109 protein-coding genes, 2 tRNA genes, 1 other RNA gene, 1 pseudogene and 1 riboswitch (2 of these 114 only partly in view) are annotated in these 115,343 nt (G+C 58.2%); of the genes and pseudogenes, 75 read left to right on the top strand and 38 right to left on the bottom strand.

What is annotated here, in order from left to right; translation table 11 throughout:
• Positions 1–1,184: the 5' portion of an ATP-dependent DNA ligase gene (locus HY282_09535; GenBank protein ID MBI3803987.1), read on the bottom strand. Its footprint begins 418 nt before the window's first position; only the first 1,184 of its 1,602 coding nucleotides appear in the window; the start codon lies at positions 1,182–1,184; its stop codon lies beyond the left edge, outside the window.
• A gap of 121 nt (positions 1,185–1,305) precedes the next feature.
• Between HY282_09535 and HY282_09530 the strand changes: the two genes are divergently transcribed.
• The gene (locus tag HY282_09530; protein MBI3803986.1) at positions 1,306–2,661 is read left to right on the top strand and encodes an erythromycin esterase family protein; all 1,356 of its coding nucleotides are present in this window, start codon (positions 1,306–1,308) and stop codon (positions 2,659–2,661) included.
• Between the two features lie 7 nt (positions 2,662–2,668).
• On the opposite strand, the gene HY282_09525 is transcribed toward HY282_09530, so the two are convergent.
• Complete coding sequence (locus HY282_09525; GenBank protein MBI3803985.1) at positions 2,669–4,348, bottom strand: AarF/ABC1/UbiB kinase family protein; 1,680 nt, start codon at positions 4,346–4,348, stop codon at positions 2,669–2,671.
• Between the two features lie 224 nt (positions 4,349–4,572).
• On the opposite strand from HY282_09525, the gene HY282_09520 reads away from it, so the two are divergent.
• Both HY282_09520 and HY282_09515 read left to right on the top strand, forming a co-directional pair.
• Positions 4,573–5,055: a hypothetical protein gene (locus tag HY282_09520; protein MBI3803984.1), complete on the top strand. Its 483-nt coding sequence runs from the start codon at positions 4,573–4,575 to the stop codon at positions 5,053–5,055.
• Between the two features lie 78 nt (positions 5,056–5,133).
• Positions 5,134–5,418: a hypothetical protein gene (locus tag HY282_09515; protein ID MBI3803983.1), complete on the top strand. Its 285-nt coding sequence runs from the start codon at positions 5,134–5,136 to the stop codon at positions 5,416–5,418.
• Between the two features lie 14 nt (positions 5,419–5,432).
• On the opposite strand, the gene HY282_09510 is transcribed toward HY282_09515, so the two are convergent.
• The 6 genes from HY282_09510 to HY282_09485 form a co-directional block, all read right to left on the bottom strand.
• Positions 5,433–5,882, bottom strand: coding sequence for a hypothetical protein (locus HY282_09510; protein MBI3803982.1), 450 nt, complete (start codon positions 5,880–5,882; stop codon positions 5,433–5,435).
• A gap of 61 nt (positions 5,883–5,943) precedes the next feature.
• Positions 5,944–6,927 (bottom strand): peptidoglycan-binding protein, encoded by a 984-nt coding sequence (locus tag HY282_09505; GenBank protein ID MBI3803981.1) that lies wholly within the window; start codon positions 6,925–6,927, stop codon positions 5,944–5,946.
• 15 nt (positions 6,928–6,942) lie between these two features.
• The gene (locus tag HY282_09500; protein ID MBI3803980.1) at positions 6,943–8,475 is read right to left on the bottom strand and encodes a phospholipase; all 1,533 of its coding nucleotides are present in this window, start codon (positions 8,473–8,475) and stop codon (positions 6,943–6,945) included.
• Between the two features lie 57 nt (positions 8,476–8,532).
• Positions 8,533–8,856, bottom strand: a complete 324-nt coding sequence (locus HY282_09495; GenBank protein MBI3803979.1) for a carboxypeptidase regulatory-like domain-containing protein — start codon at positions 8,854–8,856, stop codon at positions 8,533–8,535.
• An 11-nt stretch (positions 8,857–8,867) separates the two neighbouring features.
• Entirely contained in the window at positions 8,868–9,404 is a 537-nt protein-coding gene (locus HY282_09490) for a hypothetical protein (protein MBI3803978.1), read from the bottom strand.
• Between the two features lie 172 nt (positions 9,405–9,576).
• Positions 9,577–11,388 carry a DUF4157 domain-containing protein gene (locus tag HY282_09485; GenBank protein ID MBI3803977.1) on the bottom strand — a complete coding sequence of 604 codons (1,812 nt, stop codon included), beginning with the start codon at positions 11,386–11,388 and terminating at the stop codon, positions 9,577–9,579.
• A 470-nt stretch (positions 11,389–11,858) separates the two neighbouring features.
• Here HY282_09485 and HY282_09480 point away from each other — a divergent pair, with 470 nt between their 5' ends.
• The 19 genes from HY282_09480 to HY282_09390 all read left to right on the top strand — a co-directional run bounded on the left by HY282_09480 (position 11,859) and on the right by HY282_09390 (position 31,582).
• Positions 11,859–12,164 (top strand): hypothetical protein, encoded by a 306-nt coding sequence (locus HY282_09480; GenBank protein MBI3803976.1) that lies wholly within the window; start codon positions 11,859–11,861, stop codon positions 12,162–12,164.
• Position 12,165: 1 nt separating this feature from the next.
• Complete coding sequence (locus tag HY282_09475; GenBank protein ID MBI3803975.1) at positions 12,166–12,393, top strand: hypothetical protein; 228 nt, start codon at positions 12,166–12,168, stop codon at positions 12,391–12,393.
• Positions 12,394–12,432: 39 nt separating this feature from the next.
• Entirely contained in the window at positions 12,433–14,313 is a 1,881-nt protein-coding gene (locus HY282_09470) for a phage tail sheath subtilisin-like domain-containing protein (protein ID MBI3803974.1), read from the top strand.
• A gap of 45 nt (positions 14,314–14,358) precedes the next feature.
• On the top strand, positions 14,359–14,859 hold the full coding sequence (locus tag HY282_09465; GenBank protein ID MBI3803973.1) for a phage tail protein: 501 nt from the start codon (positions 14,359–14,361) through the stop codon (positions 14,857–14,859).
• Positions 14,860–14,868: 9 nt separating this feature from the next.
• Entirely contained in the window at positions 14,869–15,780 is a 912-nt protein-coding gene (locus HY282_09460; GenBank protein MBI3803972.1) for a hypothetical protein, read from the top strand.
• Entirely contained in the window at positions 15,777–16,607 is an 831-nt protein-coding gene (locus tag HY282_09455; protein ID MBI3803971.1) for a hypothetical protein, read from the top strand. The genes HY282_09460 and HY282_09455 overlap by 4 nt, the downstream gene beginning before the upstream one ends.
• Before the next feature lie 10 nt (positions 16,608–16,617).
• Positions 16,618–17,436, top strand: a complete 819-nt coding sequence (locus tag HY282_09450) for a DUF4255 domain-containing protein (GenBank protein ID MBI3803970.1) — start codon at positions 16,618–16,620, stop codon at positions 17,434–17,436.
• Positions 17,433–19,712 carry an ATP-binding protein gene (locus HY282_09445; GenBank protein ID MBI3803969.1) on the top strand — a complete coding sequence of 760 codons (2,280 nt, stop codon included), beginning with the start codon at positions 17,433–17,435 and terminating at the stop codon, positions 19,710–19,712. Before HY282_09450 ends, HY282_09445 begins: the two co-directional genes overlap by 4 nt.
• A complete protein-coding gene (locus HY282_09440; GenBank protein MBI3803968.1) occupies positions 19,709–19,975 on the top strand; it encodes a hypothetical protein in 267 nt (88 codons plus the stop codon). The genes HY282_09445 and HY282_09440 overlap by 4 nt, the downstream gene beginning before the upstream one ends.
• Positions 19,976–19,978: 3 nt before the next feature.
• Positions 19,979–20,644, top strand: coding sequence for a hypothetical protein (locus HY282_09435; protein MBI3803967.1), 666 nt, complete (start codon positions 19,979–19,981; stop codon positions 20,642–20,644).
• A gap of 9 nt (positions 20,645–20,653) precedes the next feature.
• Positions 20,654–20,938, top strand: a complete 285-nt coding sequence (locus HY282_09430) for a hypothetical protein (protein ID MBI3803966.1) — start codon at positions 20,654–20,656, stop codon at positions 20,936–20,938.
• Positions 20,938–22,137 carry a phage late control D family protein gene (locus HY282_09425; protein MBI3803965.1) on the top strand — a complete coding sequence of 400 codons (1,200 nt, stop codon included), beginning with the start codon at positions 20,938–20,940 and terminating at the stop codon, positions 22,135–22,137. Before HY282_09430 ends, HY282_09425 begins: the two co-directional genes overlap by 1 nt.
• Positions 22,138–22,186: 49 nt before the next feature.
• A complete protein-coding gene (locus HY282_09420) occupies positions 22,187–23,995 on the top strand; it encodes a putative baseplate assembly protein (GenBank protein MBI3803964.1) in 1,809 nt (602 codons plus the stop codon).
• Positions 23,992–25,908, top strand: coding sequence for a hypothetical protein (locus HY282_09415; GenBank protein MBI3803963.1), 1,917 nt, complete (start codon positions 23,992–23,994; stop codon positions 25,906–25,908). The genes HY282_09420 and HY282_09415 overlap by 4 nt, the downstream gene beginning before the upstream one ends.
• Positions 25,909–25,990: 82 nt before the next feature.
• Complete coding sequence (locus tag HY282_09410; GenBank protein MBI3803962.1) at positions 25,991–28,834, top strand: putative Ig domain-containing protein; 2,844 nt, start codon at positions 25,991–25,993, stop codon at positions 28,832–28,834.
• Positions 28,835–28,914: 80 nt separating this feature from the next.
• The gene (locus HY282_09405) at positions 28,915–29,427 is read left to right on the top strand and encodes a hypothetical protein (GenBank protein MBI3803961.1); all 513 of its coding nucleotides are present in this window, start codon (positions 28,915–28,917) and stop codon (positions 29,425–29,427) included.
• On the top strand, positions 29,427–30,335 hold the full coding sequence (locus HY282_09400; protein ID MBI3803960.1) for a GPW/gp25 family protein: 909 nt from the start codon (positions 29,427–29,429) through the stop codon (positions 30,333–30,335). The genes HY282_09405 and HY282_09400 overlap by 1 nt, the downstream gene beginning before the upstream one ends.
• A gap of 14 nt (positions 30,336–30,349) precedes the next feature.
• Positions 30,350–31,003, top strand: coding sequence for a hypothetical protein (locus HY282_09395; protein MBI3803959.1), 654 nt, complete (start codon positions 30,350–30,352; stop codon positions 31,001–31,003).
• 3 nt (positions 31,004–31,006) lie between these two features.
• The gene (locus tag HY282_09390) at positions 31,007–31,582 is read left to right on the top strand and encodes a hypothetical protein (GenBank protein ID MBI3803958.1); all 576 of its coding nucleotides are present in this window, start codon (positions 31,007–31,009) and stop codon (positions 31,580–31,582) included.
• Here the strand turns inward: HY282_09390 and HY282_09385 are convergent.
• The 6 genes from HY282_09385 to HY282_09360 all read right to left on the bottom strand — a co-directional run bounded on the left by HY282_09385 (position 31,579) and on the right by HY282_09360 (position 38,170).
• Complete coding sequence (locus HY282_09385) at positions 31,579–32,610, bottom strand: sigma-54-dependent Fis family transcriptional regulator (GenBank protein ID MBI3803957.1); 1,032 nt, start codon at positions 32,608–32,610, stop codon at positions 31,579–31,581. The genes HY282_09390 and HY282_09385 overlap by 4 nt on opposite strands.
• A 711-nt stretch (positions 32,611–33,321) precedes the next feature.
• Positions 33,322–34,254 carry an SUMF1/EgtB/PvdO family nonheme iron enzyme gene (locus HY282_09380; protein ID MBI3803956.1) on the bottom strand — a complete coding sequence of 311 codons (933 nt, stop codon included), beginning with the start codon at positions 34,252–34,254 and terminating at the stop codon, positions 33,322–33,324.
• Positions 34,255–34,449: 195 nt separating this feature from the next.
• Positions 34,450–35,481, bottom strand: coding sequence for an LPP20 family lipoprotein (locus HY282_09375; GenBank protein ID MBI3803955.1), 1,032 nt, complete (start codon positions 35,479–35,481; stop codon positions 34,450–34,452).
• A 20-nt stretch (positions 35,482–35,501) separates the two neighbouring features.
• Positions 35,502–36,833: a hypothetical protein gene (locus HY282_09370; protein ID MBI3803954.1), complete on the bottom strand. Its 1,332-nt coding sequence runs from the start codon at positions 36,831–36,833 to the stop codon at positions 35,502–35,504.
• Between the two features lie 83 nt (positions 36,834–36,916).
• Positions 36,917–37,522: a penicillin-binding protein activator LpoB gene (locus HY282_09365; protein MBI3803953.1), complete on the bottom strand. Its 606-nt coding sequence runs from the start codon at positions 37,520–37,522 to the stop codon at positions 36,917–36,919.
• Between the two features lie 84 nt (positions 37,523–37,606).
• Positions 37,607–38,170, bottom strand: coding sequence for an LPP20 family lipoprotein (locus tag HY282_09360; GenBank protein ID MBI3803952.1), 564 nt, complete (start codon positions 38,168–38,170; stop codon positions 37,607–37,609).
• 548 nt (positions 38,171–38,718) lie between these two features.
• Here HY282_09360 and rho point away from each other — a divergent pair.
• The 25 genes from rho (at position 38,719) to HY282_09235 (ending at position 58,854) form a co-directional block, all read left to right on the top strand.
• Positions 38,719–39,966 carry a transcription termination factor Rho gene (gene rho / locus HY282_09355; protein MBI3803951.1) on the top strand — a complete coding sequence of 416 codons (1,248 nt, stop codon included), beginning with the start codon at positions 38,719–38,721 and terminating at the stop codon, positions 39,964–39,966.
• 81 nt (positions 39,967–40,047) lie between these two features.
• On the top strand, positions 40,048–40,248 hold the full coding sequence (gene rpmE, locus HY282_09350; GenBank protein ID MBI3803950.1) for a 50S ribosomal protein L31: 201 nt from the start codon (positions 40,048–40,050) through the stop codon (positions 40,246–40,248).
• Between the two features lie 143 nt (positions 40,249–40,391).
• Positions 40,392–41,459 carry a peptide chain release factor 1 gene (gene prfA / locus HY282_09345; protein ID MBI3803949.1) on the top strand — a complete coding sequence of 356 codons (1,068 nt, stop codon included), beginning with the start codon at positions 40,392–40,394 and terminating at the stop codon, positions 41,457–41,459.
• A gap of 52 nt (positions 41,460–41,511) precedes the next feature.
• Positions 41,512–42,423 (top strand): peptide chain release factor N(5)-glutamine methyltransferase, encoded by a 912-nt coding sequence (gene prmC, locus HY282_09340; protein MBI3803948.1) that lies wholly within the window; start codon positions 41,512–41,514, stop codon positions 42,421–42,423.
• Positions 42,416–43,672, top strand: a complete 1,257-nt coding sequence (murA, locus tag HY282_09335; GenBank protein ID MBI3803947.1) for a UDP-N-acetylglucosamine 1-carboxyvinyltransferase — start codon at positions 42,416–42,418, stop codon at positions 43,670–43,672. Before prmC ends, murA begins: the two co-directional genes overlap by 8 nt.
• Before the next feature lie 71 nt (positions 43,673–43,743).
• Positions 43,744–44,415 carry an ATP phosphoribosyltransferase gene (locus tag HY282_09330; protein MBI3803946.1) on the top strand — a complete coding sequence of 224 codons (672 nt, stop codon included), beginning with the start codon at positions 43,744–43,746 and terminating at the stop codon, positions 44,413–44,415.
• A 16-nt stretch (positions 44,416–44,431) separates the two neighbouring features.
• Entirely contained in the window at positions 44,432–45,736 is a 1,305-nt protein-coding gene (gene hisD / locus HY282_09325) for a histidinol dehydrogenase (GenBank protein ID MBI3803945.1), read from the top strand.
• Positions 45,729–46,313 (top strand): imidazoleglycerol-phosphate dehydratase HisB, encoded by a 585-nt coding sequence (gene hisB, locus HY282_09320; protein ID MBI3803944.1) that lies wholly within the window; start codon positions 45,729–45,731, stop codon positions 46,311–46,313. Before hisD ends, hisB begins: the two co-directional genes overlap by 8 nt.
• A 21-nt stretch (positions 46,314–46,334) precedes the next feature.
• Complete coding sequence (gene hisH / locus HY282_09315) at positions 46,335–46,946, top strand: imidazole glycerol phosphate synthase subunit HisH (protein MBI3803943.1); 612 nt, start codon at positions 46,335–46,337, stop codon at positions 46,944–46,946.
• Positions 46,947–46,955: 9 nt separating this feature from the next.
• Positions 46,956–47,681 (top strand): 1-(5-phosphoribosyl)-5-[(5-phosphoribosylamino)methylideneamino]imidazole-4-carboxamide isomerase, encoded by a 726-nt coding sequence (gene hisA, locus HY282_09310; GenBank protein ID MBI3803942.1) that lies wholly within the window; start codon positions 46,956–46,958, stop codon positions 47,679–47,681.
• Entirely contained in the window at positions 47,681–48,466 is a 786-nt protein-coding gene (gene hisF / locus HY282_09305) for an imidazole glycerol phosphate synthase subunit HisF (protein MBI3803941.1), read from the top strand. The genes hisA and hisF overlap by 1 nt, the downstream gene beginning before the upstream one ends.
• Positions 48,463–49,170, top strand: coding sequence for a bifunctional phosphoribosyl-AMP cyclohydrolase/phosphoribosyl-ATP diphosphatase HisIE (locus tag HY282_09300; GenBank protein ID MBI3803940.1), 708 nt, complete (start codon positions 48,463–48,465; stop codon positions 49,168–49,170). Before hisF ends, HY282_09300 begins: the two co-directional genes overlap by 4 nt.
• A 9-nt stretch (positions 49,171–49,179) precedes the next feature.
• On the top strand, positions 49,180–49,530 hold the full coding sequence (locus HY282_09295) for a histidine triad nucleotide-binding protein (GenBank protein MBI3803939.1): 351 nt from the start codon (positions 49,180–49,182) through the stop codon (positions 49,528–49,530).
• A 105-nt stretch (positions 49,531–49,635) separates the two neighbouring features.
• A complete protein-coding gene (locus tag HY282_09290; protein ID MBI3803938.1) occupies positions 49,636–50,091 on the top strand; it encodes a GatB/YqeY domain-containing protein in 456 nt (151 codons plus the stop codon).
• A 52-nt stretch (positions 50,092–50,143) separates the two neighbouring features.
• A complete protein-coding gene (locus HY282_09285) occupies positions 50,144–51,919 on the top strand; it encodes a DNA primase (GenBank protein MBI3803937.1) in 1,776 nt (591 codons plus the stop codon).
• A gap of 29 nt (positions 51,920–51,948) precedes the next feature.
• Entirely contained in the window at positions 51,949–53,763 is a 1,815-nt protein-coding gene (gene rpoD, locus HY282_09280) for an RNA polymerase sigma factor RpoD (GenBank protein MBI3803936.1), read from the top strand.
• A gap of 89 nt (positions 53,764–53,852) precedes the next feature.
• Positions 53,853–53,928: transfer RNA gene (locus tag HY282_09275), tRNA-Ile, on the top strand.
• A gap of 41 nt (positions 53,929–53,969) precedes the next feature.
• Positions 53,970–54,680 (top strand): hypothetical protein, encoded by a 711-nt coding sequence (locus HY282_09270; protein ID MBI3803935.1) that lies wholly within the window; start codon positions 53,970–53,972, stop codon positions 54,678–54,680.
• Positions 54,677–55,099 (top strand): ribonuclease HI family protein, encoded by a 423-nt coding sequence (locus HY282_09265; GenBank protein ID MBI3803934.1) that lies wholly within the window; start codon positions 54,677–54,679, stop codon positions 55,097–55,099. Before HY282_09270 ends, HY282_09265 begins: the two co-directional genes overlap by 4 nt.
• A gap of 10 nt (positions 55,100–55,109) precedes the next feature.
• Positions 55,110–55,520, top strand: an RNA gene (rnpB, locus tag HY282_09260) — RNase P RNA component class A.
• 215 nt (positions 55,521–55,735) lie between these two features.
• A complete protein-coding gene (locus tag HY282_09255; GenBank protein ID MBI3803933.1) occupies positions 55,736–56,323 on the top strand; it encodes a YkgJ family cysteine cluster protein in 588 nt (195 codons plus the stop codon).
• A complete protein-coding gene (locus tag HY282_09250) occupies positions 56,310–57,209 on the top strand; it encodes a DUF2156 domain-containing protein (GenBank protein MBI3803932.1) in 900 nt (299 codons plus the stop codon). Before HY282_09255 ends, HY282_09250 begins: the two co-directional genes overlap by 14 nt.
• 2 nt (positions 57,210–57,211) lie before the next feature.
• Positions 57,212–58,432: an MFS transporter gene (locus HY282_09245; protein ID MBI3803931.1), complete on the top strand. Its 1,221-nt coding sequence runs from the start codon at positions 57,212–57,214 to the stop codon at positions 58,430–58,432.
• Between the two features lie 91 nt (positions 58,433–58,523).
• A tRNA-Leu gene (locus HY282_09240) sits at positions 58,524–58,610 on the top strand.
• 64 nt (positions 58,611–58,674) lie between these two features.
• Complete coding sequence (locus HY282_09235; protein MBI3803930.1) at positions 58,675–58,854, top strand: hypothetical protein; 180 nt, start codon at positions 58,675–58,677, stop codon at positions 58,852–58,854.
• A gap of 330 nt (positions 58,855–59,184) precedes the next feature.
• On the opposite strand, the gene HY282_09230 is transcribed toward HY282_09235, so the two are convergent.
• Together HY282_09230 and HY282_09225 are read right to left on the bottom strand one after the other, a co-directional pair.
• Positions 59,185–59,535, bottom strand: coding sequence for an XRE family transcriptional regulator (locus tag HY282_09230; GenBank protein MBI3803929.1), 351 nt, complete (start codon positions 59,533–59,535; stop codon positions 59,185–59,187).
• 4 nt (positions 59,536–59,539) lie between these two features.
• On the bottom strand, positions 59,540–59,902 hold the full coding sequence (locus HY282_09225; GenBank protein MBI3803928.1) for a type II toxin-antitoxin system RelE/ParE family toxin: 363 nt from the start codon (positions 59,900–59,902) through the stop codon (positions 59,540–59,542).
• A 206-nt stretch (positions 59,903–60,108) separates the two neighbouring features.
• Between HY282_09225 and HY282_09220 the strand changes: the two genes are divergently transcribed.
• The 5 genes and pseudogenes from HY282_09220 (at position 60,109) to HY282_09200 (ending at position 65,528) form a co-directional block, all read left to right on the top strand.
• A complete protein-coding gene (locus tag HY282_09220) occupies positions 60,109–60,348 on the top strand; it encodes a transcriptional regulator (protein ID MBI3803927.1) in 240 nt (79 codons plus the stop codon).
• A 435-nt stretch (positions 60,349–60,783) separates the two neighbouring features.
• Positions 60,784–60,906: pseudogene (locus HY282_09215) on the top strand (transcriptional regulator).
• 200 nt (positions 60,907–61,106) lie between these two features.
• Positions 61,107–62,408: a hypothetical protein gene (locus HY282_09210; protein ID MBI3803926.1), complete on the top strand. Its 1,302-nt coding sequence runs from the start codon at positions 61,107–61,109 to the stop codon at positions 62,406–62,408.
• Between the two features lie 80 nt (positions 62,409–62,488).
• Entirely contained in the window at positions 62,489–63,403 is a 915-nt protein-coding gene (locus HY282_09205; GenBank protein MBI3803925.1) for a DNA adenine methylase, read from the top strand.
• Positions 63,404–63,974: 571 nt separating this feature from the next.
• Entirely contained in the window at positions 63,975–65,528 is a 1,554-nt protein-coding gene (locus HY282_09200) for a phage tail sheath family protein (GenBank protein ID MBI3803924.1), read from the top strand.
• A 61-nt stretch (positions 65,529–65,589) separates the two neighbouring features.
• Here HY282_09200 and HY282_09195 read toward each other — a convergent pair whose 3' ends face one another.
• Together HY282_09195 and HY282_09190 are read right to left on the bottom strand one after the other, a co-directional pair.
• Positions 65,590–65,787: a type II toxin-antitoxin system VapB family antitoxin gene (locus HY282_09195; GenBank protein ID MBI3803923.1), complete on the bottom strand. Its 198-nt coding sequence runs from the start codon at positions 65,785–65,787 to the stop codon at positions 65,590–65,592.
• A gap of 93 nt (positions 65,788–65,880) precedes the next feature.
• On the bottom strand, positions 65,881–66,072 hold the full coding sequence (locus HY282_09190; protein ID MBI3803922.1) for a hypothetical protein: 192 nt from the start codon (positions 66,070–66,072) through the stop codon (positions 65,881–65,883).
• Positions 66,073–66,260: 188 nt separating this feature from the next.
• On the opposite strand from HY282_09190, the gene HY282_09185 reads away from it, so the two are divergent.
• Together HY282_09185 and HY282_09180 are read left to right on the top strand one after the other, a co-directional pair.
• On the top strand, positions 66,261–66,497 hold the full coding sequence (locus HY282_09185) for a hypothetical protein (protein MBI3803921.1): 237 nt from the start codon (positions 66,261–66,263) through the stop codon (positions 66,495–66,497).
• Positions 66,498–66,555: 58 nt separating this feature from the next.
• Positions 66,556–67,008: an FKBP-type peptidyl-prolyl cis-trans isomerase gene (locus HY282_09180; GenBank protein MBI3803920.1), complete on the top strand. Its 453-nt coding sequence runs from the start codon at positions 66,556–66,558 to the stop codon at positions 67,006–67,008.
• Between the two features lie 5 nt (positions 67,009–67,013).
• Here the strand turns inward: HY282_09180 and HY282_09175 are convergent, their stop codons facing one another.
• Together HY282_09175 and HY282_09170 are read right to left on the bottom strand one after the other, a co-directional pair.
• Positions 67,014–67,535, bottom strand: a complete 522-nt coding sequence (locus HY282_09175; protein MBI3803919.1) for an MOSC domain-containing protein — start codon at positions 67,533–67,535, stop codon at positions 67,014–67,016.
• Between the two features lie 28 nt (positions 67,536–67,563).
• Positions 67,564–68,790, bottom strand: a complete 1,227-nt coding sequence (locus HY282_09170) for a PAS domain-containing protein (protein ID MBI3803918.1) — start codon at positions 68,788–68,790, stop codon at positions 67,564–67,566.
• Positions 68,791–68,933: 143 nt separating this feature from the next.
• Here HY282_09170 and HY282_09165 point away from each other — a divergent pair, with 143 nt between their 5' ends.
• The 6 genes from HY282_09165 to HY282_09140 all read left to right on the top strand — a co-directional run bounded on the left by HY282_09165 (position 68,934) and on the right by HY282_09140 (position 76,372).
• The gene (locus HY282_09165; GenBank protein ID MBI3803917.1) at positions 68,934–69,296 is read left to right on the top strand and encodes a PDZ domain-containing protein; all 363 of its coding nucleotides are present in this window, start codon (positions 68,934–68,936) and stop codon (positions 69,294–69,296) included.
• 1 nt (position 69,297) lies between these two features.
• The gene (locus HY282_09160) at positions 69,298–69,528 is read left to right on the top strand and encodes a hypothetical protein (GenBank protein ID MBI3803916.1); all 231 of its coding nucleotides are present in this window, start codon (positions 69,298–69,300) and stop codon (positions 69,526–69,528) included.
• 67 nt (positions 69,529–69,595) lie between these two features.
• Entirely contained in the window at positions 69,596–69,739 is a 144-nt protein-coding gene (locus HY282_09155; GenBank protein MBI3803915.1) for a hypothetical protein, read from the top strand.
• 76 nt (positions 69,740–69,815) lie between these two features.
• Positions 69,816–72,389 carry a DNA internalization-related competence protein ComEC/Rec2 gene (locus HY282_09150; protein ID MBI3803914.1) on the top strand — a complete coding sequence of 858 codons (2,574 nt, stop codon included), beginning with the start codon at positions 69,816–69,818 and terminating at the stop codon, positions 72,387–72,389.
• 167 nt (positions 72,390–72,556) lie between these two features.
• Complete coding sequence (locus HY282_09145; GenBank protein ID MBI3803913.1) at positions 72,557–72,934, top strand: FHA domain-containing protein; 378 nt, start codon at positions 72,557–72,559, stop codon at positions 72,932–72,934.
• Between the two features lie 180 nt (positions 72,935–73,114).
• Positions 73,115–76,372 carry a hypothetical protein gene (locus tag HY282_09140; protein MBI3803912.1) on the top strand — a complete coding sequence of 1,086 codons (3,258 nt, stop codon included), beginning with the start codon at positions 73,115–73,117 and terminating at the stop codon, positions 76,370–76,372.
• 16 nt (positions 76,373–76,388) lie between these two features.
• Here HY282_09140 and HY282_09135 read toward each other — a convergent pair whose 3' ends face one another.
• The 8 genes from HY282_09135 to HY282_09100 form a co-directional block, all read right to left on the bottom strand.
• Complete coding sequence (locus tag HY282_09135) at positions 76,389–78,059, bottom strand: FAD-binding protein (protein MBI3803911.1); 1,671 nt, start codon at positions 78,057–78,059, stop codon at positions 76,389–76,391.
• Positions 78,060–78,085: 26 nt separating this feature from the next.
• Positions 78,086–79,534, bottom strand: a complete 1,449-nt coding sequence (gene gcvPB / locus HY282_09130) for an aminomethyl-transferring glycine dehydrogenase subunit GcvPB (GenBank protein ID MBI3803910.1) — start codon at positions 79,532–79,534, stop codon at positions 78,086–78,088.
• 37 nt (positions 79,535–79,571) lie between these two features.
• The gene (locus HY282_09125) at positions 79,572–80,096 is read right to left on the bottom strand and encodes an NUDIX hydrolase (GenBank protein ID MBI3803909.1); all 525 of its coding nucleotides are present in this window, start codon (positions 80,094–80,096) and stop codon (positions 79,572–79,574) included.
• Positions 80,093–81,025 (bottom strand): M28 family peptidase, encoded by a 933-nt coding sequence (locus HY282_09120; protein MBI3803908.1) that lies wholly within the window; start codon positions 81,023–81,025, stop codon positions 80,093–80,095. The genes HY282_09125 and HY282_09120 overlap by 4 nt, the downstream gene beginning before the upstream one ends.
• Positions 81,026–81,109: 84 nt before the next feature.
• Complete coding sequence (gcvPA, locus tag HY282_09115) at positions 81,110–82,471, bottom strand: aminomethyl-transferring glycine dehydrogenase subunit GcvPA (GenBank protein ID MBI3803907.1); 1,362 nt, start codon at positions 82,469–82,471, stop codon at positions 81,110–81,112.
• A gap of 142 nt (positions 82,472–82,613) precedes the next feature.
• On the bottom strand, positions 82,614–83,708 hold the full coding sequence (gene gcvT / locus HY282_09110; GenBank protein ID MBI3803906.1) for a glycine cleavage system aminomethyltransferase GcvT: 1,095 nt from the start codon (positions 83,706–83,708) through the stop codon (positions 82,614–82,616).
• A 42-nt stretch (positions 83,709–83,750) separates the two neighbouring features.
• A complete protein-coding gene (locus tag HY282_09105) occupies positions 83,751–84,467 on the bottom strand; it encodes an ABC transporter ATP-binding protein (protein ID MBI3803905.1) in 717 nt (238 codons plus the stop codon).
• A gap of 78 nt (positions 84,468–84,545) precedes the next feature.
• Positions 84,546–85,331: an ABC transporter ATP-binding protein gene (locus tag HY282_09100; GenBank protein ID MBI3803904.1), complete on the bottom strand. Its 786-nt coding sequence runs from the start codon at positions 85,329–85,331 to the stop codon at positions 84,546–84,548.
• 517 nt (positions 85,332–85,848) lie between these two features.
• Between HY282_09100 and HY282_09095 the strand changes: the two genes are divergently transcribed.
• The 11 genes from HY282_09095 to ureG all read left to right on the top strand — a co-directional run bounded on the left by HY282_09095 (position 85,849) and on the right by ureG (position 97,821).
• Entirely contained in the window at positions 85,849–86,988 is a 1,140-nt protein-coding gene (locus HY282_09095; GenBank protein ID MBI3803903.1) for a hypothetical protein, read from the top strand.
• Positions 86,989–87,008: 20 nt separating this feature from the next.
• Positions 87,009–87,854, top strand: coding sequence for an urease accessory protein UreD (locus HY282_09090; GenBank protein ID MBI3803902.1), 846 nt, complete (start codon positions 87,009–87,011; stop codon positions 87,852–87,854).
• Between the two features lie 54 nt (positions 87,855–87,908).
• The gene (gene urtA, locus HY282_09085) at positions 87,909–89,300 is read left to right on the top strand and encodes an urea ABC transporter substrate-binding protein (GenBank protein ID MBI3803901.1); all 1,392 of its coding nucleotides are present in this window, start codon (positions 87,909–87,911) and stop codon (positions 89,298–89,300) included.
• A 107-nt stretch (positions 89,301–89,407) separates the two neighbouring features.
• A complete protein-coding gene (gene urtB / locus HY282_09080; protein ID MBI3803900.1) occupies positions 89,408–91,120 on the top strand; it encodes an urea ABC transporter permease subunit UrtB in 1,713 nt (570 codons plus the stop codon).
• Positions 91,121–91,204: 84 nt separating this feature from the next.
• A complete protein-coding gene (gene urtC, locus HY282_09075; GenBank protein ID MBI3803899.1) occupies positions 91,205–93,220 on the top strand; it encodes an urea ABC transporter permease subunit UrtC in 2,016 nt (671 codons plus the stop codon).
• Entirely contained in the window at positions 93,213–93,902 is a 690-nt protein-coding gene (gene urtE / locus HY282_09070; protein MBI3803898.1) for an urea ABC transporter ATP-binding subunit UrtE, read from the top strand. Before urtC ends, urtE begins: the two co-directional genes overlap by 8 nt.
• A 25-nt stretch (positions 93,903–93,927) precedes the next feature.
• Positions 93,928–94,230, top strand: coding sequence for an urease subunit gamma (locus HY282_09065; GenBank protein MBI3803897.1), 303 nt, complete (start codon positions 93,928–93,930; stop codon positions 94,228–94,230).
• A gap of 103 nt (positions 94,231–94,333) precedes the next feature.
• Positions 94,334–94,705, top strand: coding sequence for an urease subunit beta (ureB, locus tag HY282_09060; protein MBI3803896.1), 372 nt, complete (start codon positions 94,334–94,336; stop codon positions 94,703–94,705).
• Entirely contained in the window at positions 94,702–96,420 is a 1,719-nt protein-coding gene (ureC, locus tag HY282_09055) for an urease subunit alpha (GenBank protein ID MBI3803895.1), read from the top strand. The genes ureB and ureC overlap by 4 nt, the downstream gene beginning before the upstream one ends.
• 8 nt (positions 96,421–96,428) lie before the next feature.
• Entirely contained in the window at positions 96,429–97,127 is a 699-nt protein-coding gene (locus tag HY282_09050) for a hypothetical protein (protein MBI3803894.1), read from the top strand.
• 64 nt (positions 97,128–97,191) lie between these two features.
• Entirely contained in the window at positions 97,192–97,821 is a 630-nt protein-coding gene (gene ureG / locus HY282_09045; protein ID MBI3803893.1) for an urease accessory protein UreG, read from the top strand.
• 115 nt (positions 97,822–97,936) lie between these two features.
• Here ureG and HY282_09040 read toward each other — a convergent pair whose 3' ends face one another.
• Positions 97,937–100,516: a hypothetical protein gene (locus HY282_09040; protein MBI3803892.1), complete on the bottom strand. Its 2,580-nt coding sequence runs from the start codon at positions 100,514–100,516 to the stop codon at positions 97,937–97,939.
• Between the two features lie 164 nt (positions 100,517–100,680).
• A riboswitch (cyclic di-GMP riboswitch) is annotated at positions 100,681–100,766 on the bottom strand.
• A 103-nt stretch (positions 100,767–100,869) separates the two neighbouring features.
• Between HY282_09040 and HY282_09035 the strand changes: the two genes are divergently transcribed.
• A complete protein-coding gene (locus HY282_09035) occupies positions 100,870–101,316 on the top strand; it encodes an LEA type 2 family protein (protein ID MBI3803891.1) in 447 nt (148 codons plus the stop codon).
• A gap of 14 nt (positions 101,317–101,330) precedes the next feature.
• Here HY282_09035 and HY282_09030 read toward each other — a convergent pair whose 3' ends face one another.
• The 7 genes from HY282_09030 to HY282_09000 all read right to left on the bottom strand — a co-directional run bounded on the left by HY282_09030 (position 101,331) and on the right by HY282_09000 (position 109,567).
• Positions 101,331–102,479: a ribonuclease D gene (locus tag HY282_09030; protein ID MBI3803890.1), complete on the bottom strand. Its 1,149-nt coding sequence runs from the start codon at positions 102,477–102,479 to the stop codon at positions 101,331–101,333.
• A gap of 15 nt (positions 102,480–102,494) precedes the next feature.
• Complete coding sequence (locus HY282_09025) at positions 102,495–102,998, bottom strand: TlpA family protein disulfide reductase (GenBank protein ID MBI3803889.1); 504 nt, start codon at positions 102,996–102,998, stop codon at positions 102,495–102,497.
• A gap of 152 nt (positions 102,999–103,150) precedes the next feature.
• The gene (locus tag HY282_09020) at positions 103,151–104,212 is read right to left on the bottom strand and encodes a branched-chain amino acid ABC transporter permease (GenBank protein MBI3803888.1); all 1,062 of its coding nucleotides are present in this window, start codon (positions 104,210–104,212) and stop codon (positions 103,151–103,153) included.
• A 91-nt stretch (positions 104,213–104,303) separates the two neighbouring features.
• Positions 104,304–105,206 (bottom strand): branched-chain amino acid ABC transporter permease, encoded by a 903-nt coding sequence (locus tag HY282_09015; GenBank protein MBI3803887.1) that lies wholly within the window; start codon positions 105,204–105,206, stop codon positions 104,304–104,306.
• Positions 105,207–106,049, bottom strand: coding sequence for a sterol desaturase family protein (locus HY282_09010; protein MBI3803886.1), 843 nt, complete (start codon positions 106,047–106,049; stop codon positions 105,207–105,209).
• A gap of 90 nt (positions 106,050–106,139) precedes the next feature.
• A complete protein-coding gene (locus HY282_09005) occupies positions 106,140–107,291 on the bottom strand; it encodes a branched-chain amino acid ABC transporter substrate-binding protein (GenBank protein ID MBI3803885.1) in 1,152 nt (383 codons plus the stop codon).
• A complete protein-coding gene (locus HY282_09000) occupies positions 107,267–109,567 on the bottom strand; it encodes a PBP1A family penicillin-binding protein (GenBank protein MBI3803884.1) in 2,301 nt (766 codons plus the stop codon). Before HY282_09000 ends, HY282_09005 begins: the two co-directional genes overlap by 25 nt.
• 101 nt (positions 109,568–109,668) lie before the next feature.
• On the opposite strand from HY282_09000, the gene HY282_08995 reads away from it, so the two are divergent.
• From HY282_08995 to HY282_08985, 3 genes are all read left to right on the top strand, one after another.
• Positions 109,669–110,376, top strand: a complete 708-nt coding sequence (locus HY282_08995; GenBank protein ID MBI3803883.1) for a TIGR04282 family arsenosugar biosynthesis glycosyltransferase — start codon at positions 109,669–109,671, stop codon at positions 110,374–110,376.
• 4 nt (positions 110,377–110,380) lie between these two features.
• On the top strand, positions 110,381–111,511 hold the full coding sequence (gene hemW, locus HY282_08990; GenBank protein ID MBI3803882.1) for a radical SAM family heme chaperone HemW: 1,131 nt from the start codon (positions 110,381–110,383) through the stop codon (positions 111,509–111,511).
• Between the two features lie 125 nt (positions 111,512–111,636).
• Positions 111,637–112,704, top strand: a complete 1,068-nt coding sequence (locus HY282_08985) for a helix-turn-helix transcriptional regulator (GenBank protein MBI3803881.1) — start codon at positions 111,637–111,639, stop codon at positions 112,702–112,704.
• Positions 112,705–112,743: 39 nt separating this feature from the next.
• Here the strand turns inward: HY282_08985 and HY282_08980 are convergent, their stop codons facing one another.
• Positions 112,744–113,949 (bottom strand): geranylgeranyl reductase family protein, encoded by a 1,206-nt coding sequence (locus HY282_08980; protein MBI3803880.1) that lies wholly within the window; start codon positions 113,947–113,949, stop codon positions 112,744–112,746.
• Positions 113,950–113,963: 14 nt separating this feature from the next.
• Positions 113,964–115,343, bottom strand: partial view of a phenylacetate--CoA ligase family protein gene (locus tag HY282_08975; GenBank protein ID MBI3803879.1) — the 3' portion only. 99 nt of this gene lie beyond the right edge of the window; only the last 1,380 of its 1,479 coding nucleotides appear in the window; its start codon lies off the right edge, out of view; its stop codon occupies positions 113,964–113,966.

Raw genomic sequence — 115,343 nt, 5'->3', positions numbered from 1 at the left:
CATTCGACCGCCAAAACGACGAGGTCGAGCGTCTGCGCCGTTTTGATCTTGAGCCAGTTCGACCCGCGCTGGCCCGCCTGATACGGCGCGGTGAGCGATTTGGCCATCAACCCCTCATGTCCTTCGGCCAGCGACCGTTTTAGGAAACGATCGGCCGCTTCCGGCGCCGCGGTTTGAATCCGGGGAACGATTATCGGGGCCGTAAGGGTCTCCGAGAGGCGCTCGAATCGCTCCCGATAGGGAAGGGCGATCAGGGACCGGCCGTCGAGGTAAAGGAGATCAAAAAAATAGAACGAGAGGGGGATCTCCTGCCGCATCGCTTCGACATTTTTGATCCGCCCAAACCGCCGCATCGTGATCTGAAACGGCTGCGGCCGGCCGTCGGGACGAAGGGCGATCGCCTCTCCTTCCAGAACCCCTTCTCGAAGTGGAAGGCGTTGCGCCCACGCGACGATCTCCGGAAGTCGCTCGCCGACCTCCTGAAGCTGACGGGTAAAAATCCGAACCTCCTCTCCTCCTTTATGAAGCTGAATCCGCGCGCCATCGAGCTTGAACTCGAACGCCGCCTCGCCGAGCCGGGCCAGCGCCTCTTTGACCCCCTCCGCGCTGTTCGCCAACATCGGCGCGATCGGTGAAAAGAGGCGAAACGAGAAACGGGCCAGCCCTTCCGCCCCCTGATGGAGCGCCGCCTCCGCGACCGCGCCGATATTTCCTGAGAACATCATCCCTTCGCGGACGGCCGCACCGGGGAGTCCCGCCGCCTGGGCGATGGCGTCGAGCAGCACCCCTTCCAGGGCCCCCTGCCGCATCTCTCCGGTGAGGAGGGCGACGAGAAAGCGCCGCTCCTCCAGATCGGCCCGTTGAAACAGCCGCTGAAGCGCGGCGTGTTTGCGGCCGGCGGAGCCGCTTCCCGATTGGGCGGCGATTTCGGTGAAGAGGGTGTCGAGCTCGGCGAGCGTCCAGGGGGGCTCGATCGGGCCGGCTTCCGACATCGCCCTTTTTAACGTCTGCCAGCCGACTCCCATCCGTCCTTGCGGCAGGGCGCCGGTGAGGTAGAGGGCGGAGAGCGCCGTTTCGGGCCCGGCGGTCTGTTTCAAAAAGTCGGCGATCAGCGCGATCTTCTGATTTTTACCGGTCGTTGCTCGAAGCTGCGCGGTCAGTTGTACCAGCGGTTGAAGGTGCATCGGTTTATTATACAACGGAAGGAGACCGGGGAGCACGGATCGTGATACTCCTTATTGGGGAGTTGCCCTCTTGCGGCACAATCGCTAGTCTAGTGTTAAGAGCGTGAGGGAGCAGAGACCGATGGATAAAAATCCGAAAGATAGAGACAAGGGAAGAGGGCAAGAGGGAACCGACGCGTTGGCGTCGATCGGGCACCGGCTCGCCGGACGCGAATCGCTCGATCCCCTTTTGGATCGGATCGGGGAGGCCCGGTCTGTGCTGCTGGGGGAGGCGTCGCACGGGACCTCCGAGTATTACGCCTGGCGGCAGCTGATCAGCGAGCGGCTGATTCAAGAGAAGGGATTTTCTTTTATCGCGGTGGAGGGAGACTGGCCCGACTGCTACCGGGTGAACCGATATGTGAAAGGGGCGCCGAATTCGGGCGCCGGCGCACGGGAGGTCCTCTCTGCCTTCGATCGCTGGCCGACCTGGATGTGGGCCAACGAAGAGGTGATCGTACTGATCGAATGGCTCCGGCGGTTCAATGAGGATCTTCCGGAAGCGGAGCGGGTCGGCTTCTATGGACTTGATGTCTACTCCCTTTGGGACTCGATGCACGCCGTGGTTCAGTACCTGAATCGAGCAGATCCGGCGGCGGCTCAGATCGCGAAGTATGCCTACCGCTGCTTTGAGCCGTACGGAGAGGATGTTCAGGAGTATGCGCGCGCAACCGCCTTTGTCCCGGCCTCCTGCGAAGACGAGGTCGTCGAGATATTGAGGATGTTTCGGGAGAGAATTCCGCGAGAGAAGATTCAAAATGATTCGGACGATCGGGAATCGGCTTTCAACGCCGAGCAAAATGCCTTTGTCGCCCAGAATGCAGAGCGCTACTATCGAACGATGGTCCGGGGCGGGGCCGCATCATGGAACATCCGCGATATCCATATGGCCGACACCCTCGATCGGCTGATGCAGCTTCATGGGCCGGGCGCAAAGGCGATCGTCTGGGCGCATAACACCCACATCGGAGATGCCCGCGCCACCGACATGGCGGCGGGGATGGTCAATGTCGGTCAGCTGGTGCGGGAACGACGGGGCGAGGAGAAGGTCGTTTTGGTCGGCTTCGGGTCGGATCATGGGAGCGTGATCGCCGCCGCGGAATGGGAGGCGCCGATGACGGTCCTGCCGGTCCCGCCGGCGCCCGAGGGGAGCTGGGAGGGACGCCTGCATCAGATCGCGCCGGAGGATCGGATGCTGATCTTCCAAGCGCTCGATCGTCTTCCCGCGAAGGAGCGGTTTTACGCGCCGCAGGGACACCGCGCGATCGGCGTCGTCTATCATCCGAATCGGGAGCGGTTCGGGAATTATGTCTCTTCCGTCATGCCGCGCCGCTACGACGCCTTCCTCTACCTCGATGAGACGAGCGCGCTCCATCCGCTTCACATCCAGCCGCGGACAGAGCGGGAGCCGCCGGAGACCTATCCCTGGGCCGCGTAGTCCATCGTCATAGAGGTCGCCGGCGCGGCGCGCTGTCCCGATGGTCTTGAATGAAGATATTGATCAGCAGCCAGAACCCGCCGCCGGCGGCGCCGAGAAAACAGAGCATCGCCAATCCGGGATAACCGAGGATCCGAAAGGGGGTCTCCACCCGCATCAAGAGGGCGGCGCCGACGATCAAGGAGGCGAGGATCAATCCCGCCGTAATCCGGTTGGCCACCTTCTGAAATCCGGCGAGGTAGAGCTCCGTCTCCATCGGCCGAATCTTGAACTCCAACTCGGCATGAACGAGCGCGTCGAGAATCCGGTTGAGCCTCCCCGGGAGATTTCCGACGAAGTCTTTCATTTCCAAAAGGGAGCTCCAGATCTGGCCCGGAGAGAGCTGCTTCCAGCTCCGCTGCTCCAGAATCCCGTTGACATGTCGGCGGACCGCCTCGGTCGGATTGAAGGTGGGATAGAGGGTCTTTCCGACCTGATCGAGCTGAAGAAGGGTCTTGCCGAGCAGACTCAGATCGGGCGGAACCTGCAGGCCATGCTCCGCCGCCTGTCGGACCAGCCCCAAGATCGCCTTGCCGACGTCGATCTCCTCGAGCGGCGCTTCTTTCTGTTCGATAATCAGCTCGGAAATCGCTCGGCGAAATTCGGCCTCCTGAAACGAGTCCCGCTTCTCGCTGATCCGGATCAACACGTCGGCGGCGGTCTCGGTATTTCCTTCGGCGATGGCGATCAAGAGTTTGAGCAGATGTTCCTGCATCGGCGGGGCGATCCGGCCGACCATCCCGAGGTCGAGCAGCGCGATCCGCCGATCGTCGGTCAGATAGATATTTCCGGGATGGGGATCGGCGTGGAAGAGACCGTCGACCAAGATCTGTTTCAAATAGGCATGAAAGAGATCGTCTGCGAGCGCGGCGCCGTCGACCTCCAGGCCGACGAGCGGCCCGAGCGCGGTGATCTTTTTCCCGGAGACATACTCCATCGTCAACACCCGCGAGGTACTGTAGTCGTCGATCGGCAGCGGCACCTGAATCCGCTCGAACTCTTTCAGGTGCTCCGCCAGCGCCGAGAGTTGCATCGCTTCCTTCTGATAATCGAGCTCCCGCAAGAGGGTCTTCCGCATTTCATCGAAGAGCTTTAAGAATTGATAACGCCGTCCCGCCTCGGTATGCTCCTGGAGGAAGCCGGCGATCTCCTCCAAGACCTCCAGGTCTTCCAGGATCTGCGCACGGATGCCGGGGCGCTGTACCTTGACGACGACCGGCCGGCCCTCTCTCAACGCAGCGAGATGGACCTGGCCGAGCGAGGCGGCGGCGAGCGGCACGGGGTTGAAGTAGGAAAAGCCTTTCGAAATCCGGACCCCCAATTCCTCCTGGACAATTTTCTCTACTTCCTCATAAGAGAACGGCTTCACATCTTCGTGTAACCGGGAGAGGGCGTTCAGGTAAGCGGATGGTAGAAGATCGGCCCGGCTGGCGAGCAGCTGACCGATTTTGATAAAGGTCGGTCCCATCTCCTCCAGATCATCGGTCAACCGCTCCGGTTCGTTGCCGACCACCGGCGCCTGCTCCTCTTCGTCCAAGAGGTCGTCAAACGCCCCGTTTTTAAAAATCTCCGTCTTTCCATACCTAAAAAACAGAAGGGCAATGTCTTTGTATCGTTTTAAATGTTGCGGCTTGAGTGAGAGTGTCATGGTTCTCCTCGCGGATACGACCCGCTTCGCCAACCTAGCCGATCTAATAGAATACCTGATTTATTATAGTCCGTTTCGGCGCTCTGATGGAATGGTCGGGATTGTGTCTCCACCGGGATCCTCCGGGGAGATCTTGCAGCGGAGGGAGAAAACAGTTTACGATTGAGGCAAGGTTTTTATTATTCGCAAGATGATCCCTTGAGAAAAAATAGAGGAGAAGAACGATGAGGACCCGAATGTTGCTCGATTTAACGCATGTTTATGACGAAGAGGGAGGGGTGGAAGACATCGCAGAAGATCCGAATATCTATTCGGATGAGGCGTCTCCCACCGGAGAAGGGCCTCCGGAACCGTTGTTCTTTCCAGGATTTGCTCTGGAAATTCCGGATCAGATGTTGGAGGATGCGAATGAGCTTGAGTCTGCAGCGCGGGATGACGACGCCGCGCCCGATGGAAATGCCCGATTGACCGATCGGATTCCGGAGAATCGGGCATTTCTAAGTTTTCTTGTTGAACATGGCGCGGACATCTATGCCGATGGATTTGAAGTCGACTATTTGGAAACGGCCGAGACGATTGGATTTGAGCCGAAGGGACCTTGGACCGGATATACGTCCCGGAATCTCGCCTTTTTTTTGAATGAGGACGATGCACGCGGTTACGAGCAGGCGCTGCGCCGTTACCAGGAGCAAGGGGAGGCTGCCTAGGTGGAAAATTTGAAAATTTATCCGCTTTGATTTATTCCTGACAATTTTGTATGATTCTTATTGAGAGCAGGATCAGTCATGATGACAGATGAAGAAGCCTATCTCGATGAGCTTTTGGGTCGAACCCGCTGCGTGCGCTGCGGTGAGATCTTGCGCGGTGAGATCGAGTGTCCTTTCTGTAGCTTCTTTCCCGAGCCGGTCCGGGCGCAGCGAACGCCGAAGTGGATCTATCTAACCGCCTGTTTTCTCACTTCTCCCGTCAGCCTCCCCTTTTTATACACCACCCGCCGTCTGACCGCCGCCGAAAAGTGGATCGCCGGCTCCGGCGTATTGCTCTGGCCCTTCATCTTCTGGTTGGTTTAACTTCGATTCTTTCACTAAGGAGCGGGATAAGCCTCTTTCCCGCTCCGCGCTCTTTTATTCAACCAGTCGATCAGCGGCTTGAGCTGCGGCGGGGCGGCGGTGTCGGTGGTCCGGACGGTGTGGATTTGACCGTCGATGTCGACCGTGATGAGGTAGGAGAATTCATCCGGTTTCGGAGCGCCGGCAATTTCCTCGCGAAGCCCAAGGAAACCGGCTTGGTCGAGCAGATCGCGAAGCTGTTGCGCCTCCTTCGGGGAGAGCGATCTCGAATCGACCCGCGCCGTCGCCCGGATTCCGGCGAGACCGCCGGAGCGTTCGAAGAGGAGCTGCGCATCATACTCTTTCCGTGCGCGCTCTTCCTCCGGAGGGCTGCGATGAAAAGCGTTGCAGCCGGGGAGAGCCGCCAGCGGAATGGCCATAAAAGTGAGGAGCCAGATGATTCCGACGGTTCGACCTGTTTCCATCCTTACGATCCCACCGGACGTTGCGGCCTTTTCAGGTGTCCTCTGCGGATGAACCAAAAGGCTATCGGCTGCGCCGAACTCCCTCCGCCCGCTGCCGCAGTCCAATCCCGTATTGGGTTTCGAGCGCGATCTCGGTTCCATGGATTCGCCCCTCTCCTTGTGCGCAGCAGAGCTTTCGGGCGCGGACATCTTCGACCCAGCTCGGCGCCGCCGCTTCGGCGCGGCGATTGGCGATGATCGTCATTCGGGCCACCTCGGCGGCAGCCTCGTCCAGACCGGGATCGATCTTTTCATAATCATGGAGGATCTGGGCGCGAACCAGGTTCGAGATGCTGCCGTTCTGAACCAGAATGTCGAACATCAGCGCCGCCCCCCGCTCCGACCCGAGCTGATAGGCGCGGCAGAGCTTTTGCGCCGACTGAAAGAGTGTTTCGGCGTGCGCCGCCTCGATCTCCTGAAATTCGGGCATCCGGCCCAACGCCTTGAGCAGCCCGCGCCACGGCTCGAAGAGGGTCTTCCGGTTGGGGTCTTGAATCGACCGCGCCCAGGCAAGCTGTTCGTCGCGGGTCGCTTTTAAAAAGGTGACGAGCAGCGGATAGTGGTCATGCAATAGATCGCGCAGCAGCGGCGCGTAATCGCGGTTCATCTCGATCAGCAACGGCTGCAAGCTTCCTTGACCGAGGTTCCATTGCAGAACGCCGAAGCTGATTCCCTGGCCGTCGAAATCACCCGAGAGGCCGGCGAAGCAGTCGGGCGGGGCGCTGTTTGTCTCGAACGCGCCGGTCAGGGCGAGGCAGCGATAAGCGAGCGACTTTTGGCCGATCGCGGGGGGAGGGATCGCCTCGGCGAAGAGCCGCTTCCAGCTCTCCTCTCCGACGACCCCGTCGGTCTCAAGCCGCTTTGCTTTTTGAAATGATTTGACCGCACTCTCCGTCCCGCCGCCGAAGTCCCCGTCGACCGGGCCGAGATAATAACCGAGCTCCTTAAGCCGCGTCTGAATCCGCTCGACCTCGGGACCCTTGGAGCCGCGTCGGTAAAAAGGCATCAAGACCTCCTCATATTAAGTGGATGCTTTGGTGGATGCTTTGATCGACGTTTCAATCCGTTTCACGGTGGCTCTGCGTTGAGCGGGCGTCGACTCCTCCATCTGCTTTTTAAACCGCTCGAACCGCTCCATCGCCACCACCCACCGGTTGAGGGGAGCGGGGGCCGATTTCCGAGCCCGCAGCGCCTTGCCGGTCGGATCGTCCCGCAGCTCGTCTTCCAGGTATTCGCTAAATTCGACGAATCCGCGATGATGCCGGTCCATCCGTTTTGGTCTCTCGGCTTGGGCGGCGATCACGCTCTGAGGATCAGGCGGGATCGTGATGATTTCTATGGTATCGGCGCGGGCCGCGCCCGATTTGCGGATCACCGGGTCGAGGCTGTTCGCGGCGGCGACGCGTGCGCCGAGCGCGCCGAGCCCCCACTTGTCGGTCAAATAGCGAAGAATGCTGGTGTGGTCAAATTGCGTGTGGACCACCCCTTTGTCAATCCAGGGAGAGATGAGCAGCGCCGGAACCCGCACGCCGAGGCGGTCGAACTGAAATCCAAACTCCCCCGGCTTTTGAGAACGCCCCTCCGGCGGCACCGCCGAAGGGGTCCCTTCATGATCATAAAACCCGCCATGCTCGTCGAAGACGATCACGAACAGCGTTGAATTCCAAAGATCCGCATTGCTCCGCAACGCATTATAAATCGTGGCGATCAATCGCTCGCCGTTGAGAATATCCCCCGGAACATGGTCGCTGTTCGGCGGGAGGAAATCGCCGGGCCCCGGGTCCCAATTATCCGGCGAGGGGGCCCAGTAATATCGGGGTTCGATGAAGACGTAACTCGGAAATTCCGATTCGGGCCTTCCGGCATCTTCGATCAATTGGTCGATATAATGATACCGATTGAGGTGTAACAACTGATGCGTGAGGAGGATCGATTGCGGCGTATCGTGATAATAGATCTTCCAGGAGATCTTCTTTTCATTGAGCTTGTCGAAAATGGTCGGTTGATTCCAAAGATGAATGTGCGGCGCCCCGGTTTGCAACCATCCTAGAGAGGTTCCGGAGTGAGCAAAAAAACGATTCGGCCAGGTCGAGCTTGGAACCGACGCATACCACTGATCGCAGATCGCAAAATCGCGCGCCAGGGTGTGAAGCGCGGGAAGGAAGTCGAGCGGATAGTAGTTCATGATCTCCGCTTTGTCTTTACTCTGAGGATAATTCTCGGAGAAGTTGTAAACGAAATAGCTGTTGTTCTCTTTCAGCTGCTCCAGAACATCGGGATACTCATGCTTTGGATCGTCCTCCTGTGTTCTCACCCGGGTCTCTTCTTGAAGATAGATCGTCCCGTCGGTGTCGACATTGGCGCGGGGCGGGGTGGGTATCCCATCGAGCTCGGGAAACATCCTATTGAAGCTCCCGAGCATTTGATCAAAAGAGCGGTTCTCCATCATCAGGACCACCACATGTTTGATCGGATCCAATTCGGCCGCCGCCGATTTGGAAGGTCTTTTAATTCGCTTCGGGTTCTGCTTGCCGCTTCTACTCTTCTTTGCCACCCTCGACCTCCTGAGAATACCTGCTGGCGATTCAGATCGATCCAGTAAATGACATCTTCACCTTCCCTTTCGGGTAAGTCGAATTTCTTTGTTTGTCTCCGGACCGGCCTCGACCACCTCTCGATCAAGAAGGGTGGTCCCTTGAGAGACTTCCAACAGATAATGTCCGGCGTCGAGATTGGGAAATTGAAACTCTCCCCGGTCATTGGTGGTGGTGACCTTCTCCGGCCGCTTCGTCGCCTTCGGCGGGATCAGCCGAACGGTCAGGTCCGAAATTCCCTCCCCGCCGGTCGCCTCGACGACGCGGCCGTTCAGCTCCGCGGCAAACACCGAACCGGTGGTGAGGAGGAGCAACAGGATCAAGAAAAAAGATCGGTTCATTTTTTGAATCCCTATTTAAACTCGGGAGGAACCGGATCGACCTTGGCCGGCTCGAACCGTTTTGCGGCCGGGACGAGAAGCTCCTTGCCGGGGAGTTTCAGCTCGCCATCTTGTGTTTTTCGAAGATCGGCTTGGTCTTCCAGGACGAGGCTCCCGGCGATATAGAGAATTTTGTAGTCGGCCCCGTTTTCCACCACCGGGACTTCGAGGCTGAAGTCTCGGTTTTCCAGGAGCGAGTCCGATTTGATCACCGCATAGACCTGCACCGGAAAGGTGCTCGCTTTGACATTTCCCTGAATCCGGACCTCCTCGGTAAACCCGGCCGACTTCACGATCGGATAGATCAGCGGGACGAAGCCGAGGGCGAAGAGAACGAGCGCGGGGACGTTGGTTTTAAACTTGCCGATCGGGGTCTCGATCTCGGTGACCTGTTTCGATTCGCGGTCGATGTAAATTTTTTGTTTGTAGATAAGCCAGATCCCGCCGGCGACCATGATCAAACCGGCGAAGGAGCTAAGATAATAGAGCGGGAGGGTTCTGGGGTCCATGGGATCTCTTCCTCACCGGAAAGGGGAATGCGAGGCGCATTCATTCAACAACAGGATGATCGAAGAGATATTAGACCGATTGATAATATCAATGCAATCCCCATCCACATTCAGACCAGCGGCCTTCATGACCCGGCCGATGATTTGACTCGACCGAGACGACAAGGGGTCATTACGTTCGGAAGTATTGCATTTCGGGGGCGGAGGCGCGACCGCCGACCCAGCAGAGCCGGGTGAACTGAAAGCGGGTGAGGACTTCCAAGGCGGAGTAGGCCTCGTCGCGTTGGGCGCCGAAGATCATCAGGACGATGATTTTGCTTCCGACGACTTGGGTGATCGCCCAGTCGTTGGCGTCGGGGACGCCGAACGTCACCTCTTCGAGGGTGGGGTCGATCGCCATTTCATTGGCCCCTTTGACGGCGCCGGAGGGGGCCTTGTCTCCGACCAGAAAATATTCCATCGGGCCGATCACGTTCCGAGAGGTCATCCCATACTGCTGAATGACCTGTAACGCGGCGGTCGCGTTCGCCGCGCTCGAGAAGCTTTTGAGAACGCTCTTTCCGTTTTTGATCTCCTTCCCGTCGACCTTCAATTTGGCAGGATCGAACTTTGTCACCTTCGGAGAGACCGGGACGACATTGCCCGGACCGGCCCCGGCCGGCGGCGGTTTCGGTGCGTTGATCAGCAGCTGGACGGAGGCACATTTCGGATCGAAGGTGGGGACCGCCGTGTCGTTATGGGTTCCGCCGGGGCCGTCGAATCGCTGCACCTGCGCTTGATTGCCGAGAAGAAAAGCAAAGGCGGCCTGCGTGTGACGCTCGCCGAGCTGGGTCACCAGGCTCTGTCCACACGCGTTCAGATCGGCTCCACTTCCGGAGAGACCGGTGAGGAATTTGTCATAAGGGGCCAGATAATGGTCGTGCAACGCCTTGAGCTCGGCGGCATGTTCCCCCTCGCTCTTTCGGACCAGCGCCACGAAATCGGGGTTGCCCGGCTTCGCATTCATCGTCGCCGGAATTTTGGCCTTGCCGGAGCAGATCGGCGGATTGCCCAACATCGACACCGGCATCGTTCCGGTCCATCCTTTGGCGCCGGCATTCTCCGCGACGATCATGTTGGCGGAGGTTTCGATGGCAAAGCTGGGGTCGACCTGACAGGTGACCTTTCCGCCGCTTTTGCCGGTCTCTTTCACCTTTGTCGGACTAATTTCGCCGAGGAGATCGTCGAGGTTTTTAACCACCTTTCCATTCAGGGTCGGGGTGGTGAGTCCGGGGGTGTCGCCGTTGGCGATCCGCGTCAGCGGGTTCTCCGGCCGAGGGGTCGGATTGATAAACTTGGCCGAGCGCTGGATTCGAAGTCCGGGGGGGCCAATGAAAATCGGTCCCCCCGGCAACAATAAAAGGAGACTCCTCGCGCCGGCTTCGGAAGGGGGATCAGCCGGGTGGTTTGGATGAGAAGCGTCACTCGACTTCAGATGAGCGGAATCGCTCGATTTCGAAGGACGAGCTGCTTCCATCGAGGCGGTCTGTCCCTGCTGGATCACATGGGTGAGCTCATGGGCCAACAGCCGCCGGCCCTCCAGACTGTCCGGCCGATATTCCCCCGCCCCAAAAACGATATCGCTCCCCAGCGTAAAAGCGTGCGAATCGATCGCTTTCGCGGAAGCGGCGGCATCGGCGTCGGTGTGGATTCGGACTTTGGTAAAATCGACCCCAAATCGGGATTCCATAAAAAGACGCGTTCCGGAGTCGAGCGGCTGACCCGTCCCAAAGTTTTCCGGGGAAGCATCGGCCCTGTTTTCCCCCGCCGCGTGGCGCTTCGGCTGAACGACGCTCTTCTCCTCTTTGCAGGAAGGGCAAGGGGGGCCGCCGGCGGCGCACGGTGCGCAGGACTTCCTTTGGAGCACGGGGCTCGGCATCTTCACGATTTGATCGGCGATCCGGTCGGCTTCCTGCTCGTCCCGGTCACCCGGTTGGCTCAGCATCCCCTTTTGCTGAACGGGTCGACCTTGGAAGTGCCGCGTGGCCGCTTGGTTTCCCGCCGTCTGCTGGATCTGGACGATCGGATGAAGCGGTGAAGCGGAAGGAGTCGTCTTGCTTTGTCGGCGCTCCCGTTCCCGAGAGGGGGGGCGACGTGAGAGCGGTTGGCGTGCGGCGGCCATTATTTCTTCCCCTTTTGCCCGGCGTGGTGCGAACTTGGGCCGAGAAACAGCAACTTTGGTGCCGAGCGCACGAAGACCCCTAAGCGGTCTGGGAACACTTCGATCGGCGAGGGCGGTGGGGCTTTTCTGTGCCAGTGGGTGTGATCAAGAGGTCCCACTTTCAGCGGAGAGACGAATTGATTGGGGAGGGCGCGCGTGCTCGATCGTCCGATTCTTCTAGGCGGGGAGGGTCCTTCTTCATTTGGAACGGAGGCGGCCTGCGTTTTGCTATTTGTTTTTTGTGGAGAGGGACGATGCTCGACCGTGATTTGAACCGCAGAGATGAGGAGACCGTCCGACGCATTCTCAGCTACCTGCTGAGACATCCGGGGGCGCGGGATACGGTGGAAGGGATGACGCGATGGTGGCTCTTGGAAGAAGAGATCTATGAGCGGTTCGGGGAGATCTCGCAAGGGCTCTCGTCTTTGGTTCAGGAGGGGTTAATTTTGGAGGAGCGGCGCGGGGGGACGCTTCCCCTCTATCGTTTGAATCCGGACAAGAAGGATGAGGCGAAGACGCGGGTGGAGCGTCTGATCGATCCCCTTCGAAGGGAGGTTTAACATGTCGGTGCGTATGATGAATCGATCGAGACAGCTTCTGGTGATCCCGCTCAACAGCGGCGCCACCCTACATCTGGCGCCCGGAGAAGCGGCGGCCGGAATCGACTCGATTGAAGTTAAAAACAATGCCACCCTTCAAAAAATGGCCCAGAAGGGATGGGTGGTGTGGGCTGAGACCAAAGAAGAAGGGGCGGCGCATACCGGTTCGAGGCGGGGAAGAGGACGATGAGCCGCTAGGCGGGCATCGTCTATCATAGGAGGTTCAGTGATGGAAAGGCTGCATCCGGGTGTCTACATTGAGGAGGTCCCGAGCGGGGCCCGTCCGATCGAGGGGGTCAGCACGTCGACGGCGGCGTTTGTTGGAAAAGCGGAGAAAGGCCCGCTCGACCGGGCTTTTATGGTAACGAGCTTCATCGAGTTTCAGACGAATTATGGGACCTTCCTGAACGACAGCTACCTGGCGCATGCGGCGCTTCAATTCTTCAACAACGGCGGCCGGCGGCTCTATATCGTCCGGGTGGCAAACGGCGCGGTCGCCGCCGATGTGGCGATCGCCGATCGGAAAGGGACCCCCGCCAAGACCTTGACCGTCGCCGCCAACAGCCCCGGCGGGTGGGGGAATACACTCGACATCGATATCGCCGACGGCAGCCAGGATTCCGGAAACGAGTTCAAGATCACCGTGAAGCGCGATGGCGCTCCCCTTGAAGTCCACGACAACCTGAGCATGAATCCCGACGCGACGAACTTTGTCGAGAATGTCATCACCGGCAACTCCCAGCTCATTAAGGCGGCGGTCGATCCGGCAAACGATTCGACCGACAAGGGAACCAGCCAGAGCGGCGCCTCACCGGCCACGACCCTCCCCGCGGTCAACCGGAAGATGGTGGTCAACCTCAACGGCGACGGCCCGCAGACGATTACTCTCGCCGATCCGGCGACCACCGGGAGCGAAATTGCGACGGCCATTCAAAGCGCGGTCCGGGCGCTTATCCCATTGCGGGGATCGACGCCGACCCCCGTCTACTCCGCCTTCACCGCCGCGTTTTCCGCCGGCCTCTATACCCTTACTTCCGGCGCCGGCGGGAAGCGCTCTTCCGTTCAGGTCAGCAATGCTCCTTCGGCGAATGCGGCGACGCTCCTCAAGCTCGGAAAGAACAATGGGGGAATCGAACAGAGCGGCGCCGCGGTCCTCCGTCCCGCCGTCGGAACCGACTATCATGTCGGCGACGCGCCGGTGGCCGGCAATATTGTCGGCGCCAACCCCGGAAGCGATGGGACCACCCCGCAGGAAATCGATTATGAGAACGGGTTTGCGCTTCTCGATCCCCGGCGGGATGTCAACATCGTCGCCGTCCCCGGAATCGGATCAAAAACGATGGTCGACTTCGGCGGGAACTACTGCCGCAACCGCCAAGACTGCTTCTTTGTCGGCGACATGGGGGTGGCGGACGACACCAAAGAGGAGGCGCAAGCCTTCGTCACCGGGCTGACGGTGAAAGGCTCCTACGCCGCCGTCTATTTCCCCTGGCTCAAAGCGGTCGATCCGACCGGCGTCTCGCCCGAGCCGATTCTTCTCCCCCCCTCCGGCTATGTCGCCGGAATGTATGCGCGCATCGACGCCAAACGGGGTGTCTGGAAAGCGCCGGCCGGGACCGAGGCGAACATCGGCGGGGCGGTCGGGCTGACGCGGGAGATCACCGATGCCGAGCAAGACACGTTGAACCCGATCGGGGTGAATGTCATCCGCGTTTTCCCCGCCGCCGGGATCGTTATCTGGGGGGCGAGAACGGTGGCGACGCAGGCCGATCCCGAATACCGGTATGTACCGGTCCGTCGGACGGCGATCTTCATCGAGCAGAGCATCTACAACGGGATCCAATGGGCGGTCTTCGAGCCGAACGACGACGATCTCTGGGCCAGCCTGCGCCTCAACATCGGCGCCTTCATGATGACCCTGTTCCGGGCCGGCGCCTTCCAAGGAACGACCCCCTCGCAGGCCTTCTTCGTCAAGTGCGACAACCAGACGACGACCCAAGCCGACATCGATGCCGGCGTCGTCAATGTGATGGTCGGCTTCGCGCCGTTGAAGCCGGCGGAGTTCGTGGTGATCAAGATCAGCCAGAAGGCGGGCGATTCGGCTGCGTAAAGAGGAGGCGGGCCCCGCAGATCATAGAGACAAAGGAGTCCAAAGATGGCCAAGTTTACGGTCAATACCCACCGGTTCGATCCCTACCGTAACTTTAAATTCAAGGTCAAGGTCGATAACCAATATGTCGCCGGTCTGAGCAAATGCAGCTCGCTGAAAAAGAGCACCGAGGTGACTACGTGGCGAGAGGGAGGCGATCCCTCGATCAGCCGTCAGCTCCCGGGAAAGACGAAGTACGACTCGATCACGCTGGAAGCCGGCGTGACTCATGACACCACCTTTGAAGATTGGGCGAACCTCGTGAACAACTTCCAGGGGGATGCCGCCGGATCGCTGAAGAACTTCCGAAAGGACATCACGATCGACGTCTTCAACGAAGGGGGCCAGAAGGTCCTCTCGTACAATGTCTTCCGCTGCTGGGTCTCGGAATACCAGGCCCTTCCCGATCTCGACGCGAGCGCCAACGCCGTCGCCATCCAGCATCTCAAGCTGGAGAACGAGGGGTGGGAGCGGGATAAATCGGTCACCGAGCCGGCCGAGAAATAGCGATATCGTATGCCGGACTTGAGTGAACGTCCTGAAGAAGGCCTCTTTCTCCTCCCCGGCGGATATCTCGACCCCGACGGGAATCTTCAACGGGAGGGGGTGCTCCGGCCGCTGACCGGCCGAGAGGAAGAGGCGGCGGCCGATCCGGCCCGGGGGTGGACCGAGGCGACGCTGGTGACGGCGCTGCTCGGCCGCTGCGTTACGAGGATCGGTCCTTATCGGCCGACCGAGCCGCTGCTCCGATCGTTGGCCGTCGGAGATCGAGATTACCTGATGTTGCGGCTTCGGCAGATCACGTTCGGTCCTCGGGTGGAGATGACGCTCGTCTGCCCGCGGCCTCTCTGCGCCAAGAAGATGGATGCCGATCTCGACCTCGCCCAGATCTCGGTCGCGCCGAGACCGATGGCGCCGCACCACACCCTGACCCTCTCTGAGGCGGGTGCAATTCTCGATGAACAGGGCCGCTTCCAGCGGGAGGTCGTCTTTCGGATTCCGAACGGGGAAGATCAGGAGGCGGTGCGGGGGTGGGAAATGTTGGACGAACGGGAGCGGGTCGTCCGACTCTTGTCCCGTTGTCTGGCGTCGCCCCCCGATGCGGTGAGGCGATGGTCAACCCGGTCGGTGGAAGAGATCACGGCGGCGATGGAGCAACAGTCCCCGCAGGTTGAGATCGACATGGAGCTGCACTGCCCGGAGTGCGGCGGGCATTTTATCCATCCATTTGAGATCGTCCCATTCTTTATCAAAGAGCTCCTTCGGGATCGCGGGCAATTTGAACGGGAAGTGCATCTTCTCGCTTTTTATTATCACTGGCCGCTGCGGGAGATTTTGGGGCTGACCCGGCAGAAACGGCGGCGGTATCTAGAACTTCTCACCGATGAATTGGAGCGGTCGGGCCGCTCCATCCTGGGGAGGGTATGAGCGGATTTCTCAACCGGGTGTTGACAGCGGGGTTGCGGCGGGTGGGACCGACCGGTCGTGTTGCCTCCCCCGCCGTTCAAGAGACGCTTGAAAAAAAGCCGGCGCCGACCGAAGCGGCAGCGCGACCGGAGGGACGGGATGAGGACCCCCCGCGGCGGGTCGAGACCGAAAGGGAAGCCCCGGCTGGGATGAATTGGCTGGAAGAAGCGGTTGCGCCGGAGCCGAGCGGTCGGTCAATGCCGCCGGCGGGACCGATCGCACTTGATCCTCTTGCGGCCGGCCGGGAAAAGTCGATGGGGGCGGAGAGGGTCTCTTTTGAGCGGGTTGAGTTCGACCCCGCCGTTCCCTATCGCGCGCTCCGGCGGTTTCAGCCGTCTCAGAGAGGTGAAGACGGAGCGGCGTCACCGAAATCGAATCGTTCGGCGCAGGAGGTCGTCTGGAAGGTGCTGCCGATCGAGCCGTTGCGCAGTCGGTCCCGCATCCCGCCGGGAGAATCGGTTGATCCGCCGGCTGCTTTGTCTCAAGCGCAAACGCCTTCCTTCACCGATCCTCCGCAGCCGCATGCCGCGCAGATAAAAAAAGACACGGGGCCGGCGACGCTCTTCCCGAAATCGCCGGCGGAGTCATCCTCGCCGTCGGAACGGAAGCGACCTCCTTCCGGAATCGAAGCGAAATCGGAGACGGGGGATCTGGTGATCGAGCAGCTCGACGTCCGAGTGATCGCCGAGCCGGAGCGTCGGCCGCAGGTGCCGAGGATGCGGCCCGCCACCCCGAAACGTGCGGGGGCCTGGGAGACGGCGGCCCGGTATTATCTCAAAAAGGTGTGAGCGTCTGCCCATGAGCACCACCCTCGGAAAGGTCACCGAATCGTTGAAGAGTCTCTTAGAAGGGGAGATGACGCCGAACGCGCACGTCACGCTCCTCTCGCCCGGCGACACCAGCGGGCAGAACAAACGGATCAACCTCTTTCTCTATCGGATCATTGAAAACCCGCATCTCAACAACCGCGACTGGCTGCCGAAGAAGGGGACGCTCAACCAACTCGTCTCTCCGCCGCTCGCCCTCAATCTCTTTTATCTGATGACCCCCTTCGCCCCCCTCGATCCGCAGACCGGCCTGGCCGACGCCCACGGATTGCTCGGTGAAGCGATGCGGGTCCTGTATGAAAATGCAATCATCCCGCAGGTCTATCTCGAAGACGGCCTGCAGGAGGGGGAGGTGAAGGTGACGCTCCTTCCCCTCGATCTGGAGCAGCTCAGCAAGATTTGGACGGCGCTCAACAAAGATTTTCGATTGTCGGTCGGTTATGAGGTTTCCTATGTCGAGGTGCCGGCGGAGCAACAACGTCCGCTGCCGAAGCGGGTCGAAGAGGTTCATCTCGATGTTCGCGCCCCGTATCGTCCCCCGGTTCTCCAGGCGATGTCGCCGGCCTCCGGTCCGGCCGGAACCCCCCTTCAGTTCAGCGGCGCGTTCTTGAGGGGATGGAAGGTCACCGTCCGTGTCGGCGACCAGGTCGCTGTGAAAGACCAGCTCCTTTTCGAAGATCACGCTTTTACCGCCCCGGTTCCGGCAGGGCTGACGCCCGGGGTCTATGAAGTCGATGTCAACGTGGCGAACCTCTCCCGGTTCCACGAGGTCTTCGAGGTGATTCCATGAAGTCGACCCCCTCTCTCAAAACGGCGCCGTTCCGGAACAGCCGCGATTACCTCGCCGCCGAGCTCGATTGGCTCGATCGGGCGCTGTCACTCCTCCTTCACCTCTTCCATCGACGCGAGGGAAAAACGGAGGGGCAGGGCCTCTTCCTCTCGCAGAAGGAGGCCGAGCGGCTCCTCACCTCGGAAATTCGGCCGGATAATCGGCCGAAAAGTCGAATCAACGATCCCGAGGCCGATGCGCTCTCCGCCGCGCTCGATCGATTGCGACGAGAGATTCTCTCCCGTAAAAAGGCCACGCTGGAGAAGGGGGGCGCGCTCTCGCTCTCCCACCTCACGCACCTCTTTCAGCTCTCCCCGGTCGAGGAGACGGCGCTGATCGTCACCCTCGCGCCGGAGCTCGATCCAAAATATGCGAAGCTCTACGCCTATCTCCAAGACGACCTGACCCGGAAGTTTCCCAGCGTCGATCTGATCCTTCGGCTGGCGTGCCTGCGGGGCGAGGTCGGTCCGGAGGGCCGGTTCTTCTTCTCGCCGCAGGCGCCGCTGCTCCGCTGGCATCTCGTCCAGCCGGTCGGCGAAACGGGGCTCGCGATCCCGCGATTGAATCAAGGGTTTGTGCTCGATGAGCGGACCGTCGCTTTTCTCCTGGAGATCGCCCAGGTCGATGGAAAGGTTCTCCCCTATCTGCGGTCGGTCCAGCGCGAGGGAGGGGAGGAGACGGTGTTGCCGCCGCACGCGGCGGAGATCGTCTCCCAATTGCAGCGATTGATCTCATCGCAGTTCCAACGGTCTTCCGTGCCGGCGCAAAAGGTCCTCGCTTATTTTTATGGCCCCGGCGCCGCCGATGGACGGGAGATCGCCCGGACCCTCTGCGGCCGGCTGAAGGTCCGGCTGATCGAGGTCGATCTCATCGCCCTGCATCAGGCCGCCCTCTCCGGAATATTCCCCTTCAGTGAGGGGCTCCGCCGGGTCGTCCGTGAGGCGCTGCTGCAGCCGGCGGCGCTCTACCTGACCGGGTTTGAGAAAGGGCGGGAAGAGGGAGATTGGAAGACGTCGGAGACGTCGGCCATGGAAGCGCTCTTAAAGGAGGCTGCATGGCTCACCTTCATCGAAGGGGCCCAGTCGTGGGTTCCGACGGCCCCCTCCGAGGAGAGCCTCTTCTTCCCCCTCCTTCTCCCCCTTCCCGGTCCTCAATACCGGATCGAGGGGTGGAAGGGATTGGTCGGGCGGAGACCCTCAGCGGTCGGAAAAGAAGAGATCGAATCGGTCTCGATCCGATATCGTTTAACCCTGCGAGAGATGGAGGATGCGATGGCGCTCGCCCGAGACCGGGCGGCGCTGCGGGCCCCCACGCGGCCGGAGGTCGCGGTCGACGATCTCTTGTGGGCCTGCCGGGAGCGCTCACAGACCCACTTCGGCGGGCTCGCCCGATCGATCACCCCCCGCGCCTCTTGGGATGATCTCGTGCTGCCCGAATCGGTCTTTCAGCAGCTCCGGGAGATCCTCGCGCAGGTCCGACACCGGCCGAAGGTCTTCCACGACTGGGGTTTTGAGAAAAAGCTGCTCCTGGGAAAAGGGGTCTATGTCCTCTTCACCGGGCCGAGCGGAACCGGAAAGACGCTCGCGGCGGAGGTGCTGGCGCAGACGCTGGGGCGCGACCTTCTGAAGGTCGATCTCTCGGCGGTGGTCAGCAAATACATCGGCGAAACCGAGAAGAACCTGCAGCGGATCTTTTCGGGGGCCGAGCGCTCCGACGCCATTCTCTTCTTCGATGAGGCCGACGCCCTCTTCGGAAAGCGCTCGGAGGTGAAAGATGCCCATGACCGCTACGCCAACATCGAGATCAACTATCTCCTCCAGCGGCTGGAAGAATACGAAGGGATCGTCATCCTGGCGACCAACTTCTCCCAAAATATCGACGACGCCTTCTCCCGGCGGATTCAGACGAGCATCGAGTTCCCCTTTCCGAACGAGGTCTCGCGCCTGGAGATCTGGAAGAAGCACCTTCCGAAGGAGGCGCCGCTGGCCGACGAGGTCGACCTCGGATTTCTGGCAAGCCGATTTAAGGTCTCCGGCGGGAACATCCGGAACATTGTCTTAAATGCGGCGTTCCTTGCCGCGGAGGGGGGCGAGCCGATCCGGATGACCCACCTCCTTCAGGCGATCCGAAGGGAGTATGAGAAGCTCGGAAAACGCTATTCCGAATCGGAGTTTGTCCTTCCCGCTCCCGCAGCCTCCGTCCTCCCCGCCGTCTCTCCTCGAAGGAGGCCGAGATGATTCGGATCAAACGGGTTCGGATCACGTATGATCGCCTCCCGCTCGATCGCAAAGCGGCGGCGCGCCTTTCCAAGCAGATTCTCTCTCAGCTGCAGAAAGAATTGGAACAACAACCGGAGGGCGCTTCGGGAACGCTCGATCGGCTCTCCCCGCGGCCGATCCGAATCGCCTCCGATCGGACCGGCCGGACGGAGATCGCCCGGCGCGCCGCCGGGGCGGTTTGTCAGGAGTTGGTTGATCAACTCGACAGAAAAAAGGAGTAGACGATGGGAAATGGGTTGGCCAACCAGCCGAAAATTTTGAGGGGGGCGTTCGTCGATTCGAATCCGCTCGCCTTCCCGCCGCTGATCGTCCCGTTTCAGTTCAATCCGGAGACGATCACCCGGCGAAAGGGGATCAGCGTGACGGTCCCCCCTTCCCGCCGGGGACGCGAGGAGGAGGCGCCGGAGAGCGAGAGCTTGGGAGAAGCCCAGACGGTTCATACCAACCCGGAGACGCTGTCGATGGACATCCGCCTCGACGCCACCGACGCGCTGGAGAGCGGCGACCCGATCGCCGGCCAGTTCGGCGTCCTCCCGGCCCTCTCCGCCTTGGAAATGATGGTGACCCCCCGGTCGGAATCGCTCTTCGCCGGGCTGCTTGGACTCTCGGCGAATTTCGGATTCGGCGATCGGCAGAGCCCGCCGGTGGTGATCTTCGTCTGGGGCCGGCAGCGGATCTATGCGGTCCGAATCACCGATCTGAACATTCAAGAGACCGAGTATCATCCGAACCTCAACCCGATTCGGGTGACGGTCGGGGTCAGCCTTGAAGTGATCGGCGGACGAAATCCCTTCAACCTCTTTACCCAGGCGCAACAAGAATTGCTGGCATCGCTCAATCTCGCCAACACTCCGGCGCTGGCGAGGTCGACCATTATCAATATCGGATGAGGAGAGGCGATGATCTACAAAGGCTCACGCTATGCAAAGACGGAAGTGATCGCCCCCGAAAACAACGAAGGGAAGACGCCGCGCGTTTTGGAGATCCGAGAGATCCCCGAAACCGCCGGCGTGTTTGAGCATATCGTCAGCGCGGGGGAGCGGCTCGATCTTCTCGCACATCGGTTTTACGGCGACCCGAAGAAATCTTGGCTGATTCTCGACGCAAATACCGATGAGTTGAATCCGTTCCATCTTTTAAAGCCGGGCCGCCGGATTCGGGTCCCGCAGAATCGGATTGTTTGATGGAGATCAAAGAGGTCATCACCCTCGCGATCAACGGGGAGAAGCAGGACGATCTCATCCCCGATCTGGTCCGGATCGAGGTCGAAGAGTCGGTCGACGACGCGAGCGTTTTTCGGATCGAGCTCGCCCTCACGGTCGAGAAAAATGGGACGTGGCGGTATATCGACGACGATCGCTATACCCTCTGGAACCGGCTCTCGATCGAGGCCGGTTATCCCGACAGTGGCGTCGAGACGCTGATCGACGGCTACATCACCCATCTGAACGTGAACCTCTCGAACGACGCGCAGGAGGCGACGCTGGAGATCTCCGGGATGGATGCGAGCGCGCTGATGGATCTCGAAGAGAAACAGCGGGTCTGGGCGAATAAGAAAGACAGCGAGATCGCCCAGGAGATTTTTATCTCATACGGATTGAGTTACGAAGTCGAAGACACGGTGGTGCGGCAGCCCGAAACGGTCTCGGCCGTCCTTCAGACCGAGAGCGACATCCGCTTTCTCCGGCGGCTGGCGGCGCGGAATGGGTTTGAGTGCGCTGTTCAAGGGAGCAAGGGATATTTTCGGAGTCCGACGCTCGACCTTCCCCCGCAGAAGACGCTCGCGATCCAGTTCGGCGGGGAGACCAACCTTACCGGCCTCCGGTTCCGGGTTGATGGAACCGCTCCCGCCGATCTGGAGATTCGCCGGATCGATCCGTTCGAGAAGGAGGAAGAGAAGGAGACCCTCACAGAGAGCCCCCGGCGAAAGCTCGGCAAAAAAGAGCTGGCCGATTTCCAGTCGGGCCAGCGGTCCGGGCGCCTGCTGCTGAAAAATCAGGTGGCCTCTTCCTCACAGGAGATGCGGGGTCGACTCCGAGAAGGGTATCGGGGGGGAGAGCGGTTCGTCCAGGTCGAGGGGGAGATCGACTCGCGCCCCTATGGCGCGGTGCTCCGGTCGAAGCGGCTGGTGACGGTAAAAGGGGCCGGCGCACAATGGAGCGGGCTTTATTATGTGACCCGTGTCCGGCATCTCTTTACCCTCGACGGCTACACACAGCATTTCGAAGGGATCCGGAACGGATTGGGGCTGACCGGCGAGGAGGTCTTTGCCGCCGCGGCCCTCCCGACCGCGATCCCGTTCCCCGGCCTGGGCGGCGCGTCGGTCGAATCAGGCAACCGCGTCCTCCCGGCGCAGCAAGAAGGAACGACCATTCAGGGATAGCTTTGCGGAAGTTTTAACCGGCAATCCGAAATTTGAACTGGAGTGAACGATGGCTGGACCCCAACCCCCCAAGATGACCACGCTTCGACGCCGGCCGGTGATCGATTATGTGACGAAGGATTACGAGGGATTCCGGCAGGGGATGCTGAACCAGATCCCGCTCCTCTTGCCGAACTGGACCGACCGAAGCGAGAGCGATTTCGGCGTGGTGTTGGTCGAGCTCTTCGCTTACGTCGCAGATATTCTCAGCTACTATCAAGACCGGGTGGCGAACGAAGCCTATCTCCCGACGGCGACCCAGCGCCGGTCGGTGGTGGAGCTGCTCCGGCTGATCGACTACCAGATCGATCCGGGGCTGGCGGCCTCGGCCGCGGTCCATTTCGAAGTGTCGGCCGACGTGACCGTCAGCGGGGCGTCGCTTCCGTATCGGCTCAAGACGGCGGGGGTGCCGGGGGAGCCCGACCGGACGTTCGAGATCACGCAGGAGTTCTCGCTGAAGCAGCGGAACAGCGCGATCGACCTGACCACCTCCGCCGTCCACCTCACAGACCTGGGAGCGGAGACCCAATCGATCGAACTGACCCGGACCGACCATGCCCTTGATGAAGGGGGTGCGATTTATTTTGAGGAGAAACGCCCCCAGCCCGACGGCGCGGTCAAGGTTCGCCGCTCCCCGATGCTTCAGATTATCAAAGTTGAGCCGGCGGGGGTGAACGTCGATCGGATCACCTGGCTGCCGCCGCTCCCGGAGCCGCTCGATCCGACGAAAACGACATTGAAGGGGAACAACGTCGTCGCGACGCACGGAGAGTCGATCTTCGATGAGCCGCTCTTCATCGGCGACGGCACCCCCGGCCAGCGGCTCTCCCTCTCCCGCAGACCGGTCACCCACCTGATCAAGATGGGGCCGTTCACCCGCCGCCGGTCGCGGCCTGAATTGGAGGTCCGTGTCGACGGCGTTCTTTGGGACGAAGTCGAAACGCTCTTCCAGAGCAGACCGTCCGATCTTCACTATGTGGTCTCGATCGATGAGAACGACACGCTGACGATCACCTTCGGGAACGGTCAGCGGGGAAGCGTCGTCCCCGCGGGGGCGCAGGTGAAGGCGGTCTACCGGATCGGGCTGGGGAGCCAGGGGAACGTCGGGGCCGATACCCTGACGGTGGCCCCCTCCGCGATCCCCCAAATCACGAAGCTCACCAATCCGTTTCATGCGGAGGGAGGGGCCGACCGGGAGACGACCGAAGAGGCGAAGATCTCCGGGCCGGGATCGATCATCGCCCAGGAGCGGGCGGTCACCCTCCATGATTATGAGCTTTTGGCCGTCGCGTTTCCCGGCGTCGGAAAGGCCAAAGCGCGGGTCGGCCTTCGCGGCGGCTACAAGGTGGTCCAGGTTTACATCGCGCCGGAGAATCCGACCGTGATCCCGCCGCCGTTCGCCGGCGGGGCGCTGAAGGAGGCGCTCAAGGGGCAGTTGGAAGCGCGCCAACCGGTCAATCGGATGGCAGGGGTCGATGTCCTTGATCCGATTTATGTCCCGGTGGATCTCTCGGTCGACGTCTACCTCAAGGCCGACGCGGGCCAGGAAGCGGTTCGCAAAGCGGTGCTGGCCGTCTTGCACGACCTTCTCAGCTTTTCCCGGTTGGAATTCGGCCAGCCGATCCGGGTGGGGGAGGTCTTCTCGGCGCTTTACCCGGTCGAGGGGGTCGCCTATGTTCTCCTCAAGCGATTGGCCCGAAGCGGGCTTCCCCCGGAGACGATGAAAGAAGGATGCGATTTCGCCGACGTTCCGATCGGGGAGAATGAGCTGGCATATGAGGGGCTCCTCACGATCAACCTCTTCGGAGGGATTCGATGAGTAATCCGGTGCTCACACCGAGCGTCGATTTTCCGACGCTCCTCTTTCAACTCCTTCCGGGGATCTATCGCGACAAAGATGCCGCGGGAGAGCTGCAGCGTTTTCTGGAGATCGTCTCCGGCCCACTTGAAGAGGTCGATCTCAGCATCGCCCAGCTCTATGAGGACCTTTTTCTCGAAAATGCCCGGGAACCGTTTATCCCCTTGATCGGCGCGTTGATCGGGGTCGAGATCGATCCGACCCTGCCGGAGCGGGCAGAGCGGACCGAGGTGGAGGAGGCGGTGGCCTTCTACCGATCGAAAGGGCTGCACGACCCGATCGCCCAGTTCGCGGAGCGGGTGACCGCCTGGCGGACGGTGCTCGTCGATTTTTCCCAGCGGGTGGCCCAGGTGCCGTTTGTCCCCGATCTGAATCCTGTCCTTCCTTATCGGAATCAGTCGGTCGGAGAAGATCCGCCGGGAAGCGGACATTTTTTCTTCCGGGCCGACCAAAAACTTCAGCCGCTCTTTGACCGAAAGACCGGACGTCCGATCACCCGTGCGGCGATGCTGGGACAAGAGTCGGCGTATGCCGGGATCGAGGGGCGCTTCGCCCTCCGGGATCGCGGCGTCGATCTCTTCTTGCCCGATCCGACGCCGCCGTTTGGGGTGGTCGCCGCCGATCTGACCGATTTCGCCGATCCGAAAACGCCGAGCGGCGCTTCTCTCGTTCTCCTGCCGAATCAGGTCGCGGTCGATCCGGAGCTGGGACGTTTTCAGATCGTCTCGCCGGTTCCGCTCGCCGGCAACCTCACCGTCGATTTCCAAGTGTTGGTCCCGGCGTCGGTCGCCGTCCAGACATTCGACCTTCGCGATCCGAGGGGGATAGCCCGGCTGAACCGGAGCGATGATCCGGCCCCCCACACGCTCGACCTCCGTCGTCCGAGAAGCGCGACCGATCGGATCGGGAGATATCATTTCGACAACCTCGGCTTTTTCTTTACATTGGGCCGACCGCAAAACAATCAGCGGCCCAACGTCTTGCCGCCCGGCTCGCAGAGCGGGAATTTCACCTTCGACGGTCGCCTTCTCGGAGCCGGCGACACGGACGGGGTCGCGCTCCAGTTCCAAGACGGAATCGACGGCGCCACGCTCACCGGTCGAAAGCTCGACGCGGCGGTGGCAGATTATTGCGGGACGCCCCGCGGCTTCACCCTCCGGGTCAACGGGGTTGATCTCTGCAGCCCCGACTTTCAGCCGACCGTCACGCTGCGCGCCGCCGACCTCTCCGACTTCGCCAACCCGAAGACGCCGTCCGGTGCGGCGATGACCCTCGCTTCCACCGATGTCGCGGTCGATCCTCAGCTGGGACGGTTCAAGCTCGATCTCACGGGACTGGGGATCTCCGCCGAGCAGATCCGGGTCGATTTTCTCTTGGCCCCGGGACAGAACCATCTGGGGACGGCGCCGGTGGCCCTCTCGGAGACGATCCATGATCTTTTTGGATTCGATCCCGAGGGGAAGGGGATTGTCTTGCGCGACGGCGAAGATGGGATGCCGATCTCGGTGAAGCGGCGGCTCGGCGCGGCGCTCTCGGATTTTGACGGGACCCGCAGGGGGTGGACCGTCTATCAAAATGGGATCAATGTTCGCGGAACCCTTTCGGCGGAAGAAAAAATACTCGACGATCCGGCGACCCCGGTGACACCGGGCCGGCTGGCGGTCGATCTCGATCGAGGTCGGTTCAAATTTCCGGCGGGCTTTTTCTCGCCGACCGACGTGATTACCGTCGATTACAGCGATGAAGACATCGCCGGAGAAGCGCAGTTGCTGACGAGCTTCTTACAGCGCTCCCCCAAGCTGCTGCCGGCGGGGGTCGTCCCGGTCCCGATCGACACGCGACTCCCGCCGGTCGATCCGAAGGTGATGGAATAAAATTGCTGATTTCGGATCGCGGAGTAATAAAGATTGTTTCTTTTGACCTTCAATCCGCAATCCGAAATGAAATGGAGAACGCATGACCCAATCGATTTCGCGCGACAGTTTCAATGAGCTCAAAAATTATCTGGGAGTCTATCTTCAGCAGGGGCGGGTGATCCTCGACGCCGACTGGAACGAGAACCAAGACATCTTCGTCTCGTTCCTCCGGCGGATGAGCCGGGAGGCGCTGGGTGACGGGAGTCCCAACCGCGGGTTTGCCGTCGACCCGATTTTCCCCGTTCCGGTCGAAACGCTCGTCCAAAAGGCGACCCCGCCCGGCGGCGGCAACTTCGATCTGTCGCAGTGCGCCGGCGAGGTCTGCAGCGCGATCATGGTCGAAGCGATCCGTCTGATCTTCAGCATGATCTTCGGCCCGCTCCTCTTCTTTCTGAACTTCCCGGGGAAGAAGTTCGATGACATGGAGTCGCTCGAGGGGTTTATCCTCTCCTCGCCCCAGGGAACGTTGCGGATCGGGAAAGACGGTCCTTATGAGGGAAAAGGGTTTTTGCGGCTCTCCGGCCATGCCGGCACGGTCACGATCACGAAGAGCTTTATCAATCTCAGAGACCTGTCCTCCGACGAGGTGCTCACCTTTCGTTATCGGTTGAGCCAGCAGTCGGCCGGGATCATCCGGTTCTTTCTCGAAGACGATGACGGCAATCGCACCGTCTGGCTCACCCAGAACACCGGGGCGGCCAAAGAGGTCTGGGTCGCCGGATTTGCCGCGCCGCTCGATGTCCGTTTTCATATCACCACCGACGCCCTTCCGGACGCCGGGCTGAATCAGAATTATAATACCGGAACGATCTTCAGCTTCGGCGGGGCGACCCCGATCACCTGGTCGCTCTCCGCCGGCGCGCTCCCGGCCGGGTTGACGCTGGCGGCGGCCGGCACCGGAGACAATTCAAAGAGCGCCAAGATCAGCGGCACCCCGACGTCGGCGGGGAGTTTCGACTTCACCGTCCAGGCAGTCGACAACAACGGGGTGGCGACGACCCAGTCGTTCACGCTGAAGGTCCTCGACCCCCCTCCACCTCCTTCTTCCCTCCCCTCTTTTAATCCGGCCGATCTGCTGGCGGCGATGATCAAGTTTGAGCTTCCGACCGGGACGCCGGCCGATCTGACGCGGATCCGAAAGTATGGGTTCGAGGTTTATCAAGATACGACAACCCCGCTGGTCTGGGACTTCGATGATCTCCGGATCGCCAGCGAGAACCTGTTGGAGACGATCGGGGTGAACAACTTCATCATCCGCGGGTCGGAATTTTCCGAATTTTTAGGGCTCTTCTCCCTCTTCGGGATGTTCGGCCAGCTGAACCAGGGGGGCGGTGGCGGAGGAGGGGGCGGGGGTGGCAGTGGCGACGACGGGCTGCAGAACCTACTGGAGTTGATGAATACCCAGTTCGAGTTTACCCATCCGAGCATCGAGAATGCCGGCCGAATGTATGTGGCGGGGCTCCCGTGTGTCTTGATCCGAGACACCCTCTATTCCGAGCAGGCCGACCCGAACGACCCGTCGCTGGTCCCACCTCCGCCGGGACAGATCCGGAAGGATCTGGTCTATCTCGATGTCTGGGAGGAGCCGGTGACCTATGTCGAAGATCCGGAGATCCGGGAGATCGCGCTCGGCGGGCCCGACACGACGACCCGCCTTCAGGTTAAATACCGCGTCCGGGTGAACCAAGGCGGAGGCCTTCCGGAGGGAGAGGGGATCGGGAAGGGAACCGTGGCGACGGAAGGAGTTTATACCGGGGAGGCGAATCGTCTTTATCGAATAGAGATCGACACGGCCGGGGATATCGGCACGGCCACCTTCCGTTGGTCGGAAGACAACGCTTCGACGATCCAGCGGGTGATCGCGCCGATTCCGGCGGGATCGAAGCAGGTCGTCGTCGAAGATGGATCGGCCTTTCATCCGGCCGATCTGATTTTGCTCTCCAAAGAATTCGGGAGCGAGATGCACCAGATCGAATCGGTTTTCGGAAATGTGATCAACTTAAACGGCCCGGTCGGGGGACAGCTCCTGCTCCTCCCGGCGGCCTCCAAGGTCTCCAACTTCACCAGCTTCTCGATGGAGGATCGGCCGAAGATTGCGCGGTGGAATGCATTTAAGGTGCCGATCACGCCCGACCCGGCCGATGCGACGATCTCGGAGGCGATTTCGCTCAACGACGGGGTGGCGGTTCGATTCGGCGGCAACCAGACCCGCCGGGGCGATTATTGGATCTTCAAAACCCGCTTTCTCGCCGGAGACGAAGCGTCGGGGATCAATCCGGAGACGCGGATCGAGCCGTTGAGCTTTGTCCTCGCGCACGGCAAGCGGCACGCTTATGCGCCGCTCGCCATTCTCACCCGCGACGGCGATGCCCCCGATCCGAACAAGATCATCGACCTCCAGGACAAACGCCAGCGGGCCGGAAATGCCTCCACGGTCGATAAGCCGCTCGCCGACCTCTCCGCGTTTACCGGGAAAGACACCGACCATTTTTTGGGGGGGATCGACCTGGCCCCCGCCTCCAAGGGGAGCAAGTTTTTGGTCTTCTGGTCGGGGGAGCTCTTTCTGACCGGGGCGGTGCCGGCCGATTCGCACCTGGAGCTGCGGGCCGCATTCTACAACGATGAGATGACCAATCCCGCGACCGAGCCGGACAAGGGGAAGATTCAGGACAAATCGATGAAGATTCCGCTGACGCGAAAGCAGACCAACGTCGAAATCCCGATCCAGGCGCTCTTCGTCAACAGCGACACCGGGTTCCTCTTCGTGCCGAATCAATTTGTCCCAACCTCGGTTCAGCTCTTTGCGAGGATCGACAAAGACGGATTCAGCGTCGAGCTGGTGAACATGCGGATGACGGTGTTGGAGTTGAAGAAGAGTTTCTGAAAAGTGAAGAAGTCAGAAGAAGAGCTGAATCTTTCCCTTCTGGATTCTGACTTTTATATTCTAAGGATCAAGGAGGTTCCATGCCTGGACGATATATCTTCACCCAAAAGGATCTTGAGCCGCTTCGGCCTTTTCTGGATCATCCGGTCGGTCGGCAGCTGCTCGAGGGGGTGGTGCCGATCAAGAAGACGACCGGAACGCCGCTTCATGTCGAGCTGGCGGAGGTGGCGCTCCCGATTGCAGTCCAGAGCCGCGAAACGCCGGAGGGGGTGCCGTTGAGCGAGGTCTTGAGAGCGGTCCAGGAGCGGGTGCCGGGGGTGAAGGGGTTGGCGGTCCGGCAGGGACGGGTCTCGATTACCTATGAAGAGGCGCCGTCGCGGGCCGATCGGACGAAGATCGAGCGGCTTCTCTCGAACCGAAAGTCGTTGGAGGAGTTAAAACAGGCGCCGGCGCTCCGGATGGCGTCGGCCGGTCCAGCGGCGCTGGAGCGGCTGCTGAAAAATCCGGAGACCCCCGATGCCGAATGGCTCCGGGCTTTCCGGGCGTATGCGGTTGAAAATCTCATCGGGACAAAGCGGAGAGAGAAAAAGTAGTGGCTCCTTATCTTGGCAACCTAAAGAGCAATGAGTTCCACAACCTGGCGAATGAGAAGGCGCAGTGCCAGATCGGCGAGATTCTCCATAAAAAGTCGTTCGTCCCGGACACGATGGCGCAGGCGATCGCCGAGGGGTTCGAGCCGTGCTTCTTCTGTGTCGGGACGTTCGCCGGCCTCGGCCTCGCTCCGGTCGGCTTCGCCGGTGCCGCGATCGCCTCCCCCGCCGACCTGGCCGGTGAGGATCGGGGAGAGGGGACGGCTTTTCTCTCCTGGAGCGATGCCGACGATATCGAGGCGCAGCAGATCACCTTTGATCTTTTCTCCAGCCCCGATCCGCTCGATCCGTTTCGAACCCTCCGGGCCGGAAACTTGAAAACGACCTCGGCGTTGCTCGGCGGATTCGAAGCGGGGGGACTTTACTACTTCACGGTCATCGCGAGGCAGGGAGGAAGCTACAGTCTGCCGTCTAAAATCCTCCCCCTTTCGATCGCGCCGGTTCAATCTCCGGTCGCAACCCCGCCGGGCGGAGGGGACTCCGCCATTCCGAGCGGTCTCGGATTTCCTTTTCAGATCGACGGGGGAGGCGGGGTCTCTGCGCAAGGGGGCGATCCGCTGCTGCGGGGGAAGATCCTCCAGCTTCTCCTCACCGCGCCGGGCGAGCGGGTGAACCTGCCGGAATATGGAACCCGGCTGCGCGATCTCGTCTTCGATCCCAATAATGATATCTTGGCGGCGACGACCGAGTTCATGGTCAACCGGGCGCTGCAGCGGTTCTTGGGAGAGGCGTTGCAGGTCGATCAGGTCACAGTCCGAAACGAAGTGTCGACCCTGCAGGTTGAGATCGTCTATGTCCGAAAGGCCGACTTAAGAATGGAGCGGCTGAGGATCGGGCTGCCGATTCCATAGCAATGAGGTAAAGGATGGATGAAAGGATGGCCCGGTATATCGAGCGGGCTGAGGGAAAATATTGGGGCAAGTATCGCGGGTTTGTGCAGGAGAACAACGATCCGGAGCAGTTGGGACGGCTACAGGTCAAGGTGCCGAGTCTCCTCGCGGATTCGGTCACCGGCTGGGCCTGGCCGGCGGTTCCCTATGCCGGCGCGGGAATCGGTTTTTTCTTCCTCCCGCAGGTGGGCGATCTCGTGTGGGTTGAATTCATCGAGGGAGAGTTGGACCACCCGGTCTGGACCGGCTGCAGCTGGGGGAAGCCGGGGGGGCAGAGCGAGCTTCCGCCCGAAGCGCTTCAATCCTACCCTCAGCAGCAGGTGATCAAGACCCCTTCGGGGAATGTGATCATCATCAATGACGCCTCGGGAAGCGAATCGATTACGATCCGAACGGCGGAAAAGTGTGAAATCGTGATCGATCGAAGTGGTCAAAAAATTACGATTCAAGCGGAATCGGTGATCGTTCAGGGATCGACGCAGATGCCGGAGGAGCTGGCGACGAAGACCTTCACTCAGATGATCTTCGACACCCACACCCACCCGAGCGGCGTCGGACCGACCGGTCCCCCGCTGATCCCTTCCACGACCAATCCGAAATCGATCACGCGGGTGCTTAAGGCAGAGTAGCCGATGCCGCTGAATAAGAACCTTTTGTCGGACGGTTTTAAAGATCTGTTTGAAGGGAAAGATCCTGCCGCTCCGGGGGAGACGCGCTTTCCTCCCGACCCGACCGAGGCCGGAAAGAAGTGGGCCGCCGTCTATAGGAGCTATGCGGAGGGAGCGCAGGCCGGGGTGACCCGACCGGTCGCCGCCATCCTCTCCGCCGCACAAAATATGTTGGCCATCGCCTTGGCGGCCGGTTTCTCCTCGGCCCAAGCGGCCCCGCCCCCGGCGGCGATCGCCGGGCTGGCCGTCGCGATGGACCTTGCCTTCGTCGCCTTCTGGCTGGCGCCGCCGGTCGCGCTCGCCGCGCCCCTTCCGCCGGCGCCGCCGACGATGGCGGGGATCGTCTCCCTCGCCCCGCCGGGCGTTCTCTCCATTTCGCTGATCGCCCTCTTCGCCGCCGGTCCTTCGCAAAAGAAAACGGCGGCCCAACAGGCCGACGCGATCGCAACCCTTCTCGACGGCTGGACGAAGACGGTGATGGTGATCAACACCCCGATCACCCCGCCCGGTCCTCCCCTCCCCCCGGTGCCGCTCAGCTAACGAATATTGTCGTTGACCTCTCCTAAGTGGGTAAACTGCTGCCGTGCGAGCCCATGTTTTTCCATCAACCGGCGGAAGGCCCGCCGGTCTTTGCCGGCTTCTTTCGCGGCGCGGGAGATATTTCCCCGGTGGGTCATCAGCAGCTGGGAGAGATAGGATTTCTCGAAGGTGTCGATCGTCTGCCGCTTCAGCGTTTGGAACGGAAAGTCGCGCGTTGCATCGGTCGGCGTGGGGGCCGGCAGATCAATCTCGTTGGCCTGGATCGATGGGGAGGAGGAGAGAACGATGGCGCGCTGGATCACCGCCTCCAATTCCCGGATGTTCCCCGGCCAAGGATACGCGGAGAGCTTGAGGCGCGCCCCCGCGGAGAGGGTTTTCTGCGCGCTGCCGAAACGGCGGCAATACTTTTTTAAAAAATGTTCCGCCAAAATCGGAATGTCTTCCCCCCGCTCTCGAAGCGGCGGCAGGGTGAGCGAGAGGATATGGAGGCGAAAGTAGAGATCTTCTCGAAAGCGGCCTGCTCGGACCCGCTCCGGCAGGTTCGTATTCGTCGCCGCCACGATCCGCGCGTCGGAGCGGAACACCCCCCGTCCGCCGAGCGGTCGGTACTCCCCCTCTTGCAAAAAGCGGAGGAGCTTGGCCTGTGCGATCAGGCTCAGACCGTCGATCTCGTCGAGAAAGAGGGTTCCCGATTCGGCCTCTGCAATCAGTCCGCGCTGAGGGAGCGCCGCGTCGGTATAGGCCCCCTTGGCATGACCGAAGAGCTCATTCTCTAAAAGGGTCTCCGGCAGGGCCGCGCAGTTGACCGGGATGAAGGGGCCGGCCGATCGAGGGCTTAAGTAGTGGAGGGCGCGGGCGGCGAGCTCTTTGCCGGTTCCGGTCTCGCCGGCGAGGAGGACAGTCGCCTCGCAGCGCGCCAGCCGCGGGATGAGCCGGAGGGCTTCGATGAAGGCGGCGCTCTCGCCGATAATCGCGCCGATCCCGAGGTCGATTTTCAGCCGCTCGGCGGAATGAATCGGATCGTCCATGGGGAGCCATTTCTGAATCCGGGCGGTGAGGTTATTCATCTGAAACGGGCAGAAAAGAAAATCGTCTGCGACTTGAAGGACCTTGCTGAGCAGGCGTGGATCGATCGGCTCCGGATGGCAGAAGAGCCAGAGAACCGGACTGGCGTGTCGGAGACGATGAAAGGAGTCGACCGTCTGTGCCACCGTCTCGGCTGAAGAGGTCTGAAGCAGAATTAAATGGGGCGCCTGCGCGGCAAGTTCCTCCGGAGAGGGAAGGGAGGAGCGGGAGACCCACTGAATTTTCGAGCGGGAAGGAGAGAGCGCATCGGCGCCGCCGAGGTTGGAGCAGGCCCGTTGCTGTGCGCAGCCGCCGCGACGAAGATTAATCTGCAAGAGGGTCTTCGGCATCGTGTCAATCGTATCAGGGGATCTGTCTGCCGCCTCAGGGGGTAGCGAGGCGGGGATTGGACGCCGGCTTGAACCGGCGTTCGTTATTCCGGAGGATGATCTGTCCTGACTTGGATCGCTTTCCGTCTCGTTCGAACATCCTCGGATCTGTTCACAACGGGATCAATGAGCGCGGTATCGGCCTCCGTCCCAGCACAGTAACCAATCGGAAAGGGAGGAGTCAAGGAGAATCGGTCTGCAAGATAATAAGTGGATAATAAATATATTTAGGCGACTCATCCTGCGATAGGGGCTTTCCATGAAGTGGGCCGATTCAGGAGGGAACTACGGTTGGGAAGAAGGGGGGGCGGTCCGAGTGGGGACGGTGTCCTCCGCGGCCTCCATGGCGCAGCGGAAGCCGATCGTCGCTTCTTTGCGGTAGGGGGCGACCGCGACGCGCTTGGTGGTTCGAAGGTCGTTGCCGCTATTGTCCCACGATCCCCCGCGCACCGCTTTGGCTATTCCTGAATCGGGCCCTTTGGGAAAGGTGACCTGGCCCTCTTTGTAATAAAACTCGCTGTACCAGTCATAGACCCATTCCAGCACATTGCCCGCCATATCGTAGAGGCCATAGGGGCTTCGTCCCGCCTCGAAGCTGCCGACCGGGGCGGTATAGGCGAAGCCGTCCCCCTCTCCCCGGGCGTTGGCGTAGCCTTCTGCATAATTTTCACCCCACGGCCACGGGCGGTTATCCTCTCCGCGGGCGGCATGCTCCCACTCCGCTTCGGTCGGCAGGCGCTTTCCGTTCCAGACGCAATAAGCGTCGGCGTCAAACCAGGAGACCCCGACGGCGGGGAGCTTCGGCTGAAAAAGAACGGTCGTGTCGTCGAAGAAGACCATCACCTCCTGTCGATGACGATGGGTCTCCTGAACAAAGCGTTGGTATTGGGTGTTGGTGACTTCGTAAAGATCAATGAAGTAAGGATGGAGGGTGACCTGCCGAGCCGGCTTTTCATCGAACTCACCCCGTTCTTCCCTCGATCCCATCCAAACCGTTCCCCCCGGGACAAAAACCATCTGGGCGGCATCTTTTCCGAGCGGGGCAATTCTGAGCTGATTGAATCGGGACGGGTCGGGGGCGGGGACGACGACCCGGGGGGCCTGGCGCGCTCGAGCGGCTTTCGCCTCGGAGCGAAGCGAATTGACCCGGGCGACGGAGATGACGATCAGCAAGAGGAAGACGACGCCCATTCCAAGGAGGATACTGACTTCTTTCATCGCGTTCTCTTCCCGACAAGAGGAACATGTGTGATGCGAGTGCGCTCTGTTCCTGTCCCGGTCTTTGGCCGGCAGGAGGCAGCGGAGAGTGAGAAAGCAACCTGCTTCTCACTCTATCATGGTCGCTTTCTCGATTCAACTTTGCCGGATAAGAGGCTGAATTAATCCGAAGGTGAAAGAGGTGTTGAGGGGGTTTTAATTTCCGTAGATAAAGTTGAGGAGCGTTTCTCCGACGCTCTCGGAGAGCTCCTTCTGCATCGCGCTCAGCGCCTTTCGATCCGCCTCTTTGGCGCTCAGGTGGCCTTCCCGTCCCGATCGCTGGAGGCCGCCGAAAATTTTCTGTCCCTCCTTTTGTGTCAGCGTCACATGGGCGGTCCACCGCGCGTAGTGCCAACGCGGGTCGTTTAGATCGACCGGTTCCATACCGACCTCCCCCTGGATTAGAATCTCGCCGTCGGGTGCGCCGGTCAGCCCCTTCTCGTGGAGTTTCGCAAGAAGGGCATCCCGCACCGGCGCGCCATAGGGTCCTTCGATATGAACGTCGACCCGGAAGGCGCGGCTGAGGAGCTCTCTCAGTTGCGCGTCGAGGAGGGCGGGGTTCACATTCAGCCCCTCTCCTCGGCCGGTCGGCTGGACCACCCTTAAATCGGCCTCATAAGATTCGGTCCGGCGCGCCGCCAGAATCGCCTTTCGAAGGGCGCGTGCCTGTTCCATCGGATCGGTCGCTCTCTTCGCGCGCGATTCCCACTCCCGCGCTTCCGTCTCGGCATCGAGCGACTGCTGTCGAAGCGCCGCGGCGCTCTTGGCGCGGTCCAATACCGCCAAAGCGTAATAGACCTGCGACACCGGGTCGGCCCATCGCTCGGCGATCCGAACCTGCTCCAGCACCTTGTCGGTGGAGACGACCGTTTGGTTTTGAATATCGACTCTCCGATCGACCTCCACCCCCTGGGTCTTCTCCGCCTGCTTGAAGTCTTCGCGCTCTTGGACGGTAGAGCGCACCTCGGTTCGGAAGATCCGCGCCAGCGCGGCATAGGCGCTGTCTTCGGCCTTTTGGCGGGTGTCGCCGGAGCCGACGCCGGTCAGATAGGTCGCGTCGGGATAGTGCGCGCCGGCGCCGTCGACCCAGTCGGGCTTCTCGGCTGCAAGCAAGGAGGTCGCGGAGAAGAGCAGGCAGACGATCAGCCCGGTCCGAACGGTCCGTTGAAGATGAAGAGCGCTTTCCATAAAAGCCTCCTGGTCAGAAATTAACGAAGGGTTTCGTCGATGACAACACGTCTCTTCCCTTTTTCGATGGTGACGGGAGGAAGACGACGCTCTTCGATGAGCTGTCCTTGATTTGAGTAGTAGGAGATCTGTCCGGTCCACTCACCGGGGGAGAGGGGGACCCGCGCCAGGCGGATCTTCCCCGGCAATGTCTGCCAGCTTCGTTTATCCGCCTGCTCGGTCGCGATGGAGTAGACGTCGGTCAAAAGTCCGGTCAACAGCTCGGCCCCTTCACCCCCCCGCCTTTTGGCTTCATGCCGGGCGGTCCGGGCGGCGAGGTACTTGGCGGTGGCGCGGGCGATTGCCTTTGCCGAGATCCGGCCGATCCGATCATCCAAATCTTTTTTGGCGATGGCGGTGATGTCTTCCATCAGATCGGAGCGCTGTTTGAGTACCATGTTGCCCTGTCGAAAGGTGACCTCCACAAAGCCGACGTTGGAGGGACGTGGAACGAAGCGGGGGAAGGCGACACGGACCAGGTAGACCCCGCCGTTTCCGTCCGGGACCGGCGCGTTGATGAAATTGTCTTCTTTCACCGGGGAGCGCCCCTCATAGGTGACGACCACCGCTTCTCCGGCCGTCTCGGGGTGCTCAGCGGCCAACGTGACCGACTGGGGAAAGAGGGTTTTATACTCCTCCTCTTCGGCCGAAAGATGAAGGGTCTCGGTCATCCGGAGGAGGTCGATGCCGAGCCGGGCCGGAACCGACGTTTGATAGTGCTTCTTATAATCCTGGAAAGCGTCATAGGCTTTCCGATAGGAGACAAATGCATCATTGAATTCGCCGCGCGTCTCATAAAGGATCCCGGAGAGATAACGCGCGAAGGCATCTTCTTTATAGACACTCTTCTGTGCATTGCGGTCATTTAAGACGTTTAGACGGGCGTCGACCTGTCTTGCCTCCACCAAAGCGTCGTCCCATTGATTGAGGGCGGCATAGTTCAGCGCCGAAAAGAGGTGGATCAAGACCGTTTCGAAATCCTCTCCTTCGTAGGGGAGGAGGTTGTCGTTGGTCAGCATCGCTCCGGCGTGACTCGAAATGCTCTGGGTGTAGAGCCGGTCGATTTCGTCGGCGGCCTTCGCGAAAAATTGATTGCTCTCCGCGTAGCGCCCGGCCAAATGGAGCAAGAAGCCGCGATCGAAATAATAAAGAAGGATGTTTCGATCCCCATATTGGGACCTGTTTTTCTCGACGACCGTGTCGGCGTCACCGTACCGGTGGGAGAGGAGGTGCTGCTCGACGATCTGTTGCTGATGGAGCGAGGGGCCGCACGCGGCCAAAAAGAGGAGGGAGAGGAGCAGCCCCCTTTTCACCCAGGAAAACCGAGCGGATGTTCGAAACGAAAAGAAGGGTGCCGAGGAGAGGAGCATCTGAACGTTCCAGGGGAAAGGCATGCTTAAAATTTGATACGGCTCTTCTCGATGATCTTCTTGATCTTCTTCTGCCCGAACCAGACCTTTTTGTTATTGGCCATGTCGACCATTTCAAGATCGACCTGATAAAAGACCGCCTTCGTTCCCTCGGCTTCGTCCAGGATCGTGTTGATCGTCCCGATCATCATATAATCGGCCCCCGCTTCTTTGCCGGGGCCCTTCGCCGTATCCTCCGAGGAGTTCCTTGCCTGATCAAGGCGCTCGGTTCGGATCTCTTCCCGCTCGTCCTTTCCGGCAACGAAGGAGATTCGGCCTGAATTGGTCAGCTCCCGCTGCAGATCGTTCACAAAGGTCTGGACATTGATATGCTCATGGCTTCGATTGACGACGGTTCCGACGATGACGGTCGGCTCTTTGCCCGATTTTTTCATGAAGTTATCGACCCAGGGGCGATTCAGCGAGTCCTTCACCATCTCCTCGGCAACCAGGCGAGAGTCGGTATCGTTCCAGCGGCCGGAGAGATCGGTGACTGTATCGGTGCCGACCCGGGAGACGGTCTTTCCGCCGCAAGAGACCAAGCCGGTAAAAAAGAGTGCCGTAAAGATGAGAGAGAGGGCCTTCTTGTTCATCTTCTTCCTTCCTTATGTTGCCTTATCTTGATAATAAGCGCGGTGCGATCCCTGCGAACGAGGCCTGCTTCTGTCCGAGGTCATTTACCGGTGTTTCTCTTCTTCTTTGTCGAGCGCTTCGAACGCTTTCTCCGCGTTCTTTTTAACATAATCGCGGACCTGCGCATTGAGTTCTTTGGCCTGCTGAATGTTTTCCTTGAATCGATCGAGGTCGAGTCTGGCCAAAGAATAGAGGGTGCCATCCGAGGGATCGGTCCAATGGTCGATGATAATGACGCCGGAGAGGGTGTTGGCGGAGAAGGTTTTGACCGTCTGTTCGATATTCTGCTCCTCGCTTGTTTTCTTGAAATCACCCGCGGTGGTCGAGGCGGCATAATCGCGCATCAGCGACGCGGAGTAGGTCTCGAAGACCTTGCCGATCTCCGCCCGGGCGCGGTTGTCGGCCGCCGTCTTCGCCAGCGGCTTGTTCATCACCCCGGTGATTGCGCCGACGCCATAAAAGGCCTTCTGGCCTTTGTCGAGAAAGGCGCCGTTTCCCTTTCGGACCCAGTCGGGCTCATCGGTCTTGGACGAATGCCCTGCGCAACCGACCAGCAGTAAAATCATAACAGCGATGCTCCCCTGCACGAAATATGGCCGCTGCCTCATCGTTCCCTCCTCCGTGATAACGATAAAAACTTATCCAATATACCACCCCTCCCCTAAATGTCAAATGATGAGAGTGAGTTTATGATGATACCTGGAGGGGGGAGGAATTCACTATCTTAATGAATTTTATAAAAAGATTTGACAAAGAAAACGAGGTTGACTATAATACAACTTAAGTTCTTGGTAAATTTCGTTGGGACTTCTTTCCAACTCGGCTCATCAAAACCACATCCTAAATTCAAAACTGCCGGTTTAAGCGAAAGACCGTCTCATTAGATTCGCTGGTTATCTTCCAAAATCTGCTCAGAGCATTTCATTAAATACCATAAGGCTTAAAACTAAAAAAAATTGATGGCCATAAATTAAGTGCCTACTCTTCTCGTTATCCCTTCCCCGTCTAAACTCTTATTGTGAATGACACAATCTATTTTAAAGATAAAGAGCAACCCCGGGTTAATCCTTCTGCCAACCGATGCGGACCCCTTCACTCGTTGTACAACGTATTAAACTAAAGCGTGGACTGATCAGTCCACATCAAGGAGAAAAAGATGAATCTTGCTGAGTTAAAAGAGAAAAGCATCGCGGACCTGAATGAGGTTGCCAGGGATCTGAAGATCGAGGGGGCGAGCAACCTAAGAAAACAAGAGCTTATCTTTGCGATTCTGCAAGCGCAGTCCGAAAAGAACGGCACCATCTACGGCGAAGGGGTGCTGGAAACCCTCCCGGACGGCTTCGGCTTTCTCCGATCCCCCGACTACAACTATCTTCCGGGACCGGACGACATCTACGTTTCTCCCTCGCAGATCCGACGCTTTAACCTCCGTACCGGAGACATCGTCTCGGGTCAGATCCGGCCGCCCAAAGAGAGCGAGCGCTACTTTGCTTTGTTAAAAGTCGAGAAGATCAATTATGAAGATCCGGATGTTGCCCGCGATAAGATCCTCTTCGATAACCTTACCCCGCTCTATCCGATGGAGCGGATCAAGCTCGAATATAGCCAAGAAGACTACTCTACCCGGATCATGGACCTGATCACCCCGATCGGAAAAGGACAGCGCGGATTGATCGTCGCGTCGCCCCGGACCGGTAAAACGGTGCTCTTGCAAGCGATCGCAAAGGCGATCATGAAGAACCACCCGGAGATCATCCTCATCGTTCTTCTCATCGATGAGCGTCCGGAAGAGGTGACCGATATGCAGCGGCAGGTCAAGGGAGAGGTCGTCAGCTCGACCTTCGATGAGCCGGCGCAGCGGCACGTCCAGGTCGCGGAGATGGTGTTGGAGAAGGCAAAGCGGCTCGTCGAGCACAAGCGGGATGTCGTCATCCTGCTCGATTCGATCACCCGGTTGGCGCGCGCTTTCAACGCGGTGGTTCCCCCGAGCGGCAAGGTCCTCTCCGGCGGTCTCGACGCCAACGCGCTGCAGCGGCCGAAGCGGTTCTTCGGATCGGCAAGAAACATCGAAAACGGCGGCAGCTTGACGATCATCGCAACCGCGCTGATCGATACCGGCAGCCGGATGGACGATGTCATTTTCGAAGAGTTTAAGGGAACCGGCAACATGGAGCTTCACCTCGACCGGAAGCTGGCCGACCGCCGCATCTTCCCGTCGATCGACATGACCCTCTCCGGAACACGTAAGGAAGAGCTGCTCGTCGATAAAGAAGATCTCAATAAAATGTGGATTCTCAGGAAGGTCTTGAGTCCTCTCTCAACCATCGAATCGTTGGAATTCTTGTTTGACAAAATTAAGGGAACAAAGTCGAATAAAGAGTTCTTGGAGTCGATGAATAAATAAAGGACTTGAACGAGGGTTCGTTTTGGGTTATAATCAAACCCTTGTCCAATTTTATATATTGGAATCTAAAGGAGATTTGCCATGAAAACAGCGATTCACCCCGAATATAATGAGGTCGAGATTGCTTGCGCCTGCGGGGCGGTGCTGAAATCAAAATCGACCCGAAAAGACATCCGGCTCGATATTTGTGCGTCCTGTCATCCATTTTTCACCGGAACGCAAAAGATCGTCGATACCGAGGGCCGCGTGGAGCGGTTCAAGAAGAAATACGCGAAGAAATAGTCCCCGCTTCCTCTTCCTGAGCCTGCCTTCACCGGCAGGTTTTTTATTTTCCTCTCTCTGAACCGTTCGGCCCGGGGCTGATCCCGGTGTCATTGAACCATCTAGACTCGTGAACCGCTATGGTGCTTTCTAAAGAAGAGTTCCTGACAGACAAGCTGGAAGGGATCGTCAAAAAGTACGAAGCCCTCACGGCGCAGCTATCCGATCCGGCGATTATGTCGAATCCGACGGAACAGATCCGTCTGGCCAAAGAGCGGGCCGAATACGAGGAAACCGTCCAGCAATACGAAGCCTATCGCGCGATTCTCAAAGAGATCGCCGATACGGATGAGGTGCGTCGCGATCCTAAGGCCGATCCCGAGCTGCGCGAGATGGCCGAAGGCGAATGGCAGGCGCTCCAGAAAAAAAAAGAGGCGCAGGAATCGGTCTTAAAGACCCTCTTGGTTCCCAAAAATCCGCATGACGACCGAAATATTTTCCTGGAGATCCGGGCCGGGACCGGCGGAAACGAGGCGGGGCTTTTCGCTTCGGACCTGCTTCGGATGTATATGAAATATGCCGAAAAGCACCGGTGGAAGGCCGAGATGATGACCTCCAGTGAGACCGGCGTCGGCGGGCTGAAAGAGGTCGTTCTCGCCGTGGCCGGAAAGGGGGCCTACCGCCATTTTCAATTCGAAAGCGGCGTTCACCGGGTGCAGCGGGTTCCGGAAACCGAGGCGAGCGGGCGGATTCACACGTCAACTGTCACGGTGGCGGTGATCCCGGAAGCGGAAGAGGTCGATATCCAGGTCGATCAAAAAGATCTTCGGATCGATACCTTCTGCTCCTCCGGGCCGGGCGGCCAGAGTGTGAACACCACCTACTCGGCGGTCCGGATCACCCATATTCCGACCGGGACGGTCGTCTCTTGTCAAGACGAGCGCTCTCAGCTGAAAAATCGGACCAAGGCGATGCGGATCCTTCGCTCGCGCTTGCTTGAGATCGAGCGAGAGAAGCAGGAGCAGGAGATCGCGAAGAATCGGAAATCCCAGGTCGGGACCGGAGAGCGAAGCGAAAAGATCCGGACCTACAATTTCAAGGAAAACCGGCTGACCGATCATCGGATCAATCTCTCCTTCTATCAACTGGACCAGATTCTCCAAGGAGAGGTCGATTCGGTCATCAATGCGTTGATCACCGACGACGAAGAGAAGAGACTGGCGGAGTCGTAAGCGCGCGGCGCCGCCGTTTGTTGAGACCTCCCCTTCAACCGCGTGACAGAAAATGCCGATTGTCAGGACAAAAGAGGTGACCGCCGCCGCACTCCTTCTGGAAGCGAGGACCGTCCTTGATCGCGCCGGGGTGCCGGCGCCGCAATTGGAGGCGGAGCTCCTCCTCGCCGGGTCGCTCGGCTGCCGTCGGATCGATCTCTACCTTGAACCGAATCGGTCCATCGAGCCCGATCAGGCGCACGTTTTCCGCGCGCGAATCACCCGCCGGAGCCGACGCGAGCCGCTTCAATACATTACCGGTGAGGTCGAATTCGACGGCTTAACCCTCGCCATCCGTCCGGGGGTCTTTATCCCCCGGCCCGAGACCGAGCTGATCGTCGAGGAAGCGCAACGGATCGCTCCGGCTCCTTCGCGGATTCTCGATCTCTGCACCGGCAGCGGCGCCCTGGCCGTCGCCCTCGCAAAACGCTTTCCCCATACCAAGGTGGTCGCAACCGATCTGAATGAAACGGCGCTGCAAACCGCCTCGCAAAACGCCGCGCGCCATCAATCTCTTTCACGAATCACGTTTCTCCAAGGCGATCTCTTCGCGCCGCTGGAGGCCGATCAAGAGCGCTTTGATCTCATCGTCTGCAATCCCCCTTATATTTCTGAACGGGATCGGCCGACCCTGCCGCCCGAAGTGCGCGATTATGAGCCGGCGCTTGCCCTCTTCGCTCCGGAGGAAGGGACGGCGATTTATCGCCGGGTCCTGCGGCAAGCCTCTCTTTATCTCGCCCCCGGCGGGGTGCTTCTCTTCGAGCTCGGCGCGGGACAGTCTGCTTGGTTCCGGAGCTTCGCCGAGGCGGAGACCGATTTCATTCCAACCTTTCTGCCCGATTTTGCCAACATCGACCGGATCGCCCGGTGTATCTGTGCCGACGGTCGACCCAAACGAACCGAGATGGGTCCGCTCGATGGATAAAATCGTCATCCAGGGGGGAAGCCGCCTCAACGGAGAGATCGAGATCAGCGGCGCCAAAAACGCCGCCCTTCCGATTTTGGCCGCCACCTTGCTCTCTCCGGAGCCGCAGACCCTTCTGGGAATCCCGAAGTTGATGGATGTGGTGACGATCGAGAAGCTCCTTCGCGGAATGGGGGCGGAGATTTCCGAGGAGAAGGGGGTTCATACGATTCAGGTCCGGTCGATCGAGAGCTGTGAAGCCCCCTATGAGCTTGTCAAGACGATGCGGGCGTCGATCTTGGTCTTGGGGCCGCTGCTCGCCCGCGGCGGCGAGGCGCACGTCTCCTTGCCGGGGGGATGTGCCATCGGCGCCCGGCCGATCCAGCTCCATCTCGCCGGCCTCGAAAAGATGGGGGCCCAGATTCAGATCGAGCATGGAATGATCCATGCCAAGGCGGGAAAGCTAAAAGGGGCTCAGATTTACTTTGATGTCCCGACCGTGACCGGCACCGAGAATTTGATGATGGCCGCCACCCTGGCGGAGGGAACCACCCTTTTAGAGAATGCCGCCTGTGAGCCGGAGATCGCCGATCTGGCCCGATTTCTCAGCGCCTGCGGCGCCCGGATTCAGGGGGCCGGAACCGACCGGATCACCATCGAGGGGGTCTCCTCGTTGAGGGGCGCGTCGTACCGGGTGATGCCCGATCGGATTGAGGCGGGGACGTTTATGGTGGCCGCCGCCATCACCCGGGGAGAGCTGATCCTTCGCGGTGGACACGCAGCGGATCTCACCAGCCTGATCGACAAGCTGCGGCTTGCGGGGGTGACGATCACCGAGGAACGGGACCTCCTGCGGGTCAAAGGGGGTGAGATTCACGCGGTCGATGTGAAGACCCTTCCCTACCCCGGCTTTCCGACCGACATGCAGGCGCAGATGATGGCGTTGATGTCGATCTCCGACGGTCTTTCCGTCATCACCGAGACGATCTTCGAGAGCCGCTTCAACCATGTCGCCGAGCTGCGGCGGATGGGGGCGCAGATTCGTTTAGAAGGAAACCATGCCGTCATCAAAGGGGTCCGGAAGCTCTCGGGGGCGCCGGTGATGGCGTCGGATTTGCGGGCGAGCGCCGGGTTGATTTTAGCGGGGCTCATCGCAAAAGGAGAGACGGAGATTTTGCGGATTTATCATCTTGATCGGGGATACGAGCGAATCGAGGAGAAGCTCTCGAAGGTCGGGGCGACGATTCGGCGGGTAAAGGGGGCCGGGTGAGTGCGGCGCGTCGGCCGAACAGTCGGAATCGACCGGATCGTCCCGGTGATTCGGGTGGAAAGGCAGAAGAGATGAACAGGCCGCTCCTAACCATCGCATTGTCGAAAGGGCGACTCCTCAAACCGAGCATCGAATTTCTCAAACGGCTCGGCCTCTCCTCGTCGGAGCTCTCGGAAGAGAGCCGCCGGCTGACCTTTGATATCCCCGAAAAAAAGGTGAAGGTGATCCTGGTTCGGGCGACCGATGTTCCGACCTATGTCGAATATGGCGCGGCCGATGTCGGGATTGTCGGAAAAGACCTCCTCCTGGAGCAGATGTGCGACGTCTATGAGCCGATCGATCTCGAATACGGCTTCTGCCGGATCGTCCTCGCCGCGCCGAGCGGCAATGGGTCGCGCGGCGCGCGGAGCAACGGCCACTCCAAGCTCCGGGTGGCGACGAAGTATGCGAACATCACCGAGCGCTATTTTTTGGAGAAAGGAATCCCGATCGAGATTATCAAGCTCTACGGCTCGATCGAGCTGGCGCCGTTGGTCGGGCTCGCCGATCAGATCGTCGACCTCACCTCCAGCGGCGAGACGCTCCGGACCCATCACCTGGGCGTCGTCGATGAGATCGCCCTCTGCACGGCCCGGCTCATCGTCAACCGGGCGAGCCTCAAATTAAAATACCCGGCCATTCAAAAATTGTTCGACGCAATCAAGAAAGAACTCAAGAAGCCTGCGGCGAAAAGCCGCGGATAAGGAGGACGGTCTGGCCATGCTCGCAATGATGAAAACGGTTCACGTGGACGATCGACGGTTTCAGACGCTTTATCGGAAAGTATTGAATCGCCTCGATCTCGGAGCGGACTCGATCGAGAAGACGGTCCGAAAGATTCTCAACGAGGTGCGGGAAAAGGGAGACCGCGCGGTTCTCCGGTATACCGAAAAGTTCGACCGGCTCCGGCTGAGCGCTTCCGAGCTCCGCGTCGACGGAGATCAGCTTCGGCGAGCCTATGAAAAGGCCGACCCGGCGGTGGTGGAGAGCCTTAAATATGCCGCCGATCGGATCACCGCCTTTCATGAGAAGCAGAAGAAAGAGGGGTTCACCCTTCAAAACGACGGGATCTACCTTGCCCAGCGGGTCCATCCGATCGAACGGGTAGGGCTTTACGTCCCCGGCGGAAAGGCGGCCTATCCCTCCTCGGTGCTGATGAACGCGATTCCCGCCCGGGTGGCCGGGGTGCCCCGCTTGGTGATCTGCTCCCCCTCTCCGGAAGGGGCGATCAACCCCTATCTATTGATCGCCGCCGACATCGCCGGCGTCAGCGAGATCTATCGGATCGGCGGGGTCCAGGCGGTCGGCGCCCTGGCGTACGGCACCGAAACGATACCGAAGGTCGATAAGATCGTCGGGCCGGGGAATCAGTATGTCGCCGCCGCCAAGCGGCTGGTTTATGGACTGGTCGATATCGACATGATCGCCGGACCGAGCGAGCTGCTGATTATCGCCGACGACCGGGCGAACCCGACCTATGTCGCCTCCGACCTCCTCTCCCAGGCGGAGCATGACGAAGAGGCGGTGGTGATCTTTGTGGCGACCTCCCAAAAGCTGGTCGCCAAAGTCGAAAAAGAGATGAAAGCGCAACTCGCCCGGCTCCCTCGGAAAAAGATCGCGACGATGTCATTGCGGCAGCATGGGGTGACTTTCATCGTTCCCGATCTCAAGCAGGCGATCGCGCTCTCCAATGAGATCGCGCCGGAGCATCTGTCCCTCTTCGTCTCCGAGCCGTTCGCTTATCTCGATCAAATTGTCCATGCCGGATCGGTTTTCCTCGGCGAGCAGACGCCGCAGGCGTTGGGCGATTACATCGCCGGACCGAATCATGTCTTGCCGACCGGGGGGACGGCGCGGTTCTTCTCGCCGCTCTGTGTCGACGATTTCGTCAGACGGAGCAGCGTCATCTCCTACAGCCGGGAGGCGCTGGAGCGAAGCGGCGAACATCTGGTCCGCATCGCGGAGGTCGAAGGCTTAGAAGCCCATGCCAACATGGTCCGGGTCAGGGTGAAAAAAAATGCGTAACGGTGTTGTGACACGGGAAACGAAAGAGACGGCGATTACCCTTCAGGTCGACCTCGACGGATCGGGAAAGTATCAGGTCGAGACCCCCTTTCCCTTTCTAAATCACATGCTCTCGGCCTTTGCGAAGCATGGCTATTTCGATCTGACCGTCAAGGCGAAGGGAGATGTCGAGATCGACGACCATCATACGGTGGAAGACATCGGGATCGTTCTCGGCGAGGCGCTGGCCAAGGCCTGGGGGGAGAAGCGGGGGATTCGGCGGTTCGGTCATGCCGCCATCCCGCTCGATGAGGCGCTTGCGGAGGTGACGGTGGATCTCTCGGGCCGTCCTTATCTCGTTTATCATGTGCAGATGCCGAAGAAGAAGATTAAGGAATTCGATACCGATCTGATCGAACACTTCTTTCGTTCGGTCGTCGACCAATGTCGGATCAACCTCCATGTGAACCTCCAATACGGCAAGGATCCACACCATATTTTGGAGGCGATCTTTAAAGGATTTGGCCGCGCGCTCGATCAAGCGACCCAGATCGATCCGAGGTTAAAGGGGGTTGCCTCGACGAAGGGAAAATTGTAAGGAACGGAGGTTCCTTCAACGCTGATGAAAATCGTTATTGTTGACTATGGATCGGGGAACCTTCGAAGCGTTCAGAAGGGATTCGAGCGGGCCGGATATGCCGCCGAGATCACGCGCGACCCGAAGAGGGTTGCCGACGCCAGCCATCTGGTGGTCCCCGGCGTCGGCGCCTTTCCGGAGTGTATGAAGAACCTCGAGGCCCTTCGCCTCCTCGATCCGATTGCCAAATCGATCCGAACGGGAAAGCCGTATCTTGGGATCTGTCTTGGCCTTCAAATCCTTTTCACGGAGGGGATGGAGTTCGGGCCGCACCCCGGCCTCGACCTCATTCCCGGTCGGGTGGTTCGCTTTCCGGAGGGGGCGCTGAAGGTGCCGCATATGGGATGGAACCAACTCCGGATCGAGAAGAAAACGCCGATCCTGGAGGGCATTCCGGACCAGTCTTATTTTTATTTCGTCCACTCCTATTATGCCGTTCCAAAAGACGAAGAGGCCGTTGCGACGACCACCGAGTATGGGGTTCGGTTCGCCTCGGCGATCGCCCGCGACAACCTCTTTGCCTGCCAGTTTCACCCGGAGAAGAGCCAGGAGCGGGGACGAACCCTTCTGGCGAATTTTGCTAAGTTGAAGTGAGGGACGCGGATGATTTTAATTCCGGCGATTGACATCAAAGGGGGGCGCTGCGTTCGCCTCACGCAGGGAGCGATGGATTCCGAGACGGTCTACTCGGAAGATCCGGCGGAGATGGCCCGGCAGTGGGAGGCGCAAGGGGCCGAGCGCCTTCATCTCGTCGATCTCGACGGCGCCGTCGGCGGGACGACGGTCCATTATGAATTGATCGCACAGATGATCAAAGCGGTTCAGATCCCGGTCCAGGTCGGCGGCGGCATCCGCGACCTCGAGCGGGTGGAGCGCTATCTTTCGGTCGGGGCCGCCGCAGTCATCCTGGGGACCGCCGCGCTTCAGAACGAGGCGCTGGTCAAGGAGGCAACGCGGAAATTTCCCCGCCAGATCATCGCAGGAATCGATTCGAAGCAAGGGCAGGTCGCCGTCCGGGGCTGGACCGAGATTCATCCGGAGGAGGTCGCCACCTTGGCGTATCGGATGCAGGAGGCGGGGGTCGCCGCGCTGATTTTAACCGACATCGAGAAAGACGGGATGCTCGCCGGCCCGAACATCGATCTCTTCAGAGAAATCGGAATGCAGGTCGAGATTCCGATTATCGCCTCGGGCGGGGTGACGACCCTAAAGCAGATCCAACAGCTGGCCGAGATCCCCGGGGTCGAGGGGGCGATCGTCGGGAAGGCGCTCTATACCGGGGCCCTCTCGCTGCCGAAGGCGCTGGCGATGCTTCGCGGGGAGGGGTGATGCTGGCCAAGCGGATCATCCCTTGTCTCGACGTCAAAGGGGGACGGGTCGTCAAAGGGGTCGGCTTCGTCAACTTGAAAGATGCCGGCGATCCGGTGGAGATCGCCAAGCTCTATGAAGCGCAAGGGGCCGACGAGCTCTGCTTTCTCGATATCACCGCGTCGTCGGAAGGAAGGGATATTCTGTTGGAGATCGTCCGGCGGACGGCCGAAGAGGTCTCGATGCCGCTGACCGTCGGCGGCGGCGTCCGAACGGTGGAAGATGTCCGGCGGCTGCTCGCGGCCGGCGCCGACAAGGTCTCGATCAATACCGCCGCCGTCGAAAATCCGGAGTTCGTCCGGGCCGCGGCGCTCCAGTTCGGCAGCTCCACGATCGTCGTCGCCATTGATGCGAAGCGGAACAAAAACCGGCGGGAGGACGACCCGGAAAATCCGACCTGGCAGGTGTACACCCACGGCGGCCGAAAGGAAACCGGGATCGACGTGATCACCTGGGCAAAGAAAATGGAGGGGTTCGGCGCGGGGGAGATCCTCCTCACCAGCATGGACCAGGACGGGACGACGCAGGGGTATGATCTGGAATTAACAAAAGGGGTGGCCGAGGCGGTGCATGTCCCGATCATCGCCTCCGGCGGGGTCGGAACCCTGGAGCATCTCTATCAAGGGGTCGCCGTCGGCCGGGCCGATGCGGTGCTCGCCGCCTCGATCTTTCATTACCAGACCTATTCGATCCCGCAGGCGAAGCGCTATCTGGCCGAGCGGGGGGTTTCGGTTCGAAGCGTATGAAGAAAATAATCGACCAGCTGAAATTTTCCCGGGGGCTGATTCCGGCGGTCATCGTCGACCATGCAAAGAAAGATGTGTTGATGGTCGCCTATATGAACGCGGAGGCGCTGGAAAAAACGCTCCGGTCGGGCGAAACCCATTTTTGGAGCCGCTCGCGAAAGACGCTCTGGCGAAAAGGGGAGACGTCGGGGCACATCCAGCGGGTAAAGGCGCTTTATACCGACTGCGACCAAGACACCCTTTTGATTGAGGTCGAGCAGGTCGGCGTCGCCTGTCATACCGGGAGCCGCTCCTGTTTTTTCGAGAAGATCGATGCAAATGGCTGCCCGTCGCATTCGGCCCCGGCCCAGCCGGCGCTTCCGATGCTCGAAGCGCTCTACCAGATGATCTCGGAACGGAAGAAGCATCCTTCTCCCCATTCGTATACGAGCCTTCTGCTTCAGGGGGGGATCGATTCGATCCTGAAAAAAGTGGGGGAGGAGGCGGGCGAGTTCATTATCAGCGCCAAAAACGAGGATCGGAAAGAGGTCATCCATGAGACAGCCGACCTCTTCTACCACCTTTTGGTCGCTCTGAATCAGCAGGGGATTCCTCTAAAGGCAATCGATGAGGAGTTGCAGCGCCGGACCGCTCAATCGGGACTGGCCGAGAAAAAATCGCGCGAGAAAAAATCGCGAACGAAAAAACCTGCCGCGAAACGCTAAGGAGCCGATATGGTAAACCCGGACTGCCTCTTCTGTAAAATTGTCGAGAAGAAAATCCCCTGCAAGCTGGTCTACGAGGACGAAAAGGTCATCGCATTTGAGGATATTAACCCTCAGGCGCCGGTGCATCTGCTGCTGATCCCCCGAAAGCACCTCTCCGGCCTGCTCGACCTGACCTCTGACCAGAGAATGGAGGTAGCGCATCTTTTCTCCGTGGTTCCTCAGTTGGCCCAGGAAAAGGGGATTGCGGAACAGGGCTTTCGGACCGTTATCAACTCGGGAAGGGATGCCGGCCAAACGGTTTTTCACCTCCATATTCATCTGTTAGGGGGGCGCCCGATGCGCTGGCCCCCCGGTTAAAGAGGCAGAGAAAATAAAATAAAAACAACTGGTTGACAAGAGATACCCCGTTCGCTATAATGAAAATTTATCTTGTTCTTGTGAATCCTTCGACGAATCATAAAAATGACAACCCAAGAAAAATTGGCTGAAGAATTAAAAGGGGCGATGCGGACCGGCGATGCCGCCCGACTCTCCGTCATCCGCCTCCTCCGTTCGGCCATTAAGAACAAAGAGATCGACAAGGGGAAGGGACAGAAGCTGACCGAGGAAGAGGTCCTTCAGCTGATCAGCTCTGCCATGAAGCAGCGGCGGGAGTCGATCGAGCAGTTCGCAAAGGGGGGACGTCAAGACCTCGTGGAGCAAGAAGAGAAAGAGCTGACGATTCTTCAATCCTTTCTTCCCGAGCAGATTTCCGATGAAGCGCTTCGAATCAAGGTCCAGGAGGCCATCGCCCAATCGGGCGCGACCGATGTGAAGGAAATGGGGAAGGTCATGAAGCTGTTGATCCCGCAGCTTGTCGGAAAGGCCGAAGGAAACAAGATCAGCCAGGTGGTTCGAGAATGCCTCGGGCAAAAGTAACCTGAGGGTCGCGAAAAAACTGCAGGGTCCTGACTTTAAAGAAGGCGTTTCTTTGCTCGGAAGACGGGTTCCTGACCAGCTCATCGAAACCATTCGGGACAGAACCGATCTGGTCGCTGTCATATCCGAATATCTTGCCCTCAAGAAAGCAGGGCAGAATTATCTGGGGCTCTGCCCTTTTCATGCCGAAAAAAGCCCTTCCTTCACGGTGAGCCCTTCTAAACAGATCTTTCACTGCTTTGGATGTGGAACCGGGGGAAATATCTTTCAATTTATCATGAAGATGGAAAACCTTGCTTTCCCGGAAGCCCTTCGTAAGCTGGCGGGCAAAGCCGGGGTGGTCATTCCGGAATATACTCCGAAAGAGAATCCTGCGGTCCGGGGTGAGACCGATCAGATCTATCGCATCAACGAGGCCGCCGCCACCTATTTTCAGCGCAATTTGCTGGAGACGCCCGAAGGGGCCCGTGCTGTCGACTATCTTAAGAAAAGAGGGATTACGCCGGAGACCATTCAAGCATTTTCGATCGGTTTCTCCCTCCCCCGGCGGGACGATCTTCTAAAACAACTCGGCCGACAGTTTCCGCGTCCCCTTCTGGAGAGAGCGGGGCTGATCTCAAGGAGAGAGGGAGAAGAGACCTTCTTCGATCGGTTCCGAAATCGGGTGCTCTTCCCCATTCGCAACCTGCAGGGAAATGTGGTCGGATTTGGCGGACGGGTCTTGGATGACGCGCAGCCGAAATATCTGAACACCTCCGAGACCCCCGTCTTCACGAAGGGGAGACATCTTTTTGCATTGGATCGGGCCAAAAAATCGGGAGCGCGCTCCCTGATCATCGTCGAAGGTTATTTTGATGTCGTGGCGGCGCACCAGGCCGGCATCACGAACGTTATCGCGACGATGGGGACCGCTTTAACGGAAGACCATCTCCGTCTGATCCGAAGATGGACCGAAAAAGTCTTCCTCCTCTTTGATCCGGATGAGGCGGGGGCCCGCGCGGCGATTCGGACCGCCCCCCTCTTTATTACAGAGGGAATCTCTGCCGAAGTGATCTCGCTTCCGCCGGGAGAGGACCCGGATCTCTTTATCCGGAGGGTCGGGAAGGAGGGCTTTCTTAGTAAGTTAGGGGAAGGAAAAACCTTGATCGATTTTGCCATCGCCAAGCTGGCGGAGGCTTCCTCTTTGAAATCGATTGATGATAAAATCAAGGTAACGGAGGAGATCTTTCCCCTTATTGAAAAGCTGAAAAACAAATTCGAGCAGGGCCATTATTTAAAAACGCTCTCAGAGACGCTCAATATCGAAGAGCCTGATCTGCGGGCCCAATTTGCTTCCCGAACCAAAGGAAAAAAGGAAGCGCGTCCAGTCAGCCAGGCGCTCCCGGCCGGAGCGAGGCTTCCTCAGGGTGAGGAGATGATTGTCTCCCTTCTCCTCCAGAACCAAATAGACCCATCTGCGCTCTCCGGTCTGGAATTGGACGATTTTACAGATCCACAGATGCGCGGCATTCTTAGCCATTTATGGAATGCCGCTGAAGGCCGATGGTCCACGCCGCAGAATTTGGAAGCGTTGGACGAGATGGACGAGTCGCTCTTGGGGCTGGTGCGCCGCTTGTCGATCCGTGAAAATTATTTTGAGGACGCGCCGCAGACGCTCAAAGATTGCGTCGCCTCTCTGCAGAAGAAAAGGATGCAGCGGGAAAGCATCGCGCTTCAGGGAAAAATAAGAGAGGCCGACCGAGGCGGCGACAGTGAATTAATCGAGTCGTTGCAGCGTCGTCTTTTTGAATTGAGAAGAAAATTAAACCAGCTGAACGAATCTTTATAAAGTTTATTTAGGGATATATCGGAGGTTCCATGTCCAAAGAAGAAAAAATGGAAGAGGTCAAACAACTGATTTCTTTAGGCAAAGAAAAAGGATTCCTCACCTATGAGGAATTGAATAATGCCCTTCCGGCGGATGTTCTCTCTTCCGACCAGCTGGACCATATCATGGTGATGTTCGGTGAGATGGATATCGAGGTCATCGATCCGGAAGATGCGGGCCGCTTCCAGCGACTGCCGGCCGAATCGGATGAAGAGGTCGAAGAGGTCGAGGAGGTGGAAGAGGTCGACGAGGAAGTGGTCGGGGAAGAGCGGGAGAAAGAGATCGATCTCACCCCCGGCGCCGTCAGCAGAACCGATGATCCGGTCCGACTTTATCTCAGAGAGATCGGATCGGTCCCCCTTCTTTCACGGGAGGGTGAAATCGAGATCGCCAAGCGGATCGAGGAGGGGAAGAAAGAGATCTCCAGCATTATCTTTGGTCTTCCGATCGCCATCCAGAAGGTGCTGTCGCTCGGCGAGGAGCTCAAGGGGGAGCAGATTCAGATCGGCGAAGTCGTCTCTATGCCGGAGGATGAAGAATTTGAGGTGGTCGAGCAGGATGAACGGGAGCTGAAGAACAAGACCCTCGAAGTGATGGTTCAGATTAAGAACCGCTACCGCGACCTGATGAAAATCATCGAGCGGACCAAGCGCTCCGCCCGCTCGGAAAAGGGAAAAAAGCAGGCACAGGAGATCGTCAGAGTCGCGCGGGCCAAAGTGATCGAGCGGATTGAATCGCTCAACCTCCATCCCCGTGTGATTGAAGGACTCATCGAGGAGCTCCGCTCTCTGGCCGATAAGGTGATCCACGCCGAACGGGAGGTCACCCTTTGCACGAGGAAATTGGGCGTCCCGAGTGATGAGCTCAACGCCCTTTTGAAAAAAGCGAAGCTGGGGCGGAGAGAGATGCGGGCCGTTGAAAGAAAGGTCAACCTCTCGGAAGAGCAGATCTTGGAGATTGAGAAAACCTATCGAAGCGCCAAAAAGAGAATTCGGGAGGTCGAAGAGTCGGCATTTGTCTCGGCGGAGGAGTTAAGGCATTCCATCCAACAGCTTTCTCAGTCCGAGCAGCGGATGAAATATGCGAAGAGCGAGCTGGTCGAAGCGAACCTTCGGCTCGTCGTCAGCATTGCGAAGAAATATACCAACCGCGGGCTTCAATTCCTCGACCTGATTCAGGAGGGCAATATCGGCCTGATGAAGGCGGTCGACAAATTTGAATACAAGCGCGGCTACAAATTCTCGACCTACGCCACCTGGTGGATCCGTCAGGCGATCACCCGCGCCATCGCCGATCAGGCGCGAACCATCCGGATCCCGGTTCATATGATCGAGACGATCAATAAGCTGATCCGGACCTCTCGTCAACTCGTTCAAGAATTGGGAAGAGAGCCTTCCCCGGAGGAGATCGCCGAGAAGATGGACCTTCCGCTGGAGAAGGTTCGGAAGATTCTTAAGATCGCCAAGGAACCGATCTCGTTGGAGACGCCCATCGGCGAAGAAGAGGATTCGCATTTGGGCGACTTCATCGAGGATAAAAAAGTCATCTCCCCGCTCGATGCGGCGATTCGGTATGATCTGCAGCGTCAGATCAACAGCGTTCTGCAGACGCTGACCCCGCGCGAGGAGAAGGTCCTCCGGAAGCGCTTCGGGATCGGCGAGTCGACCGATCACACCTTGGAAGAGGTCGGCCAAGATTTTGAGGTGACCCGGGAGCGTATTCGGCAGATCGAAGCCAAAGCGCTCCGGAAGCTTCGCCACCCCAGCCGAAGCAAGCGGCTGAAGAGCTTTGTCGAAAGTCTCTAACGAGCAGGCCGCGTCCTCAGAGGTCGGTTCAATCTGCAGGAGCGTATTTTGGGGATCCCTCACCCAGAAGGCCGAGCGGCTGATCGAACGGGCCCATAGCTCAGCGGTTAGAGCCGCCGGCTCATAACCGGTTGGTCCCAGGTTCGAATCCTGGTGGGCCCACCATTCCCATGCTGTTTTACTGGAAGTGACGGAAGGAGAAGTGGGTGAAAGAGCAACTTGCAATTTTGATTCAGCTACAAGGGTTGGACCGCCAACTTAATCAGTACCGAGAAGAAGAGAGGCTGCTTCCAGAGCGCCTTAAAACCGCGCAACAGCCGCTCGATGGGGCAAAGGAGACGGCGACCCAATCGAAGGCTGCTTTGGACCAGCTCACCAAGGAGCGGAAAGAGAAGGAACAAGCGCTGCAGTCGGCGGAGGAAAAGATCACCAAACTCAAGCTCCGGCTGACCGATTTAAAAACCAACAAGGAATATCAAACGCATCTTCACGAAATCGAAGCGGCCACCCAGGAGAAGGGGCAGGTCGAGGAGCAAATCCTCCTCCTGATGGAGCGGGTCGATGCGGTCAAGGGAGAGGTGGCGGCGCAGGAAAAAGTCGTCGCCGAAGAGGAAAAAAAATTCCGCTCCGAAAAAGAGACGCTGGAAGGATCGGTCAAAGCCCTTTCCGAATCGATGATGACCCTTGAAAGAGAGCGGGCGGTCCTCTCCGAAAAGGTAGAGAAGAAGCTCCTCGAAGAGTATAAGCGTCTCGCCCAGACCCAAAAGGGACTGGCGGTCGTTGCGTTGAAAGGAAATACCTGCACCGGCTGTCATTTCAATCTTCCCCCGCAGCTGATCGCCGAAGTGCGAAAGGGCGAGAAGATCCACACCTGCACCTACTGCCGACGAATCCTCTACTTCGCCCCGCCCGCATGAGCAAAAAACTGTTGATCTACACCGACGGCGCCTCTCGGAACAATCCGGGTGAGGCCGGCATCGGCGTGGTGATTAAAAATGAGCGGGGCGAGACGGTTCAGACCCTCTCCGAATATCTCGGCATTGCCACCAACAATGTCGCGGAATACACCGCCTTGATCCGCGCGCTCGAGGCGGCCCAGATGTTCCAGCCGCAGGAGGTCGATCTCTATCTCGACTCTCAATTGGTCGTCCGTCAGATGACCGGCGAGTACAAGGTCAAGCACCCCGGCATTATTCCGTTGGTCCAGCGGGCGCAGCAGCTCCGGAGACAACTTCCGGAAGGGGCGGTCCGGTTCCATCACATTCCGCGGGCAGAGAACAGCGAGGCCGATGCTTTGGCGAACCAAGCGGTCGACAAGAAAAGTAAAAGGGTGTAGAATCACTTCGCGAAGTGGCTTAGATGATCGCTCTCAGCAAGGTCGATTTGATCTTTCGGGGGGAGGAAAGTCCGAGCTCCGCAGGGCAGGGTGGTCGCTAACGGCGACTGGGGGCGACCCTAAGGAAAGTGCCACAGAAAATAAACCGCCCGCCATCCTTTGGATGGCAGGTAAGGGTGAAACGGCGAGGTAAGAGCTCACCGCTTCGATGGTGACATCGAAGGCATGGTAAACCCCACCCGGAGCAAGACCAAATAGGAGAGCTAGCAGGATGATCACAAATCGTTCCTGCGAAGGGCGGCCCGCCCGGCGCTCTCGGGTAAGGTCGCTAGAACCGGCTGGCAACAGACGGTCCAGAGGAATGATCATCACCCTGATTTCGGTCAGGGAACAGAACTCGGCTTATGAGCGACTTCGACTTGAACGGGGGGAGGTGAAAGCCTCCCCCTTTCTTTATTCGGATCGCATCTTTTTGAAAAATGCGATCGGTGTTCGGTCGTCATTCCCGCCTGTGCCCGCGGCTCTCAGCAGGGTACGAAAGCGGGAATCCGGAATGGTTCGGTTCAAACGACTGGATTGCGTTCCGCGAAGCGAAATGACAGATTAAGATTTTTAAAAACCTGTTCGATTTATTCAATGAACCCAAACTCCCTCATCGAAAAATACCGTCCTCTCAAGCAGATCGTTCCCTCTTCGCTCTGCCTCACCTGTGATGTCTGCTGCCGTTTTCCGGAGGAGACGAGCTTTCTCGCGCCGTTCTTCACACGAGAAGAGATCGATCAGCTGGGATCGAACGAGGCGCGCCGATTCCATGCGCCGGTGACCGGATCGAAAATCCGGCTTCAGCCCCACGGAGAGGGGTGCATCTGTCCTTACTTCGATCCGCAGACGCAGTTTTGCAAAATTTACACCGACCGTCCGCTCGACTGCCGGATCTACCCCTTTGCCCTCTTGCGCGATCAAGAAGGCGCGGTCGTGCTCGGAATCGACACCAAATGCCCCTTTATCCAAGAGCATGCGACCGACCCGCAGATGCAGGTCGATGCCGGCGAGGTCGCGTCGTTCTTAGAATCGGAGTCGATCTTGTCGGTCCTCGCAGGCCATCCCGGGCTGATCGGCCCTTTTCAGGACGATGTGATCCTTCTTCGCCCCCTGACTCGCGTGACAGAGCGGGTCGGCCGGGTGGCCCCTTTCAAGCCATTCCACCTCGATGATCGCCCTTAAACCGCTTCTTCCGGAGAGCCGATCGCTTTTTGATCCGTTCCTCCAGCGGACCGGCGCGCCCCTCTCGGCCTACTCTTTCGTCACCCATTTTCTCTGGCAGGGGCACTTTTCGTTTTTCTATCATGTCTCACAAGATCACCTCCTCCTCTTCGCCCGATATGACCGCTGCATCTACATGCCGCTTCCCCCCCTCGGTCCGCCCGATCAAAAAATCATTTTCGACTGTTTTGATTGGATGGACCGGGAGAACCCCGACCGCGCCGTCTCCCGGATCGAAAATATCGCCGAGGCCGAGACCGGCCTTTATCGCGCCTCCGGGCTCACGGTGGAACCGAAAGATCCCGAATATCTCTGCCGGCGGATCGCCCTGGCCGAATTGAAGGGGGATCGATACAAATCGCAGCGGGCCGCGTGCAATTATTTCGAGAAGCAATTTCAGCCGGTCGGCCGTCCTTACCGCGCCGCGGATGAAGGGGCGTGCCGGGATCTCTTCCGGCGCTGGGCGGGCGATCGGGCCGCGCGGCATTCGGATACGGTCTACCGGATGATGCTTCAAGATGCGGAATCGGTCCACTCCCGCGCCTTGGCGGAGGCGGACGCGCTCGGCCTGGTGGGGAGGGTCGTCGCGGTCGACGAAGCGATCGTCGGCTATACGTTCGGATTTCCTCAAAACGCCGAGACGTTCTGTGTTTTCTTAGAGGTAACCGATCCGGAGAAAAAGGGGGGGTCCGCTTACCTCTTCCGCGAATTTTGTCGGACCCTCGTCGATTTTCAATGGATCAATCTGATGGACGACTCCGGGATCCCGTCGCTCCGCCGGACCAAGGAGTCGTATCGGCCGACTCAAAAAACCGGCTGCTTTCTCGCCCGGCACGGAGCGGCCTGAGGATGCGGGGGCTCGGCCGAGACGGCCTTCTTCTGATTTCCGCCCGGATGGTCCGCGCCTTTGCCTATGGTTTTGGCAGCCTGATCCTCGCGATCTACCTGCGGGAGCGGGGCCTCTCGGAGGGGAAGATCGGGGTGGTCCTCACCGCCAGCATCCTCAGCGGGACCCTCTTTACCCTGCTGGCGGCCCGTTATGCCGATCGATTCGGCCGCCGATCGACCCTCCTTTTCTTCAGCGTCCTGATGGGCGCTTCCGGCCTTCTCTTTGCGTTCTCGACCCATTGGGGCTTGATCCTCCTCGCCGCGTCGGTGGGCGGGGTCAATGCCACCGGCTATGAGATCGGACCGTTTCTCTCGATTGAGCAGGCGGTCCTGGCGCAGGTTGGGTCGGACGCAAAACGAAATCAGCGCTTCGCCTTCTATAACATGGCCGGTCTCCTCGCCACCGCGTCGGGGACGCTGTTCGGCGGGGTCCCCGGTTGGCTTCAACAGCGGGGGATCGGCGCGCTGCAAAGCTTTCAGTGGCTCTTTTTCTTCTATGCCTCTCTCGGACTGCTTTCCGCCTGGCTCGCCTCGCGGCTGAGTCCCTCGGTGGAGGGGGCGGTGGCGCCGCGGCAGTCGACGGGGATGAGCCCCCTCTCCCGAAAACGGATCACCCGCCTCTCGCTCCTCTTCGGCCTCGACGCCTTCGCCGGCGGTTTTGTCATCCAAAGCTTGGTGGCTTATTGGTTCTATGTCCGATTTAATGTTCCGCTGCAAACCTTGTCGCTTCTCTTTTTTATCGCCGGGATTTTGACCTCCCTCTCCTTTTTGGTCGCCGCCCGCTTGGCCGACCGGATCGGCCTGCTCGAGACGATGGTCTCGACCCATCTGATCTCCCATCTCTTTCTCGTCTTGATCCCTCTCTCTCCGACGTTTGAGATGGCGGTCGGCTTCTATCTCATCCGGATGGCGCTCTCTCAGATGGATGTGCCGACCCGGCAGGCCTACACGGTGACGATCGTCGCCCCCTCGGAGCGGACGGCCGCCGCCTCGATCACCCTTCTCTCCCGCAGCCTGACCCAGGCGGTCTCCCCCTCCCTGACCGGCATTTTAATTCAGTCGGTCTCGGCGGCCGCCCCCTTCTACCTCGCCGCGGGGTTGAAAAGCGTCTATGATCTTCTGCTCTATGCGCAATTTAGAAAAGAGGCGATCGGATCGAACCCAAAAGAGACGGCGAAGTAATTTGGCGGCAGGCCGACTTTGACTTGACGGTTTCTATTCAAATCTGTTATAAAATTGCGGCGGCTGAAGCACGCCGCGCCTTCCGAATATTGCCGAAGTGGTGGAATTGGTAGACACGCTAGGTTCAGGGTCTAGTGGGGGTGACCCCGTGGGGGTTCGAGTCCCCCCTTCGGCACCAGGTTTTTACAGGCCGTTCTATTTACTTCCCCTCTCTTCTGCTATCCTAACGACAGGAGAACCGGATGGCAGAAAAAACCAAAATCCAAATCGATCTCAATATTCCAGTAAAGCTGTTTAAGGAAGGCCAAAGTTATGTTGCCTATCCTCCTGTCTTAGATTTATCTTGCCTGCGGCAAAACGGAAAAGAAGGCCCTGCAAAATATCAGCGAGGCGGCGCAACTTTTTATCAACGAGTGTATTGAAGACGGCACCCTTGATGAGGTTCTACAGTCGCTCGGATGGGTAAAAGAAAAGGCTTCCAACGGAATGCTGTTTTTAAATAGATAAACATGTGACGGGCGACCCTCATCGCTCTGTAGGAAGATTCTCATTCTAAGAAACAGAGGATCTTGTCCGGTTTATCAATATTCAAGACGCGACCCCAAGAGCCCGACGGGTCACAAAAGGAGATGAGAACACAGTTCTATGCTGGCGCGACATGCGCGTTTCAATGTTCGTTTGATGGCGAATTTTTAGAGTAGTAGTCCTTCCTGAATACCAATAAGACAGATGTCGGTTTTTGAGGTGTTACACTATGCCGGCACGTGTTTACGAGATACAGTAGGCTCTGAATCCTCAGTGGCGATGCCAGATAAAATAACTGGCTCTCGATCTGGAAATTCCGCTACAATAGACAAATTGCCACCCATAGCTTCCACCGTTTTACGAAGTGTTGAAAGCAAAAGGTCTGTACGTTTTTCGAGGCGGGAAACGCCATCTTGAGAGATGCCAAGAGCCTTCGCCATCCGAGCCTGTGTAAGCTTGCGTGCCCGCCGGAGTTCCTGAAGGGTCATTTCCTCGGCACGTAATTGCGCGGCGCGTGCTTCAATTTTTTTCCGCCGCTCGGCAGTCATTCCCTTCATTTTTTGATCAATCGTTTTCATCGTTCTACTTCCTTTCCTTTTTCAAACGGGTTAGGTGCCCGTCAAATCTCTTATCTGCTTTACTGATCAGTTGTTTATAAAAGCGTTTTGAGCTCCCTCCTGACTTGTCGCCGCACACCAGAAGAATCGCTTTCCTCTTGGGGTCGAAGGCAAAGGCGACACGCCAAACGCCATCAGCTGCATCAAACCTTAGCTCTTTCATGTTCACGTAGCGGGAGCCTTTAAGCGTGTCGACCCAAGGTCTACCTAACTGAGGTCCAAATTCTTTGAGAAGTTTCGCATGAGCGAGGAGTTCGTTCTGCACTTCTTCAGGCAGGGCATCAAACTCGGGTTCGAATTCTTCATGTATAAGGACATCCCAGTTCACTGAGATATTATGTATTATAATACATATGTTGTCAAGTACATGCAAAATTGCACAACAAGGTTTGGCACTGGCTGCTTATCGCTGAGGCTTTTCTGGAATGCTATTTTTATGGCTATGTAATTGTGGCCCCAGACTGGCCCTGGACAAAAAGAGCGGATTTATTTCGTATAAAAATAAGTAACTTAGGTTGAAGTCTAACCGAGGCGGTGAATGCGCTGCTTGCAGGCGACCTTGGGGCGGGCAAGGCCTTGTTGCGGGATTATATCAATGCAACGATTACGTTTGAAGGCTTGGCGAAGGAGCTCGGCAAGCCCAGCAAAAGTATTCACCGAATGCTTGGACCGCGCGGCAACCCGAGGGCGGAAAGTATCTTCGGGATTATTAAAATTCTTCAAGCATATGAGGATGTCCAACTTCAGGTCAAAGCGAACCAGCCGGCCGCATAGTTCTTTTTAGGATGTTCTTAAAAGAGCAGTAACAGTTGAACACTATTTCTGTGCCCAATACCCCTCATCGGTCACTTCCTGAAAACTACGGTTGAAGGAAATCCATGAATGGAGTAGATTAAAAACACAAATCATGAATGCTGTTCTTAAATAGATTATATGACGGGTGACCTCATTGCTCTGTAGGAATATTCTCATTCTAACAAACAGAGGATCTTGTCCGGTTTATCAAGATTCAAGACGCGACCCCAAGAGCCACGGGTGTCCTTGGCTCCGCTGGATGTCGTGCGGCGGGGAGCCCCATGGGGGCGGCGGGACTTTTCGCTGTCGCGGTAGGGACGCATCTTCCCGGACGCGACGGCAGGCGGGGGAACAATAACATTTAGGATGGAAAATGGGATTCGAAATTACGCCGAATTGGTGTAAGATGGCGCAATGAGGAGAAGAAAATTAGCAATCCTTGAAGCGGTCTATGCCACAGCGAAGGGACTGCACAAAGCGGGTGTGATGGATCAGATCACGCTTCGTGAATTCGATTGCCTGTGCAATCCGCCGGTTGCCCGCCTGCTTGATCCGAGAAATGATATCACGCTTTCGAGTCTGCAACGGGCGGCAGCGATGGTCGGACGCCGGGTGATGATCGAGCTGGTGTAGGGGAAGGGAATGGTCATGAAAGAGAAAAGCACATCGACGGGTGGTTCGATGATTTCCTCTAATCGTAAGTTTTAATATAAAATAACCCTGACTATGGCTAAAAGATGATCAAACATCAACTCGTAGATGCAAAGATAATCTCTGTAGATCGAATTTTTCTCAATCTTGAAAACCCCAGGCATAAACCTTACCAGAGTGAAGCGGAAGTAATCGAATATCTCTGTCGTGATGAGTACGTGTATGAGCTTGCTAAAGATATATCGAAGCATGGCCTGAATCCATTAGAGCTTTTTGCGCTTATCCCATTAGATGGAAAAAAGGACAAGCAGCGCGCAGTAGCCTCTTATACAGTCGCAGAAGGCAATCGGCGCATGTGTGCGATCAGGTTGTTAAATGATCCCGATCGAGCTCCCACGAAACAACGCAAGGCTTTTGAAAAACTGGCTGAAAAGTCGCCGAAAATATCAGAGGTGCTTGCCGTCATATTTGACGATAAGAATGCAGTGGATATTTGGCTGGATAGAATACACGGCGGCTTGCAGGGAGGTATTGGCAGAAAGCCGTGGAACGCTGAACAAAAGACACGCCATATCGGTGATAAGAAAAACATTCTCGCGCAAGTCGTTTTGGACTACGCCGAGAAAAATCATCTAATATCGGCACAGGACCGAGAAGGGAAAATCACCACAGTACAGCGATACCTTGGCAACGCTATCCTGCGTGAGACAATGGGTCTTGATACCAGCAATCTTGAGGACATCTCACGAAACAGACCGAAACCTGACTTCGATCTTCTCTTAAAGAAATTCATAGCAGATTTACTAAGTGATGTCGTGAATTCACGTTCCAACTCGAAAGCAATTAAGGAGTACTCTCGTACTCTTGGCACAACTGATGGATTAACGGGAAGGCGCACCGATCCTGAGTCGTTGTCTGATCCAAGCGCAGGAGGTACGGGTAGGAAAAGGAAAACATCACCAAAGAAACCCGACAGACCAAAAAATATTCGCTACGAAGCGGACATCCACGCCAAGTTGAAAGCCATACCCAGCTATAAAATGGAAACGATATACTATTCGATTTGTGATATTAGTCTCGAAAACCACACACCTCTTATTTCCGTGGGGGCATGGTCATTCTTTGAGTGTTTAACTTCACAATGCGGACGAAATTCAGCCACCTCTTTCAATGATTTTCTGAGTAAACAGAAGCTCAATTCTATGGGTTTTTCCGTTAAGGAAGATGTAAATTCAATTCGCCAGGCGCTTCAACGGATCTCCAATTATGGGAATACCACAAAGCACCATGATAGGTCGGCAAATTTCAGTGGGGAGCAGCTTGCCAATGATATGGATACCTTGAAAGAAGTAATATGCAAATTGGCAGAAGAAGCGAAGGGAAAATAACGCTCCCTTGAAATCGCTGGCCGAGTGAATCGATAAATGTTAAACTACTTTGAAAGTTATGAAAAATAAGCGGTCAAAGTATGATTAGAACAACCTCACCTCTTCGATACCCCGGCGGAAAATCCTGCCTTTATGGTCTTGTTTCTACTATTCTCCGCGAGAATCGTTTAGAAAGGGGGCATTATGTTGAGCCCTATGCCGGTGGATGCGGACTGGCTCTCTCGCTGCTTTATGAGGGACATGTAAGCGACATACATATAAATGACTTGGATATTTCCATCTGCGCGTTCTGGGAATGCGTTTTAAATCGGACAGAAGAATTGATCGAATTGGTAGAAGACACTCCCGTAACAATAAAAGAGTGGCATCGACAAAAGGAAATCCATCTCTCAGTGGATTCGGACAACACACTTCAGCTCGCATTCGCAACATTTTTCTTGAATAGAACTAACCGTTCTGGCGTCATCAAAGGAGCGGGCGCAATAGGGGGACTGTCACAAAATAGTAACTATAAGCTTGACTGCCGTTTCAATCGTAAGGACTTAGCTCGGCGGATAAAACGTGTTGCCAAGTATCGCAATCGAATTCATCTTACCAATCTTGATGCAATACCATTCATGAAACAAATGCAGAAAAACCTGCCAGAAAAGACGTTTTTTTGCATCGATCCGCCCTACTTCAACAAAGGGTCAAGTCTATACACAAACTATTACGGCCCGGATGAACACAAAGATGTTGCAGATACAGTTTTGGGATTGAAATACCCTTGGATTGTAACTTATGACTATACAAAAGAAATCCAGGCCCTCTACGTTAAGCGTCGCCAGTTTTTATTCGATATAAATTATTCCATACAAACAAAACGGGTTGGCTCCGAGCTATTAATAGCATCTAAAGGCCTACGATTACCCGATGAAATCAAGAATCGACAAACAAACCGGCCACAATACCGCAAACTAAGGCCGACCCTCCATCATATGGCGGTATCATCCTGAACGTGCCACCCGGATTCAAGCTAATCACTCTGTCAATCATGCAAGGCCGACGCGATGCGATCGGGCAGGGGGGATATGGGGCACCGGTAACTTTGAAAATTTAATTTGAGATTGGATTGCGTTCTTTTTTCAAAATTTGTTAGCATGTGCGGAGAAATGAACGGGGTCAGGCCTTGCATTGATGCATTGAAAGAGATCGTGAGGGAAAATAAATACCCAATTTGAAGTCTTGGATTTTTCTTTACATACAGTTTTTATATTTAAAGTTAAGAACTTAACTTTAAATAAGCCAAATTATAATTAAAGTTGATGTCTATAGCAGAGTTTAGGAACATTGCTGAAGGGGCAGACTTTGAAGGAGAAGAACATTTTCTGAGAATGAATCCGCTAGTCCCCGGCCCTCCCGCAGTCGCCTCAGCGACCGCATTGACAACGCACCGAGAAGGGTTTAATACCTCCCCAGGCCCCCACTGAGCGCGAGTTGTTGTCCCGGACCCGTCCTCCCAAGTCACTCAAAGAGAAAACAGCAGACAGGCGATCGTCCTTTTAACCCGAATGAAAGGGAAAGCGTATGGAAAAGATAAAAGGCCCCGGTGTTTTTATCGTCGAAAAAAATGCCTTTCCCAATTCCGTGGTGGAGGTGGCGACCGCGGTTCCCGCATTCATCGGCCATACCGAGAAGGCCGACGATCAGGGAAAATCGTTGTTGAACACGCCCCGGCGGATCAGCTCGCTGCCGGAGTTCCAAACCTATTTCGGCGTCGGCCCGACGCCGAAGTTCACTCTTGCCAAGATCGATCAATCGGCGACTTCCCCTGCAGCGTCCCCGGTCGCCGCTTTTTTCGATGAAGACAAGAACGGCTATTCGCTGACGTGGGATTCGAGAAAATATCTCCTTTATTACAGCATGCTCCTTTTCTTTCAAAACGGCGGGGAGGTCTGTTACATCGTGTCGGTGGGAGACTATGCCGCCGATTTCGCGGCGGACAAGCTGCAGGCCGGCATCGACACGCTGACGGCGGAGCTGGAACCGACGATGGTGGTGATCCCGGAAGCGGTGCGGCTGCCGGCGGCCGATTGCGCCGCGGTGCAGCAGGCCGCCTTGGCCCATTGCGGAGAGATGGGAAACCGGGTTGCGATTCTCGATGTTCACGGAGGGGATCAAGGAAGGCAGGGGCCCGGCGGGGATGTGATTGAGAAGTTCCGAGACGGTGTGGGGAACAAATACCTCGACTTTGCGGCGGCCTATTATCCCTGGCTGAACACCGCCATTGTTCAAAATAACGAGGTGAGTTACGAAAACATTTCCAATAAAGAGCGCTTGCAGACCCTTCTCAGGGCGGAAGTGAAGCGCCTGGCGGCGGAAGGTTTGAAACCCGAGCGGGTGGCCGCGCTGATTGAAGGGGTGGACCACATCACCCAGGACTGGACGGAAGATTCCGGGGCGAAGGCGGAGGAGGTATCGACTTCTAAAAAAGTTCTGGACAGGAACCTCCGTGCCGGCTTCCCGCTTTACGGCAAGATTCTCTCCGAGATCCAGCGCCGTCTGAACCTCCTCCCGCCGGCGGCCGCGATGGCCGGCGTCTATACGACGATCGACGCGTCGCAGGGGGTCTGGAAGGCGCCGGCGAACGCCAGTTTGAACGCCGTGATTTCTCCCGCCGTCCCCATCACCGACGAGGAGCGGGAGGCGCTGAACGTCTCCCCGCAGGGGAAGTCGATCAACGTCCTCCGTGCCTTCGTCGGCGAAGGGACGCTGGTTTCGGGGGCGCGGACCCTCGACGGAAACAGCCCCGATCGGCGGTATATCCACATGTGCCGAACGAGGATCATGCTGGAAGAATCGATCAAGCTGGCGGCGAAAGCCTTTATCTTCGAGAAAAACGACGCCACCACCTGGGTCGCCCTCAAAAGCATGATCGGCAATTTCCTCGACTCGGTTTGGAAACGGGGAGGGCTGGCGGGAGCGAGTGCGGATGACGCGTTCAGCGTTCAGGTGGGACTCGGAGAGACGATGACGGCGGAAGAGATTGTCGAGGGGATCTTGCGGGTCACGGTGAAGGTGGCGATCAGCCGCCCGGCCGAGTTCACGGAGATCACCTTTCAGCAGATGCAGAAATCGTAGCGCGCCGCTTCCGGTGACTGAAAGAGGTGCGCCTGATACGGCGGTGTCGACCAAAATTATGTTATCTATGACCCATTCTTCGGCGTGGGATCGACTTTAATTTCTTTTCAGTTCCCCCGAGCTCAGCCAGCCGTTTGCTACTTTCTCTGGCAATTAATGCTTCAAGACCCAGTCTGACCAGCGATGTTTTTTCCTTAACGCCGGTCAACTTTGATGCCTGGTCAAGCAGTTTGTCCTCAATGTTTAATTTTATGCGCACGGTCTCACCTCTGGAAGTATTAGATGCATCATGCCATATTTATGCATATTCAACGATACGTTCATATAAACGGACATATCGCGGAGAGCAAAGTTACCGGTCTGCAAAGGAGTCCTTTCGGCCTGTGCCGCTATATTTACGAACGATGGCGTCGTGCGTTGCTTTTTCTGTGGCCAATGCCAACGCCTGCTCGATTGTTTCTGTGATGGTCTCGGCACCTAGAATTTTTTGTGCGCGAGCCAGTTGATCTTTGTCCAACCGAACCGTGACCTGAGACTTTTTCATATGTCCTCCTAATCGCGTCTTACGTTTTATAATAATTGTATGACGCCGTCAATGCGTTTGTCTTGGTTTAAGCGCCTCTGTTGACGATTGTTGAAAATGGATTGCCATGTGAGCTGATAGATGAATGTCCTCTTTCCTCCAAAATTTAGGATATACTTTATGGAAATACAAAAAAGGGAGGAAAAGCCATGATGGAACGAATACTCACCGCCACACTTTCAACCGTTCTGCCGGGGGCGGGGCAGATGCTTCAGCACCGATGGGTGAAGGGGGCGATTTTTCTGGCATCGGCGATAATCCTGAGCGGGGTGGTCCGCCGGGAGACGTTGGGAAAGGCCGGGCTTCTTTCCCTCCAGGCGATCTTGGTGGCCCTGGCGCTCTGGAGCGCGGTCGATGCCTTTCAGCGGACAGGGAAAAAGAAGTAGCTAAAAATCGCTTGATTCTTTATTTCTCCGAGGATAGACTCAGGGCCGAATTGACGATATGAATGGGATAGGAGGATCAATGCGGTTTTTAGCTCTCTTAATCTTGGGTCTTCTCTTCTCGAGCCCCCTCATGGCGGCGGAGAGCGAGAAGATGTCTGCGCAAAAGGAGAAGGCGGTGAAGACGGCGTCCGGTTTGGAATATGTCGATGAAGTGGAAGGGAAGGGGGCGAGCCCCAAGAAAGGACAGACGGTCATCGTCCATTACACCGGCTGGCTGACCGATGGAAAGAAGTTTGACAGCTCCCGCGACCGGAACGAGCCGTTTGCGTTCCAGATCGGGGTGGGGCAGGTCATTCCCGGATGGGATGAAGGGGTGATGACGATGAAGGTCGGCGGAAAGCGGAAGCTCACCATCCCGCCCGATCTGGGGTACGGCAAGCGGGGCGCGGGAGGGGTCATTCCGCCCAACGCCACCCTTCTTTTTGATGTGGAGCTGATCGATATAAAATAAAAGATTTAGCGCTTTCTACCGACCGAAGCCGCCCGGAGGCGCGTCTTTTTTAACGTGACGCGTTCATCCGGGCGAATCACCCCCTCCTTTTTGACCACCCCCACCACACCGCGTCGCCCCATCGATTCAGACGGGAGCTGCTTGTGCCAGCGCTTCAGGGTGGCACAGGGAGGGTTCTGCTCCGTGACCTCGACGACGACCCCATTTTCAAAGCAGACTTGATCTCCTTCCGACAGACCCGAGAGATCGCCTAAGCCGGCCACCAGGATGTTTTCTCCAAAGCCGCCTTGCGGAATGGCGATGCCCAGCTGCCGATTCAGCGCCTCAAGCACTTCATGGGCGACGATGCTGATCTGGCGATCGTTTATTTTGACTCTGCCGGTCCGGCGGCTCCGACGCTTGGGGCCGGCATGGTAGTCCCCTTCCACGCCATCGGGGCCGACGATGATTTCACGCTGCGGAATTTTCGGAATGCCGGCGGCCGGACGGCGGCAGACGGCGACAACCGATCCGGTCTTCTGAGTCACTCTCATCATCCGATCGTTTTGAGCGGTTTCACGCCGCCTCATTCTTCCGGGGGAGCTGCTCTTGTCCCGGAAGGAAATACGGGAGTCGAATGACGAAAGTGACACCGGTTCGCTTTTGCTTCAACTCAATATGGCCGCCGATCTGATCGAGCAGCTCCTTGACGATGGAGACGCCGGCCCCGGTGTGTTCTTGCTTTTCGAGTCGGAAGAAATCGTTGAAGATCGGCGAAAGGGATTCGGGAATCTTCCTCGAACCGCTCTCGGTCAAATGGACCGCCACGCACTTCTCATTGGGAAGGTCTTTTAAAGCCAAGGTAAAAGTAACCCCTCGGACAAATTTAGCCAGGTTGTTAATTAAATTCAAGAAGATCCTTCGAAGCCGAACCGGATCGCTGACGATGGTCGGGAGCTCTTTCCGGGTGCTCCACTTCACCCGAATCTGCTTCTCCCGTAGGAGCGGCCGGATTGAGGAGAGAACGCCCGACAAAAGCGCCGGCAGGGCCACTTCGGTGATGAAAGAGGGGGCAGGCCGCTCGGAGCGTCGAGGCCGGTCGACCCTTTTGTCGATCGCTTTCGAGAGGACGCGGCAGTTCTCCACGATTCTCTGGGAGACATCGCGCTGTGCGGTGTTCATCCGACCGAACTTTTCATCCTGAAGAAGTTGAGCATAGCCCAAGATAATATTTAAGGGTGTCCGTAGCTCGTGGGAGAGGTCGGTCAGCAGCTGGCTTCGGTGCTCGCTGACCTGCTCCAGCTCCAGATGTTTGGCCGCGAGGTCGAAGTGAGATTGATCCAAGAGCGACATGACCTTCTCTTTTTCTCGAATATCGGCTTGGAGCTTCTCCCGCTCTTCTTCCAGTTCGGCGAGTGTCTCTTCAAGATGCGTCTGCATCTCGATCTCCGGGGTTAAATCAAGAATAGAAAGAATCCAGCCGAGCGGTTTTTTATCGGAATCTTGGACGGGCCAGACCTTGATGAACCAGTGACCTTGATGTTCGTCTGAGTTCAGCTCTAGCACTGTCTCGGAGTCTCCTCCGGTCGACGCGGTTTGATCGAAGAGGGAATCTAAAGCGTTATTCGTGTTGGGAAAAAGCTCATAAATCGACCGGCCGATGAGATCTTTCGGCTTCTTTCCATCAAACATTCCGGCATAAGAGGGACTGACCCTCGCGTAGACGCGGTCTCGATTAATCCAGGCGATTTTAAAGGGGAGGTGCTGAAAGAGATCATTCAAAAAACGATTATTTAATGTCATTGAGCATACTCCTTTATTCATCGTACCGTCCCGTCCATGAGAAATCAACCGGGCCGCTTCGGATTGAGGCCTTCCCGTCTTGACTTCCCTTTGGGCGTCTGAAATAATCGTCCCAGATCTGTAAAATTTTACGGGTATGAAAAATGCGAAGACTTCTCTTCCTTTTTCTGATAGGATGGCTCGCCGTTGAGGCGCCGCCGGCGGGCTGGCTCGGCATTACGATTCAAGAGCTGACGCCGCAGATTGCCACGCGTCTTGGCATTCGCGTTTCTGAAGGGGTCTTCGTCGCCTCCGTCCAATCGGGGAGTCCTGCGGATAAGGGGGGGCTGCGGGCCGGGGATGTGATCGTTGCATTGAACGGCCAAAAGATCACCAGTCCTGAAGCGCTTCGCCAAGCGGTCTCCAAGCTAAATCCCGGTACGTCTCTTGAAATGACCCTCTTTCGAGGAAGACAAGAGAAAAAAATAGAGATCTCGGTGGGAACGCCGCCGAGGGATGCGACCTAAGATGGGAACACCGACGCAAGGGAAGGAGCGGATCCGTTTGATGACGGAAATGCGAGAGCTCCTTCCAGAGATTCTTTCGACCTTCGGCGCGGTGGAGCGGCTCAATCCTTCTTCCGATCTTCTGGCGCGGATCGCGCTGCTTCGGGGAAAGCTTGAAGGAATTGCAGAAAGGGCGCGTCAGCTTGAAGAGGCAACAGATTGCATGCCGGCTGCACAGAAGGGGCGGCAGTGAGCGATAACCCGGTGAGATTTTGGAACCGACCACGGCGTGGACCCGCAGCGATGAATCCGAGTAAGCGTTGATCAAGCGGAAAAAAAGCAAAGCCTCTCTGGTAAAAGATGTCCAAAGCACGAATCGATGGGGATGCGGCTGCATCGCCCTTTTCTTATTTGGGGTCGTGATTGCGATGATCGTCGCCGGCATTCTTCAGAACCGGCCTTAGCGGTTCGCGTTTCTCTCATCCCGCTCTCCGGGACGCACTCAATCAAATTGACTGCCGCCGAGAAGGAGTGTGATCGTTGGGTTCCCCGCCCCTGGTTACGATCACCGTCGCCTTTATCTGCGGCCTCGCCCTCGGAGAGCGCTTCTCCTACTTTCCCCTGACCGTCGCCTCGGCTCTTTTTTTATTTCTGATTTTAGAGCGATCTTTCAGGCGAGAAGCGCTCATCTCTCTCCCGGCCTTTCTCTTCGGCCTCCTGGGGTTGCTCGTCTACCAGATCGTCTCCACCCCCTATTCCGAAGGAGATCTCGCGCCCTATCTTGACCGGGGCGAGATCCGAATCGTCGCGCAAATCGACGGTCCGCCGCAGCATTCGCCGGAGCAGGTTTCTTTTCAGATGAGGGCGCTTGCAATCCGGGCGTCGACGGTCGGTGCGGAGACACCCCTTCCCGCCCCCCCGGACGGCGCGTCCTCACAATCACAATGGAGTGAACGACCCCTTCAAGGGATCTTCCGGGTGATTGTCTACTTGCCCGAGGTCCCTTTTGAATATGGCGACCGGCTCGAATTGGAGACCCGGCTTCGCCGGCCCCAACAGTTTGAGACCCCGGGGGCGTTTCAGTATGCCGACTACCGGGAACGGGAAGGCTGGAGCGGCATCGCCAGCCTGTCACGCCTCGACCACGTTCGGAAGATCGGGGAGGGAGGAAACCCGCTCCTCCGCCGGCTTTACCGGGGCCGCGAAGAGATCCGCCGCAAGGTCCTTGCGTCGATGGAGGGCGAAGCGGCCGCGCTGTTGTTGGCCCTGATTATCGGCGAGACCGGCTACCTCACCGATCCGATCCGGGAGGCCTTCTCCGCCTCCGGCACAACCCATCTTCTCTCCATCTCCGGTTCGCACCTCGCCTTGGTCTCTTTGCTGATCTTTGGATTGACCCGATGGTTGATCCTTCGCCTTCCAGAGCCGATTCTCCTTCGTCTGTCGCTCTGGAAAATTCCCTCCCAATGGGCGGCGTTGATCACCGCCGGGCCGGTCGCCTTTTATGCATTCTTGGCCGGCGCGGAGGTTGCGACGCTTCGTTCCTTGATCATGATCGGCGTCTATCTCTTTTCGATCTGGATTGGAAAGCGCAGCGATGTGAGGGTCAGCCTTTCGCTCGCGGCCCTTTTGATCGTTCTCTCTCATCCGCAGGCGATTTTCGATCTGTCGTTTCAGCTTTCTTTTCTTTCGGTCCTCGCCATCACGTCGACGTTCCACTGGTGGAAGGCGACCGCTTCGGCCGAAGTTCCATCCGCGTTTCCGAAAGAGGAGCGGTCTTTCTTACAACGGTATCTGATCTCACCCCTGCAGCTGATGATTGTATCGACGGTCGGTGCCACGTTGGGAACGGCGCCGCTGACCCTTTTTTATTTTCATCAGTTCAGCTGGGTCGGTCTTTTTGCGAACATGATCCTGATCCCGGTGGCCGGCTGGGTGATCGTTCCTTTTGGATTCATTGCCGCCGTCTGTTCTCTCTTTTTTGGAGAAGGTTTTCCATTGGCCGGGTGGAACCAGTGGCTCGGATCATCCTACTATCACCTCACCGCTCTTTTTGCTCGACTTCCCGGCTCGGATCTCCATTATGCTTCTCCTCCGTTGTGGGGGGTGATTGTCTTTTATGGGATTCTCGTCTTCATGCTGCACCGAACGGTGTCGCGAAGGACGGTTGCTTGCACGGTCGCCCTTTTCTTGATCCTTTTTTTAGGCGCAGGGTGGTTCCGGTTTTCTCCGGAGCGGCTCCGGATGACGATGATCGATGTCGGCCAAGGCGATGCGGCGTTGATTGAATTTCCGCACGGGAAAACAATCCTGGTCGACGGCGGTTCCGGAGGGGCGTTCGATGTCGGGCGGATTGCCGTGGCGCCCTACCTTTGGGAGCGGCGAATTCGAACGATCGATTATCTCGTCGGCACCCATCCCCAAATGGATCATATCGGCGGCTTCTCCTCCCTGATCCGGAGCTTTCAGGTCGGTGAGGTCTGGACCAACGGGGAATCGCGCGACCTTCCCTTCTATCGCCTTTTTTCCGACGCAATGGAACAGAAGGGGCTCCGTCCGAAGGTCATCACCGGTGATGCCCCGCCGATGTCGATCGATGGATGCTTCCTTCACTTCCTGAACCCGCCCGCCGAGAACCTCTTTGCCGAGGGCGACCTCAACGACCGCTCCATCGTTTTGCGATTGGCCTGCCCGGATCTGGGCGACGGCGGGCTCTCTTTTCTCTTCACCGGGGATATTGAACAGGGTGCGGAGGAGCATCTATTGCAGCAGGGAATCGATCTGAAGAGCACCTTCTTAAAGGTTCCCCATCATGGAAGCCGCAGCGCGCTGAATCCCGCGTTTCTCTCGACGGTCTCTCCCCAAGTGGCTCTCTTTTCGGTCGGACGCCACAATTCTTATCATCATCCCCATCTGGATGTCCTCGATGCATACCAAGCCTTATCGGCTCAAATCTATCGAACCGACCGGGACGGCGCCATCGTGATTGAGGCCGACCGGGCCGGCTGGGAAATCAGGACGTATCAGGAGTGTAAAATGACGAAGGTCCTTTGGCGCGCTCCCCTGCTGATGCAGGAATGGGAAAATCTCAGAAGGGCTTTTCGTCGATTTTAATTCATTTAAAAGAGGATCGCCGCCCCTTTTCTGAAAATACAGAGTTGGTATTAAAAAGGCAGTCCCATTTGACAAATGGCCGTTTTGTTATAAACTTGACTGGGAGCGGATAGATCAACCGGCCGAAACCCTCACTGGAATGTAAGATGATTAAAGAGGAAATAAGGATGGATAACGAGGATACGATTCATCCCGATGTTTCTCCGGCCACCGATCCTCGGAAATGCCTTCCTTGTCTGGTCGTGATCTCCGGGAAACCGCTGGGTAAAAAGTATATGCTCGATCAGCGGCAGATCCTGGTCGGCCGAGGGGATCAGGTCCAGATCTCGCTCGATGAAAAAACTGTTTCCCGAAACCATGCCGAGTTTTATCGAAAGAACAACCAGACCATGGTGAAGGACCTCCGCAGCAAGAACGGGGTTTATGTGAATGACATCAAAGTCATCGGTTCCGCCCTGAAGGACGGCGATCTCATTCGAATCGGAAACACCGTTTTCAAATTCGTCGGCGGAGGAAATATCGAAGGGCAATACTACCAAGCCTAGCCTTGATCGCCGCATCCTTCGCTCCCGCCATCTTTTCCGCTTCTTCGATTTAAAGCCCTTGAACCAAATCTTTCAAGTCTCGGATTGAAACCTCTAAAAGGGATATCACCGCACACGTCTATTCTCCATCCCTCGCCTGCACTGACAAGGTAGATCTCCTGGGATATACTTTTCAGTAAGATGAGAAGAATTCTTGTTTTTGCCTGCATGATTTTACTGGCCGGATGTGGTAGGGGCAGCCATCAAGCCTCCCCAAGCCCCCTTCCTCCCTCCCTCCACCTGGGTGCCGCCGGCCTGTCCTTCACCGGCATCAGCTGCGGATCAAACCCGGCCAGCCAGACCTTTGAGATCACCAATGCCGGAGAGGGAACGCTCACCTGGTCGGTCTCCAATGTTCCCTCCTGGTTGCTTCTCACCCCCTCCAGCGGGACCGCTCCGACCACCGTGGCTGCGCAGGTCGATACCGCCGGCCTTTCTTGCGGGCAGAGTTATTCGCAGACGATCCATATTGAAGCCTCCGGCGCCGGCAACACACCGGTCGATGTGACGGTCAGTCTGACGATCCCCCCGCTTCCGGTCATCACCACCGATCCTTCAAAAATAACCTTTGCCGCTTCGACCTGTGGGGGGGTCGCGACGAGTGCCTCGCCGTCCTTTATCATCACCGCCGCTGAAAGCAGCTTTCATTGGAGTGCGGCGGCCGACCCGCCGTGGATTCACTTTGCCCCCACGAGCGGAGCCGCGGGAGCAACCGTCACCCTGGAGAATATCGACACATCGACCCTGCCTTGTGGGGCGACCTCTTCCGGAACGATCACGATCAGCTCCGACAATACGGGGGTTTCTCCTAGCAGCGTAACGGTCGACGTGGTTGTTCCCCCTCGGCCGGCGATTATCACCAGTACATTGAAAGTCACCTTCACCGCCGTGACCTGTGGCGGGAGTGCAACCAGCGGTTCGCCGTCCTTTACCATTTCCAGCGATGGAAATGGAAGTTTCAACTGGAGCGGGGCGGCGAGCAAGCCCTGGATTCAGTTCGCCCCGACCAGCGGAACCGATGGATCAACGGTGACGGTCGCGAATATCGACACCTCCACCCTTCCTTGCGGGGCCGTCTCCTCCGGAACCATCGCCATCAGCTCCACGGAAGCGGGGAATTCCCCACAGAGCATCACCGTGGAGGTCACGATCCCGGCGGCGGCGACGATGAATCCGAGCGCCTCGGTTCTCGGGTTCTTTGCGACCGCCTGCAAGGTGAGCCCGGACCCGCAGCCGTTTACGATTCAGAACAACGGCGGCAGCCCGCTCGGCTGGAGCGCGGCGGTGACTTACACCGGCCAGGCCAGCGGCTGGCTTGCTCTGGATATTAGCAGTGGGACGGTGGCGGCGGGCGCCACCTCGGCGACCATTACCGTGACACCCGATGCCTCCGGTCTCACCTGCGGACTGGGGCATTCGGCGACCATTACCCTGACGGCGACCGCCGGCGGCAGTAACGCCTCTCCGGTTCCCTCAAAAACGATTGAAGTCGGCCTGAGCAACCCGATGGCGTGGGCGCACCAGAACCCGAAACCGACGAGCTATCCGATCAACGATGTCACATTCTCCGAGCTGGGAGTCGCCTGGGCGGCCGGAGATGGCGGGACACTCTTCCGATCTCCACCCGACTCGCCTGATTATGGAAATAATTGGATTCCGGTGGTGAGCGGAACGGGGGCCAACCTTCGCGGGATTTATTTTGTCAGTGCATTAGAAGGCTGGGTGGTCGGGGACAGCGGGACCATTTTACACAGTACGGACGGCGGCGCAACATGGACGGCCGATACGACGAGTCCAACGAGCCAACATCTTCAATCGGTCTACTTTCTCGATGCTTCTCATGGATGGGCGGTGGGGAACGCAGGAACCGTCCTCTATCGAGACAGCAGCGCAACATGGACCGCCACCGCGGCATCGGGAAGCAAGCCGAGCCAGTTCACCCATATCTTCATGAACGATGCCACCCACGGATGGATCACTGTAAAAAATTCGAACGAATCGCTTTTATGGACCGATAATAACTGGTCCACGATGACGCCCCAGGATCAGAAAAGCGCGGCGGATCTCTACTCTGTGTTCTTCCTCCCAAAAGACCCGAACTCCGTTCTGCCAAACCGATTGGACGGTTGGGCGGTGGGTGCGCCCGATAAAGTCAGTGGCCATGGATCGATCCTTCATCTCTACTCGGATACCGGCGTGGAGCCCTGGACGACGGAACTCGTTGACAGCGGCACCACATTCCCTCTCTTAGATTTGTTTATATCGGGTCCGAATCTGGGGTGGGCGGTAGGAGGGGATGAGGGCAATCCTCCCACATTACCAGGGACCATCCTGCGTTGGGATGGATCCACGTGGTCTCCAGTATCCTTTAATGTAGGCGACGCGACACTCCCTTCTCCTAAAGTATTTAAGGCAATTGCTTCTAATAGTGGGAATGGGGTTGCGGTCGGAATCTTCGGAATGGCCTTCACCAGCTCGAATGGGAGCGATTGGGGAAATGTCTCGGGACCTTCAATCAACAATTTAACGTCGGTCGGTTTTGCGCTGGATGGAGTCAATGGCTGGGCGGTCGGCGCCGGCGGGACCGTTTTGAGCACGTCGACTGGCGGGACAGACTGGGTGAAGGAGTCAGGCGTTGCAGGGAACTTTACCGGTCTCTCGGTGGTGTCGGCAACCAACGCCTGGGCCGTGAACGATACAAGGCAGATCTATCATTACAGCAGCGGATCGTGGGGACTTCAGGCGACCCTCGCCGGTTCGGGAAATCTCAAGGGAGTTTATTTTGCAGATGCTGCGAATGGCTGGGCCGTGGGAAAGATCACGAACGGGACGGTAAAACAAGTTTACTATTACAACGGAACGAGCTGGTCTGCGCAATCGACCGCCACCTGTGTTCCTCCTAACAGCCCTCTTCCGGCCACCGTGACCATGAATGGCGTGTACTTCCTCGATGCCAGCAAAGGTTGGATGGTCGGGACCAGCGGGTGGACCGCCCGCACCATCGATGGGGGAGTCACCTGGAGCTGCACGCAGACAAACCCTACCAGCAATACCTGGAATGCGGTCCATTTCGTCAGCGCCTCCACTGGCTGGGCCGTTGGAAGCTCGGGAAGAATTTATCGGACGACCGACGGGGGCGCGACCTGGGCTTCCCAGGCATCATCCACCGGATCGAACCTTTTTGCCGTCCATTTCTCCGATGCCACCCATGGTTGGGCGGTCGGCGCGGCGGGGGTTGTCGTTTCGACGCTCAATGGCGGGTCGAACTGGACGCCGCAATCGTCGGTCGGGACGAACCAGAGTCTAACGGGTCTTTACTTCGCCCCGAACGGTTTAGAAGGGTGGGCGGTCGGGGCAAACGGGGTGATCCTTCACACCGTCTCCGGTGGGACAAACTAATATTAGGAATGTTGTCTTAGTATTTGCGCTCCCCGAGCGGGACGCGCGTGATCGTCACCGGGCGGTAATCGAGCCGGGGTCCGGCGTCGGTGCGATAGGCGAGCGTATGTTTCAGCCAATGGACGTCATCCCGTTTTGGGAAGTCGGGCCGGGCATGGGCGCCGCGTGATTCTTCCCGGACGAGAGCTCCCGCCGCGATCGTCTCCGCTGAATCCATAATCGAGAAAATCTGCAGCGCATCGATCAATTCCAAGTTAAAGGTCTTTCCACGGTCATGCAGGGCGATCTTCTCCAGTCTCGGCCGGATCGCCGCCAGTTTCTCCTTCCCCTCTTCCATCCGATCGCGGGTTCTGAGAATGCCGAAATGATCGGCCATGACCTTCCCGATCTCCTCGCGGAGCAACCCCGCCCGCTCTCCCTCCTTTCGGGAGAGAAGGGCGCCGATCCGCTCCCGCTCCTTCTGAAGGGCCCGATCCGAAGAAGGCGCCAGCGGCGTTTTCTCCGCATATTCGGCGGCGCGGGCGCCGGTGCGGCGACCGTAAACGATCGTCTCCATTAAGGCATTTCCGCCGAGCCGGTTGGCGCCGTGCACGGAAATGCAGGCGCACTCCCCGGCGGCGTAAAGCCCCGGAATCGGCGTCTCGCCGTGGACATTCGTTAAAATTCCCCCCATCGAGTAGTGAACGCCGGGGGTCACCGGGATCGGGGCCTCGATTGGATCGACCCCGGCATAGGTGATCGAGAGCTCCCAGATCTGCGGGAGCCGCTCCATAATCTTTTCTTTGCCGAGATGCCGCAGATCGAGCAGGACGCAGCCGTCGACGCCGCGGCCCTCCAGGATTTCCTGATATTCGGCCCGGGAGACGACATCGCGGCTCGCCAGCTCCATCATCTTCGGCGCATATTTTTCCATAAACCGCTCGCCGCGGGCGTTAAAAAGAAACCCCCCCTCGCCGCGCGCCCCTTCGGTGATCAGAATGCCGGTCTCCTTCAGCGTCGTCGGGTGAAATTGGACGAATTCCATATCTTGCAGCGGGGCGCCGGCGTGATAGGCGAGCGACATACCATCCCCCGTGTTGATCAAGCCGTTGGTCGAGATCAGGTAGACCCGGCCGTATCCTCCGGTGGCGAGCACCACCGCCTTGGCGCGGATCTCCGTCAGCTCGCCGTTGAAGATATTCAGCGCGATGACCCCGCGGCAGACCCCCTCCTCGACAATGAGCGAGGTGACGTACCACTCTTCATAGACGTGTGCGGCCCGCTTCACCAGCTGCTCATAAAGAAGGTGGACCAACGCATGGCCGGTCCGGTCGGCGACATAGCAGGTGCGCGGGAAGCCCAATCCGCCGAAGTTTCGCTGGGCGATCCGTCCCTGCTCATCCCGCGAGAAGAGGGCCCCCATCCGCTCCAGCTCCATGATGTCGCCGGGGGCTTCTCGGCAGAGGATCTCGATGGCATCTTGATCTCCGAGCCAGTCGCTCCCTTTGACCGAGTCGTACATGTGTTGTTCCCAGGAGTCCTCCGGCCGAATCGCTGCGTTGATCCCCCCCTCGGCTGCCACCGAATGGCTTCGCACCGGGTGGACCTTGGAGATGACCCCGGCATTGAGATGTTTCGGAACCGCAATCGCGGCGCGCATCCCGGCGAGCCCCGCACCGACGATCAGAACATCATGCTCCAAAGGCATTGGTTTCTCCCTGGGTTCTTCTCAGATTATTTACTTTGATACCGGACATCCAACCGTTTTGCTGCTTGAACCTCATCCATCCTCCCGACCGGCCGGGTATGGGGCGCCCCGGTGACCCGCGAAGGATCTTGATCGATTTCCTTCCGAATCGCCTTCATCGCCTCGGCAAAGGCATCGAGGTTTTCGCGAGGCTCGGACTCGGGGGTCTCGATCATGAGGGCCTCTTCAATGACCAAGGGGAAATTCACGGTCGGGGGATAAAAGCCGTAATCGATCAGCCGCTTTGCGATATCCCAAGCATGCACCCCCTTCTCCCGGAATTTCTTTGCAGACAAAACAAACTCATGCATGCAGGGGCGGTTGAAGGGGATCGGGTAATCTCCCTCGAGCTGTTTCTTGAGATAATTGGCGTTGAGAATGGCGTTCCGACTGATCGCGGAAAGCCCCGGCGCGCCCAAGCGGCGGATGTAGGTATAGGCCCGGACCAGAATCCCGAAATTGCCGTAGAAGCCATGGATCCGGCCGACCGACTCCGGCCGCCTTGCATCGAGAAGATATTGCTCTCCCTTTTTCTCAATCGTCGGAGCGGGGAGAAAAGGAATGAGCGCCTCCGCCACGCCGACCGGCCCGGCCCCCGGCCCCCCCCCGCCGTGCGGGGTGGAGAAGGTTTTATGGAGGTTGAAGTGGACGATGTCGAACCCCATGTCGCCCGGCCGGGTGAGACCGAGAAGGGCATTGAGGTTGGCGCCGTCGAGGTACATCAACGCCCCGGCGGCATGGACGATCTCAACGATCTTGTCGATCTCCCGCTCGAAGAGGCCGAGCGTGTTTGGGTTGGTCAACATGAAGGCGGCGGTCTCCTGGTCGACCATTTTGGCCAGGTCATCGACATCGATCAGCCCGTCGGCGTTGGAGTGAACGGTTTGGATCGTGTAGCCGGCGAGCGCCGCGCTGGCAGGATTGGTCCCATGCGCCGAGTCGGGGATGATCACCTTCGATCGCTGCCGTCCCTGTTTTTGGTGGTAGGCGCGGGTGGTCAGCATTCCGATCAGCTCTCCCTGTGCGCCGGCGACCGGCTGGAGCGAGACCCGGGCCATGCCGGCAATCTCGGCGAGCATCTGCTCCAGCTCATACATCAGCTGCAGCGCGCCCTGAACCGTCTCGACCGGCTGAAGCGGGTGGATCTGCGCAAAGCCGGGGAGCCGGGCGACATCCTCGTTGATCTTTGGATTGTACTTCATCGTGCAGGAGCCGAGCGGATAAAAGCCGGTGTCGACGCCGTAATTCTCGTGAGAGAGACGGGTGTAGTGGCGCATCAGCTCGTTCTCGCTCACCTCCGGCAGCGGCAGCGGGATCTGGCGTTGGTATTTCTTCGGCAAGACCTGGTCGATCGAAAAATGCTGAAGCGTTTCGGTTGGGAAGGTCGCACCCCGCCGTCCCGGCACGCTCTTTTCAAAGATCAATTTCTCCGGCACCCTTTTTCCTCCTATTTTCTAACGCTAAGTGGTTCTTTTAAATCCAGCCCTGCTTTTTCGCGCGGCCGTAAGCCAGCTCCAAGGCGACGATGCTTTTCGCATCGCGGATCGTCTGGTCTTCAATCTTCTGCATCGCTTCCGCAAAAGGCATTTCGATAATTTGCAAAACCTCATCTTCCCCCAGATCTTGGGCGGAAGGGGTTAACCCTGTTGCGAGAAAAAGATGGATCTGCTCATCGCAAAAGCCCGGGGCGGTGAAGATCGTCGTCAGCTTCTCCAGCGCGCCGACCCGGTAACCGATCTCTTCCTCGACCTCTCGTGCCGCGCACGCCTCCGGGGCTTCTCCCTTGTCGAGCTTCCCCGCCGGGACCTCATAGATATAACCTCCGGCCGCGTGACGGTATTGGTAAATCAGGACGACCTTGCCGTTTGCTAGGAGCGGAACCACCGCAGCGGCCCCCGGATGGCGAACCACCTCCAGCTCGAAGGTCTTTCCGTTCGGAAGGGTGGCCGATTCGATGAAGAGGTGGACGATTTTCCCTCGGTAGATTTCCCGCGTCATTCCGATACCTGCTTCAACTCCGCCAGCTCGATGGCGGTCGCCGCGAGCGACCGCGCCACCCGGGTGATGAAGGGGATGTCGAGTGTCTTTAATTGATCGCTCTTTTTGTGATAATGCGGATTCCGAAAATCGGCGGTGTCGGTCAGCATCACCGCGCGGTAGCCGCGATCCCAGAACGGCACATGGTCGGAGCGCCGTGTGTCGGGAATCGCCTCGCCCTTGCCGGGAACGAGAAAACTGATACAGGGGAGCTCCGGACAGTAAGTCGATACGGCCACTTCGAACGCTTTTTGAATCGGCTCCGCCGGGGCGTTCCCGACGAGACCGATGAAGTCGCCCCGATCGGGCAATTTCATCGGAAGGCCGGGGGGGACCGTTTGTGATCCGACGCGCCCATCGGTGTAGCCGACGCATTCGAGAATAATCGCTCCCCAGAGCGGCACCTTGTTTCTCCGGACCTGCCGGGCGTAGTGATCGCTCCCGAGAAAGCCTTCCTCTTCCAATGAGAAGGCGACGAACTGCACCGTCATCTTTCCCCGAAGGGGGGCGAGGAGCCGGGCGACCTCCAACAAGGCGGCGAGGCCGCTCGCATTGTCGTCGGCGCCGGGCGATTCGGAAGTGGTGTCGTAGTGCGCCCCGATAACCAAGATCTTTTTGTCGACACGGCCGTCGCTCATCCGACCGATCAGATTGACGAAGCGCTCGTTTCGCTCTCCCTCGATCTCCTCTTCCAGCAGATCGAGGCCGAACGATTTCATCTGTTCCGAGAGATAGAGCCCACTCGCCCGAAGCGCTTCCGGCGCGGTGACCGGATGCCGAACTCCGACCAGTGCTTCGAGGTGACGAACGATCTGCTCCTCGGTGATCTGAGTGACCTGAGAGGCGATAAACGCCTGGTGTTCCGAAGGTGAAGCGGCTCTCTCCAACATATCGATCCTACCTGCTCTCTCTGGGCATGCTGGGCATGCCGACCTGCATGAACGCCTTGCCTGTTCCGGCGTGCATGCGAATGATTATCCCTCTGTCGATGGACCGGTCTCAAAGGTTCGGAGGGTTGCGATCAGACGGTCAATCTCCGCGATGGTCTGCTTCTCCGTGACGCAGATCAAGAGGTGATTTTTGAGTTCCCGATAGTATGCGCCGAGATCGATGCCGGCCAACACGCCGGCGCGGCGGGCCTTATTGAGGACCCGCGAGGCCGGCGCCGGAAGGCGAACGACAAACTCTTTGAAGAAAGGGGCGGTGAACGGGGTGACAAAGCCGGGGAGGGCCGCAATCTTCTCCTGCGCCGCATGTGCGTGCGCGAGGGAGAGCATCGCCACCTCCCGGAGGCCTTCCTTGCCGACCGTGGCGAGGTAGACCGAAGCCGCCAATGCGTTGAGCGCCTGATTGGTGCAGATGTTGGAGGTCGCCCGCTCGCGCCGGATATGCTGCTCGCGCGTCTGGAGGGTCAGGCAGAAACCGGGCCTTCCCTGCGCATCGGTGGTCGCCCCGACAACCCGCCCCGGCATCTGGCGGATGAAGTCGCGCCGGGTCGTGAAAAAGCCGACATAAGGGCCGCCGTAGCCGATGGCATTTCCGAGCGGCTGACCTTCCCCGACGGCGATGTCGGCCTTGTATTCGCCGGGGGTTTTCAAGAGGCCGAGCGAGATGGGATCGACCGACATGACCAAAAGCGCTCCGTGCGCGTGTGCCAGCCGCTCGATCTCCTCCACCTCCTCCAACTGGCCGAAGAAGTTCGGATGTTGAATCAACACCGCGGCGGTTTGATCGTCCACCCTCTCGGCGAGACGGTTCAGCTCCGTCGTCCCGGCCTCGAAGGGAACCTCTTTCAACTGGGCCGAAGCGAGCCCGGAGAGATAGGTCTTCACCACCTGGCGGTAGTGGGGGTGAACCGACCGGGCGATCACAACCTTCCCCCGCTTCGTGACCCGCATCGCCATCAACGCCCCCTCCGCCAGCGCAGAGGCGCCGTCGTAAACGGAGGCGTTGGAGACCTCCATCCCGGTCAGCTGGCAGATCATCGTCTGATATTCATAAATCGTCTGCAGCAGCCCTTGGCTCATCTCCGCCTGATAAGGGGTGTAAGAGGTGTAGAATTCCGATTTCGAGAGAACATGGCCGACGGTGCTCGGGATGAAGTGGTCATAACTTCCTCCGCCGAGAAAAGAGAGGGTGGTTCCGGTCTCTAAGTTCTTACGGCTGATTTCGACCATCTCCCGCCGCAGCTCCATCTGAGAGAGCGGTGGGGGAAGATTCAGGGGGCGGTTTAACCGCAACCGCTGGGGAATCTCCAAGAGCTGATCAAACGAGGTGACGCCGATCTCCTGCAGCATTGCCGTCTCTTCTGCCGCCGTTTTCGGAATATATTCCATGAAGCCTCCATTTATTTATTTCGTCATTCCCGAAATGCGCTATCGGGCATCCAGTGTTTTTCAGCCGAGTGACTTCTGGATTCCCGCTTTCGCGGAAATAACGGACGATGCAGTCGCGCTCTGTTTCAGTCAGCCGCGACGCTTATTTCTTCTTTTTATAAAAAGGCCGTTTGACAATCGTTGCCGGTGCGGCGTTCCCCCGGATGTCGATCAACACTTCGCTCCCCTCATCTCCATAACGCGGATCGACATAGCCCATGCCGATCCCTTTTCGCAGGGAGGGGGAGAAGTTGCCGGAGGAGACTTTGCCGATCTCTTTCTGGTCTGAATAGATCATGTGACCTTCCCGCGGAACCCCACCGGTCAGCAGCTCAAAGCCGATCAGTTTTTTCTGAGGCCCTTTTTTCCGCTGTGCGACGAGCGCCTCTTTCCCGAGGAACTCTTTTTCAAAATCGATAAACCGTTCCAGGTCGGCTTCAATCGGGGTCGTCTCATCATTCATGTCGTGCCCATAGAGGGGATAGCCCATTTCCAGGCGCAAGGTATCCCGTGAACCCAATCCGGCCGGCTGGATTCGCTCCGGCTTTCCCGCCTCCAGAAGCGCGTTCCAGACCGTTTCAGCGACTTCTGCCGGAACGACCAGCTCATATCCCTTCTCGCCGGTATAGCCGGTTCGAGCGATCAGCGCCTTGGCGCCCCGGGCCGGAACCAACTCGGTCTCGATGAAATTGCGCAGTGCGATCTCGCTCTTACCGAACGGGATGATTTGAACCAGCGCTTCCCATGACTTCGGCCCCTGCAGCGCCAACATGGCGGTTTCGCTGCTGACGTTCTGAAGGGTGAGGCCGGGCGGGAGATGTTTGGTCATCCACTTAAAATCTTTATCCATATTCGCCGCATTCACGATGACGTAAAAGCGGTCGGTCCCCCGTTTATAGAGGTAGATATCGTCTAAAATCCCCCCCCGCTCATTGAGCAACATTGAATATTGAGCGCTTCCCCGCTGCATCTTATGAATGGGACCGGGGGTGGTCTGCTCCAAATAGGCTTCCGCCCCCTTTCCGGAGAGCTCGAATCGTCCCATATGGCTGATATCAAAAAGGCCGGCCGCCGAGCGGACCGCCCGATGCTCATCGGTTACGCCGGTGTAAGAGAGGGGCATCTGCCAGCCGGCGAACGGGACGATCTTGGCCCCTAATTTTACATGCGTCTCATAAAGAGGCGTTCTTTTCATCATTGACCTCAGGATATCCGCTCAGAGTGTTGGACATTTCGCTTTTTAGTGAGAAGGCCCGCCGCCCAAGTAGGCCGATTGGACCCGGGGGTTCTCCAGGAGATGCAATGCCTGATCTGTGAGGACGATCTGGCCGGTTTCCATGACATAGCCGCGGTCGGCCAGCTTTAAAGCCGCATGTGCGTTCTGCTCAACCAGAAGGATGGTTTTTCCCTGCCGGCGGATCTCCTTAATCATCTCAAAAATTTTCTCCGCCATCAAGGGGGAAAGGCCAAGCGAAGGCTCATCGAGAAGAAGCAGTTTCGGCCGGGACATCAGCGCCCGGCCGATGGCCAGCATCTGCTGCTCCCCGCCGCTGAGGGTCCCCCCCCGTTGAAACCGGCGCTCTTTCAAAACGGGAAAAAGCGCGAAGACCTGCCGCAGGTCTTCCGCCACAATATTTGGATCGACCTGGAGATAGGCGCCCATCTCCAAATTTTCCTGAATCGACAGCCTCGGAAAGATCCGCCGTCCCTCCGGCACCTGGCAGATCCCCCTTTCGACGATCCGGTGGGGGGGAAGTGCTGAGACCTCCTCCCCGCAAAAGGTAATGCGGCCCGACCGATTTGGGACCAGTCCGGAAATCGCCATCAGCGTGGTTGTCTTGCCGGCGCCGTTCGCCCCAATTAAGGCGACCACCTCGCCCGCCTCGACCTGGAGGGAAATCCCCTTTAAGATCGATACGGGGCCATACGACGCATGCAGGTCTTCTATTGAGAGCATGCTCTAACAATTGCGGAATTCGGATGGCGGATTGCGGAGTGAAACGATGTAAAAAATTCGAACTCCGAATTCCGCAATCTATGCTCCCGTTTTCCCCAGATAGGCCTCAATCACTTTTGGATTCCCTTGAATTTCCGTCGCGGTCCCTTCAGCGATCTTTACGCCGTGGTCCAATACGAAAATCCGGTCGGAGATCTTCATGACCAGCTTCATGTTGTGCTCGATCAAGAAGAGGGTCATCCCCTGATCGCGGATCTGTCGGATGAGCGCCATCAGCGCCTCGGTTTCGCGCGGATTCATCCCGGCGGCCGGCTCATCGAGCAGGAGCAGGCTTGGCTCTGAGGCGAGCGCGCGAGCAATCTCCAGGCGCCGTTGATCCCCGTATGCGAGATGGCGGGCCGTCAGCCGATGCCGATCGGCCAGGCCGACGAAATCAAGAAAACGGCGTCCCTCCTCCCGGAGCCGCCGCTCCTTTTCCCGAAAAAGGCGGCTCTGCAGAAGCGCTCCCAAAAAGGTTCCGAAGAGGGGAGGGGCGCTTCGTAGATACCGCCCGATCATGACATTCTCCAACACCGTCATCTCCGAGAAGAGACGGATGTTCTGGAACGTTCTCGCCACGCCGAGGCGGGTAATCTCGTGGGGCTTGAGAGAGGTGATCGGCGTCCCCCGAAAGAGGATGGTGCCCGAGGTCGGCGAGATCAATCCGGTGACGCAGTTAAAAAAAGTCGTCTTCCCCGCGCCGTTTGGCCCGATGAGGCTGGTGACCTTCCCCGCCTCGACCGAGAGGGCGATCCCTTCGAGCGCCTTGAGACCGTCGAAGGTCTTCGTCAGCCCCTCGATTTCTAAAAAAGCCTGCGAAGGCATCGGTTTTCACTTCTGGATAACATATTTGAAAAAGGAAGTCAAAATGGAAGCACCATAACACAGCGGCGGCAGAGGGTCAAGGAGAACCCGCGTTGATCTGAATGCTGGAGATACCGGCGACCACCGGTGCCGATCGGACACGCGTTGGTAATTGAGGTTACAAGAACGGGAAACAATGCCCGACGCAATTGTCTTATTAACGACAAAACAGTCGTCTTTGATCCATTTTTAACCCTCCGATCGGTTTTTTATGGAAAGATTCGTGAATAACTTGAAACATTCATCAGCAAAGGGAAGCGGCGCGTTTAAAGGGAATCAGTTGTTTTCTGGATCGGTCGGCCCGTCTACTCCCAGATAGGTATAGCAATTGCAACCTACCTAAAACGAGCGGTCGATTACGAAGGAGTAATCTTCTGCGAAGGCAAGGTGCCTCATCCCATTCGGGTGATGCACCTTTTTTATTTTCTAAAGCGAGATTCTATAACAATAACTTCAACGGAATGGAGGGAAAATCGAAATGATCCGAAGCCGGCTTGGGCAACTTCTCTCGGGAGTGGTAGGCACCTTTTTCTTGTTGATGATCATCGGTCGGTCGGTCGCCCACGCGGGGGGAACCATCAAAATCGACGATTCGCATTCGATCAGCATCGGGGTCGGGTTGCGGACCAGCTTTAATATGGTCGAAGATGCGGCTCCCGATGGGAAGAGTCGGTCGAAAGATTTTACCCTCAACGATGCCCGTATCTATATGAGTGGGCAGCTCCATGAATTAATCACTTTTGAATTGAATACCGAAACCGAGCAGACAGGGCCGACGACCGCCACCGAGAGCATTCGTATCCTGGATGCGGTCGTGAAGTTCGGGTTTAACGACTATTTTAATGTCTGGGTCGGCCGTTTTCTCCCCCCGAGCGACCGGTCGAATTTAAGCGGCCCCTTCTACCTCAACTCCTGGGACTATCCCCTCGTTGCGTTAGGATATCCGGCGATCTTTGCGGGACGGGATGACGGCGCCGCGATCTGGGGAATGGTCGGCAAGGGATTTTTCAAATATCAGTTCGGCGCATTTCAAGGAGAAGGCGCGGTCCCCGGTGGTCCCAATCAAAAGGATGACCTTCTCTATGCAGGTCGGCTGACGCTGAACCTGTGGGATCCGGAGCCGGGCTACTACAACAGCAGCACCTATTATGGCGCCATGAATGTTCTCGCCCTTGGTTTGGTCGGAATGACCCAAAAGAATGCGGTCGGAACCGCGGCGACTCCCGGGGATTTTACCGGGTGGAACGTCGACTTCCTTGCAGAGCGGAACCTGGGGGCGATCGGGGTCCCAACCTTTGAAGCGGCCTACTATCATTATGATAATGATGGCGTGGCGACGGAAGGAAAGGGATATCTGGCGTTGGTCAGCTATCTTCTTCCGATGAAAGTCGGGGCCGGGGCATTCCAAGGCCAATTTCAACCATTGGTCCGTTACCAAAAGTTCAAAAACGAAGGGCCGGTCACCGGCGATCACAACCGGGTCGATGCGGAGCTGAGCTATATCATCAACGGGCACAACGCCCGGATCTCCTTCGATTACTTCAAAGACAAGGATAAGAGCGTCACCGGTGCCCCGGATGTCGACGGGTTTAGACTCGGTCTTCAGTTTCAGCTCTAAACAAATCGAGAAGGGAAGCGATGCAAGGGTTATTAGAGATCACCTTGAAGCGCGACGGGGAGCGGACGGGAATCGGGGTCCTTCGGCAAAAAGCCCCGCTTCGGATGATCCGGCCGTTTTACCCGGAAGGGGAGGAGGGGCCGGCCCATCTCTATCTTCTGAACACCACGGCGGGGGTGCTGGAGGGAGATCATCTCGAGATCTCGCTCCAGCTGGAGAAGGGGGTCCATGCTGTCGTGCTGACGCCGGCGGCGACCCGCGTTCACACCATGCCGTCCGGCCAGGCAATGCAGCGGACGACCCTCTCCGTCGGTCCAGAGGCCGTTCTCGAATATTGGGCGGAGCCGGTGCTTCCTTATGCCGGGGCGGCTTTTCGTCAGGAGACCGAGATCCGGTTGGAAGAGGGGACCCTCCTCTTCTATGCCGACCTGCTCGGTCCGGGGCGGCTCGGCCGGGGAGAATCGTTTGAGTACCGCTTTTATGAAAATCAGCTGCGGATCACCGACCGGGAGGGGATTCTGGTTCAAGAGCACTTTCAGCTCGTCCCGTCCGAGCGTCCGCTGGAGGAGATCGGGGTGATGGAGGGGTTCAGTCACCTCGGCACCCTTTATATCGTCTGCCCGGAAGAGAAACGGCTGCCGCTTCTTGCAGCATTTCGGTCGGTCGATGGAGGAGATCTCTTTTGGGGAGCAACACTTCTTTCCCGCCGGGGTCTGGCGGTTCGGGCTCTCGCGCACGATACCCCGACCCTTCACGATTTTTTTTTATCCTCTGGAATATATTTCGGGGGGAAGTCCTGGGAAGAGCTCTCCCCCCGATCCGGAGGTACTAGAGCGACGAAGCAGGCCGGTCCAGGCGTCTATTAAATTGTAAATCGGCCAAATCGGCCACACATAACCTGCATAACGGGAGGGGAAGCAATGTTGAATGAAAGAAAGAAAGGTGAATCGAGGTCTGGGAAACAAAAGTATCTCAGGCCGGCGGTCTGGCTTCTGGCCCTGGCCCTAATCGGGTCGGCCGGGACGTTCGCCGCCCGGAAGGTCGCCGACGCGGCCGGTGAAGACAAAAGTCCGATCAAGGTCGGCATCCTTCACTCGCTGAGCGGAACGATGGCGATCAGCGAGCAGTCGATCAAAGACATCATGATGATGGGAATTGACGAAATCAACGCCAAGGGGGGGGTGCTCGGCCGGAAGATCGAGCCGGTCGTCGAAGACCCCGCTTCCAACTGGGACCTCTTCGCCGAGAAGGCAAAGAAGCTTCTGGTTCAAGACAAAGTCCCGGTGATCTTCGGCTGTTGGACGTCGGTGAGCCGAAAATCGGTCCTGCCGGTCGTCGAGAAGAACAACGGGTTGCTTTTCTATCCGGTCCAATATGAAGGGGAAGAGTGCTCCCGAAACATCGTCTACACCGGCGCCGCGGTCAACCAACAGGCCGTTCCGGCGGTCGAGTACTTCCTGAGCAAGGAGGGGGGAGAAAAGAAGAAATTTTATCTTCTCGGCACCGACTATGTCTATCCTCGGACCACAAACAAGATCCTCCGCGCGATGCTCCTAAAGAAAGGGATCGCCGAGAAGGACATCGCGGAAGAGTACACCCCGTTCCATCACCAGGATTATCAAACGATCGTCGCCAAGATCAAACAGTTCTGCGCCGGCGGCAAGGCGGCGGTGATCAACACCGTCAACGGCGACTCCAACGTGCCGCTGTTCAAAGAGCTGGCGAACACCGGGGTCAAGGCGGAGAACTGTCCGGTAATGTCGTTCAGCGTGGCGGAAGATGAGCTGCGCGGTCTCGACACGAAACCGCTCGTCGGCCATCTCGCCGCCTGGAACTACTTCCAGACGGTCAACACGCCGGAGAACAAAGATCTAATCAAGCGGTTCAAAGAGTACGCCAAGAAGAACAATCTTCCAGGCGGCGACAAACGGGTGGTCGATGATCCGATGTTCTGGGGATACAACGGCCTTTTCCTCTGGAAGGCGGCGGTGGAAAAAGCGGGGAGCACCGAGGTCGATGCGGTCTTGAAAGCTTTCCCGGGGATCGAGATCCCGACGGCGGCCGGGAAGATCGTGGCCGACAAACGAAATCATCACACGGCGAAACCGGTCTATATCGGCCGGATTTTGGCCAATGGGCAATTCGAAGTGATCTGGCAGTCGAAGGGACTTGTGACGCCGGAGCCGTGGAGCGAGTTTACCTATCCCGATCGGCAGTGCGATTGGGGCAAGGGAGGAAAGGGATCGTACGATATGAAAGGGGGACAGAAGGTCTTCCTTGATCCGGCGGCGGCTCCGATCGAGCCGATGTAGTCGGTCGTCGGTTACAAAAGGTGGGCTGGGGTTTCAATCCGAGCCCCAGCCCACCTTTATCGTTTAAGGAACGAGTGGTGAAGGGATGGCGGAGAGAGGATATCGAGATGTTTAGCCGAAGGGAAGAATGTAACGCTCTTCTTTTCCTTATTTTCTTTTTTATTCTTTTTTTGTCGGTCGTGTCGGCTCGGTCGGAGGAGCCGAGTCGTTTGCAGGGAAATCTTTCCCTCGAAAGGCATGATCGTCTGCAAAAAATCGCAGGAGGCGATCCGGAACTGCAGGCCACTGTACTGAAAGAGTTGGCCGAGACGGGCGATCCGGCGGCCCTTCCGCTTCTGACGGCGCTGTATGAGGGGACGCTTTACCGCTGGGCAGCCGACGGAAAAACCCGGGTGGTGATGGTGCAGACGGTCGACCTGCCCACCGGTGATAAGAAAGGTTTTTTGATCGATCCCCTCACCGGAGAGCGGGTCGGCGAGGGGGACGGAACGGCGGAAGGGTTCGAGATGATCTCGGTGGTTGGTGAAGGGCGGCGATGGCTCCAAGCGGCGCTCGACCGGATCAAGCTGTCCGATCCTTCTCCGGAGGTCCGGCGCTCCGCGGCGATGAAAATCGGGAACAGCGGCGACCTCTCCGCCATCTCCGTACTCAACCGCGCCGTGGCACCGGAACAGGACCGATGGGCACGCCATGCGATGGAAGAGGCGATCGGCCAGATTCAGCTCGACAATCCCGATCCGGAGATGCGGCGCCTGGCGGCGGGGCAGTTGGGGGCGATCCACAGTCAGGAAGCGCTCCCCAGATTAAAGGCGCTCCTTTCAGAGACGCCGACCGAGAGCGATCCCGGCGCCCGCGCGGCGATTCAGTCGGCCATCGCTCGGATTGAACGTTACCAAGCGTGGGAGCAATTTGCGGGAACCCTCTTCAGCGGGATAAGCCTCGGGTCGATCTTATTATTGATGGGGCTCGGATTGGCGATCATCTTCGGGCTGATGGGGGTGATCAACATGGCCCATGGCGAGATGATGATGGTCGGGGCCTATACCACCTTCGCCCTCCAGGAATTTTTCACCGCGCATTTTCCGGCGGCCTATCATAGTTTCTACTTCATCGCGGCGCTCCCCCTTTCGTTTTTGGTGGCCGGCGTCATCGGATGGATTCTCGAAAAGGGGGTGATCCGGTTTCTTTATGGAAAGCCGCTGGAGACGCTGCTGGCGACTTGGGGGATCAGCATGATTTTTCAGCAGGCGGCGCGCTGGTATTTTGGCGATCTGACCAGCGTCAACGCGCCGGGCTGGATTCGCGGCGGCATCCAGGCGTCGGTCGGGTTGGTTCTCCCCTATAATCGCATCTTCATCATCCTCCTGAGCGCCGCCGGATTGGTAGGGGTCTCCCTTCTTTTGTCCCGAACCCGATGGGGATTGAAGATCCGGGCGGTGACGCAGAACCGGGATATGAGCGCCTGCCTCGGAATTTCAACCCGCCGGGTCGACGGCTGGACCTTCGCCCTCGGGGCGGGACTTGCGGGCTTGGCCGGCTGCGCCTTGAGCCTGGTCGGGAATGTCGATCCGGAAATGGGGAAGACCTACATCGTCGATTCGTTTATGGTGGTGGTGGTCGGCGGCGTCGGCAAGCTCGCCGGAACGGTTGTCTCGGCGTTCGGGATCGGGATGTTGAACAAGATCTTGGAGCCGATGATCGGCGGAACCGGCGGGGCGATCTATGCGAAGATTTTTATCTTGGCGGCCATTATCCTTTTTCTTCAACGGAAGCCTTCCGGGTTCTTCCCGGCGAAGGGAAGGGCGGCGGAGTCGGCCTAAGACCGCTCTCTCCGCGGGCCGGGTCCTTTTGGCAAGGGTCGCAATCGTAATCGTTGGGTGGTGATTGGTTTGACGAAAGAAAAAATGGCATGGATCGGGGTTGCGCTTTTCTTGGGGGTTGTTTTGCCGATTCTCAACCTCCTTCCGGCCGGCGCTCCGCTCCATCTTCCCGATTTTTACCTCGGCCTTCTCGGAAAGTACCTCTCGCTGGCGATTTTGGCGGTCGGACTGGATCTCCTTTGGGGATATGCCGGGATCTTAAGCCTCTGCCAGGCGGTCTTCTTCGGTCTCGGCGGATATGCCATTGGAATGTATCTGATGCTGGAGATCGGCGCCGCGCAGAGCAAATATGGCGAGGCGATTCCCGATTTCATGGTCTGGAACCAGTTAAAGGGCCTTCCCTGGTTTTGGAAACCGTTTGACCATTTCGGCTTTGCGGTGTTGGGGGTCATCCTCGTTCCGGCCCTCTTTGCGGCGGCCTTCGGCTATCTCACCTTCCGAAGCCGGATCAAAGGGGTCTATGTCTCGATATTGACCCAGGCGCTCGCCTTCGCCGCCTGGCTTCTCTTCAATCGAAACGAGATGAACCTCGGCGGGACGAACGGCCTCACCGATTTCAAAACCCTCCTCGGCTTTTCCCTCAACAGCCCGGCGACGCAGCGGGGACTCTATGTCGTCACCGTCTTTTCTTTGATCGGCGCGTTTCTCCTCTGCCGGTGGATCGTGACCTCCAAGCTGGGAAAGATTTTTCAGGCGATCCGAGACAATGAACATCGGCTTCGGTTTTGCGGCTTCTCTACCACCCCATTTAAAGTTTTCGTCTTTGTCCTCTCGGCGGCCTTGGCCGGGTTGGCCGGGGCGCTCTATGTCCCGCAGGTCGGGATTATCACGCCGAGTCAGATGGGGGTCCTCCCCTCGCTGGAGGTGGTCGTCTGGGTGGCGCTCGGCGGACGGGGGACCCTGGTCGGCGGGGCGCTCGGCGCAGTCGTCGTGAACGGGTTGCGAACCTATCTCACCACCCAGGTCCCGCAGCTCTGGCCCTTTCTCCTCGGCGGCCTTTTCGTCGGCGGGGTCCTCTTCTTTCCAAACGGGTTGGTCGGGCTTCCGGGCCAGCTCCGCCGCTCGATTCAGCGACGCTTTGGCACCGTCCGCTCTCCCGAGCCGGGTGCCGAGGAGGGGCCTGCCGCCACCGACCGAAAGGGAATCGGTTCACGCAACGGCGTGGAGCCTCTCCCCTCCGTGGAAACCATAGATCCAGGGATGATGTTCAAGCCGACCGAGACGATCATCTACCTGGAGGGGGTAACGGTCAGCTTCGAGGGTTTTCTCGCCTTGCGCGACCTCAATTTTTTTATGGAGAAGGGGGAGCTTCGTTTTGTGATCGGCCCGAACGGCGCCGGCAAGACGACCCTCCTCGATGTGATCTCCGGGAAGGTCAAGCCGGCGAAAGGACGGGTGATTTTTGACAAAGCGACCGACCTGCTTCCGTTGAGAGAGCACCAGATCGTCACCCAAGGGATCGGCCGCAAATTTCAGACGCCGACCGCCTTTCCACATCATACCGTTTATGACAATCTCACCCTCGCCCTTCGAGGAAAGAAGGGGGTGATCGCTTCGCTCGTCGGGCGGCGGGAAGGGGAAGAGCGGGAGCGGATCGAGGCGATCCTCGGTTGGATTGGGCTGACGGAGCATGCCGGCCGTTTGGCCGGAACACTCGCGCATGGGCAGCGGCAGTGGCTGGAGATCGGCATGGTGATGGCGCAGGAGCCGGAGCTGCTCCTCATCGACGAGCCGGTCGCCGGAATGACCGGACGAGAGCGGGAGGAGACCGGGCTGCTCCTGGAGGCGATTGCACGGGAGCATTCGGTGTTGGTGATCGAGCATGACATGGAATTCGTCCGCCATTTTGCAAAAAAGGTGACCGTTCTCCATGAGGGGACGGTCCTCTGCGAGGGGCCGATGCTGGAGGTTCAAAGAGATCCGCGGGTGATCGAAGTGTATCTCGGGCGAGAGGAGCGCGGCGCCGGCGCGGCCGGTGCGAGCGTAGGGGGAGGAGCGATTGGAGGACCTTCCCCGATCAAGGAATCAAACGATGCTTGAGGTCCGCGGTCTAAATGTTTATTATGGCGATAGCCAGGTGCTTCGAGAAGTCGATCTGACGATCCCGGCGGGGAAGGTCGTCTGCTTGATGGGGAGGAACGGGGTTGGAAAGACGACCTTGATGAAATCAATCATCGGTCTTCTCTCCCCGAGGCGGGGCCGAATTACGCTCGGCGGCGATGAAATCACGCAGGCGCCCCCTTATCTGCGGGCGCGTCGCGGGATCGGCTATGTTCCCCAGGGGAGAGAGATTCTCCCCTCTCTCACGGTGGAAGAAAATTTGCTCGTCGGCCTGGAGGCGTCGGGCGGAAAGGCGATCCCGCCGGAGATTTTTGATCTCTTCCCGGTCTTAAAGACGATGCTCCATCGCCGCGGCGGTGATCTCAGCGGCGGACAGCAGCAGCAGCTCGCCATCGGCCGGGCGCTCGTCTCCGGTCCCCGGCTCCTGCTGCTCGATGAGCCGACCGAGGGGATTCAGCCGTCGATCATCAAGGAAATTGTCTCCGTGATTCTGCGAATCAGGGCGGAGGGGAAGATGGCGATCTTATTGGTCGAGCAATACCTCTCGCTGGTCCGGGAGGTCGCCGATTCGTTTTATGTGATGGAGAAGGGGGCGATCGCGGCGGAAGGCCCGGTCGCGCAATTAAACGACGAGGTGGTCCGCAGGCATCTGACCGTCTGATTCTTATTGATGAAAGGAAAGACGATTGCATCTGACACCCCGGGAGCAAGAAAAGCTCCTGATCTACATGGCGGCACAACTGGCGCGCGAACGGCGCCGCCGCGGTCTGAAGCTCAATTACCCCGAGGCGGTGGCGCTGATCACCTCGGAGGTGCTGGAGGGGATCCGAGACGGCAAGCGGGTCTCGGAATTGATGTCCATGGGACGAAAGATCCTCTCCCGGGAGGAGGTCATGGAAGGGATCCCGGAGATGATCAAAGAGATCCAGGTGGAAGGGACCTTCCCCGACGGCACCAAGCTGGTGACGATTCACGATCCGATTCAGTGAAAAATAGCTGTCAGAAATCAGCGGTCAGCCCTCAGCTTGAAAAATGGGTTTCTTGGTTCTTTCGGTTCGGCTGAATGCCGATCACTTTTCTTTAGGAGCTCCCATGATTCCAGGTGAATATTTCATCCTTGAGGGCGAGATTGAGGCCAATGTCGCGCGGCGGACGGTGGCGCTGATGATTACCCACACCGGCGACCGGCCGGTTCAGGTCGGCTCTCACTTTCACTTTTTTGAGGTCAACCGGGCGCTCTTGTTCGAGCGGGAGAAGGCGTTCGGAATGCGGCTGAACATCCCCTCCGGGGGGGCCGTCCGGTTTGAGCCGGGGGAGAAAAAGCGGGTGGTTTTGGTGGAGCTGGGAGGAAGCCGCGTCGTCCGGGGGCTGAACGGGGTGACCGACGGCGGAACGAGCGAAGCGCAAAAGCAGGGCGCTCTGGAGCGTCTTCGCGAGAAGAAGTTTAAAGAGGGGCGGTCATGAGCTTGAAAATTCCGCGGCGGGTTTATGCCGAGATGTTCGGACCGACGGCCGGAGACCGGGTCCGGCTGGCCGACACCGATCTGATCATCCGAATCGAACGGGATCTCACGGTTTATGGCGATGAGTGTAAGTTCGGCGGGGGAAAAGTCCTAAGAGACGGAATGGGCCAATCGGTCATGGTGACGTCGGCCCAAGGGGCGCTCGATCTGATCATCACCAATGCGATGATCCTCGATTATTGGGGGATCGTGAAGGCCGATATCGGGATCAAAGAGGGAAGGATCGTCGGAATTGGAAAGGGCGGAAATCCGGAGATCATGGACGGCGTGACCGCCGGCATGGTGGTCGGCGCCGCCACCGAGGTGGTCGCCGGCGAGGGGATGATCGTGACCGCCGGGGGGATCGACTCGCACATCCATTTCATCTGTCCCCAGCAAATCGACGAGGCGCTCTCCTCCGGAATCACGACGATGATCGGCGGCGGGACCGGTCCGGCGACCGGCACCAAGGCGACCACCTGTACGCCGGGGCCGTGGAATTTGGCCCGGATGCTTCAAGCGGCCGACGGCTTCCCGATCAACCTGGGATTCCTCGGAAAAGGAAACAGCTCGGCCGAAGCCCCCCTCGAAGAGCAGCTCTTGGCGGGCGCGATCGGGTTGAAGCTTCATGAAGATTGGGGAACCACGCCGCGCGCCATCGACACGGCGCTGCGGGTCGCCGATCGATTCGACGTCCAAGTCGCCATCCATACCGACACCCTCAACGAAGCCGGCTTCGTTGAGGCGACGATCGAGGCGATCGCCGGGCGAACGATCCACGCCTATCACACGGAGGGGGCGGGGGGCGGCCATGCGCCCGACATCATCCGTCTCTGCGGGGAGCCGAATGTCCTTCCGGCGTCGACCAATCCGACCCGGCCGTTTACGGTCAACACGATCGACGAGCACCTCGATATGTTGATGGTCTGCCATCACCTCGACCCCTCGCTCCCGGAGGATGTCGCTTTTGCCGACTCCCGCATCCGCCCCGAGACGATCATGGCCGAGGATCTCCTCCATGATCTCGGCGCCTTCTCGATCATGTCGTCCGATTCTCAGGCGATGGGGCGGGTGGGAGAGGTGATCCTCCGAAGTTGGCAGACCGCGAGCAAAATGAAGAGCCAGCGCGGCTCCCTTTCCGAAGAGACGGAGGGGAGCGATAACCTCCGGGCCCGGCGATATATCGCCAAATATACGATCAACCCGGCGATCGCGCACGGCATCGCCGAAGAGGTCGGATCGATTGAGACCGGCAAGCTCGCCGATCTGGTCCTCTGGCGGCCCGCCTTCTTCGGCGTGAAGCCGGAGATGGTGGTGAAGGGGGGCATGATCCTGCAGGCGGCGATGGGAGACCCGAACGCCTCCATTCCGACGCCGCAGCCGGTCCTCTACCGTCCGATGTTCGGCGCGTTCGGCGGGGCGCCTTATGAGAACAGCATCACCTTTCTCTCTAAAGCGGCGATCGAAAATGAATTGGGGAGAAAGATCGGCCTGCGGAAAAAAACGAAGGCGGTCCGGGACTGCCGGCAGATCGGGAAGCGGGAGATGTGGTTGAACGATGCGTTGCCCCGGATGGAGGTCAACCCGGAGACGTATGAAGTTCGGGCCGACGGCGTCCTCCTCCGCTGCGAGCCGGCGGAAAAGCTGCCGATGGCGCAGCGTTATTTTCTTTTTTAAGGCCGGAAATGGATCTCTCGGTTCGAGCGCTTTTTGGATTGATGCAGTGGTGTGATTCTCTCTTCCCCGCGGGGGGATATGCCCACTCGTTTGGCCTCGAAGAGGCCGTCAGAGACAAAACCGTTCATAACGGTGACACTCTTTTTCTCTGGATTCGCTCAAAACTGCTCTATGCGGTGGTGCCGGGAGAAGGGGTTCTCCTTCGGCAAGCCCATGCGGCGGCCCTACGGGAAGCGCTCGACTCCGTCTGCCAACTGGATGCAGAAGGGCTTGCGATCCGGCTTGCAAGAGAACACCGTGAGGGGGGTCGGGCGATCGGCCGGAGATGGATTCAGATGACGGCCGATCTTTATCCGACCGGTTGGACGGCGCGATGCCTTCAAGCCCTCGCGGACGGAGCGCTTCGGGGTGACCCGGCGGTCGCTTTTGCCTTGGCCGGCGCGGCTTCGGGCCGACCGGCCCTTCCGACGCTGGCTGGATATTTCTATGGCGTCGCATCGGGACAGGTCTCGGCGGGGCTTCGGCTCTTGCCGATCGGTCAGGGGGAAGGCCAGCGGATTCTCCATCGGATATGGGAGATGTTGGAAGCGGCCACGGCGCTGGAAGAGATCGTGGCGGAAGAGACCGTTCCCTCGTCCTTCCAACCGGCGCTGGAGATCCGCGGCATGCGACACGAGGCTGCCGAGATGCGGCTCTTTCAGTCCTAATCAAAGGAGGATAGGGATGGGAGGATTCCATCACCATGAGTCATCTGAGCCGACGCTGCGAAAGATGCATTGGCCGGTTCGAATCGGCATCGGTGGACCGGTCGGCTCAGGGAAAACGGCATTGGTTGAACGGCTCTGCAAGCGCCTTCGCGATCGATATCGGATCGCGGTGGTCACGAATGACATCTATACGCGGGAGGATGCCGAGTTCTTGATCCGGGCGGGGGCGTTGGAGAAAGAGCGCATCGTCGGCGTTGAGACCGGAGGATGCCCGCATACGGCGATCCGGGAAGATGCGTCCGGAAACCTCCACGCAATCGATTACCTGATCCATCAATTTCCCGATCTGGAGCTGATCTTCATCGAAAGTGGCGGAGACAACCTTGCAGCGACCTTCAGCCCGGAGCTGGCCGACCGAGCGATTTATGTGATCGATGTGGCGGCGGGAGATAAGATCCCGCGCAAGGGAGGCCCCGGAATTACCCGATCGGATCTGCTGATCATCAACAAGATCGATCTGGCTCCTTACGTGGGGGCCGACCTGGACATCATGAATCGGGATACCCGACGGATGCGCGCCGAACGGCCCTTCATTTTTACGAATCTGAAAGAAGGGGAGGGGTTGCCGGAGATCTGCCGCTGGGTCGGCAGCGTGGTGGCCGAGGCGCGGCCGATTTCTTCCTTCGGAAAATGAGGAAGGGGGGCGCCTTTCGGCGCCCCCCTTCCGCGCGGGCAGGAGGGGGAACATCCCACGGCATTGCCCAATGCCGTGGAAACCCCGCCCTGGCCGGCGGGGTATTCCTTTGGAACTACTCTACCAACACACCTTCCGAGTACTTCACCCCGGTCACCTGAGGTTCTGCACCTAATCCCGGATCGACGAAGGTCGGAACCGTCGACAGATCGAGATTGTTTGCATCGGTGAGATCGAGGTTCAGCGGATCGCTGATCGTATTCAGGAACTGGCTGGTCTCGAGCGGTTTGATCAGGTAGTGCTTGGTTGCATCGCTCGCATCCACCACCTCGGTCCCGGCCGGGATGTTGACCACCTTGTCGGAAATGGTGCTGGTCATCACGAAGTCGTTTTTCTGGAGCTCTTGATAGAGGTCCGGAAGGCCTCCCATCCAGCCGTCGAACTGGAGCGAGAACGTCTTTGAATCACCGTGGTGGTTGGTCAGGGTGATCGGGGCGAGCCGGATCGGATCATCCAGAAGCTTATAGGTGCTGTTCCCGTCGATCAGATAGGTGAGCGTTCCACCCGCCTGACCATTGCTCGGATAATCCCAATTGAATTGGATTCCGGTGTTGGCGTTCTGGCTATCATACGCCACCAGACCCCATTGGCCCTGGGTCACGATATCCCCGACATTAATTCCGGCCGTCTGGTCGGTCGTGCTGACCGTCGCATAGACCAGTTTCAAGAAGGTCGTCGTATGAGCCGAGTTGGTATCGAAGCTGAAGGTCGAAGCGTTCCCGTTATTATCCCACTGTTGCTTAAAGGTGGTTCCGGCCGGAACAAAAGAGGCCGCATTAACCGGGTTGGCCACGCTCTGAAGCTCGATCTTCGTGGTATAGCCGGACGGATCCGCCTGATTCACTTTTACGACATAGTTGATCCCCTGATTGTTGATGTAGTATTCCCGAGTGGGATCAAGCGTATAGTCTGTATCAGCCGTGGGGTCGGCAAAAGTCGGCGTCCAGGTCGACTGATCGAACGAAAGGAGCTTCTTCTGGACCCAATGCGTTCCGTTATAGGCGATATAGATCGATCCGCCGACATTGGCGTTCAGTTGATCGCCGGAAGTGGGATTGGTCCATTTTGCTCCAATGGTGGGAGGTGTACCCGGTGCGCCCATCGTCACCTGATAGAAGCCCGCGCCCGAGGTCGCCCTGGAATCGCCGGCGGCCAGCCGAATATATTGGGTTGGCTGGCCCTGCCCGCTGAATTTATTGATGTTGATAAACTTCCGGGTGTCCAAGGGGTTATCTTCAAGGAAGGCGAAATCGGTGACGACCGTTCCGGTCGGGCAAGTAGCCGGACTCTGGAAATTGAAGATCATGCCACCCGGAGGGCAATCGACCCAGTTCGAGCCATTATAGAGTAGGTTGTAGTTGAAGTTTACCCAGGTCTCCACCGGAATGTTGACGAGATCATTGATATCAGCTGCGACCAATGTTCTCTTCACCAGTGTTCCAAGGAAAGCCTGGGAAACGGTGTACGTCTCCGCCGTTTGGTTTGAGCCTCGGTCTTGACGGGTTACTACCGTCCCTTCCGGGACCGTTCCGCCATTCGCCCAGAGTTGATGTCGCCCTTGCCAGGCGCCATAATAGGCGAACTGACGAACGCCATTGGTATCGGTATACTGTACCGGGAAACCGAATGAATGGGTCTTGAGGACATCCTTGCCGGTGTCACTTTCATACATTCCATACTGATGAGTCATATCAGTCACATTGTCTCGATCCTTAAACTCGACGGCGTTGGAGCCGGCTTGGACGGCGAGATGGTGTGCATCATATACATACTTCGCCTCTGTGGCCGTCGGCACGCAGCTCGGGCTGTTGCAATTGCTGAAGTCAGGGAAAACGACTTTGCCGAAGCCGCTGCCGTCCGATTTGTTGAGGACCCCCTTGGTCTCTGTCGTTGTTCCGCCACCGCCATGTTCTGATGAGATCTCATGGATTTTGAGAACTGCTTCTCCATTCGCTCCCACAGAAGCATCGGCCGTGAAGCTATCGCTCCCTCCAAGGCCGGCGTTTAAGTTCCAAACGCCATAATCTTGATAGGAGCCGTCGCTTCGCTTTGTGGCCGAGGCGGAGATTTTAAACTGGGCTTTGATCGGTTTCGGCTGACCCGAGTCATCGGTTTCTTCGATCCAAACCTGAACGACATTCACCTCTTTGCCATTCTCAGTGATCATTTTCGAATCGACGATCCAGGGCTGTAACACCTTAGAGGCTGATCCTTTGTCATTGCCCGGCTGGGTGACCATCGCTTTATAAGGTCCATGGCCGAGGTTGGTCGCGTCGGCATAATGGGTCTGCGCCAGTGATTTCATGATTTCTTCAACGATGCTGAATTGATCCAAGGCATGTTCTTCAACAAATTTTGTGGTCTGAGCGTTGCTGTAGTCGGTGCCGGCATCGGTCGCGGCCCGTTTTAGCGCCATCAGCTTCGACCGGAGACCCGGTTTGGTCACACCGCCGGCCACGCCGGAGAGATTCGTCGGCACCGCGGAAATTTCCGTCGGGACCTGAAAGCCGGTCGCTTGAAGACCGCCGCCACCGCCTCCGCTGGCGGCGGGGCTGCTGCCTCCGCCTCCGCCGCAGGCGGTTAGACCAAGGCTCAACATGAGTGAAGCTGAAGCCACTGCGAGTAACCTTTTCATCTTTACTGCCTCCTGTTTGTATTTCTCATCTGTTTTTAGACGATTTGAAATCGGGGAATTGCAATGTGTCTTTCGCCGAAATAAAAAAGCCCATTTCCACTATAGAAATGGGCTGCGCATGTAAATAAGCAGACAGAAGACTCTTATTTATCCAGGGCAGCCCAACCGGCATGCCGGCGATCTTTGGATCATCCGACGAAGCCTCGAAGCTTTGCGCCCCAGCCTTTCGGCTGGTTTGCCTTTTAACATGGATATAAACTTTGTTCGTGGTAAAAGATACCAAAATTAGATATTTTGTCAAGGACGGAAAAGGAACTTTTGACAAAATCAGCCGAGGGGCGTAATCTCGGCAAATGGTAAAAAATCAGCTCTTACTGTTATCCTTTCTTATCTTACTCTTCGGTTGCACGCCTGCCAGGATCATTGCCAAACCCGAGTGGCGGCTACAAGGCATTCAGGTCGACCGAATCGATTTGTCCGGCGCCTCGCTCGGTTTGGCGGTTCAGATGACCAATCCAAATCCTTTCGGGATCACGGTCCAACATCTTTCATACCAAGTTTTTCTACATGAGGTGGAAGTTGCCGCCGGCGAGAAGACCGACGCGTTCGAGCTTCCGCGTCACGGCTCGGCGGAGATTCTCTTTCCGGTTGAAGTCCGTTTAAAAAAGGCGCGGGAGTTGGCGCCGTTTTTAAGGAAGGCGCCGGAAGAGATCGATTATCGAATCGAGGGGGAGGTGACGCTTCGGGCGATGGGGATGGAAAAGCGGTTTCCGCTCCATCACGTTCATGAGGCGAAATAAGCGGTCCGGTTGTATCAACCGGCGGGAGGGGTAAAGGCGGCTATCTCCCGAAGGAGCGGTTCTCCATAGCGGCGGATCTGCCATTGACGCAGAGCGGAGATCCCCTGCAGCGCCTCGATCGTCTTTGGGGTGTATCGGGCAATCTCTCGCAGCACCCCGCTGGTGATCACCATCGCCGGCTCTAACGCTTCTTGCTCTGCCTGTTTATTCCGCCACTCGCGAAGGCGTGTGAGTAGTTTCTCTTGCTCGGGGGTCAGCGGGGCTTCGCCGTTTCGCTCGCCCTTGGGAAGCGGATCGGGTGTGGTCAGACCGCGAGCCACCGCGCCGAGCCAAAGGCTCGGGTTACGGAAAACAGGGGCGGTCTCCCGTGGAAAGAGGCGCTTGAGATCCTCCACCTGATGCGGTGGTTCTTTGGCCATCTTGAGGAGATCCTCATTGGAGATGACTTTAAACGAGGGACGGTTTTTCTTTTTGGCCAATTGGTCCCGAACAACGGCCAACTCCCGCAGCACCTTCTGCGCTGCGGGTGGGAGCGCGCGGGCCCCCTTGATCCGCCGGTAATCGTCCGGCTCAAACGCTTTTCCGCTCCAGGTAATCGCCTCCAGAATCCGGCATTCCTCTTCGATCTGATCGAGCCTTCCGCGCTGTTCGACCTCTCGCCTTAAAATTTCATAAAGAGGAATCAGATAAGCAGTATCCTGCGCGGCATAATCCAATTGATCTTTCGGCAACGGGCGGGTCGACCAGTTCGACTTCTGATGCGTCTTCGAGAGGGTGACTTGAAAGAAGCGTGCGACCAGGTTCTGGAGAGAGAACTCCTTAATCCCGAGCGCCCGCGCCGCCAGAACAGTGTCAAAAATCGGACCGGTCTGAAATCCGAAATCACGCTTCAACGAAACAAGATCATAGTCGGCCCCATGGAGAACCTTCAGGATCGACCGCGCTTCGAGAAGGGCGGAGAGCGGGCGGACGTCTTCCAGAAGGAGCGGATCAATAATAAAGTGCCGCTCGGTATCCGAAATCTGAATCAGGCTCACCTTCTCTTGGTAGCTGTAGAGGGAGTCTCCTTCGGTATCGACGCCGATGATCGGGGCGCGCTGCAACTGCTCGATTACGGCGTTGAACGCGTCCTGCGTCGTGATGTACTCATAATGAAAATCCATGTCGATCTAAGCGGCCTAAGCCTCCTTCAATGATTCTTGCAGCACCTCGTGAAATCGCGGATTTTCAAGAAGCCCGCCCCCCCGATAAGGAACCACCAGCTCTCCTTTTTTGTTGAGAAGAAAGAGGGTCGGCGTTACGTGAGCGCCAAATCGGGTCGCCACACGATCGCCCGCGTCATATAAGACCGGAAAATTAAACAAGGTCGAATGCGATTTGACATAGCCCCGGATATTCTCCTCAGTATCCCGAAAGCCGATGGCGATCACCTGGAATGGCTTTCCCTTCAGTTTTTCACGAAGGTCGTGTACCTTCGGCAGCTCCTGTTGGCAGACGTCGCACCAGGAGGCCCAAAAGACGACGAGCGTTGTCTTCCCGATCAGTTCTTTCTCTGTGAATGTCTTTCCATCCAGCGAGAAGAGCTCAAACGAGGGGGGCTTCGGGCCGCCCGCGTCGGCGTCCAGGCCGACGAAGATTAGAACGAAGAGAAAGGCAGCGATCCAAAAAGTTTTCCTTCGCATCGACCCTCCTAGGAAACCGGCTTTTCATCAAATTGTTTCAATTGGACGGCGCTTGACGCCACTTTACCTCATTCGTTTTTATCACAGCCCCTGCTCTTTCGCAAGCGACCTGACTTTTTAGCTCGGACCGAGCCGCTAAGACGCGCCGACACTCAGTTCCGTTTCCCCAGCAGTCCTTGCGGCCGGAAGACCATCATGATGACCAGCGCTGCGCCAAAAATCAACATCCGATAGCTGGCCAAGCCTCGCAGCAGCTCCGGGAGAAGGGTGAGGAGGAAGGCGCCGAGGATCGCCCCCGGGAGGCTTCCCATCCCTCCCAAAACCACCATCGAGAGGACCCGGACCGATTCGAGAAAGGTGAAGCTCTCCGGCGAGATAAAGGTATATTTGGCGGCGAAGAAGACCCCGGCGATCCCGGCGATGCCGGCTCCCAGTGCGAAAGCGAACACCTTCATCCGGGTGGTATCGATCCCCATCGCCGCCGCAGCCAGCTCGTCTTCTCGGATCGCAATCCATGCCCGGCCGATTTGGGAGCGGGTCAGCCGATGAAGCGCGACCGCAATCAATGCGAGAAGAAGGAGGACCAGATAATAAAAATGGACCGGCTGATGCAATGAGAATCCAAACAGCGCCGGCCGGCCGATATTGAGGATACCGTTCGGGCCATGGGTCACCCCATCCCAATTATTGAGGACCAGGTAGACGATCTGGACGAATCCAAGGGTGACAATGGCGAGATAGTCCCCCCGGAGGCGAAGGGTGATCGTTCCGAGGATGACCCCAAAGAGGGCGGCCACCGCCCCGCCGAGCGGCAGGCCGAGCCAAAAGGAGAGGCCGATGCCGGTCGAGAGCAGCCCATAGATATAGGCGCCAATGCCATAAAAAGCGGCGTAACCGAGGTCCAAGAGGCCGGCGCAGCCGACGGTGATGTTCAGGCCGGCGGCTAAGATTGCGTAAAGCCCCGCGAGGCTGAGGATGTCGATGTAATAATTATTCAGGAAGACGGGCAAGATCAAAAGGAGGAGGGAGCCGCCGCCGACGAACCAGGTCCGGTTCCCTTTGACGACGCCGGCGCGAAACGTGCTCACCCGTTTTTGAAAGAGGATGACCGAAGAATGAACCGGCGCGCTCCGGCCCCAGACCAGCACCCCTTGCCACAACACGCCGCCGAAGGCGAGCACTGCGGCGAGCTTTCCCGCGTCGCGCCATCCCATAAAGGGAAGGGCCAGCAGTCCCAGCCAGAGGCCGATCAAGACCGAGTTTTTCAGGGTCGACAGGGACAAATCAGATTTCCTTTTTGGGGTGTCAGGCCCGTTCCGGAACCTTCTCGCCCAGCAGGCCCGACGGCCGGAAGATGAGAACCAAAATCAGGATAAGAAAAGCAAAGCCATCTTTGAATTCGCTCGAAATGTAAGCGGCGCCGAGGCTCTCCACCAGGCCGAGCAGCAGCCCGCCAACCATCGCGCCGGGGATGTTCCCGATCCCCCCGAGGACCGCCGCAGTGAAGGCCTTAATTCCGGCGACATAACCGATAAAGAAATGGACGACCCCATAATACATCACCACCATCACCCCGGCGACGGCAGCCAAGATCGATCCGATCGCAAAGGTCGCCGCAATCACCCGGTCGATCGGGATGCCGCAGAGCGATGCCATCGTCTTGTCCTGTGCCGTGGCCCGCATCGCCTTCCCCAGCCGGGTCTTTCGGACGAAGAATTGCAGCGCCCCCATCAAAACTACCGACGCGACGATGATGAAGAGCTGAATCCCACTGATCGCCATCCCCCCCTCGGAGAGGGGACCGGTCGGCAGAATATGGGGGAAGACTTTGTCGGCCGAGCCTTGGGTCAACATCACATAATTTTGAAGGAAGATCGACATCCCAATCGCTGAGATCAGCGGCGAGAGGCGATGCGCGTGGCGCAGCGGCCGATAGGCGATCCGCTCGAGCGTCATCCCATAACCGGCGCAGGTGATCGCGGAGAGGAGGAAGACCAACCCCAGCGATAAAAGAAGATGGGATTCGGTCAGGCCCGCCGCGGTGAAAAAGCCGAGATAGATGATTCCCAGATAAGCGCCGATCATGTAAATCTCGCCGTGGGCGAAATTGATCAGCTCCAAAATGCCATAGACCATCGTATAGCCGAGCGCGACGAGTGCGTAGACTGCGCCGAGCGTGAGGCCGTTGATCAGCTGTTGTACGAACAATTAGGTTTCTACCTCCCTCGAAGTCGTCGGCCGCTGTTCTGTGATGGCACTGGAACAAGGACGGCCGAATGGCATCGCCATTAACTTTAAAAAGGTGCGCTCTTTCGGATGTAGGTATTCCTTTAATCCGATGACGAGGCGCTCCTGGGGCGCCATACGATAGGTCCCAATCAATCGGTCCCAGAAAGAAAAGATCGTTGAAAAATTCGAATTCGTCTCCGCCGGCCGATCAGAGTGGTGGACCCGGTGCATGTCGGGGGTGACGAAGAGCCAACGGACAGCCGATTCAACCGGCTCCGCGATCTTAAAGTTGCTATGCTGGAACTGCGCCGCGAGAAGAAGTGTCCCCTCAAAAATGACAATCGAGATCGCCGCCGGCCCCAGGGCCGTCATCACCCCCAGCCGGAGAAGTGTCGAGAGACCGATTTCCCCCAGATGAAACCGGGAGGCCGATGTCACATCGAGATCTCGATCGGTATGATGCACCCGATGGAGCCGCCAGAGGAGCGGCGAACGGTGATACGCCATGTGCCATAAATAGGTGACGAAGTCAAGATAAAGGAGGGAGAGAGAAATATTCCATCCCAGGGAAACCGGAAAAAGATGAAGCAGCCCGATCCCTCTTGTCTCCAAAAACCGGGCGTAACCGACGACCGCCCCTCCGAGAGCGATGCCAAGAAGGGCTGAATTCCCTCCCGCGATCAGGAGATTAAGACCATAGTGGCGGAGGATCGGATCGACCCGCTTCCGAAACGGAAAAAAATTCTCGACCGCCATAAATAAGAAGAGACCGCCAAAGCTTACGATGCCGCGCAGACCGGTGGGGGTTAGAAATATATCCATGATTTGCAGGGGGTCTCATTGCGCGAAGAGAAAAATCTCATATAAGAGGACTGAATCTTCATCATCCCTTATGAAGTGGAGAGAGAATGCCTAACCCTCCGGTTTCCAGAACTCCTCGAACTTCCCATTTTTGGTGATCCAGACAATATAGGGTGATTTTTTGACATCCCCCTTGGCGTCGAATTCAATGTGTCCAAGGGCGCCGTCATATTTGGCGTTCCGAATAATCTCTGCGACATGCTTGCCATCTTTGAGCTTTCCCTCTTTGTCGGCCTGAGCGAGCGCGGTTAAGAGTATGTTTGCGGCATCATACGAGTAGATGGCATACGGGGCGAGCTCATTCCCATATTTTGCCTTGTATTTTTCCAGGAAGCCCTTGGCCTGCGGCATCTTCTCAGGGTCGGCGGTGAAGGTGAGGTAGGTTCCCTCCGCCGCCGGTCCGGCGATCTCGATGAATTTCGGATCGATCACCCCGTCGCCGCTCAGCATCGGAGCGGTCAGGCCGACCTCTTTGGCCTGTTTTGCCAACTGACCCCCCTCCGGAAACACCCCCCCGAAAAAGAAGAGCTCGGGATTTTTCCCTTTAATCGAGGTGAGAATGCCGCGGAAATCTTTGTCTCCCTGCGTGATCCCATCGAAAGAGACGACCGCGACCTCCGGATGGGCCGCAAGGCTTTTCCGAAATTCCTCGGCCAGCCCTTGGCCGTAGGTCGTTTTATCATGGAGGATGGCGACCCGTTTTAATTTCAGCTGTGTCGCGACCAGGTCGGCGGCGACCTTTCCCTGCTGGTCGTCCCGTCCGCAGACCCGGAAGACGCTCCAGTAATTCTGCTCGGTCAATTGCGGATTGGTCGAAGCGGGTGTGATCATCGGGACACCGGCGGAATGATATACCGAAGAGGCGGGAATCGACGCGCTCGAATTGAAGTGTCCGATGATGCCGACGATCCCGGAGTTGACCAGTTTATTTGCCACCGAAACCGCTTGTTTCGGGTCATGTTGGTCATCGCCGACCTCCAGGCGGATCTTCTTCCCATTGATCCCGCCCCGTCCGTTCCAGTCGTCGACCGCCAGGTGGGTTCCGTGCTCCACATCGCCGCCGAGCTTGCTCTGATCACCGGTCATCGGACCGGCCACCCCGATCACGATTTCGGCGTTCTCTGAGGCGCCCTTCTGGCAGCCGGAGAATCCGAACGCGATGCCGGTGAAGAGGGTGATTAAAAGAAGAGCTTTTCGAACCATCTCAGGATTCCCCTTTCACACGATTCGGTCGGCTCCGTCCCCTCGATGAACGCCTCTTCCCGCCCGCTGCTGCAAAGTTTTCCATTTTCATTCACCCGTTTGAAGACGATTCCGGTCGGAGGGATAAAGTCGGTCGGCCGCTTGGCGGCCACCGCCTCCTTCATAAAGGCGGTCCAGATCGGGAGTGCCGCGGCGGCCCCGGTCAGCTCGACCGGATCGTTCTGATCGAACCCCACCCAAACCACGGTGACCAGATCGGGCGTATAGCCGGCAAACCAGGCATCGCGTTCATCGCTGGTCGTCCCGGTTTTTGCGGCGGCCGGCCGGTCGAAGCCGAGTTTCCGGACCCCCTGTCCGGTCCCCGATTCGATGACCCCCTTCATCAAATGGGTCACCAAAAACGCCGCCTGCGGCGACACCCCCGCCGACGGCGGCACCCCTTCCGCCTCGTTGGTATCGGCAGCATCGACACGGAGGTTCGCCGGGTCGCTGATTCCTTCCACGAAGAGCGGCTCCCGCTTAACCCCTTGATTGGCCAGGGCGGCATAGGCGACCGCCATCTCCAGGGGAGAGACTTCGGAAGTTCCCAACGCCAGAGAGGGGAGCTCTTTCAAGGGGCTCGTCACGCCGAGCGCCCGGGCGGTGCCGACGATCTTCTCGATGCCGACCTGTTGAGAGAGCCGAACGGTCGCCGCATTGAGCGAGCGCTCCAGCGCGGCGCGGAGGGTCACCGGCCCGAGATAATTTTTGTCATAGTTCTGCGGCGACCAATCCCGCCCTCCCGCCTGGAGGGTAATCGGGGCATCTTCCACCTGGCTGATCGGGGTGTATGGCTCCCGCCCATTGGCCGCCTGTTCGAAGGCGGCGAGATAAACGAACGGCTTGAAGAGCGACCCCGGCTGCCGCCGCGCCTGGGTGACCCGATTAAATTGACTCGTGCCGTAATCGCGGCCGCCGACGAGTGCGCGGATCTCTCCGGTTCGTGGGTCGACCGCCACCAAAGCTCCCTGAAGCTGCCTCTCCGGCTCGCCCCGCTTCAGATGGGGATATTGCCGCTCCAGCGCCTGAAGCCCATCGCGCAGCTTCTCCTCGGCGACTTTTTGCAGGTCGACATCAAGCGCGGTGAAGATCCGAAGTCCGCCCGAATTTAATAGATCTCCCGGATAAGCCGCTGCCAGCCGCTGGCGGATCTCATCGACAAAATAAGGGGCGGCGTTCAGCCGCTCTTTCACCCGGCGGCCCGACACCGCTTCGGCGCGCGCCTGGATATATTGACGCAGCGAGATCTTCTGCGCGGCGAAGAGCGATTCCAAGACAAGATTGCGGCGTTGGATCGCCTTTTTGAGGTTCTTCATCGGGGAGAGGGAATTCGGCGAGCGGATCATCCCGGCGAGGAGGGCCGATTCCCCGACCGTCATCTCGTGGGGCGGTTTGCCGAAGTAGAACCACGATCCCTGACCGACGCCATAAATTCCCATGATCCCGTTTTGACCGAGATAAATTTCATTGAGATAGGTCTCGAGGATCTCTTCTTTGCTATAATGCCGCTCCAGCAGGAGCGACATGATCGCCTCGTTGACCTTCCGATTCATCGTCCGCTCGCCGTCGAGATAAAAATTCTTCACGAGCTGCTGGGTCAGCGTGCTTCCTCCCTGAACGATCGAGCGGGCGCGCAGGTTGGCCCAGGCGGCGCGCAGGATGCCGCGCGGGTCGATCCCGCCATGCTCGTAGAAGCGGTGGTCTTCCATCGCGACGATCGCATCGATCAAAACCGGCGGAACTTCCGACAGTCGGACGAGGCTCCGCTCCTCCCAGGTTCCCTCGTAAAACCCGCCGATCACCTCCGGCTCGATCGGGACCTGCTCTAAATCTTCCGCCAAGGAGAGATCGACGAGCCGGTCAATCTCCTTCCCCGAAAGAGAGAGGCTGATCGGGACCCCTTGCTGCAGGCGGTCGGGATAAGCAAATTCGTGAAGGTAGATCTCGAGAACCCCTTCGGTGAGGTAATATTCACCCGATTTTCGGACCGGCCGCTTCACGGGGTGGTAGTTCAATCGTTTGAGGCGAGAGACGACCCCCCCCTTTTCGATGTTGAGGCCGTGGGAGAGGAGGAAAGGGGAGGAGTAAATCTTCGAGGGGAGCTTCCATCGCTGTCCCTCGAATTTTTTGATCACCTGTTGATCGAGGTAGGCGACATAGAGGACGGAACAGAAAATAAACAAGACGGAAAGGAGGAGAAAGATTCGGAGGAGTCGACTTTTTCGCTTCTTCTTCATTCAAAAAGGTATATCATCTTTTCCTTGTAAATTCAATGGAAAAGGCCGGTTCGTTGACACCGGTCCCGAATCATGTTAATCCTCGACCGAGAGGGACTTTGATGATTCGGACGGAGAAAGAGGGGATCGTGATTATTTTTGCCAAGGCCCCCGATCCCGGCGCGGTCAAGACCCGCCTTCAGCCGATTTTAACGGTGGAAGAGCGATCCGGTTTACAGACCGCGCTCCTGCGCGATACGCTCCATCTGACCGATTCACTCCGCCAAGAGCGGGCCCTTGCCTGCGCCCCGGAGGTCGACCATCCTTTTTTTGTCCGTTGTAGTCGGGAGCGCCCTCTTTCATTGGTCCGACAGCAGGGGGAGAATTTGGGGGAGCGGATGAAAAACGCCCTTGCCTGGGGCTTTGGTCAACGGTTTCGGAAGGTCGTTTTGATCGGCTCCGATGCACCGACCCTCCCGGCCGATTTCATCCAAGCGGCATTCGATCGGCTCGATCGGATCCCGGTGGTCATCGGGCCGAGCCTCGACGGCGGTTATTATCTGATCGGAGCCCGCCCGCCGCTTCCCGATCTTTTCGACGGCATCGGCTGGGGGGGCGATCAGGTGTTGGTCTCCACCCTCCATAAGATCAACGCAGCCAAGCTCGATTGCCATCTTCTTCCTTTCTGGTATGACATCGACCGTCCGAACGATCTCACCTTTCTGAAAGAGCAGCTTGACCTGCTTGCCCGCCAGGGGAAGCCGGTCCCAAAGGAGACCTCCGAATTTCTTCGCACGCTTTCCTGCTTCCATGACAAGGCCGGGAGATGAACCGATGACACCGGTCGGTCTTTATATCGACTTTCCTTTTTGCCTCGCCCGCTGTGCCTTCTGCGCCTTTAATATCCAGGGATACCGCGAAGGGCTCGCGGGGCGGTATGCCGATGCGCTTCAAAAAGAGATCGACCTCTATGCGAACGGCGCCGGCGCACCGTTTTGGCAAAATAGAACAATCACCAGCCTCTACCTGGGAGGGGGAACGCCGAGCCTCTATGCGCCGGGGCTCCTCACCGGCCTCATCGCCCTCTGTCGTGAGCGGCTTCCGGTGGCGGCCTCGGCGGAGGTAACGCTTGAGGCCCACCCCGCCACAATCGATGCCGATAATCTGGGACCGCTTCGGCAGGGGGGGATCAACCGGCTGTCGATGGGGGTGCAGTCGTTCTCCGACGCGCATCTCGACGCCCTCGGCCGTCATCATACCGCGGAGCGGGCCCGCACCGCTTTCCTGACAGCCCGTGCCGCAGGCTTCACCAATATCGGGATCGATTTGATCTATGGCCTGCCCGATCAATCCCCCTCCGACTGGGAGGAGACGTTGCAGGCGGCGGTCGACCTTGCCCCGGAGCATCTCTCCCTCTACGCGCTTTCGATCGAAGAAGGGAGCCTCTTCTATAAAAAAGCGAAGGCGGGGCTTCTGTCGCTTCCATCGGAGGAGGAGGCGATCGTCCAATATCAAACCGCCCGTGTGCATCTCGCCGCCGCGGGCTATCGACATTATGAAGTGTCCAACTTTGCGCGGCCCGGCTTTGAATCCCGTCATAACCTCTTTTATTGGGATCGGGGCGAGGTCCTTGGTATCGGCCTCTCCGCCCACTCCTACCTCGATCAAGAACATCGGGCGAACACCGACTCGCTCCAGACGTATCTCGATGCCATTGAATCGAGCCGCCTTCCGATCGACCGGGTCGAGAAGGTGACCTTGGAGGGGCTAAGCAAAGACCGGGTGATCTTCGGACTGAGAAAGGTTGAAGGGATTCCGGTCGACTATCTCAATGAAGGGCCCTCCCTTCGCAAGACGGCCGAACGGCTGATCGCGGAGGGGCTGCTGCGGATTGAGCAGGGCCGGGTTCAACTCACGTCCAAAGGGCTTCTTCTCGCCGACGAGATCGCCGTCGCCTTTCTATGACCTGATAAAAAAAGGCATCATGACTCTCTCGGAGGGCCTTACGAAAACAGGCGACATCAGGGGTTTTCCCTGGAGCTCATTTTATGCTATAGTGGACCTTTCCAACGGGCAGCGGGGTCGGTCCAATGTTTCTCGATGATCGAAAGGTGGAAGGCCTTCTCGGATTGATCCGGTGGATGAGCCTGGTGCCGCCGTGGAAAGATCCGAAGGGATTTCTCGCCGCCGTCCAACGGGTGGTCCCCTACGACCGGCTGGTGGCGTTTATGAAGGTCGATCCAAAGACGCACCAGATTATCCCGTCGCCGTTCACCCTGACCAATCTGAACTGCGTCGACTCGCTTCAAGAGCACAACAGCTACTTCTGGAAATTCAAACAGCCGATCATTGATCGGATTGCCGAAAATCAGTTCCATTCCTTTCACGTCCCGACGACGTTGTCGATCCTGCTCACCAAGCATGATTTTCAGGAATATCAATTCGATTATTGGGAAAAGTACAAGATCCGCTTCTCTTATGCCTGTTATACGAAGACCCCGCAAGGCTATCTCGCCACCTACTTCACCCGCTCGGGAGAAGTCGATTTCTCTCCTGAGGAGAAAAAGATCCTCGATCTTCTGGCGCCTCATCTGGAGCTGATCGCCTGCGCCGCCATCGCCGAAACAGCGACCCTGTTTGTCGATGCGAAGGGGGCGCTTCTCTGGACCGACGTCCGGGCCGAAACCGTGCTGAATCAGGACCTTTCCTTCGCGGGCCAACTTCGTCAAACCCTTCCGGTTTGGTTGGGGCGATTGGCGCTCGATCCGTTGAAGCCGCTTCGGGTCGAAAGCCAGGGACGGAGCGGGACCTACTCGCTGGTTCTCTCACAGGCGGGATATGGACGGTTTCCCCTTTTTAAAGTCTGCTGGACGGCAAAGAAGGAGAAGCTCCTGCCGGCGGGGGCGTTAAACGCCTTTGCCCAGGAACATCAGCTCTCCCCTCGCGAACGGGAAATCCTCGCCCTGGCCGTGGCCGGAAAGCAGATGAAAGAGATGGCCCAACAGCTGGGACTCGGATTATACACCGTAAAGGAATACCTCGGCTCAGTGTATCGGAAGGCCGGGGTCGACGGCAAGGGTCCGCTCGTTGCAAAAGTGCTCTCTCAGGTTTCTTTTGAGGTTTCTTCGGGAGCCGCTTCTCTGGAGTGGGCCGAATAGGAGAAGCGCCTTCCGCTCCGAAAGGCGATCCCCCGCATCTTACCGCTGAAATCGCTCCAAGATTTTCGAGACGAACGGAAAGACCGATGGACGTAGGACCCAATCGACCGGCCTCCATAAGAGGCCGAAGTCGTTTTTGAGATCGATGTAGCGGTCCTCTCCTTGAATGAGCCGGCAGAAGCGGGTCCAGCCGATGAGCCGGCAGACCTTTCCCGCAGATCGACGCCAGAGGAGGTTCGCCGCAACGACGGGAGCGAAGTGGAAGAACGCCCACATCTGGAATGCGATCTGAAGCTCCGGTAGGAGCGCCCGCTCTATCTCTTCCCGATACCCCTGAAGCGTCGGCGTCTCACCGGCCAGATAAGCGGCGAGGTGGTGGGCCGCGGCCCGTCCGCTCCAAATCGCGCCGTAAATCCCCTCGCCGGTCAGGAGATCGGCCAAGCCGGCGGCATCGCCGACGAGGAGCAAATGGCCTTCGACGAGCGGGGCGTCTGGACGGCGGATCGGGATCGTCGCCGCCCGGACCCCCCAGAGCGCCGCCGGATCGAATCCATAGGCACGGACCGCCGCTTCCAGCCGGCGGCGAAGCGTTGAGCCGACCGACGGCAGCCCTCCGATCCCGATATTGAGATGGTCCCCCTTCGGGAAGAGCCAGTGATACCCTCCGGCGACCCCGCCGAGATCGATGCCGCCCCGGCGCCGCCAACGGTCGGGGAACGGTCCGTTCGGGGTGATATTCCCTTCCATCGCAATAATGCGCCACCGCGGCAGGGTCAGCCCGGCCTGCTTGGCCGTCTCTCCGTTCGCCCCATCGGCTGCCACCAGCGTTCTCCCCTCGAATGTTTCGCCGCCGGCGCGGACGACGATCCCTCCGCGGTCCCGCTCCATGCTGCGGAGCGGCATCCCTTCTCGAAGGGTCGCCCCGCACTTCACCGCCTGCTCGACCAAGAAGTGATCGAACCGGCTTCGTTGGACCAGGTGGAAGAGGGGGCGGTCTGCATCGCGGGCAAACCCGGCACGCCGGGAAAAGGTCAAATCGAGCCCGGAGATCGATCGCTCGGTCACCGGAGCAAGATCAAACGGCAGAAGCCGCGCCGCGCGGAGGGTGATCCCGCCGCCGCACGGCTTGTCGCGCGGGAAGGCGGCCTTGTCGAGCAGCAGGACCGAGAGGCCGCGCACCGCGCACTCCCGGGCCGTCGTGCTCCCGGCCGGACCGCCGCCGACCACAATCACGTCATAGCGCATCGCTCTACTCGGGGTTAAGGCGATCTCCGTGTATATCGGTGTTTGACCCCGGCGGGGAAATAGGCGGGATCGCCTGCCGGGGCGAGGCTGACCTCCGGCATTTGGCGCTCCGTCGGGACGTAGTTGGCAAACTCGCTGTTCAACCGGAGCAGCTCCCGCCGGATCGATCGGCCGATCGCCTGCCGCTTCTCCTCTGCTTCGCTGATTCCGGGGAGGAGTTCGACGACGACGCTCAGGACTTTGTCTTGGTTTTCGGTCTCCCGGACCTGGAGGACGAACTTCCCGGTGACCCAATGCTGGATCGGCGCCTGTTCCAGCCCGACCGTGACGTTCTCAGGATAGATGTTGGCGCCATAATACGAGACGGTGAAATCGGCGCGACCGAAGAGGTAAACGAAGGGAAGCGGATGGGGGAGATGCCGCGCCTGCGCCTCTAATTCGGCGATCGGATCTTCCCCCTGCTTCTTTACAAAGGTGCGCATCGCCTCATACGAAAGGAGTCCCCCTTGGTCGGCGATATGGTAGCGGATCAGCGGTACCCCGCCGTCGGCGGTGACCACCAGCGTTCCTTCCGGGGTCACCTCAAAAAAACGGCTGAGCGGATCATACTGCGCCAGTGTCGGGAGGCGGGACTCGCCGAAACATTCCCGCGCCGCCGCCGGATGGCTTGCGAAGAACCTTCGGATCGCAATGGAGGCCGGCGTCTCGTTCCCGAGCACCCCGGCGTCGGCGGTGCCGTAGAGGGAGGCGGTGTCGTGGATCGGATCGTCCGATCCGATCCGCTCGCAGACGAGATTCCGCCACTCCTCGCTGAAGACCTCTCCCGCCAAAATCAGCTTGACCGAATGCCGCTTCCAATCGTTTTTTTGCGCGACCCCTTGGTCGATTACTTCCTTGATGAAAGGCGGATAGCCGGCCAAGACCACCTGCTCAAAGTGGGGACCCAATGCCTCGACCACCCGGAAGATTTCACTCTTGTTGTTGCCGGGGGTGACGAGGGTGATCGGGTAGCCCTTCTGCGTAAGAGACCGGCAGCACGCCGCGGTGTAGAACCCGCCGACCCAGGTGCCGAGGGCAAAACAGATCACGGCGAGGGTCGGACGACGGTCGGCTTGGAAGGCATCCCGGAAAATCTGCTCAAACCGAAAAGCGACATCCAATTCATGCCGCAAGGACCGGGGCCAGAAGAGCGGCTGGCCGGTGGAGCCCGACGAGACGGCGATCATCTCATTGCCGTGCAACGTTCCGCCGCGGCAGCGCTGGGGAAGCGGATAGGGGAGCAGGTAGTTCTGTTTGGTGAGGAGGGGAAGCTTTTTAAAATCGGCATCGGTCTGAATGTTCGCCGGATCGATTCCCTCTTTTTTTAAGAGATCGCGATAGGCCGGAACGTCGGC

The organism is Candidatus Manganitrophaceae bacterium, from assembly GCA_016200325.1.
Taxonomy (GTDB): domain Bacteria; phylum Nitrospirota; class Nitrospiria; order SBBL01; family Manganitrophaceae; genus Manganitrophus.
Note: the sequence above shows the minus strand (reverse complement) of the source record. Positions and strands in the feature narration are given on the sequence as shown.

Excerpts from the sequence above, each read along its gene's own strand:
- HY282_09530 (MBI3803986.1), top strand. The coding sequence starts at position 1,306 with ATGGATAAAAATCCGAAAGATAGAGACAAGGGAAGAGGGCAAGAGGGA.
- HY282_09525 (MBI3803985.1), bottom strand. The coding sequence starts at position 4,348 with ATGACACTCTCACTCAAGCCGCAACATTTAAAACGATACAAAGACATT.
- HY282_09520 (MBI3803984.1), top strand. The coding sequence starts at position 4,573 with ATGAGGACCCGAATGTTGCTCGATTTAACGCATGTTTATGACGAAGAG.
- HY282_09515 (MBI3803983.1), top strand. The coding sequence starts at position 5,134 with ATGATGACAGATGAAGAAGCCTATCTCGATGAGCTTTTGGGTCGAACC.
- HY282_09510 (MBI3803982.1), bottom strand. The coding sequence starts at position 5,882 with ATGGAAACAGGTCGAACCGTCGGAATCATCTGGCTCCTCACTTTTATG.
- HY282_09505 (MBI3803981.1), bottom strand. The coding sequence starts at position 6,927 with ATGCCTTTTTACCGACGCGGCTCCAAGGGTCCCGAGGTCGAGCGGATT.
- HY282_09495 (MBI3803979.1), bottom strand. The coding sequence starts at position 8,856 with ATGAACCGATCTTTTTTCTTGATCCTGTTGCTCCTCCTCACCACCGGT.
- HY282_09490 (MBI3803978.1), bottom strand. The coding sequence starts at position 9,404 with ATGGACCCCAGAACCCTCCCGCTCTATTATCTTAGCTCCTTCGCCGGT.
- HY282_09485 (MBI3803977.1), bottom strand. The coding sequence starts at position 11,388 with ATGCTGAGCCAACCGGGTGACCGGGACGAGCAGGAAGCCGACCGGATC.
- HY282_09480 (MBI3803976.1), top strand. The coding sequence starts at position 11,859 with ATGCTCGACCGTGATTTGAACCGCAGAGATGAGGAGACCGTCCGACGC.
- HY282_09475 (MBI3803975.1), top strand. The coding sequence starts at position 12,166 with ATGTCGGTGCGTATGATGAATCGATCGAGACAGCTTCTGGTGATCCCG.
- HY282_09470 (MBI3803974.1), top strand. The coding sequence starts at position 12,433 with ATGGAAAGGCTGCATCCGGGTGTCTACATTGAGGAGGTCCCGAGCGGG.
- HY282_09465 (MBI3803973.1), top strand. The coding sequence starts at position 14,359 with ATGGCCAAGTTTACGGTCAATACCCACCGGTTCGATCCCTACCGTAAC.
- HY282_09460 (MBI3803972.1), top strand. The coding sequence starts at position 14,869 with ATGCCGGACTTGAGTGAACGTCCTGAAGAAGGCCTCTTTCTCCTCCCC.
- HY282_09455 (MBI3803971.1), top strand. The coding sequence starts at position 15,777 with ATGAGCGGATTTCTCAACCGGGTGTTGACAGCGGGGTTGCGGCGGGTG.
- HY282_09450 (MBI3803970.1), top strand. The coding sequence starts at position 16,618 with ATGAGCACCACCCTCGGAAAGGTCACCGAATCGTTGAAGAGTCTCTTA.
- HY282_09445 (MBI3803969.1), top strand. The coding sequence starts at position 17,433 with ATGAAGTCGACCCCCTCTCTCAAAACGGCGCCGTTCCGGAACAGCCGC.
- HY282_09440 (MBI3803968.1), top strand. The coding sequence starts at position 19,709 with ATGATTCGGATCAAACGGGTTCGGATCACGTATGATCGCCTCCCGCTC.
- HY282_09435 (MBI3803967.1), top strand. The coding sequence starts at position 19,979 with ATGGGAAATGGGTTGGCCAACCAGCCGAAAATTTTGAGGGGGGCGTTC.
- HY282_09430 (MBI3803966.1), top strand. The coding sequence starts at position 20,654 with ATGATCTACAAAGGCTCACGCTATGCAAAGACGGAAGTGATCGCCCCC.
- HY282_09425 (MBI3803965.1), top strand. The coding sequence starts at position 20,938 with ATGGAGATCAAAGAGGTCATCACCCTCGCGATCAACGGGGAGAAGCAG.
- HY282_09420 (MBI3803964.1), top strand. The coding sequence starts at position 22,187 with ATGGCTGGACCCCAACCCCCCAAGATGACCACGCTTCGACGCCGGCCG.
- HY282_09415 (MBI3803963.1), top strand. The coding sequence starts at position 23,992 with ATGAGTAATCCGGTGCTCACACCGAGCGTCGATTTTCCGACGCTCCTC.
- HY282_09410 (MBI3803962.1), top strand. The coding sequence starts at position 25,991 with ATGACCCAATCGATTTCGCGCGACAGTTTCAATGAGCTCAAAAATTAT.
- HY282_09405 (MBI3803961.1), top strand. The coding sequence starts at position 28,915 with ATGCCTGGACGATATATCTTCACCCAAAAGGATCTTGAGCCGCTTCGG.
- HY282_09395 (MBI3803959.1), top strand. The coding sequence starts at position 30,350 with ATGGATGAAAGGATGGCCCGGTATATCGAGCGGGCTGAGGGAAAATAT.
- HY282_09390 (MBI3803958.1), top strand. The coding sequence starts at position 31,007 with ATGCCGCTGAATAAGAACCTTTTGTCGGACGGTTTTAAAGATCTGTTT.
- HY282_09385 (MBI3803957.1), bottom strand. The coding sequence starts at position 32,610 with ATGGACGATCCGATTCATTCCGCCGAGCGGCTGAAAATCGACCTCGGG.
- HY282_09380 (MBI3803956.1), bottom strand. The coding sequence starts at position 34,254 with ATGAAAGAAGTCAGTATCCTCCTTGGAATGGGCGTCGTCTTCCTCTTG.
- HY282_09375 (MBI3803955.1), bottom strand. The coding sequence starts at position 35,481 with ATGGAAAGCGCTCTTCATCTTCAACGGACCGTTCGGACCGGGCTGATC.
- HY282_09365 (MBI3803953.1), bottom strand. The coding sequence starts at position 37,522 with ATGAACAAGAAGGCCCTCTCTCTCATCTTTACGGCACTCTTTTTTACC.
- HY282_09360 (MBI3803952.1), bottom strand. The coding sequence starts at position 38,170 with ATGAGGCAGCGGCCATATTTCGTGCAGGGGAGCATCGCTGTTATGATT.
- rho (MBI3803951.1), top strand. The coding sequence starts at position 38,719 with ATGAATCTTGCTGAGTTAAAAGAGAAAAGCATCGCGGACCTGAATGAG.
- rpmE (MBI3803950.1), top strand. The coding sequence starts at position 40,048 with ATGAAAACAGCGATTCACCCCGAATATAATGAGGTCGAGATTGCTTGC.
- prmC (MBI3803948.1), top strand. The coding sequence starts at position 41,512 with ATGCCGATTGTCAGGACAAAAGAGGTGACCGCCGCCGCACTCCTTCTG.
- murA (MBI3803947.1), top strand. The coding sequence starts at position 42,416 with ATGGATAAAATCGTCATCCAGGGGGGAAGCCGCCTCAACGGAGAGATC.
- HY282_09330 (MBI3803946.1), top strand. The coding sequence starts at position 43,744 with ATGAACAGGCCGCTCCTAACCATCGCATTGTCGAAAGGGCGACTCCTC.
- hisD (MBI3803945.1), top strand. The coding sequence starts at position 44,432 with ATGCTCGCAATGATGAAAACGGTTCACGTGGACGATCGACGGTTTCAG.
- hisB (MBI3803944.1), top strand. The coding sequence starts at position 45,729 with ATGCGTAACGGTGTTGTGACACGGGAAACGAAAGAGACGGCGATTACC.
- hisA (MBI3803942.1), top strand. The coding sequence starts at position 46,956 with ATGATTTTAATTCCGGCGATTGACATCAAAGGGGGGCGCTGCGTTCGC.
- hisF (MBI3803941.1), top strand. The coding sequence starts at position 47,681 with ATGCTGGCCAAGCGGATCATCCCTTGTCTCGACGTCAAAGGGGGACGG.
- HY282_09300 (MBI3803940.1), top strand. The coding sequence starts at position 48,463 with ATGAAGAAAATAATCGACCAGCTGAAATTTTCCCGGGGGCTGATTCCG.
- HY282_09295 (MBI3803939.1), top strand. The coding sequence starts at position 49,180 with ATGGTAAACCCGGACTGCCTCTTCTGTAAAATTGTCGAGAAGAAAATC.
- HY282_09290 (MBI3803938.1), top strand. The coding sequence starts at position 49,636 with ATGACAACCCAAGAAAAATTGGCTGAAGAATTAAAAGGGGCGATGCGG.
- rpoD (MBI3803936.1), top strand. The coding sequence starts at position 51,949 with ATGTCCAAAGAAGAAAAAATGGAAGAGGTCAAACAACTGATTTCTTTA.
- HY282_09265 (MBI3803934.1), top strand. The coding sequence starts at position 54,677 with ATGAGCAAAAAACTGTTGATCTACACCGACGGCGCCTCTCGGAACAAT.
- HY282_09255 (MBI3803933.1), top strand. The coding sequence starts at position 55,736 with ATGAACCCAAACTCCCTCATCGAAAAATACCGTCCTCTCAAGCAGATC.
- HY282_09250 (MBI3803932.1), top strand. The coding sequence starts at position 56,310 with ATGATCGCCCTTAAACCGCTTCTTCCGGAGAGCCGATCGCTTTTTGAT.
- HY282_09245 (MBI3803931.1), top strand. The coding sequence starts at position 57,212 with ATGCGGGGGCTCGGCCGAGACGGCCTTCTTCTGATTTCCGCCCGGATG.
- HY282_09235 (MBI3803930.1), top strand. The coding sequence starts at position 58,675 with ATGGCAGAAAAAACCAAAATCCAAATCGATCTCAATATTCCAGTAAAG.
- HY282_09230 (MBI3803929.1), bottom strand. The coding sequence starts at position 59,535 with ATGAAAACGATTGATCAAAAAATGAAGGGAATGACTGCCGAGCGGCGG.
- HY282_09210 (MBI3803926.1), top strand. The coding sequence starts at position 61,107 with ATGATCAAACATCAACTCGTAGATGCAAAGATAATCTCTGTAGATCGA.
- HY282_09205 (MBI3803925.1), top strand. The coding sequence starts at position 62,489 with ATGATTAGAACAACCTCACCTCTTCGATACCCCGGCGGAAAATCCTGC.
- HY282_09200 (MBI3803924.1), top strand. The coding sequence starts at position 63,975 with ATGGAAAAGATAAAAGGCCCCGGTGTTTTTATCGTCGAAAAAAATGCC.
- HY282_09190 (MBI3803922.1), bottom strand. The coding sequence starts at position 66,072 with ATGAAAAAGTCTCAGGTCACGGTTCGGTTGGACAAAGATCAACTGGCT.
- HY282_09185 (MBI3803921.1), top strand. The coding sequence starts at position 66,261 with ATGATGGAACGAATACTCACCGCCACACTTTCAACCGTTCTGCCGGGG.
- HY282_09180 (MBI3803920.1), top strand. The coding sequence starts at position 66,556 with ATGAATGGGATAGGAGGATCAATGCGGTTTTTAGCTCTCTTAATCTTG.
- HY282_09170 (MBI3803918.1), bottom strand. The coding sequence starts at position 68,790 with ATGACATTAAATAATCGTTTTTTGAATGATCTCTTTCAGCACCTCCCC.
- HY282_09165 (MBI3803917.1), top strand. The coding sequence starts at position 68,934 with ATGCGAAGACTTCTCTTCCTTTTTCTGATAGGATGGCTCGCCGTTGAG.
- HY282_09160 (MBI3803916.1), top strand. The coding sequence starts at position 69,298 with ATGGGAACACCGACGCAAGGGAAGGAGCGGATCCGTTTGATGACGGAA.
- HY282_09145 (MBI3803913.1), top strand. The coding sequence starts at position 72,557 with ATGGATAACGAGGATACGATTCATCCCGATGTTTCTCCGGCCACCGAT.
- HY282_09140 (MBI3803912.1), top strand. The coding sequence starts at position 73,115 with ATGAGAAGAATTCTTGTTTTTGCCTGCATGATTTTACTGGCCGGATGT.
- HY282_09135 (MBI3803911.1), bottom strand. The coding sequence starts at position 78,059 with ATGCCTTTGGAGCATGATGTTCTGATCGTCGGTGCGGGGCTCGCCGGG.
- HY282_09125 (MBI3803909.1), bottom strand. The coding sequence starts at position 80,096 with ATGACGCGGGAAATCTACCGAGGGAAAATCGTCCACCTCTTCATCGAA.
- HY282_09120 (MBI3803908.1), bottom strand. The coding sequence starts at position 81,025 with ATGTTGGAGAGAGCCGCTTCACCTTCGGAACACCAGGCGTTTATCGCC.
- gcvPA (MBI3803907.1), bottom strand. The coding sequence starts at position 82,471 with ATGGAATATATTCCGAAAACGGCGGCAGAAGAGACGGCAATGCTGCAG.
- gcvT (MBI3803906.1), bottom strand. The coding sequence starts at position 83,708 with ATGATGAAAAGAACGCCTCTTTATGAGACGCATGTAAAATTAGGGGCC.
- HY282_09105 (MBI3803905.1), bottom strand. The coding sequence starts at position 84,467 with ATGCTCTCAATAGAAGACCTGCATGCGTCGTATGGCCCCGTATCGATC.
- HY282_09100 (MBI3803904.1), bottom strand. The coding sequence starts at position 85,331 with ATGCCTTCGCAGGCTTTTTTAGAAATCGAGGGGCTGACGAAGACCTTC.
- HY282_09095 (MBI3803903.1), top strand. The coding sequence starts at position 85,849 with ATGATCCGAAGCCGGCTTGGGCAACTTCTCTCGGGAGTGGTAGGCACC.
- HY282_09090 (MBI3803902.1), top strand. The coding sequence starts at position 87,009 with ATGCAAGGGTTATTAGAGATCACCTTGAAGCGCGACGGGGAGCGGACG.
- urtA (MBI3803901.1), top strand. The coding sequence starts at position 87,909 with ATGTTGAATGAAAGAAAGAAAGGTGAATCGAGGTCTGGGAAACAAAAG.
- urtB (MBI3803900.1), top strand. The coding sequence starts at position 89,408 with ATGTTTAGCCGAAGGGAAGAATGTAACGCTCTTCTTTTCCTTATTTTC.
- urtC (MBI3803899.1), top strand. The coding sequence starts at position 91,205 with ATGGCATGGATCGGGGTTGCGCTTTTCTTGGGGGTTGTTTTGCCGATT.
- urtE (MBI3803898.1), top strand. The coding sequence starts at position 93,213 with ATGCTTGAGGTCCGCGGTCTAAATGTTTATTATGGCGATAGCCAGGTG.
- ureB (MBI3803896.1), top strand. The coding sequence starts at position 94,334 with ATGATTCCAGGTGAATATTTCATCCTTGAGGGCGAGATTGAGGCCAAT.
- ureC (MBI3803895.1), top strand. The coding sequence starts at position 94,702 with ATGAGCTTGAAAATTCCGCGGCGGGTTTATGCCGAGATGTTCGGACCG.
- HY282_09050 (MBI3803894.1), top strand. The coding sequence starts at position 96,429 with ATGGATCTCTCGGTTCGAGCGCTTTTTGGATTGATGCAGTGGTGTGAT.
- ureG (MBI3803893.1), top strand. The coding sequence starts at position 97,192 with ATGCATTGGCCGGTTCGAATCGGCATCGGTGGACCGGTCGGCTCAGGG.
- HY282_09040 (MBI3803892.1), bottom strand. The coding sequence starts at position 100,516 with ATGAAAAGGTTACTCGCAGTGGCTTCAGCTTCACTCATGTTGAGCCTT.
- HY282_09035 (MBI3803891.1), top strand. The coding sequence starts at position 100,870 with ATGGTAAAAAATCAGCTCTTACTGTTATCCTTTCTTATCTTACTCTTC.
- HY282_09030 (MBI3803890.1), bottom strand. The coding sequence starts at position 102,479 with ATGGATTTTCATTATGAGTACATCACGACGCAGGACGCGTTCAACGCC.
- HY282_09025 (MBI3803889.1), bottom strand. The coding sequence starts at position 102,998 with ATGCGAAGGAAAACTTTTTGGATCGCTGCCTTTCTCTTCGTTCTAATC.
- HY282_09020 (MBI3803888.1), bottom strand. The coding sequence starts at position 104,212 with ATGGGATGGCGCGACGCGGGAAAGCTCGCCGCAGTGCTCGCCTTCGGC.
- HY282_09010 (MBI3803886.1), bottom strand. The coding sequence starts at position 106,049 with ATGGATATATTTCTAACCCCCACCGGTCTGCGCGGCATCGTAAGCTTT.
- HY282_09005 (MBI3803885.1), bottom strand. The coding sequence starts at position 107,291 with ATGGTTCGAAAAGCTCTTCTTTTAATCACCCTCTTCACCGGCATCGCG.
- HY282_09000 (MBI3803884.1), bottom strand. The coding sequence starts at position 109,567 with ATGAAGAAGAAGCGAAAAAGTCGACTCCTCCGAATCTTTCTCCTCCTT.
- HY282_08995 (MBI3803883.1), top strand. The coding sequence starts at position 109,669 with ATGATTCGGACGGAGAAAGAGGGGATCGTGATTATTTTTGCCAAGGCC.
- hemW (MBI3803882.1), top strand. The coding sequence starts at position 110,381 with ATGACACCGGTCGGTCTTTATATCGACTTTCCTTTTTGCCTCGCCCGC.
- HY282_08985 (MBI3803881.1), top strand. The coding sequence starts at position 111,637 with ATGTTTCTCGATGATCGAAAGGTGGAAGGCCTTCTCGGATTGATCCGG.
- HY282_08980 (MBI3803880.1), bottom strand. The coding sequence starts at position 113,949 with ATGCGCTATGACGTGATTGTGGTCGGCGGCGGTCCGGCCGGGAGCACG.